The organism is Ruegeria sp. YTSA219 (assembly GCF_059609985.1).
In genome coordinates this window covers 334,128-448,090 of record NZ_JBXWMT010000002.1, presented here as the reverse complement: position 1 = coordinate 448,090, position 113,963 = coordinate 334,128, and the positions used below count along the sequence as shown (strand labels likewise).

General features: G+C 56.3%; 102 protein-coding genes, 1 tRNA gene, 1 pseudogene and 2 riboswitches (2 of these 106 cut by a window edge). Of the genes and pseudogenes, 51 read left to right on the top strand and 53 right to left on the bottom strand.

All coding sequences use genetic code 11. The features are described 5' to 3' along the window. From AC2FFB_RS05235 to AC2FFB_RS05220, 4 genes are all read right to left on the bottom strand, one after another. On the bottom strand, positions 1-1,311 hold the 5' portion of the coding sequence (locus tag AC2FFB_RS05235; RefSeq protein ID WP_142632864.1) for a tetratricopeptide repeat protein. 60 nt of this gene lie to the left of the window's left edge; the window shows 1,311 of its 1,371 coding nt (coding positions 1-1,311); the start codon lies at positions 1,309-1,311; its stop codon lies beyond the left edge, outside the window. Between the two features lie 181 nt (positions 1,312-1,492). Further along, positions 1,493-2,677, bottom strand: coding sequence for a CaiB/BaiF CoA transferase family protein (locus tag AC2FFB_RS05230; protein ID WP_496821406.1), 1,185 nt, complete (start codon positions 2,675-2,677; stop codon positions 1,493-1,495). Beyond that, complete coding sequence (locus AC2FFB_RS05225; RefSeq protein WP_281994377.1) at positions 2,664-4,283, bottom strand: thiamine pyrophosphate-binding protein; 1,620 nt, start codon at positions 4,281-4,283, stop codon at positions 2,664-2,666. The genes AC2FFB_RS05230 and AC2FFB_RS05225 overlap by 14 nt, the downstream gene beginning before the upstream one ends. A 77-nt stretch (positions 4,284-4,360) precedes the next feature. Beyond that, entirely contained in the window at positions 4,361-4,819 is a 459-nt protein-coding gene (locus tag AC2FFB_RS05220; protein WP_496874611.1) for a DUF302 domain-containing protein, read from the bottom strand. Positions 4,820-4,887: 68 nt separating this feature from the next. Between AC2FFB_RS05220 and AC2FFB_RS05215 the strand changes: the two genes are divergently transcribed. Then, positions 4,888-5,301, top strand: a complete 414-nt coding sequence (locus AC2FFB_RS05215) for a DUF1636 domain-containing protein (protein ID WP_271947977.1) — start codon at positions 4,888-4,890, stop codon at positions 5,299-5,301. Here AC2FFB_RS05215 and AC2FFB_RS05210 read toward each other — a convergent pair. The 9 genes from AC2FFB_RS05210 to cbiE form a co-directional block, all read right to left on the bottom strand. Further along, positions 5,298-5,792: a hypothetical protein gene (locus AC2FFB_RS05210; protein ID WP_281994378.1), complete on the bottom strand. Its 495-nt coding sequence runs from the start codon at positions 5,790-5,792 to the stop codon at positions 5,298-5,300. The two genes, AC2FFB_RS05215 and AC2FFB_RS05210, sit on opposite strands and share 4 nt — an antisense overlap. 66 nt (positions 5,793-5,858) lie before the next feature. Then, positions 5,859-6,557 carry a CbtA family protein gene (locus AC2FFB_RS05205; RefSeq protein WP_142632874.1) on the bottom strand — a complete coding sequence of 233 codons (699 nt, stop codon included), beginning with the start codon at positions 6,555-6,557 and terminating at the stop codon, positions 5,859-5,861. A gap of 4 nt (positions 6,558-6,561) precedes the next feature. Next, positions 6,562-6,732 (bottom strand): CbtB domain-containing protein, encoded by a 171-nt coding sequence (locus AC2FFB_RS05200; protein WP_142632876.1) that lies wholly within the window; start codon positions 6,730-6,732, stop codon positions 6,562-6,564. Positions 6,733-6,769: 37 nt separating this feature from the next. Beyond that, positions 6,770-6,978, bottom strand: a riboswitch (cobalamin riboswitch). 43 nt (positions 6,979-7,021) lie between these two features. Next, the gene (cobF, locus tag AC2FFB_RS05195; RefSeq protein ID WP_496790406.1) at positions 7,022-7,765 is read right to left on the bottom strand and encodes a precorrin-6A synthase (deacetylating); all 744 of its coding nucleotides are present in this window, start codon (positions 7,763-7,765) and stop codon (positions 7,022-7,024) included. Further along, positions 7,758-8,486 (bottom strand): uroporphyrinogen-III C-methyltransferase, encoded by a 729-nt coding sequence (gene cobA, locus AC2FFB_RS05190; RefSeq protein ID WP_142632880.1) that lies wholly within the window; start codon positions 8,484-8,486, stop codon positions 7,758-7,760. Before cobA ends, cobF begins: the two co-directional genes overlap by 8 nt. Then, complete coding sequence (locus AC2FFB_RS05185; protein ID WP_496874610.1) at positions 8,483-9,805, bottom strand: cobyrinic acid a,c-diamide synthase CobB; 1,323 nt, start codon at positions 9,803-9,805, stop codon at positions 8,483-8,485. Before AC2FFB_RS05185 ends, cobA begins: the two co-directional genes overlap by 4 nt. Then, positions 9,792-10,586, bottom strand: coding sequence for a precorrin-4 C(11)-methyltransferase (cobM, locus tag AC2FFB_RS05180; RefSeq protein ID WP_496701444.1), 795 nt, complete (start codon positions 10,584-10,586; stop codon positions 9,792-9,794). The genes AC2FFB_RS05185 and cobM overlap by 14 nt, the downstream gene beginning before the upstream one ends. Continuing rightward, positions 10,583-10,951, bottom strand: a complete 369-nt coding sequence (locus AC2FFB_RS05175) for a cobalamin biosynthesis protein (RefSeq protein ID WP_271948085.1) — start codon at positions 10,949-10,951, stop codon at positions 10,583-10,585. Before AC2FFB_RS05175 ends, cobM begins: the two co-directional genes overlap by 4 nt. Then, positions 10,948-12,147, bottom strand: a complete 1,200-nt coding sequence (gene cbiE, locus AC2FFB_RS05170) for a precorrin-6y C5,15-methyltransferase (decarboxylating) subunit CbiE (RefSeq protein ID WP_281994383.1) — start codon at positions 12,145-12,147, stop codon at positions 10,948-10,950. The genes AC2FFB_RS05175 and cbiE overlap by 4 nt, the downstream gene beginning before the upstream one ends. Here cbiE and AC2FFB_RS05165 point away from each other — a divergent pair. Then, a complete protein-coding gene (locus AC2FFB_RS05165) occupies positions 12,146-12,895 on the top strand; it encodes a cobalt-precorrin-6A reductase (RefSeq protein ID WP_496713667.1) in 750 nt (249 codons plus the stop codon). The two genes, cbiE and AC2FFB_RS05165, sit on opposite strands and share 2 nt — an antisense overlap. Here AC2FFB_RS05165 and cobJ read toward each other — a convergent pair. Genes cobJ through AC2FFB_RS05130 form a run of 7 tightly spaced genes read right to left on the bottom strand, consistent with a single transcriptional unit; the run spans position 12,868 to position 20,824 of the window. Further along, positions 12,868-13,620 (bottom strand): precorrin-3B C(17)-methyltransferase, encoded by a 753-nt coding sequence (gene cobJ, locus AC2FFB_RS05160; protein WP_496713669.1) that lies wholly within the window; start codon positions 13,618-13,620, stop codon positions 12,868-12,870. The two genes, AC2FFB_RS05165 and cobJ, sit on opposite strands and share 28 nt — an antisense overlap. After that, entirely contained in the window at positions 13,617-14,345 is a 729-nt protein-coding gene (locus tag AC2FFB_RS05155; protein ID WP_496874609.1) for a precorrin-2 C(20)-methyltransferase, read from the bottom strand. Before AC2FFB_RS05155 ends, cobJ begins: the two co-directional genes overlap by 4 nt. Beyond that, entirely contained in the window at positions 14,342-14,971 is a 630-nt protein-coding gene (locus AC2FFB_RS05150; RefSeq protein WP_496874608.1) for a precorrin-8X methylmutase, read from the bottom strand. Before AC2FFB_RS05150 ends, AC2FFB_RS05155 begins: the two co-directional genes overlap by 4 nt. Beyond that, complete coding sequence (gene cobG, locus AC2FFB_RS05145) at positions 14,971-16,098, bottom strand: precorrin-3B synthase (RefSeq protein WP_496874607.1); 1,128 nt, start codon at positions 16,096-16,098, stop codon at positions 14,971-14,973. Before cobG ends, AC2FFB_RS05150 begins: the two co-directional genes overlap by 1 nt. Then, positions 16,095-19,388: a cobaltochelatase subunit CobN gene (gene cobN / locus AC2FFB_RS05140; RefSeq protein ID WP_281994385.1), complete on the bottom strand. Its 3,294-nt coding sequence runs from the start codon at positions 19,386-19,388 to the stop codon at positions 16,095-16,097. Before cobN ends, cobG begins: the two co-directional genes overlap by 4 nt. Positions 19,389-19,391: 3 nt before the next feature. Further along, the gene (gene cobW / locus AC2FFB_RS05135) at positions 19,392-20,447 is read right to left on the bottom strand and encodes a cobalamin biosynthesis protein CobW (protein WP_142632900.1); all 1,056 of its coding nucleotides are present in this window, start codon (positions 20,445-20,447) and stop codon (positions 19,392-19,394) included. A 2-nt stretch (positions 20,448-20,449) separates the two neighbouring features. After that, entirely contained in the window at positions 20,450-20,824 is a 375-nt protein-coding gene (locus tag AC2FFB_RS05130) for a DUF1636 family protein (protein WP_496688588.1), read from the bottom strand. A 94-nt stretch (positions 20,825-20,918) separates the two neighbouring features. Further along, a riboswitch (cobalamin riboswitch) is annotated at positions 20,919-21,125 on the bottom strand. Positions 21,126-21,760: 635 nt separating this feature from the next. On the opposite strand from AC2FFB_RS05130, the gene AC2FFB_RS05125 reads away from it, so the two are divergent. From AC2FFB_RS05125 to AC2FFB_RS05095, 7 genes are all read left to right on the top strand, one after another. Continuing rightward, positions 21,761-22,624 (top strand): hypothetical protein, encoded by an 864-nt coding sequence (locus AC2FFB_RS05125; protein ID WP_496874606.1) that lies wholly within the window; start codon positions 21,761-21,763, stop codon positions 22,622-22,624. A 256-nt stretch (positions 22,625-22,880) separates the two neighbouring features. Then, entirely contained in the window at positions 22,881-23,183 is a 303-nt protein-coding gene (locus tag AC2FFB_RS05120) for a helix-turn-helix transcriptional regulator (RefSeq protein WP_496874605.1), read from the top strand. Further along, entirely contained in the window at positions 23,176-24,396 is a 1,221-nt protein-coding gene (locus tag AC2FFB_RS05115) for a type II toxin-antitoxin system HipA family toxin (RefSeq protein ID WP_496874604.1), read from the top strand. The genes AC2FFB_RS05120 and AC2FFB_RS05115 overlap by 8 nt, the downstream gene beginning before the upstream one ends. A gap of 88 nt (positions 24,397-24,484) precedes the next feature. Then, positions 24,485-25,558 (top strand): hypothetical protein, encoded by a 1,074-nt coding sequence (locus AC2FFB_RS05110; protein ID WP_496874603.1) that lies wholly within the window; start codon positions 24,485-24,487, stop codon positions 25,556-25,558. Positions 25,559-25,809: 251 nt separating this feature from the next. Next, positions 25,810-26,058, top strand: coding sequence for a hypothetical protein (locus AC2FFB_RS05105; RefSeq protein WP_496874602.1), 249 nt, complete (start codon positions 25,810-25,812; stop codon positions 26,056-26,058). Between the two features lie 318 nt (positions 26,059-26,376). Beyond that, entirely contained in the window at positions 26,377-27,654 is a 1,278-nt protein-coding gene (locus AC2FFB_RS05100; protein ID WP_496874601.1) for a GmrSD restriction endonuclease domain-containing protein, read from the top strand. Positions 27,655-27,680: 26 nt separating this feature from the next. Next, positions 27,681-28,550 carry a serine/threonine protein kinase gene (locus tag AC2FFB_RS05095; protein ID WP_496874600.1) on the top strand — a complete coding sequence of 290 codons (870 nt, stop codon included), beginning with the start codon at positions 27,681-27,683 and terminating at the stop codon, positions 28,548-28,550. A 119-nt stretch (positions 28,551-28,669) separates the two neighbouring features. Here AC2FFB_RS05095 and AC2FFB_RS05090 read toward each other — a convergent pair whose 3' ends face one another. Together AC2FFB_RS05090 and AC2FFB_RS05085 are read right to left on the bottom strand one after the other, a co-directional pair. Further along, positions 28,670-30,697: a DNA phosphorothioation-associated putative methyltransferase gene (locus AC2FFB_RS05090; RefSeq protein WP_496874599.1), complete on the bottom strand. Its 2,028-nt coding sequence runs from the start codon at positions 30,695-30,697 to the stop codon at positions 28,670-28,672. Between the two features lie 72 nt (positions 30,698-30,769). Beyond that, positions 30,770-31,912, bottom strand: coding sequence for a cysteine desulfurase family protein (locus tag AC2FFB_RS05085; protein ID WP_496874598.1), 1,143 nt, complete (start codon positions 31,910-31,912; stop codon positions 30,770-30,772). A 126-nt stretch (positions 31,913-32,038) separates the two neighbouring features. Between AC2FFB_RS05085 and AC2FFB_RS05080 the strand changes: the two genes are divergently transcribed. The 6 genes from AC2FFB_RS05080 to AC2FFB_RS05055 all read left to right on the top strand — a co-directional run bounded on the left by AC2FFB_RS05080 (position 32,039) and on the right by AC2FFB_RS05055 (position 41,757). Then, positions 32,039-32,980 carry a DUF4007 family protein gene (locus AC2FFB_RS05080; protein ID WP_496874597.1) on the top strand — a complete coding sequence of 314 codons (942 nt, stop codon included), beginning with the start codon at positions 32,039-32,041 and terminating at the stop codon, positions 32,978-32,980. Next, positions 32,970-36,320, top strand: coding sequence for a hypothetical protein (locus AC2FFB_RS05075; RefSeq protein WP_496874596.1), 3,351 nt, complete (start codon positions 32,970-32,972; stop codon positions 36,318-36,320). Before AC2FFB_RS05080 ends, AC2FFB_RS05075 begins: the two co-directional genes overlap by 11 nt. Beyond that, on the top strand, positions 36,313-37,152 hold the full coding sequence (locus AC2FFB_RS05070; protein WP_496847384.1) for a phosphoadenosine phosphosulfate reductase domain-containing protein: 840 nt from the start codon (positions 36,313-36,315) through the stop codon (positions 37,150-37,152). The genes AC2FFB_RS05075 and AC2FFB_RS05070 overlap by 8 nt, the downstream gene beginning before the upstream one ends. Positions 37,153-37,404: 252 nt before the next feature. Next, complete coding sequence (locus AC2FFB_RS05065) at positions 37,405-39,078, top strand: DEAD/DEAH box helicase (protein WP_496874595.1); 1,674 nt, start codon at positions 37,405-37,407, stop codon at positions 39,076-39,078. After that, entirely contained in the window at positions 39,078-40,844 is a 1,767-nt protein-coding gene (locus AC2FFB_RS05060; protein ID WP_496874594.1) for an ATP-binding protein, read from the top strand. Before AC2FFB_RS05065 ends, AC2FFB_RS05060 begins: the two co-directional genes overlap by 1 nt. Before the next feature lies 1 nt (position 40,845). Beyond that, on the top strand, positions 40,846-41,757 hold the full coding sequence (locus AC2FFB_RS05055; RefSeq protein WP_496874593.1) for a phospholipase D family protein: 912 nt from the start codon (positions 40,846-40,848) through the stop codon (positions 41,755-41,757). 75 nt (positions 41,758-41,832) lie between these two features. On the opposite strand, the gene AC2FFB_RS05050 is transcribed toward AC2FFB_RS05055, so the two are convergent. Continuing rightward, positions 41,833-42,873, bottom strand: coding sequence for a class I SAM-dependent methyltransferase (locus tag AC2FFB_RS05050; RefSeq protein WP_496874592.1), 1,041 nt, complete (start codon positions 42,871-42,873; stop codon positions 41,833-41,835). A 552-nt stretch (positions 42,874-43,425) separates the two neighbouring features. Here AC2FFB_RS05050 and AC2FFB_RS05045 point away from each other — a divergent pair. The 3 genes and pseudogenes from AC2FFB_RS05045 to AC2FFB_RS05035 all read left to right on the top strand — a co-directional run. Then, positions 43,426-43,770, top strand: a pseudogene (locus AC2FFB_RS05045) (ArdC-like ssDNA-binding domain-containing protein); the annotation flags it as partial. Positions 43,771-43,776: 6 nt separating this feature from the next. After that, positions 43,777-44,304: an ArdC family protein gene (locus AC2FFB_RS05040; RefSeq protein WP_496874629.1), complete on the top strand. Its 528-nt coding sequence runs from the start codon at positions 43,777-43,779 to the stop codon at positions 44,302-44,304. Next, positions 44,301-44,504, top strand: a complete 204-nt coding sequence (locus AC2FFB_RS05035; protein WP_496874591.1) for a hypothetical protein — start codon at positions 44,301-44,303, stop codon at positions 44,502-44,504. Before AC2FFB_RS05040 ends, AC2FFB_RS05035 begins: the two co-directional genes overlap by 4 nt. Positions 44,505-44,601: 97 nt before the next feature. Here the strand turns inward: AC2FFB_RS05035 and AC2FFB_RS05030 are convergent, their stop codons facing one another. Then, positions 44,602-45,096, bottom strand: a complete 495-nt coding sequence (locus AC2FFB_RS05030; RefSeq protein ID WP_496874590.1) for a hypothetical protein — start codon at positions 45,094-45,096, stop codon at positions 44,602-44,604. 599 nt (positions 45,097-45,695) lie between these two features. On the opposite strand from AC2FFB_RS05030, the gene AC2FFB_RS05025 reads away from it, so the two are divergent. From AC2FFB_RS05025 to AC2FFB_RS05000, 6 genes are all read left to right on the top strand, one after another. Next, positions 45,696-46,286, top strand: a complete 591-nt coding sequence (locus tag AC2FFB_RS05025; protein WP_496874589.1) for a hypothetical protein — start codon at positions 45,696-45,698, stop codon at positions 46,284-46,286. Continuing rightward, positions 46,273-48,081: a relaxase/mobilization nuclease domain-containing protein gene (locus AC2FFB_RS05020; RefSeq protein ID WP_496874588.1), complete on the top strand. Its 1,809-nt coding sequence runs from the start codon at positions 46,273-46,275 to the stop codon at positions 48,079-48,081. Before AC2FFB_RS05025 ends, AC2FFB_RS05020 begins: the two co-directional genes overlap by 14 nt. Next, complete coding sequence (locus AC2FFB_RS05015) at positions 48,074-49,966, top strand: type IV secretory system conjugative DNA transfer family protein (RefSeq protein WP_496874587.1); 1,893 nt, start codon at positions 48,074-48,076, stop codon at positions 49,964-49,966. Before AC2FFB_RS05020 ends, AC2FFB_RS05015 begins: the two co-directional genes overlap by 8 nt. Before the next feature lie 327 nt (positions 49,967-50,293). Then, positions 50,294-51,457: a helix-turn-helix domain-containing protein gene (locus AC2FFB_RS05010; protein ID WP_496874586.1), complete on the top strand. Its 1,164-nt coding sequence runs from the start codon at positions 50,294-50,296 to the stop codon at positions 51,455-51,457. 373 nt (positions 51,458-51,830) lie between these two features. Then, on the top strand, positions 51,831-52,388 hold the full coding sequence (locus AC2FFB_RS05005; protein WP_496874585.1) for a hypothetical protein: 558 nt from the start codon (positions 51,831-51,833) through the stop codon (positions 52,386-52,388). A gap of 262 nt (positions 52,389-52,650) precedes the next feature. Next, on the top strand, positions 52,651-54,723 hold the full coding sequence (locus tag AC2FFB_RS05000; protein ID WP_496874584.1) for a DEAD/DEAH box helicase: 2,073 nt from the start codon (positions 52,651-52,653) through the stop codon (positions 54,721-54,723). A gap of 87 nt (positions 54,724-54,810) precedes the next feature. Here the strand turns inward: AC2FFB_RS05000 and AC2FFB_RS04995 are convergent, their stop codons facing one another. The 13 genes from AC2FFB_RS04995 to AC2FFB_RS04935 all read right to left on the bottom strand — a co-directional run bounded on the left by AC2FFB_RS04995 (position 54,811) and on the right by AC2FFB_RS04935 (position 65,627). Then, positions 54,811-55,809, bottom strand: coding sequence for a TrbL/VirB6 family protein (locus AC2FFB_RS04995; protein WP_496874583.1), 999 nt, complete (start codon positions 55,807-55,809; stop codon positions 54,811-54,813). 21 nt (positions 55,810-55,830) lie between these two features. Continuing rightward, positions 55,831-56,007 carry a DUF4177 domain-containing protein gene (locus tag AC2FFB_RS04990; RefSeq protein WP_496874582.1) on the bottom strand — a complete coding sequence of 59 codons (177 nt, stop codon included), beginning with the start codon at positions 56,005-56,007 and terminating at the stop codon, positions 55,831-55,833. Continuing rightward, a complete protein-coding gene (locus AC2FFB_RS04985; protein ID WP_496874581.1) occupies positions 56,000-56,995 on the bottom strand; it encodes an ATPase, T2SS/T4P/T4SS family in 996 nt (331 codons plus the stop codon). Before AC2FFB_RS04985 ends, AC2FFB_RS04990 begins: the two co-directional genes overlap by 8 nt. A gap of 2 nt (positions 56,996-56,997) precedes the next feature. Beyond that, positions 56,998-58,311 (bottom strand): TrbI/VirB10 family protein, encoded by a 1,314-nt coding sequence (locus tag AC2FFB_RS04980; protein WP_496874580.1) that lies wholly within the window; start codon positions 58,309-58,311, stop codon positions 56,998-57,000. Continuing rightward, positions 58,304-58,999 carry a TrbG/VirB9 family P-type conjugative transfer protein gene (locus AC2FFB_RS04975; RefSeq protein WP_496874579.1) on the bottom strand — a complete coding sequence of 232 codons (696 nt, stop codon included), beginning with the start codon at positions 58,997-58,999 and terminating at the stop codon, positions 58,304-58,306. Before AC2FFB_RS04975 ends, AC2FFB_RS04980 begins: the two co-directional genes overlap by 8 nt. 3 nt (positions 59,000-59,002) lie before the next feature. After that, a complete protein-coding gene (locus tag AC2FFB_RS04970) occupies positions 59,003-59,653 on the bottom strand; it encodes a VirB8 family type IV secretion system protein (protein WP_496874578.1) in 651 nt (216 codons plus the stop codon). A 4-nt stretch (positions 59,654-59,657) separates the two neighbouring features. After that, on the bottom strand, positions 59,658-60,437 hold the full coding sequence (locus AC2FFB_RS04965; protein WP_496874577.1) for a type IV secretion system protein: 780 nt from the start codon (positions 60,435-60,437) through the stop codon (positions 59,658-59,660). Beyond that, positions 60,434-61,528 carry a lytic transglycosylase domain-containing protein gene (locus tag AC2FFB_RS04960; protein ID WP_496874628.1) on the bottom strand — a complete coding sequence of 365 codons (1,095 nt, stop codon included), beginning with the start codon at positions 61,526-61,528 and terminating at the stop codon, positions 60,434-60,436. Before AC2FFB_RS04960 ends, AC2FFB_RS04965 begins: the two co-directional genes overlap by 4 nt. 197 nt (positions 61,529-61,725) lie before the next feature. Beyond that, positions 61,726-64,092, bottom strand: coding sequence for a VirB4 family type IV secretion/conjugal transfer ATPase (locus AC2FFB_RS04955; protein WP_496874576.1), 2,367 nt, complete (start codon positions 64,090-64,092; stop codon positions 61,726-61,728). Continuing rightward, entirely contained in the window at positions 64,082-64,360 is a 279-nt protein-coding gene (locus AC2FFB_RS04950; protein ID WP_417258651.1) for a VirB3 family type IV secretion system protein, read from the bottom strand. The genes AC2FFB_RS04955 and AC2FFB_RS04950 overlap by 11 nt, the downstream gene beginning before the upstream one ends. 7 nt (positions 64,361-64,367) lie before the next feature. Further along, positions 64,368-64,658: a TrbC/VirB2 family type IV secretion system protein gene (locus AC2FFB_RS04945; protein ID WP_496874575.1), complete on the bottom strand. Its 291-nt coding sequence runs from the start codon at positions 64,656-64,658 to the stop codon at positions 64,368-64,370. Continuing rightward, entirely contained in the window at positions 64,658-65,236 is a 579-nt protein-coding gene (locus AC2FFB_RS04940; RefSeq protein WP_496874574.1) for a lytic transglycosylase domain-containing protein, read from the bottom strand. The genes AC2FFB_RS04945 and AC2FFB_RS04940 overlap by 1 nt, the downstream gene beginning before the upstream one ends. Before the next feature lie 64 nt (positions 65,237-65,300). Beyond that, positions 65,301-65,627 (bottom strand): hypothetical protein, encoded by a 327-nt coding sequence (locus AC2FFB_RS04935; RefSeq protein ID WP_050673810.1) that lies wholly within the window; start codon positions 65,625-65,627, stop codon positions 65,301-65,303. Positions 65,628-65,790: 163 nt separating this feature from the next. On the opposite strand from AC2FFB_RS04935, the gene AC2FFB_RS04930 reads away from it, so the two are divergent. Then, positions 65,791-66,069 (top strand): hypothetical protein, encoded by a 279-nt coding sequence (locus AC2FFB_RS04930; RefSeq protein WP_496874573.1) that lies wholly within the window; start codon positions 65,791-65,793, stop codon positions 66,067-66,069. Positions 66,070-66,214: 145 nt separating this feature from the next. Beyond that, a complete protein-coding gene (locus tag AC2FFB_RS04925) occupies positions 66,215-67,063 on the top strand; it encodes an OST-HTH/LOTUS domain-containing protein (RefSeq protein ID WP_496874572.1) in 849 nt (282 codons plus the stop codon). A gap of 535 nt (positions 67,064-67,598) precedes the next feature. Here the strand turns inward: AC2FFB_RS04925 and AC2FFB_RS04920 are convergent. Both AC2FFB_RS04920 and AC2FFB_RS04915 read right to left on the bottom strand, forming a co-directional pair. Further along, a complete protein-coding gene (locus AC2FFB_RS04920; protein WP_496874571.1) occupies positions 67,599-68,264 on the bottom strand; it encodes a hypothetical protein in 666 nt (221 codons plus the stop codon). A 22-nt stretch (positions 68,265-68,286) separates the two neighbouring features. After that, a complete protein-coding gene (locus tag AC2FFB_RS04915; RefSeq protein ID WP_496874570.1) occupies positions 68,287-69,270 on the bottom strand; it encodes a helix-turn-helix transcriptional regulator in 984 nt (327 codons plus the stop codon). A gap of 105 nt (positions 69,271-69,375) precedes the next feature. Between AC2FFB_RS04915 and AC2FFB_RS04910 the strand changes: the two genes are divergently transcribed. Continuing rightward, the gene (locus tag AC2FFB_RS04910; protein WP_496874569.1) at positions 69,376-72,732 is read left to right on the top strand and encodes a TM0106 family RecB-like putative nuclease; all 3,357 of its coding nucleotides are present in this window, start codon (positions 69,376-69,378) and stop codon (positions 72,730-72,732) included. Between the two features lie 15 nt (positions 72,733-72,747). Further along, positions 72,748-78,309: a sacsin N-terminal ATP-binding-like domain-containing protein gene (locus tag AC2FFB_RS04905; protein ID WP_496874568.1), complete on the top strand. Its 5,562-nt coding sequence runs from the start codon at positions 72,748-72,750 to the stop codon at positions 78,307-78,309. A 182-nt stretch (positions 78,310-78,491) separates the two neighbouring features. On the opposite strand, the gene AC2FFB_RS04900 is transcribed toward AC2FFB_RS04905, so the two are convergent. Further along, positions 78,492-78,695 carry a hypothetical protein gene (locus AC2FFB_RS04900; RefSeq protein WP_496874567.1) on the bottom strand — a complete coding sequence of 68 codons (204 nt, stop codon included), beginning with the start codon at positions 78,693-78,695 and terminating at the stop codon, positions 78,492-78,494. A 2-nt stretch (positions 78,696-78,697) separates the two neighbouring features. Then, positions 78,698-78,910 carry a helix-turn-helix domain-containing protein gene (locus AC2FFB_RS04895; RefSeq protein ID WP_058239030.1) on the bottom strand — a complete coding sequence of 71 codons (213 nt, stop codon included), beginning with the start codon at positions 78,908-78,910 and terminating at the stop codon, positions 78,698-78,700. A 383-nt stretch (positions 78,911-79,293) separates the two neighbouring features. Here AC2FFB_RS04895 and AC2FFB_RS04890 point away from each other — a divergent pair, with 383 nt between their 5' ends. After that, on the top strand, positions 79,294-79,710 hold the full coding sequence (locus tag AC2FFB_RS04890) for a hypothetical protein (RefSeq protein WP_496874566.1): 417 nt from the start codon (positions 79,294-79,296) through the stop codon (positions 79,708-79,710). A gap of 2 nt (positions 79,711-79,712) precedes the next feature. On the opposite strand, the gene AC2FFB_RS04885 is transcribed toward AC2FFB_RS04890, so the two are convergent. Beyond that, positions 79,713-80,018 carry a hypothetical protein gene (locus AC2FFB_RS04885; RefSeq protein ID WP_131727396.1) on the bottom strand — a complete coding sequence of 102 codons (306 nt, stop codon included), beginning with the start codon at positions 80,016-80,018 and terminating at the stop codon, positions 79,713-79,715. A 471-nt stretch (positions 80,019-80,489) separates the two neighbouring features. Between AC2FFB_RS04885 and AC2FFB_RS04880 the strand changes: the two genes are divergently transcribed. Next, positions 80,490-81,566, top strand: a complete 1,077-nt coding sequence (locus AC2FFB_RS04880; protein ID WP_496874565.1) for a tyrosine-type recombinase/integrase — start codon at positions 80,490-80,492, stop codon at positions 81,564-81,566. 62 nt (positions 81,567-81,628) lie between these two features. Here the strand turns inward: AC2FFB_RS04880 and AC2FFB_RS04875 are convergent. Next, a tRNA-Cys gene (locus tag AC2FFB_RS04875) sits at positions 81,629-81,702 on the bottom strand. A gap of 228 nt (positions 81,703-81,930) precedes the next feature. Between AC2FFB_RS04875 and AC2FFB_RS04870 the strand changes: the two genes are divergently transcribed. The 3 genes from AC2FFB_RS04870 to AC2FFB_RS04860 all read left to right on the top strand — a co-directional run bounded on the left by AC2FFB_RS04870 (position 81,931) and on the right by AC2FFB_RS04860 (position 84,890). Continuing rightward, positions 81,931-82,584 carry a protein-L-isoaspartate O-methyltransferase family protein gene (locus tag AC2FFB_RS04870; protein ID WP_496874564.1) on the top strand — a complete coding sequence of 218 codons (654 nt, stop codon included), beginning with the start codon at positions 81,931-81,933 and terminating at the stop codon, positions 82,582-82,584. A 95-nt stretch (positions 82,585-82,679) separates the two neighbouring features. Beyond that, positions 82,680-84,098, top strand: a complete 1,419-nt coding sequence (locus tag AC2FFB_RS04865) for a TolC family outer membrane protein (protein ID WP_281971845.1) — start codon at positions 82,680-82,682, stop codon at positions 84,096-84,098. Between the two features lie 75 nt (positions 84,099-84,173). Next, positions 84,174-84,890: a hypothetical protein gene (locus AC2FFB_RS04860; RefSeq protein ID WP_271947944.1), complete on the top strand. Its 717-nt coding sequence runs from the start codon at positions 84,174-84,176 to the stop codon at positions 84,888-84,890. A 3-nt stretch (positions 84,891-84,893) separates the two neighbouring features. On the opposite strand, the gene AC2FFB_RS04855 is transcribed toward AC2FFB_RS04860, so the two are convergent. Together AC2FFB_RS04855 and AC2FFB_RS04850 are read right to left on the bottom strand one after the other, a co-directional pair. Further along, positions 84,894-86,351 carry a cobyric acid synthase gene (locus tag AC2FFB_RS04855; RefSeq protein WP_496874563.1) on the bottom strand — a complete coding sequence of 486 codons (1,458 nt, stop codon included), beginning with the start codon at positions 86,349-86,351 and terminating at the stop codon, positions 84,894-84,896. A 204-nt stretch (positions 86,352-86,555) separates the two neighbouring features. Continuing rightward, a complete protein-coding gene (locus AC2FFB_RS04850) occupies positions 86,556-86,876 on the bottom strand; it encodes a DUF6280 family protein (RefSeq protein WP_108785849.1) in 321 nt (106 codons plus the stop codon). A gap of 218 nt (positions 86,877-87,094) precedes the next feature. Between AC2FFB_RS04850 and efp the strand changes: the two genes are divergently transcribed. Continuing rightward, a complete protein-coding gene (gene efp, locus AC2FFB_RS04845) occupies positions 87,095-87,658 on the top strand; it encodes an elongation factor P (protein ID WP_142632922.1) in 564 nt (187 codons plus the stop codon). 63 nt (positions 87,659-87,721) lie between these two features. Here the strand turns inward: efp and AC2FFB_RS04840 are convergent, their stop codons facing one another. Further along, positions 87,722-88,660 (bottom strand): ABC transporter transmembrane domain-containing protein, encoded by a 939-nt coding sequence (locus AC2FFB_RS04840; RefSeq protein WP_271947939.1) that lies wholly within the window; start codon positions 88,658-88,660, stop codon positions 87,722-87,724. A gap of 106 nt (positions 88,661-88,766) precedes the next feature. After that, positions 88,767-89,504, bottom strand: coding sequence for a CAF17-like 4Fe-4S cluster assembly/insertion protein YgfZ (ygfZ, locus tag AC2FFB_RS04835; RefSeq protein ID WP_496874562.1), 738 nt, complete (start codon positions 89,502-89,504; stop codon positions 88,767-88,769). Positions 89,505-89,577: 73 nt separating this feature from the next. On the opposite strand from ygfZ, the gene AC2FFB_RS04830 reads away from it, so the two are divergent. Further along, complete coding sequence (locus AC2FFB_RS04830; RefSeq protein ID WP_496751622.1) at positions 89,578-90,252, top strand: TIGR04283 family arsenosugar biosynthesis glycosyltransferase; 675 nt, start codon at positions 89,578-89,580, stop codon at positions 90,250-90,252. A gap of 838 nt (positions 90,253-91,090) precedes the next feature. Here the strand turns inward: AC2FFB_RS04830 and AC2FFB_RS04825 are convergent. After that, complete coding sequence (locus tag AC2FFB_RS04825; protein WP_142632930.1) at positions 91,091-91,960, bottom strand: MurR/RpiR family transcriptional regulator; 870 nt, start codon at positions 91,958-91,960, stop codon at positions 91,091-91,093. Between the two features lie 156 nt (positions 91,961-92,116). Between AC2FFB_RS04825 and AC2FFB_RS04820 the strand changes: the two genes are divergently transcribed. The 9 genes from AC2FFB_RS04820 to AC2FFB_RS04780 all read left to right on the top strand — a co-directional run bounded on the left by AC2FFB_RS04820 (position 92,117) and on the right by AC2FFB_RS04780 (position 102,592). Continuing rightward, entirely contained in the window at positions 92,117-92,872 is a 756-nt protein-coding gene (locus tag AC2FFB_RS04820; RefSeq protein WP_496688570.1) for an N-formylglutamate amidohydrolase, read from the top strand. Between the two features lie 8 nt (positions 92,873-92,880). Continuing rightward, the gene (locus AC2FFB_RS04815) at positions 92,881-93,453 is read left to right on the top strand and encodes a TRAP transporter small permease subunit (RefSeq protein ID WP_185956598.1); all 573 of its coding nucleotides are present in this window, start codon (positions 92,881-92,883) and stop codon (positions 93,451-93,453) included. After that, positions 93,450-94,769 (top strand): TRAP transporter large permease, encoded by a 1,320-nt coding sequence (locus AC2FFB_RS04810; RefSeq protein WP_496713696.1) that lies wholly within the window; start codon positions 93,450-93,452, stop codon positions 94,767-94,769. Before AC2FFB_RS04815 ends, AC2FFB_RS04810 begins: the two co-directional genes overlap by 4 nt. 52 nt (positions 94,770-94,821) lie before the next feature. Next, the gene (locus AC2FFB_RS04805; RefSeq protein WP_142632938.1) at positions 94,822-95,856 is read left to right on the top strand and encodes a TRAP transporter substrate-binding protein; all 1,035 of its coding nucleotides are present in this window, start codon (positions 94,822-94,824) and stop codon (positions 95,854-95,856) included. Between the two features lie 146 nt (positions 95,857-96,002). Further along, positions 96,003-97,688 carry a Na/Pi cotransporter family protein gene (locus AC2FFB_RS04800; protein WP_142632940.1) on the top strand — a complete coding sequence of 562 codons (1,686 nt, stop codon included), beginning with the start codon at positions 96,003-96,005 and terminating at the stop codon, positions 97,686-97,688. Positions 97,689-97,745: 57 nt separating this feature from the next. After that, complete coding sequence (locus AC2FFB_RS04795) at positions 97,746-99,107, top strand: glutamine synthetase family protein (RefSeq protein ID WP_281971850.1); 1,362 nt, start codon at positions 97,746-97,748, stop codon at positions 99,105-99,107. Positions 99,108-99,237: 130 nt separating this feature from the next. Continuing rightward, entirely contained in the window at positions 99,238-100,620 is a 1,383-nt protein-coding gene (locus tag AC2FFB_RS04790) for an aldehyde dehydrogenase family protein (protein ID WP_496874561.1), read from the top strand. Next, on the top strand, positions 100,617-101,762 hold the full coding sequence (locus tag AC2FFB_RS04785; protein WP_271947920.1) for an iron-containing alcohol dehydrogenase: 1,146 nt from the start codon (positions 100,617-100,619) through the stop codon (positions 101,760-101,762). The genes AC2FFB_RS04790 and AC2FFB_RS04785 overlap by 4 nt, the downstream gene beginning before the upstream one ends. A gap of 59 nt (positions 101,763-101,821) precedes the next feature. Continuing rightward, positions 101,822-102,592, top strand: coding sequence for an alpha/beta hydrolase (locus AC2FFB_RS04780; protein WP_496874560.1), 771 nt, complete (start codon positions 101,822-101,824; stop codon positions 102,590-102,592). 62 nt (positions 102,593-102,654) lie between these two features. Here the strand turns inward: AC2FFB_RS04780 and AC2FFB_RS04775 are convergent, their stop codons facing one another. Next, entirely contained in the window at positions 102,655-103,629 is a 975-nt protein-coding gene (locus AC2FFB_RS04775) for an MrcB family domain-containing protein (RefSeq protein WP_142632950.1), read from the bottom strand. Between the two features lie 9 nt (positions 103,630-103,638). Further along, a complete protein-coding gene (parE, locus tag AC2FFB_RS04770) occupies positions 103,639-105,597 on the bottom strand; it encodes a DNA topoisomerase IV subunit B (protein WP_496874559.1) in 1,959 nt (652 codons plus the stop codon). Between the two features lie 387 nt (positions 105,598-105,984). Here parE and AC2FFB_RS04765 point away from each other — a divergent pair, with 387 nt between their 5' ends. Continuing rightward, positions 105,985-106,911: an alpha/beta hydrolase gene (locus tag AC2FFB_RS04765; RefSeq protein WP_496874558.1), complete on the top strand. Its 927-nt coding sequence runs from the start codon at positions 105,985-105,987 to the stop codon at positions 106,909-106,911. A 240-nt stretch (positions 106,912-107,151) separates the two neighbouring features. After that, a complete protein-coding gene (locus AC2FFB_RS04760; protein WP_496874557.1) occupies positions 107,152-107,760 on the top strand; it encodes a carboxymuconolactone decarboxylase family protein in 609 nt (202 codons plus the stop codon). A gap of 3 nt (positions 107,761-107,763) precedes the next feature. Here AC2FFB_RS04760 and AC2FFB_RS04755 read toward each other — a convergent pair whose 3' ends face one another. Beyond that, complete coding sequence (locus tag AC2FFB_RS04755) at positions 107,764-108,639, bottom strand: alpha/beta fold hydrolase (RefSeq protein WP_496874556.1); 876 nt, start codon at positions 108,637-108,639, stop codon at positions 107,764-107,766. A gap of 110 nt (positions 108,640-108,749) precedes the next feature. Between AC2FFB_RS04755 and ppk2 the strand changes: the two genes are divergently transcribed. Both ppk2 and AC2FFB_RS04745 read left to right on the top strand, forming a co-directional pair. Continuing rightward, positions 108,750-109,676, top strand: a complete 927-nt coding sequence (gene ppk2 / locus AC2FFB_RS04750; protein ID WP_281971857.1) for a polyphosphate kinase 2 — start codon at positions 108,750-108,752, stop codon at positions 109,674-109,676. Between the two features lie 104 nt (positions 109,677-109,780). Next, positions 109,781-111,145 (top strand): MATE family efflux transporter, encoded by a 1,365-nt coding sequence (locus AC2FFB_RS04745; RefSeq protein ID WP_496677908.1) that lies wholly within the window; start codon positions 109,781-109,783, stop codon positions 111,143-111,145. Positions 111,146-111,152: 7 nt separating this feature from the next. Here the strand turns inward: AC2FFB_RS04745 and AC2FFB_RS04740 are convergent, their stop codons facing one another. Further along, the gene (locus AC2FFB_RS04740; protein WP_281971859.1) at positions 111,153-111,554 is read right to left on the bottom strand and encodes a hypothetical protein; all 402 of its coding nucleotides are present in this window, start codon (positions 111,552-111,554) and stop codon (positions 111,153-111,155) included. 11 nt (positions 111,555-111,565) lie between these two features. After that, positions 111,566-112,768, bottom strand: coding sequence for a pyridoxal phosphate-dependent aminotransferase (locus AC2FFB_RS04735; protein ID WP_496693368.1), 1,203 nt, complete (start codon positions 112,766-112,768; stop codon positions 111,566-111,568). Positions 112,769-112,860: 92 nt separating this feature from the next. On the opposite strand from AC2FFB_RS04735, the gene AC2FFB_RS04730 reads away from it, so the two are divergent. The 3 genes from AC2FFB_RS04730 to AC2FFB_RS04720 form a co-directional block, all read left to right on the top strand. Next, entirely contained in the window at positions 112,861-113,250 is a 390-nt protein-coding gene (locus AC2FFB_RS04730) for a helix-turn-helix domain-containing protein (RefSeq protein ID WP_142632968.1), read from the top strand. Between the two features lie 32 nt (positions 113,251-113,282). Next, positions 113,283-113,507, top strand: coding sequence for a succinate dehydrogenase assembly factor 2 (locus AC2FFB_RS04725; RefSeq protein ID WP_281971861.1), 225 nt, complete (start codon positions 113,283-113,285; stop codon positions 113,505-113,507). Positions 113,508-113,584: 77 nt separating this feature from the next. Further along, a protein-coding gene (locus AC2FFB_RS04720) for a MarR family winged helix-turn-helix transcriptional regulator (RefSeq protein WP_496688549.1) crosses the window boundary here: on the top strand, positions 113,585-113,963 show its 5' portion. Its footprint extends 119 nt past the window's final position; only the first 379 of its 498 coding nucleotides appear in the window; the start codon lies at positions 113,585-113,587; its stop codon lies beyond the right edge, outside the window.

Below are 113,963 nucleotides of genomic sequence, written 5' to 3'. Positions count from 1 at the left end.
GCGCGCCATAGCATAATTGTCCTCACCCCCGGCCCGCTTGGCACGGCGGTCGTCTAGAATGCGCTCGACAGCATCCAAACGGCCGGCACGCAGGCCGGAATCAATAGTGATGCGCTCGAATACATCACGTTGGGCGTGGCTACCACCGGCCAGTTGCATTCCGTCCCGTGCATTCGACAGGAAATCAAATGCTTCGCCGTAAAGGCCGTCGCCAAAAGCCTCAAGCCCTTTGGCTGCGGCAATACCGGGATCCGACATCCGGATCGGAGTGTCGCCCTGATTGCGCTGGGCATCTTTCTGGATGCGCTGCAGCATTTTGCCGGTCGCTTCGGTCCGGTTGTCGCCGGTCAGGGCCAGCAGATAGTGAAGATCGGCGAAGATCAGGCAGCCATCTTCGGTCCGGGCGGCGCTGAGGTCGGCCAGTTCCTCCCAGCGGTTTCCAACTTTGACGCCCTCAAGCTCGAGCCGGGACAAAAGCGACGTGGCATTCGATATGTCACGGTAATCGTCGGTTTTGTCCTGCCGGACATACTGGTCATACAGTTCCATAACCTGATCGACCTGACCCAGGTCCAGATGCATCAGCGCCTTGTGCCACCAGACATGATAGCGAAAGTTGTTGCAATGCGCCCAGGCATCCTCGCGTCCGGCCAGCCAATCAAGACCTTGCTGCGCATTGCCGGTCATCTCGTGCACATGGGCCACTGCGTGCAGACCCCAGGCATCATCCGACACCATCCACAGTGCCTGACGTCCGGCGATTTCGGCTTTTTCATAGGCCCCGGTTTCCTCAAGCGCGAAGGAATGGCACCCCAGAAGATATCCGCGGCCGGCGTGGTCGGGTTCATAAGCAGGCAGGACACGTTCGATCGACCGTCGCATACCAGCGGCATCTCCCAAGACAAACCGTGTTGCGTGGCTGAGTTTCATCGCCAGCGAGTCCTGTGGGTGGAGGCGCAGAATTTCTTCAAACTTCTGGATTGCATGTGAGGGCAGGTCGGACAGGTAAAGGGCCAACGCGTCGACATAAAGCCGCTCGCGATCAGTTACCGGTTGGCGATCCATAGCGGTGTTGGCAGCATTCAACGCTTCCGCTGCAACTGGCATCATCTCGCGCCGGCCCAGCAAGACCAGGAACAGGCCTTTGACGGCGTGACCAAGCGCGAAATCGGGCTCAAGCTCTAGCACTTTGCCCAGATGCAGGGGTGTGACAGCTGAATGCGCCATGAAACCAAGCAGAACACCATTCCACGCCTCGACACTGGCCGAATGGCAAAGAGTGTTCATCTGTCCGAAAACATCTTGTTTCATGCGCGGGATCCAATCCATTTGCGATTTATTACTTTATTCGATTTAGCAGAGAGTCAGGCGGGGTCGTATCAGTATCGGCCCTGCTCTCGAATTGGTGAAAAGCTGTGTGTGGAAAACGTGAAAAAATCCGCCGATTCAACGGCATGTTTCAGCAATATGCCGCCTAGTAAGGCATTGTGTTTCAATCTTCAAATGGGTTCTTAGCGTTCAAGACTGCTGCAGTGTCCGCTCCGAACTGTGGCGGAGCCGTCCGGTAGGTAACCGGTGTCCGCGACAATTTCAGCGGGTTTCCGATCAGTTTTACCTCGGCCGGGGCAGCCTGCATCGCGATCTGCATTTGCCGCGCCGCGACCTGCTCGGTGTCAAAAACCTGATCCAGGGTCTGGACCGGCCCAACTGGTACTTTGCGTGCCTCAAGTTCTGCGATGACGGTTGTTGTGTCATATGACTGAACCGCAGGGCGCAATAGGGCGTTCAACGCATCCCGGTTTTCCAGCCGCGCCGGATTCGTCGCAAAGCGGACGTCATCCGCCAGATCAGGTTGGCCGATGAATTCGCAGAACCGGCGGAACTGACTGTCATTACCTACAGCAAGGATCACATGGCCATCAGCGGTTTCGTAAACGTCATATGGAACGATATTTGGATGACCATTCCCACGGCGTTGTGGCACATTGCCGGATGTCAGATAATTCACGCCTTCATTGATCAGCCACGCAATCTGGGAATCGACCAGAGCCAGATCAATTTGCTGTCCCTCTCCGGTCTGGTCCCGATGGCGCAATGCTGCCAAAATGCCAACGCAGGCATACATACCGCACATGACATCAGCGATACCAACTCCAACTTTCATCGGCGCCCCTTGGGGATCGCCGGTCAGAGACATGACACCGCCATAGCCCTGCGCCATCAGATCATATCCGGGCTTTGATGCGTTAGGCCCATCCTGCCCGTAGCCTGAGATCGAACAATAGACGAGGCTAGGGAATTCCTGCGAGAGCGATTTGTAATCCAGCCCGTATTTCGCAAGCCCGCCGGGTTTGAAATTCTCGATCAGGATGTCCGCAAACGAGGCCAGCCGCCGAATTTCCGCCTGACCTTCGGGTGTGGTGATGTCGATGGCGACCGATTTCTTGTTGCGGTTGGCTGACATGAAATAGGCACTAAGATCCGATGGAACCCCGTCGGCATCAGCGACATAGGGTGGGCCCCACTGGCGCGTGTCGTCCCCTTTAGTAGCAGGGTTTTCGATCTTGATAACGCTGGCACCCAAATCGCCCAGCAACTGTGTGCAGGTCGGTCCGGCCAGAATGCGGGACAGGTCCAGAACCTTGACGCCCTTCAGCGGTCCTTCAGATCCGGCCATCATATCCTCCGCGGTCAATCTCAGCAGCGATTACGGTGAACCTATCAGACTTGGTTGCCGCTTCCAGAGCATCCCTCAGTTCGGCGCGGGTGCGCACCGTGTGACCATTCCCACCGAAGGCCCGGCCCATAGCTGCAAAGTCGTGGCGGTCGAAATCGACGCCTACGTTCCCCATTTGCCGCTGACGCTGTTTCAATTCGATCAGGGCAAGGCTGGCGTCGACGAACACCAGGAAAATCGGGTTACCACCCATCTCGGCAACGGTCGACAGTTCTCCGGCGACCATCAGGAACCCGGCATCACCGGAAAAGCTGATGACCGGGCGCGTGGGTTCGGCCAGCTTCAGCCCGATGGCCATTGGCAGAGCGCAGCCCATGGTGCAGAGCGCCGAAGACTGGATCAGCCCGCGTTCTTCGGAACATCCCCACATCTGGCTGAGAAGGATGCGATGTGCGCCGCTGTCAGCGGTGGCCAATGTCTCGGCAGGAAGAGCCGCGCGGGTTTCCGCAATTACCGCGGCGGGACCCCATACATCATCAGTAGGGAAGGCTCGCGCCAGGGCGGCCCGAACCTGTTCGGGTTCGCCGCCGGGCCAGGTGGCGCGGGCAGGGTTGCCCTTTGCAATGGCCTCGAGGGTCGCGCCGGTATCAGCCACCAGGTTCAACCCGGCCTGATGCATGTAGTGATCGTTCGGAACCGCCGAAATGTCGATGACGCGCTTTTCTTCGGGGTCCCATATCTCGCGCCAGCCTGGGCGCATTTCGATCGGGTCATAGCCCAGACACAACACTAGATCGGCCTGTTCAACCAGCGGCACTAGATGGGTGTCAGCCAGCGGCGACAGGCCCGCGCCGCCAAGGCACAGTGGATGATCCTCGGGAACCACGCCCTTGGCCTTGTAGGTTGTCACAAAAGGAATGCCAAAATGTTCAAGGAACGCCTGCACCACATTGCGCGAGTCGTCATATAGAACATCCAGGCCGATAATCGCGATGGGCCGTTCGGCCTGTGCCACCCAGCGGCGGGCTTTTTCAACGCAATCCCCCTCGGGCGCGACGGCGGCAGGTTTGACAAGACGGCGGCGTTTGACATCGGTCACAGGCGCATCCGCAACCGAAATCGGCACGTCGATATGCACCGGTCCTGTGCGCGGCTGATTGGCCAGCGATACCGCTTTGTCTGCGATAATATCCGCGCCTTTGGCGGTCAGCATGAACGTCCCTTTGGTGATCGAGCGATAGACCCGTGCGTGATCCATGACCTGATGGGTGTATGTCAGCGCCTCATCTGCGTCGACACAGCCGGTCAGCACGATCATTGGCACCCGGTCCTGCAACGCATTGGCGACCACATTGATCCCGTTCATCGCGCCTGGACCGAGTGTGGCCACCAGAATGGCCGGGGCACCGTCGCGGTGATGCACCGCCTCGGCCATAAAGCCAGCCGCGTTCTCGTGTTTGGTCAGGTGAAAGGTTATTCCCGCCTTTTCCAACGCATCCACTAGGGTCAGCACCTCGCCACCTGGCATGCCAAAAGCGTGGCGGCAGCCAGCCTCATAAAGCCGTTGGGCCAGAATGTCCGCAGCGCGGGGCGACGAGTCCTGCATCAGTAAAGCTCCGAAAACTGTTTCAACGCAGATTGCGGAGGACAGACCCGGACGCAAGGCGCATCACGCCAGTGTGACTATTTGACAGCGGCTTCGGCCACGATCTGAAAGGTGTCATCCAATTCCTGGGCAATGTCCCTCAGGGGGTCTCCTCCCTCATAGATATAGGGCGCGAATACAAAGCTGGGCGTTTTATAGGACAGGGTGGCGGTACCGTCCTCGTTTTCGGTCACGTAAAACCGGATCGGTGCTTCGATCATTGCGCGCACCGAGGTTTCCAGCACGCGCACCGCATAGTCATTGTTGAAGGCGCCGATCACCAGATTGCCTGGGATTGTAATTCCCCGCGCGGCGGCGGCTTTGGTGGGGCCGGCCTGCGTGACCACGATCAGACCGTTTGCCTTAACCGCCGATCTGGTGTCCGAGACCAATTCATCATAGCTTTTGCCCGTTGGATACACGGCCCATCCCGAGGGCGGTTCGTCGGCCCAGGCGGGCAGAGCCAGCAGGGCGAAGACAGTCCAAAGCAGTTTCATCCAGAGGCCTCCTTTTAAGGTGTCTGCAGGAATCCTGCCAGAAATGTGAGAACGTCGCACTCACAATCTTGTGCGCATTCGGGATTGCGCCGCGCCGCTTAAAGCCGCAGAAACGGGCGCAGGACGAAGGGAAAGGTCTGGATCGGATGCGCCTGATGATCTGCAAAACCTGTGGCACCGCACGTGATCGGGCGGCCGAGGTCCAGGCTGTGCAGGACGCACTGAAAAGGGCCGGATTGACGGATCAGGTCGAAGTGAGCGAACACGCCTGTTTCAGCGGCTGCGCGGAACCCACGGCGCTGGCTATACAGGCGCAGGGGCGCGCATCTTATGTGTTTTCGGGTGTCGATGTGGTGGCGGATGCCGCGGATATCGCTGAAACTTGCCGTACTTACCTGAACAGCCCGCAGGGCTGGATCGAAGACGCCCGACCCTGCGGGCGGCTTCGGATGTGTTTGCGTGCGCGTATTCCGGCGCTTTAGTCGACTTGAACCGTAACCGCAGCACGAACCGGCACGTTATCGACCGAAAGCGGGCTATGGCTGTTGGAATTCAGTGAAACCGAAACCTCGACCTCGCCTTTGGGCAACTGATCAAGATGCATCCAACTGCCGTAAAGCCGGGCGAGCTTTTCTCCGTTGATGTAAACATGCGCGTGCCCTTCGCCTGCCAAGTCTGCGGTCGATGCGTTCTGCGGTGCGAAGGTAAAGTTTTTTGGCATGACATGCAGGTTCCAGCCAGACATAGGATCCTGTGTCAGAGCGATGTCCAGTGTAGGTGCATCTGCGCCTGCCGGTAGGTTCAGGGCCGTGGAATGATCGTGGGCCATGGTCTCAGTGTGTGAGGCTCCGTGAAGAGACGGATCAGAATGGTCGTGGCCATCAAATGTGACGCCATTTGCAGCAGCAATTACAAATCCTGCACCGCCGCCAAAGACCAGACCGATCACGAATAGAGCAAGTGAACGGGTCATTGTATTTCCTTGAAAACATAGGGAAACGCGCCAAGTTTACACCCGGCGCGTTCAATCGAAGTGCGATCAGGCCGTTGCTTCGGAAGGTTGCGCTTCTTTCTGCCAGAAATAGCCAGCGAACGCGCCAACCAGAACCCATGCAACCAGACCGATTCCAAAAGCTCGTGCCGCGAACAATGCGCCAATTTCAGTCGGCACAGGGCCGGTGAAAACATCGGGCTCGGGTGCACCGATAAGATGTGGCACCAACAGAAGTACTGCGGCGATCACATAGCTGATCAGGTTACCTCCAAAGGCGATCAACCACATGGCGACAAGGGCTGCTGCAACCGTTGCGAACCACCAGACCTGACGTGCATAGACATCGGCTGCTGCGACACCCGGCACTTCGGGCGCCAGGGTGAAACCTGGTGCAAGGTGGAAGGCGATAAATCCGGCCAACCCCCAAAGAACGCCGGTCCGGCCATCAATCTGATGCCCTTGACCTTCGGCTACCGACATCAGCGCAACCATCACCAGCGCATAGCCGGTATAGGTCAGCATGGTAAAGATGACACTCAGCGCATCACGCGTCAGTTCAGAGAACATGCGCGGCAGCTCGGGATGAGCCGATACGGTCTCGCCCCCGAAATGCACCAGCTCTCCGGATTCATAAAGCTCGGCATGCAACAATACTGGTTGCACAAATACCAACTGCAGCAAGGCGGCAATCAGCCCCGCTGCAGCACCAGCGAACAACGCGCTGGTCAATATACGACTGAACACGGTCTTAGTGGCAGGGGAAGCCGGTCGCGTGACGCACGTCATGCGCTGCATCATGCAGGGCCGCTGCCTGAACGTGACCGGTCAGCGTGATGAGGCCCAGACCCAGAACCACTGCAAACATGACCGGAACAAAGCCTGTACGCGCGGCAGATGCTGTTTTCGTTTGTGTTGCCATTTTGTATTCTCCTCTGCCGCCGCACCCGACGGCCGGTGTTTCGTTTTTGCGCCTGGCAGGTCTCCTGGCTTGCGGGTCGATGCCTCTGTTCGCCTTCCCCCCGGAGAACCGGGAGTGGCTGGTTGAACAGGGGCTCTCCGCTTACAGTCGCGGGGGCGGCTTTGGAGTTGACCACCGAGGCAGTCGCACCAAATTCCCTCTTAGCATCCGGATTTCTCCGGCAGGACCAGACACCCCCATTTAGCCGCTATAGCTGTGGCGGTGCAATCATCATTTGCGACGTATTGTGTCAGATTATGCGCTTTTTCAGCAAATAAATATCCATGATCCAACCATGGTCGGCACGGGCAAGGGCGCGGCGGTCCAGAATCTGCTGCGCAACCTCGGCCAAAGGGCCTTTGATCAGGATTTCCTCTTTCATGCCGACATATGCGCCCCACCAAATGTCCAAGTCTTGCATGTCCAGGTTTTGGAATGAACATTCGCCATCTAGCATCACCGCCACGTTTTCTGCGGTATCCGGCCATCCTTCGTCCCGGATGCGACGACCAGTTGTTACGATATAGGGCGCGCCCAGTTCGTTGATCGGAATCGCATGGGCCGCCGTCAGCGCTTGCAGCGCGGTGATGCCGGGAATCACCCGTGTTTCTGGCTGAGGGGTCAAACGTGCCGCGATTCGCAGCGAACTGTCATACAGCGACGGATCCCCCCAGATCAGCAGCGCCACATGGCGGGCCTTCGGGTGGGCTGCGATGGCCTCCTGCCAGCGCAATGCAATCGCGTCGTGCCATTCGTCCACTCCGCGTAAATAGCCATCATCGGCACGGCGTTTGGGAATGTCGAAATACGCGATTTGCGGAGGAGTATCCGCGACCTGAGCGATGATCTGCTCGCGCAGCCCTGCCAGATCGGCCTTGTTTTCGCCCTTGCGGGGGATCAGGATCAGGTCCGCCGAGCGGATCGCCTGCGCCCCTTGAAATGTCACATGATCCGGGTTGCCGGTGCCAATACCGATCAGCGTCAGGTCAATCATTTTCGAACTCTGCCAGAGGTCCATACAGGATCAGGGCCGGGGCGGTGCCGATCTCGGTTTCCAACTGCTGCGACAAGGCACCGATGGTCGAGCGTTGCAGTTTTTGCTCGGGGGTCGAGACGGACTCGGCCATCAAAGCAGGTGTGTCCAGCGGTAGGCCGTGGGAATGCAGGGCGCCAACCAAAAGGGGAAAGGTGCGCTTGCCCATAAACACGACGGTCGTAGCCTGTGGATCAGCCAGTGCTGCCAGGTTCAGATCTTCGGGCAGTTTGCCACTGACATCGTGGCCGGTGACGAATTGCACGCGCCGCGCGGTCAGTCGCCGGGTCAGCGGAATGCCCGCCGCTGCCGCCGCCGCTACCGCCGAGGGGATGCCGGGGATGATTTCATAGTCGATCCCGGCCTCTTGCAGGGCCACCAGTTCTTCTTCAAGCCGGCCGAACATGCCGCCATCACCGGATTTCAGCCGCACAACATGCTGACCGGTTTGTGCATATTCGACCAACAAGCGGCTGACGTGATCCTGCTTGGGCGAGGGGCGCCCGGCGCGTTTGCCGACACCAACCAGATCAGCATCCTCACGCGCGTGGCTCAGGATCGGGCCACTGCTGAGGTCATCAAACAGCACCGCATCGGCTTTCTGCATCCTGTCTACCGCCTTCAGTGTCAGCAATTCCGGGTCGCCGGGGCCTGAACCGATGAAGGACACAAAACCACTCATGCCGAGGCCTCGGCGATCAGATGAAAGAATGTCCCGGTGACATTGTTTCGCACCGATCCGGTTTGCGGGCCTTCCGCGCCTTCGGCGTCGAACACGCGCGCCAGCGGGGCGTCAGGCTGTTCGATGATCGAGGAATAGTGGAACTCATGCCCGCGTAGCGCTGTGCCTTCGGCAAATCCGGCCATTGGGGCCAATAATTCCGCCTTGCGATAACCCAGGTTGAACTTGCGCTTTTCATAGGAGGTCACAAGGCCCAGAAGGCCCGCCATTTCGTGCCGGTCTCCCTCTTTGTCGATCAACGCCTGACCCAGCGCCATGTAGCCCCCGCATTCGCCATGCACAGGTCTTGTCTCGGCATGTTTGCGCAGCCCAGTCTGGAAGGTGTTGGCGGCGGCCAATGTGCCTGCGTGCAACTCGGGATACCCACCCGGCAGCCAGACCAGATCGGCATCCGGGGCAGGGGCTTCATTCGCCAGTGGTGAAAACGGTAGGATTTCTGCACCCGCCGTGCGCCAGCCTTCCAGCAAATGCGGATAGGTGAACGAAAACGCAGCATCCCGGGCCAGTGCGATCCGCTGCGCCGGAGGGCGCGGCAGCACGGCTGGCGATGGCCTATTTGGGCTTGAGGAAGCCGCCCGCTTGATCGCCTCCAGATCGACATGTTCACGCAGGAACGCAGCATAGCCGACAATGGCGCTTTCCAGATCGGGATGTTCCACTGCCTGGATCAAACCTAAGTGCCGCTCGGGAAGTGTCAGGTCTCCGCGTCGTGGCAGAACGCCCAGAACCGGCAGGCCTGCACGTTCCATACCCAACCGGGTCAGACGCTCGTGGCGCGGGCTGGCGCAGCGGTTCAAAATTACCCCGGCAAAGGGCAGGTCGGGGTTGTACATCCGAAACCCCAGCGCCGTGGCTGCAGCTGATTGCGCCTGACCGCCGACATCCAGAACCAACACCACAGGCCAGCCCATACGCTGCGCGGTTTCCGCGCTAGAACCATGGCCAATCTCACCGGGTTTGGCGACACCGTCGAACAGACCCATCGATCCTTCGGCTACGACGATATCCGCGCCGTCAGCCTGTGCCGATATTGCGTTCAGCAGAGGATCGCCCATCGCCCAGCTGTCCAGATTGAACGAGGCGCGCCCAGCCGCCGCCCGGTGAAAGGCCGGGTCGATATAGTCAGGGCCGCTTTTGAATGGTTGGACGGTCAGGCCATCCTCGGCCAGCGCACGCAGCAGGCCCAGCATCACGGTGGTCTTGCCAGTCCCCGAAGACGGTGCCGAAATCAGAATGCCCGGAGGGTTAGTCATCACCATGGCTCCAGCTTGACCAAGGGCTGTCCGCGCTTTGCGGGCGATACCGGCGGTCGTAATCCTTAGAATACAGGCAGCTTTCGTCAAACCCTTCACCAGCCAGTGCCGGGCCAACCATGATCAGCGCTGTGCGTGAGATGCTCTCGTCCAGCGCGTCTTTCAGCGTCGCCAGCGTCGCACGGATGATCCGCTCATCGGGCCAGCTGGCACGGTAGACCACGGCCACCGGGCATTCGGCGCCATAGGCCGGGGTCAGATCGGCGATAACAGTGTCCAGATTGCCGATCGACAGGTGGATGGCCAGCGTCGCCCCGGTACGCGCAAAATTCGCCAACGTCTCGCCCTCGGGCATCGACGATGCGCGTCCCGGTGTCCGGGTCAGGACCACTGATTGCGCAAGTCCGGGCAGGGTCAGTTCCGTGCCCAGTGATGCGGCCGCAGCGGCAAAAGACGGCACGCCAGGGGTCACGCTGACCGGGATGCCCAGCTCTTTCAGGCGGCGGATCTGCTCGCCCATCGCGGACCAGACCGACAGGTCGCCGGAATGCAGTCGCGCAACATCCAGACCGGCCTGATGTGCGGTTGCGATTTCGGCCATGATCTGGTCCAGATCCATCGCCGCCGTGTTCACGATCTTGGCGTCGTCGGGGCAATGGTCCAGAATTTCCTCTGGCACCAGCGAACCCGCATACAGGCAGACCGGGCAAGCGGCGATGATATCGCGCCCGCGCAGGGTCAGCAGGTCGGCGGCGCCCGGTCCGGCGCCAATGAAATGAACGGTCATGTCTGTCCTCCGATGGCGATGGCGCAGGTGGCCAGCCGGTCGTCTGAAATCTGTCGGGGTGAGATCAGCCGCGCACCAGGTCCGGCGGCGGCAAGGGCGGTCGCTTCGGCAACGCTGCCGGTGCCATAGGTGGCGCGGCTGCGGGTCGAGCAGGTGAGGGTGCGCTGCCCGGCCAGATCGGCGGGGGCAATGAAATGCAGCGGCAGGGCAATGGTCGAGGCAAAATCTGTCAGCGCGGCGTGACCTTCCTTGTCGGCAACTGTGGCCAGCGCGTCCACAGCGTGGCCGGCACTCGCCTGATCATAGGCGGCGCGCAGGCTGTCCAGCGTAGCGGTCGAGGAAAATCCGATGCCTGCGACAATCATAACGTTACGCTCCATTGCACCACCGGATAGGCCGATTTCCAACCGCGCCGTGGCCCCAGGGCCGAAGCCTGTGCCAATTCGATCCGCAGCAGCTCACCGCCCAGCTTATCCTGCCATTGCGCCAGCAGCGCTTCGCTCTCCAGCGTCACCGCGTTGGCCACCAGCCGCGTGCCGGAGGGCAGGGTTGTATGCAGCCATTGCAACAGCTCACTGCTCAGCCCGCCGCCAATGAACACGACATCGGGTAGGGGCAGGCCGTCCAGCGCATCCGGGGCTGTGCCATGCACGACTTGCAGCCGGTCTTGACCCAGCGCGTCGGCATTTCGGCGAATGCGCTCGGCGCGGTCTTCGCGGGGTTCGATCGTTGTGGCGCTGAGCGTTGGATCACACATCAGCCATTCGATGCTGATTGACCCGGTGCCACCGCCAATGTCCCACAGATGCTCGTCCCGCTGCGGGGCCAGCGCCGATAGGGTCAGCGCACGGATAGGGCGTTTGGTTATCTGCCCATCGGTCTCAAAAATCTCATCCGGCTTGCCAGAGGCGCGCGGCAAGGCCTGCCCGCCGCCAGCAACCTCGAGCCCGACGCATACCGGGTGATCGAACCCACCCAGCAGCGCCTCGGTCAGCGAGACACTGCGCGCCCGTTCACGCGGGCCGCCCAAGGCCTCCATCACGTGCAGATGTGTGTCGGCAAAACCAGTGTCGGTCAGATAGGTGGCCAGCTCGGTCACGGCCTTGCCATCGCGCAATAGCAGAATCGCGCGCAGGCCGGGGGCCAGATGGGGGCGCAGGCGGGTCAGCGGGGCTGCATGCAGACCAAATGTCTGCGTGCTTTCCAGCGGCCAACCCAACCGCGCAGCGGCCAGCGAAAAAGTGGATTGGCCGGGTAGGGCGGCCCATTCCCCGGCTTCGAAATTCCGCGCGATCACGGATCCGGCGCCGAACCAGAACGGATCACCCGAGGCCAGAACCACGGTTGATCGCCCGCGAAAACCGGTCAGGATCGGCAGACCATCGGCAAAGGGCACAGGCCATTCCACCTGCTGGGCTCCGAAATCGGGAACCAAGGACAGGTGTCGCGGTGGCCCCATGATGATTTCAGCGCGTTCCAGCACTTGACGGCTTGCGGGGGGCAAGCCATCCAGTCCATCTTCGCCCAAACCCAAAACGGTCAGCCACGGAGCTTCAGACATGTCCAACCTCCTGATATTGGGCGGCACGACCGAGGCCAACGCGCTGGCAAAAGCCATTGCCGACCGGGGTATTCCCGCGACCTACTCCTATGCAGGACGCGTGGACAACCCGCGCCCGCAAGCCCTGCCGGTGCGTGTTGGTGGGTTCGGTGGGGCCGAAGGGCTGGTGAAATATATCCATGACCACAGCATAAGCCACGTTATCGACGCGACCCACCCGTTTGCTGCCGGGATGAGCCGTAACGCGATTGAGGCCTGCCATGCGGCGCAGATTCCACTTGTTGCGCTGACACGGCCCGAATGGGCACCGCAGCCCGGTGACACCTGGCTGCGCGTCCCGGATATCGCCGCAGCGGTGGCCGCTTTGTCCGGTAATCCGCAGCGCGTGTTTCTTGCGGTCGGGCGCATGCATCTCGAAGATTTCGTCAGCCAGCCCCAGAACCATTACCTGTTGCGGCTGGTGGATGAACCCGATGTCCTGCCCTTGCCGAATTGCGAGGTTGTCGTGGCGCGCGGACCCTTTGCCGAGGCTGATGACCGGGCGTTGATGCAGCGCCACGGCACGCAACTGGTGGTATCCAAGAACGCGGGCGGTACTGGCGCGCGCGCCAAGCTGGACGCCGCGCGGGCGCTGGACATACCGGTGTTGATGATCGACCGTCCAGCCCTGCCGCAGCGGCTGGAACTGTCGAGCGTTCCGCAGGTTCTGGACTGGCTGGTTCATTCGGGTGTGAACCTCGGCGTATAGACGATGGGATCGCCGTCGCGTTCTATCACGCGGGTTAAGGATGAGCCGACGATCACCACGGTCTGCATATCGGCCATATCAGGCGTGGCCTCGACCAATGTCGAAATCCGGATTGCCTCATCCGCCCGGCTGACAGCGCGGGCGAACAGGATCAGCCGCTCGGGTTCACATTCTTCGCGCAGGATTTCCAGCGTTTTGACAAAGCCTTCGGGGCGGGATTTCGAGCGGGGGTTGTAAAACGCCATCGCGAAATCCGCTTGCGCGGCCAGACGCAGGCGCTTCTCAATCAGAGGCCAAGGTTTGAGGTTGTCACTCAGGTTGATAGTGCAGAAATCATGCCCCAGCGGGGCACCAGCGCGGGCGGAGGCCGCAAGCATCGCAGTGATCCCGGGCAGCACTTCAACCGGTAGGTCGCGCCATTCACGGGGGCCGTTTTCCAGCGCTTCGAACACCGCTGCTGCCATGGCAAATACGCCCGGATCGCCCGAGGATACGACCACTACGCGCTTCCCTTCGGCCGCCATTTGCAACGCATGCTGAGAGCGGTCGATCTCAACCCGGTTGTCGCTGGCATGCAGCGTCAGGCCGGGGCGTTCGGCGATGCGCGCGACGTAAGGAATGTAGCCGACGACATCCGTCGCCCCAGCCAGCGCAGCGGTCACTTCGGGCGTCACCAAAGCCTCGTTTCCTGGCCCGAGTCCTGCGATCTTGACCCAACCGCTCATGGCCGCCGCCCTTGTCCGTGAACGATGATGATCGAGAAATACGGAGTGATCCCCTCGCAATTTTCCGACAATTTGCACACGCGTTGATTGGGCATCTGAGCGTATTCCACGATCCAAGCACGGTCATACAAACCGGCCGTCTTCAGGGCCCGCTTCACTTTGTCGATATTGCGCCCGATCTTCATCACCACCAGCGCGTCGGTTTGGGCCATTCGGTGGGCCAGATCGTCTTCGGGCAATGTGCCGACCAGCACGGTCAATACGTCGTCTCCCCAGGTGATGGGGTCGCCGGTTGCGGTCCACGCGCCGGACATACCGGTGATCGCAGGCACGACTTCAACTTTAGCCTCGCTACGTAATCGATTGTAAAGATGCATGAATGATCCGTAGAAGAACGGATCACCCTCGCACAGGACCACCACGTCTTCGCCCTGATCCGACAGTGTCTTCAGATGCGCGGCACAATCTTCATAAAACGCCGAGAGCAGCTCATTGTACCGCGGATCACTCAATGGAATTTCTGTGGTCACGGGGTATTCCATCGGGAATTCCACCGCGCCTTCTGGGATCATGCCATTGACGATCTTGCGGGCCTGACCACTGCGACCCGGTTTGCGGAAAAAGGCCACGTGGCGGGCAGTGCGCAGTAGGCGGTCGGCCCTGACGCTCATCAGGTCCGGATCGCCGGGGCCGAGGCCGACACCGTATATCTTGCCCACGTTCATTCGGCGCGGCTCGCGATGGCGTTGACCGCGGCGACCGTGATGGCGCTGCCACCAAGGCGACCCTTGACGATGCAGGACGGCACAGGCTGCGCCTCCCACAGAGCGTCTTTAGATTCGACCGCACCGACAAAGCCCACCGGGCAGCCGATGATGGCCGCAGGGCGCGGGCAGTCGGAGTCTTCCAGCATGTTCAGCAGGTGGAACAGGGCGGTGGGCGCATTACCGATGGCCACCACGGCGCCTTGCAGATGCGGGCGCCACAACTCCAGCGCAGCGGCGGACCGGGTGTTGCTCATCTCGGCAGCCAGCAGACGCACACGTTCGTCGTGCAGGGTGCAGATCACCTCGTTATCGGCGGGCAGGCGGAACCGGGTCACACCCTCGCTGACCATGCGGGCGTCGCACAGGATCGGTGCTCTGTCTTCCAACGCGGCACGGGCTGAGCTCACAAAACCGGGTGAGAAATGCACGAACTCTTCCAGCCCCACCATACCTGCCGCGTGGATCATCCGGACGGCGACTTGTTCCTCATCGGCGTCGAACCGTGCCAGATCGGCCTCGGACCGGATGGTGGCAAAGCTTTGTTTGTAGATCGCCGCGCCGTCGGTTTCGTATTCATAGGGCATCAGGTGAAGTCCATGGTCATAAGTGTTTCGGGGCTTAACCCGCGCAGGTTTGGCTCATCTCCCGCGCGGCCTTGTTTGACAAGATCAAATCGACCATCGTGGCCGACCAGGGTGACATCAGCTGGTCCCATGCGCGCGCATCCTTTGGCACAGCCCGAGACATGCAAGTGGCCGGGAATACGCGAGGCAAGCGCGCGGGCGATATCGCGGGTCTCCACCTGCGCCTGCGGGCAGAGCGGGGCGCCGGGGCAGGCGTCAGTGGTCATCAGCGGGTCGGTGCCATCGGTGACGAACGCTGGGGCGGGTATCGCCGCCCCGCCTTCCATCAGGAACAGCCGCCAAGGGGTGACCCGCAGCGCAGAGGCACCGCAGGTCTCAATCAGCCCCGCAAGCCCGCGCGCTGGCAACTGACCGAACGCGGCTCCGTAAAACGCACCCAGTTCCACGATGCCCGGCTCAGGCAGAGCGCCAACATCACCCGGTGCGCTGCCTTGGCATTCTGACGGCAAATCCTGTGTCGCAACCACGCGGGCCATGCGCCGGGCCTCGGGAGTGTGGTGATCCGCGAACCATTCGGCCAGCGCGATCAGGTGGTCGATGGCGATTTTTTCGGTCACGCGACGCCCTGTTTCGGCCCCATCAGCGCGTAGGATCAGCCCCTCGGGGCCTGTCTCCAGCCGGATATCCGCGGAATCCCCGACCAACAGGCGATTTGGTCCGGTGTCGATGGCAAACCCAAACTTGGCTGGTAGCGACGGCAATTCGCCCAACCGGTCGATCAGTTCCTGCGTCAGTCGTGCGGTAAGATCGCCGGATTGGTAGAGCGGTGTCACCAGAATATTGCGCCGCACCTCGATACCCGGTTCCGCATCCAAAAGGTTCAGCGCAGCGAGTTCTTCCAGCAAAGGTTGGTGATCGGCCTCGGCCACACCGCGCAGTTGCAGATTGGCGCGGTTGGTCAGGTCAATGGTGCCATTGCCGAACCGGTCGGCAAGTTCGCACAGGCCTAACATCTGCGCTGCCTCAAGGCGCGCCAGCCGCGGCCGAACCCGCACGACCAACCCGTCCCCCGACATCATCGGGCGATGGGCGCCGGGGCACCAGTCCTGAACGATCGGTGCACTCATCCCAACCCCTCCAGATCGGCTCGGATCGAGTTTCGGCGCGTGTTCCACAGGCCAGCCTCGAGCAGAGCACGGAACCGGTCCTGCATGGCCTGATGCGCCTGTGGGTTCTTCTCTTGCAGAAAGGCATCAACCTCGGCGTTACCCAGTGTGGCATCGTGGTAGATGTCAAACAGATGCGGTGCAACGGTTCCCGACAGATGGGCAAAGCTTGCCATATGATCCAGCGTTGCCGCGATCTCGGCGGCGCCGCGGAATCCGTGCCGTTGCATTCCTGCGATCCAGTCAGGATTAGCCGCGCGCGCGTGGACAACGCGGCTGATTTCCTCAGAGAGGGTTCGGGCGCGGGGGGTGTCTGGGTTGGTATTGTCCAGATGGTACAGCTGCGCAGTACCGCCAGTGACTTTCTTGGCGGCGGCAAAACCGGCCTCATGCGTGGCATAGTCATTGGCCAACAGCAGATCGGTTTCGGTCAGGTCCTGAAGGTGAACAAAGCTATCGGCGTGGGCAACGCGTTGGGTAATACCATCGACATCCCGTGCAATTTGCTCGCCCTCAAGCGCAAAGGAACTGGCATCCAGCCAAGCCTGACCGGCCTGTGCGCGCGCTTCGTCCGTATAGATTTCGGATAGCTGCGTCATGTTCAGGCCATAGCTGCCGGGGGCGGGGCCATAGACACGGGCGGCCGGTGCCTGCCCGGCATATGGGTTCCAGTCTGCTGCCTCGTCCCGTTCACACAATGCTCGCACTGCCTGGCCATACAGCGCAGAAAGCGTCGGGAATACATCGCGGAACAGGCCCGAGACACGCAAGGTCACGTCTAGCCGTGGACGGCTGAGATCAGTGATTGGCAGCACCTCGATACCGGAAACCCGCTCCGACCCCTTGTCCCAAACCGGTTTCACACCCAGTAGGTGAAGCGCCATGGCGAATTCTTCACCCGCAGTGCGCATCGTGGCCGAGCCCCAGAGGTCGACAATCAGCCCCTTGGGGTAATCGCCTTCTTCCTGCAGATGCCGTCGCACTAGTTCCTCGGCCAGTTTGACACCTTGGGTATAGGCCGCGCGTGTTGGAACCGAACGCGGATCGGTGGTGTAAAGATTTCGCCCTGTCGGCAGCACGTCCGAGCGCCCGCGATAGGGTGAGCCAGACGGGCCAGCCTCGATCCGTTTCCCGGCCAGTGCGTCCAAAAGTGATTGACGTTCCGCATGCGCTGAAGGCGTGGCATCAAAATTGCCGGTCACTTCGGGGACGCGGCCAAAGACGTGCAAGCCGTCGCCGAACTGGCTTTCTTTGATGTCGCAGACAAATCGGTCGATACGGGTGATCGCTTCGGCGGTACAGGTTGCCTGATCCAGACCCAGATCGCTTTCCAGACCAATGGCCTGCGCCTCATCCCGTATGTCTTCTTGTAGTCGGTCGCGGCGTTTGGGGTCCAGCCCGTCGGCGTTCGAGAATTCGTCCAGCAGGGATTCCAGCCGCACCATACGGTCCGGCGTGTCACTTGTTCGCATCGGGGGCGGGATATGGCCCAGTGTAACCGCGCCGATCCGGCGCTTGGCCTGTGCGGCCTCGCCGGGGTCATTCACGATAAAGGGGTAGATCACCGGCAGATCTCGGACCAACGCCTCAGGCCAGCAGTTTTGGGACAGGGCGACCGATTTGCCTGGCAGCCATTCCAACGTGCCATGCGCGCCGATATGGATCAGCGCGTCCGCGCCATGCCCCTTACGCAGCCAGAGATAGAAGGCAACATAGCTGTGGCGCGGGGTGCGCGAAAGATCGTGATAGTCGTCATCGCGCAGCTCGGGCGTGCCGCGTTCCGGTTGCAGCGCGATCAGTGTCTTGCCCCGGTTCAAGGCGGTAAAGTGGAACGCACCATCGGCAAAAACCGGGTCGTCCTCAGGCTTGCCCCAAATGGATTGCAGATCCGTTTGCAACTGTTCCGGCAAGTCTGCCAGCGCGGTCTGATAGGCCGCGAGCGGCCAAGCCAGTCGCGCATCCAAAAGCGTCTCGGCTATCGGTTCGCCGGGTGCTGTATCATAGCCTTCAGCCTGCAGATCGGACAGCATCGCCTCGGCCGAGGCCAACGCATCCAGGCCAACCGCATGGGCCATCTGCCAGTCCTTGCCGGGATAAGTCGACAGCACCAACGCTGGAACCTGATCTGGCTTGGGTTTGTCGCTTAGGCGCAGCCAGCCGTCCACCCGGTCTATGATCGCCTCAACCCGTTCCGGCTCGGGGCGGTGGGCAAAACGGGAATATTCCAGATACGGGTCGCGCTTGCCCGGTTCCTTGAACGAAGCGATGCCCGCCGAAATGCGGCCATCCACCTCGGGCAGGACCACATGCATTGCGAGGTCGGCGGGGGACAGCCCGCGTTCCGCATCGACCCAAGCCTTGCGGCGTGCGGTGGACAAGGCGACCTGAAATACCGGCACATTGGCGGCGTCCAGCGGGGACGTTCCCGAGGCGCCTTTGCCCGAAAAGGAGGTGGCGTTGATGATTGCCGAGGGGGCCAGCGCTACGACCTGTTCGCGCAGCCAGTCAGCGGCGGTAGGGGCTTTGAGCGACGGCGCAAATAGGCCAACAGCCTGAAACCCACGCGCACGCAGACGGTGGATCAGGGCCGCGACCGGGGCAGTGTCTGCCGAGGTCAGATAGGCGCGATAGAAGGTCACGAGGATGCGCTTGGCATCACCGGCGAATGCGGTATCCGCCGGGATCACACCGCGATCCGGACACCATACGCCACATTCCGGGATCGTCTTGGCCCCCATCACTGGGCCAGAATAAAGCCCCGCGGCCAGTGCCATTTGCGCCAGCGCAGCCTGCGCTGCGACCTCACCGCCTGTGTCGCAAAGATGCGCCAGCCGCCGCAGGGTTGAAACAGGCAGGGTAGAATAGTCATCCAGGCGCGTATCTTCACGTCCATCCGCCGGCAGGACTGCCACAGCGATGCCTTTGGCGTGGGCCAGTGCCAGAACCTGCTGCAATCCGTAGGACCAATAGGGCACGCCACCGATCAGGCGGATCAGAATGCCTTTGGCGCCCTCCAGCGTCTGCTCGACATAGGTGTCGACAGAAAGCGGGTGCTTCAGCGCCGTTAGATTGGCCAGCCGCAGGGTCGGCATCCGGCCTTCGGGTCCACCCCCACGATGCCAGCCTGCCGCGAAAGCGCCAAGATCACTGTCGGAAAAGGACAGCACCACCAGATCCGCCGGGCTCTGGCCCAGATCGGTCGGGGTCTCCGTTTCCTCTAACCCGTGGCTTTCGCGGAAGACGACGTGCATGGTTTACTCGGCAGCCTCGGTCACACCCACGAGGATTTCGCGGATTTCAGCCTCTTTGATGTCGTCATGCTCGGCGATGACCACCAGACGCGAGCGACGCTCTTCACCTGGCTCCCACGGGCGGTCGTACTGATGACGCACACGGGCCCCGACTGCCTGCACCAAAAGGCGCATGGGTTTGCCGGTAACAGCGGCATAGCCTTTGACCCGCAGGATGTTCAGTTCATTCGCCAGACGTTCGATATTGGCGACCAGCTGGGCCGGATCGGTCTGTTCCGGCAGCTCGACAATGATGCTTTCGAAATCATCATGCTCGTGATCGTGGTGGCCATCGTGATGGCTGGGACGTGCCTCCATGTCATCTTCGGCAGCGGCCTCAAGCCCCAGCACAACACGTACATCCACAGCGCCTTCGGCCACTTCGACCACGGGCAGCGGGCGCGGAGCCTCTGCCGCGATGATTTCCTTGGCCTTGGCGACCCCCTCGGGGCCAGCAAGATCAGGCTTGGTCAGCAGAATGATGTCGGCGCAGGAGATCTGGTCCTCGAACACCTCGGATAGCGGCGTTTCGTGATCAATCGAGTCATCGGCCAGGCGCTGGGCATCCACCGCAGCGACATTCGGGGCAAAGCGACCGGCGGCCACAGCTTCGGCATCGGCCAGAGCAATTACGCCATCCACGGTGATTTTCGAGCGGATATCCGGCCAGTCGAACGCTTTCAGCAGCGGCTTGGGCAGGGCCAAGCCAGAGGTTTCGATCAGAATGTGATCGGGGCGCGGCTCTAGCGCCATCAGCGCCTCGATGGTCGGGATGAAATCATCTGCCACGGTGCAGCAGATGCATCCATTGGCCAATTCCATGATGTTTTCCGCCGGGCAATCGGGGATCGCGCAGGATTTGAGGATATCGCCATCGACGCCAACATCTCCAAACTCGTTGACCACAATGGCCAGGCGCTTGCCCTGCGGGTTCTGCATCAGATGACGCACCAGCGTGGTCTTTCCCGAGCCCAGAAAGCCGGTGATCACAGTGACGGGCAGTTTTTCGAGATTGCTCATATCTAAGCTCCAATCGGGGGAATGCGGGCCGCACAGTTTTTGCGGAAATGTTCAGGACGTTCGCGCCATTTAACGAGGCCATCTTGGGTCGCGAGATATTTGGTCGCACCTTCAACAATGGTCTCGACATGATCGGTTTCATCGAGATGCTCATAGACAAAGGTCCAACGTTCGGGTCCGCCACGCAGCACAATCGAGCAGCCCTGATCGCAATTTGAAAGGCATTCTACTGCCTTCAAAGTGACGCCATCAGGAAGTTCTGCCTGCTCCAACGCCTTGTGCAGCAACGCCCCAGGACGATCTGCATCATTCTCGACGGGCAGGCCGCGGCGGCAGGTCGTGCACACCAGCAGTTCAACAGGTGTGGTCTCGGTCATGTCTCTCATCCCCCCAAATCCTCTTCGCGGGGGACGGGGTTTCATGCGGGCCACGTATTGCGACATGGGCCCGACACCGGATCACCCCGTCCGGTTTCAACTTCGGATGTTGGCAGGTCTCCCGGCTTGCGGATGTCAGAGGCTGGCCTCTGGCAGATGTCCCGCCTTCCCGGCCTGTCTGGCCAGTGGCTTTGGGCACCCTCTCCGGTCACGGTCGCGGGGGCGGCTGCGTTTGACGGATGACCGCTGACGCATTCCCTTTTCATCTGCATGTGCAGACACCAACGGATGGGACATGCGGCACGGGCAGGGGGCTTGTCAAGCGCGGCAGACGCACGGAAATCATCGAGAATGGAAAAGCGACCTGCCAATGCCTGTCAGCGGCATGTTTGGTCAGTCAGATGCAAAATGACGGCAGGCGAGTTTGGGCTTTGCGCCTCGAAGATATCCAGACGAAAGGATTCGCGGGCCCGTTACTTCAAAGGGCATATCGCGTGGATTCGATAGAGCGGTCAAATTTACCGGCCGAGCCAGTGAGTTCACCGCCTTCTGATCAATCCGGTGTCAAGCTTCACTCAGCAGAGCACTGCCGTAGCGAGACGGCATGTCGCAGGCTCGAAAAGCCGAATGCGAAGCAACTGTTTGAAAGTATTGGAGGCGAGTACCGGAATCGAACCGGTGTACACGGATTTGCAATCCGGAAAATTCCGTTGATTTAAAAGGGAAAAATTGTAAACGGACTTGTTTCGTTCAGGGGCACTTTTCAATAGGTTATAAGGCCCAAGTAAACGGTTTTTCACAGGCTCCTGCTTTGGCGAAGAGGCAAAGAAAAACCGCTGAGGGGGCGGCCACCCACCTCAACGGCATAGAAGAATATTTCCGTCTCCATACCTACGGTATTTCCGGTCTGACCTCAACCCAATTGGCGGTGAGACCATGAGCTGGCGCATCGCAAACGAATGCGCCGAGCGCCGCTTTGGTAGCGCCGCGCGCAAGCAGATCATCATGTTCTTGGCCGACAAGGCGAGCGATGACGGTTCGGGCATCTGGTGTTCCAAGGGGACGATCCAACGCCATACGGAACTGAGCGAGAGCACGGTCAAGCGCACCATCATCGACTTCCTCCGAGAAGGCATCTTGATCGAGACAGGACGGCGGCACTGCAAGAACGGCTACACCGTCATTTACCGCATCGTTTTGGAGCGCGTGGCCGCGCTCGAACCCACGGCAGAGCCCGACATTGAGACGGGGGTCACTGTGAACCCCGTCCAGCCTGGACCCGGTACGGGGTCCACTGTGAACGGGGTAGGGGGTTCACGGTGGACCCCAAACCATCCTAAAACCATCCATAAACCACCTACGCGCAGGCGCGAGGCGGCGGAGGAGGTTGAAGATCTTGAAGCTGAGAAGATCTTAGCGGCCTTTCCCGAAGACAGGATCCGAGACCGGCGAACCAGTCTGCTCCAGATCGCAGCCGCCGTGAAAGCCGGGGTAAAGCCCGATGACCTGAAGCAGGCGGTCAAAGCCTATGCCAATGAAAGCGAAGGCTACACACGCAGCAAGGTCTGTTTCTCGGACAACTGGTTCAAGATGCGCCGGTGGGAGAAGGGGCTGGTCCAGATACGGGCCGACCGCGAGAAGGCGCGCGAGGCGGAAGCCAAAGGCCGTGCCAGCCTCGCTGAATGGATCCACGAGTGCCATCCTCTATGCCGCCACATCACAAGCCGGCAGATCGAGGACTTGATCGCGTCAAAGCTGGTAACGCCTGAGCAAGTGCGCGCGGCGAGGCTGCAGGCGTGACTTTCGAAGGAGAGCATCGCAGTTGCTCCGCTCGAGTACACGCGTTGTATGAGTGTGTTGAAGTGAGCCTGCGGGTGCAATGGATTTACTGAGTTGTGTTTCGCAAAGGTAACCTTAATACGTTTAATGTTTTTTTGAATTAACATAAGGTGTGATTGAGCGAGGGTGTTTGTTCGTTGCGTCAGGCGGAGAAAATTGACATTAATGGTTTCTCAGTGTAACATTTATGGTCTTAGCGTCACTTGGAGATATCATTATGGCTGTTTCGATCAAAATGCCCAGGGCGGCACGTAAAGAGCTCGTGACACTTGGGGAAAACATTCGTGTTGCGCGACTGCGCCGCAAATTGACCGCTGAGATTGTTGCGCGGCGCGCTGGTACAACGCGGCAGACCATCGCCAAGATCGAAAGCGGGAACCCCGCAGTCAAGATCGGCACCTACGTGGCAGTACTGCAGGCGCTCGGCCTTCTGAAAGGTTGGGGGGATATCGATGACCCGGTTGGGGAGCAAATGGCCCTGGATGACCTCCCACAGCGTGCGAGACTGAAAAATGGTTGAGGTCTGGATCGAGTGGAAAGGGTTGAAACAGGTCGGCACGCTCCACCGCACAGCTGGACGTGGCAGAGAGCGGGTGTCCTTCACCTATCATAACGATTGGCTTGATGATGAAAATGCCTTTGGGCTTTCGCCGGACATGCCGCTCGTTAAAGGGCAATTCGTGCCTGAGGCAGGGCAGGACATGCTTGCACCGCTTGGGGATTCTGCCCCTGATACTTGGGGCAGAACGGTGATGCGGCGTTTTGAGGGGCGCATGGCAGAGGCCGAGGGGCGACGTCCGAGAACGCTGCAAGAAACAGACTACCTGCTTGGCGTGAATGACGAGACCCGTTTGGGTGCGCTGCGCTTCAAGGTTGATGGTGAGTTCCAAGCGCGCGAGGGCATAGGGGTGCCTGCCCTCGTGAGCCTCGGGGATTTGCTTCATGCCTCGCATCGCGTTCTGCGTGGGGAAGAGACTGCTGAGGATCTTCAAATGCTGTTTGCGCCTGGAAGTTCTCTCGGTGGCGCACGGCCGAAGGCCAGCATCCTCGACCAACACGGCCGTCTTTCTGTCGCCAAGTTCCCGAAAGAGACGGACACTTATTGCGTGGAACGCTGGGAAGCCATCGCACTGGAGCTCGCAAGGCGCGCCGGAATTACGGTTTCTGATCACATGCTTGAAATGGCTGGCGACAAGCCGGTTTTCCTGTCCCATCGGTTTGACCGGAACGATGACGGCAGGATCCCATTCATCTCCGCCATGGCAATGCTGGGCGGCAAAGATGGCGAAAGCTACAGCTATTTGGACCTGGCAGATATTATCACTTCAGAAAGCGTCACACCCGACCAAGACCGCGAGGAGCTCTACCGGCGGGTCGCCTTTTCCATTCTCGTCACGAACCTCGATGACCATATGCGCAATCACGGATTTCTGCGTGGGCGGGGCGGATGGCACCTCTCACCGGCCTACGACATCAACCCCGTGCCGAACCAACCACGCGTGCTCAATAGCTACATTGATGACGACAATCCGGATGCCAGTATCGCCCTGCACCGCGCGCAACATGAATCCTATCTTCTCGAACGCGGCGAGGCAGATCGCATCATTGCCGAGGTGGCCGAAGCGACGATGGCTTGGCGTGACGTTGCCCGTGCATTGGGGGCTCCGGAGCGGGAGATCAGGGAGATGGCGACAGCCTTCGAGCACGAGGAAGCGGATAGGGCGCGAGCGTGAATTATGGTGATCGGCCAGCCTGCGGCTCTTGTGATGAGGGCGCAAATCCATTGGCCTCGAATTTAAATACTCTTGAAAGCGGATGCTTATGAGCAGATCCAAATTTGAACTTAGTCTCGATACTGTTCGAAAATTGTCGCTTTTCGTTTTGAACAGCTTGGCTGATCAGCCAAAAGAGTGGGTTGCTGTCGGCAAGGCTTATCAGGAACTGCACGGTTTTGGCGACGATCCGATCTTCAACCAGGTTTTCGTGCGCCTCTTCACTGTGATGAGAGACGAAATGTGGGTCGGGTCTCCGCAGGAAGGACCGAAATACACGGTCGGCCTGACTTTCAAGGGGCAAACCGTCATCCGCCACGATGCGGAAATCGACGTAATCTACCAGCGACACTTTCAATCATGGGCCAAGACTGTCGAAACAGTTGCTAGAAAGCAGCGGCATCTCGATCAAAAGCGGGCAGCCAAAGAGCAGAAAGACAAAAAGAGGCTGGAAAGGCGGAAATCAAACGAAGCTCGCAGAGAGGAAGACGTGAAGCGGCGAGCAAAAGCTCGTCAGAAGCGAGAGATGTCATCACTTGTTGAAAGCGGAAAAAGAATTCGCTCTTCCCTGTCCAAGTCAAACAATGAGCAACTCCTAAACCTCTGGAAGGCAAATACATCCCGTGCAGCCAATTCGACAGGCCAAAAGAAAAACGAACACCTATTGATTGTTTCAGCTGTCGAAAAGGAGTGGAAGCGAAGGGTCCGAGATTTGCCCGAAGTGGAAGCCTTCAAATGGCCAACCACAGATGTTGGAAGTGGTCATGGTGGTGGCGATTTCGAGAGGGCTGAGGAAAGCTTTCTGAAAGTGCTCGGATATACGGTCGGGAAAACAAATGGCTTGCCAGAATCAACACGGCAGTTGATCCTGGATCGCTGCTTCTCGGGGCATCTTCCACCAGTCGAAGGGATTTCGGCGCTTCGAATGTGGGGCGAACCAAAGTCTGCTTTGAGGCTTAGAAAAATTGCTTATCACATTGCCGGTCTGGCGAAAAACTTCAAAAAAATGCAATCACGCGGCTACGAGGATGCGATTTCGGATTGGGAAGACGATCTGAAGTACATGCATGACAAGTATTACGTCCGTCATTTTGGATTCAGTTGGCCAGGCCGTGGTCTCTAGTTCTGGTTCTTTTTTAGGCTTGTGTAAGTTACTCGGCAGTAGATTTTTTGGTTGCCAGTTTTCGTTCTCACTGCCGTTTTTCCGATTGCTGAACATAAGCGGGCAGCCGTGCCGGACGCGGTGCAAGCCCCGCTTCAACAAGAAAATTCCCCTGCGTCAGCGCATTCCTCGCGAGGCAAGTTTCTCGCTGACAGCCCCTTGGTGCCAGTTTTGGCCATGTTCATCGAAACACTCAAAGTGAGGATCAAAAAATGGCTACTCAAACTCTGAAACTAAACGTCAAATCCGGCGAAAAAGACGGCAAGAACTTCTGGGACCGCTGCGGCGTGCTCTTCGTCAACACCGACGACAGCGGCAACATCACGTCGATCAACGTCAAACACAGCATGTTCCCTGACGTCGAAATGGTCCCCTTCCCCGCGCCGCGACGAAGATCAGGTCACCGAATGACCTCAGCGCCTGGGCGGGTTGCCCGCCCTGGCTTTCTGCAAGGACGATAAAGCTTAGCTGTAGTTCGGTATACTCCCGAAACTTCATGGTATGCCGACCTAAGTTAGGCTCTGCCTGATCAGCCCCACTTAAGTGGTCCATGCTGATTGTTAGTGAATGATTGGCCTGGACACCATCAAAAGACGAAACAAGAAAATGTTGCCCTATGTGCTGTTCATTGTTGAAGTTACAAGCCACAATGGACATGGTGATCGAAAGCGGGCTGTGGCATTTTAGTTCATGTAGTTTCTCATCACTAACGGAAAAACGAATGCAACTTGTGGCTGATTTTTGCTTTTGTGTTGAATTTTGAACTACGGAGGTTCTGCGTGGTAAAGTGGAATTCTAGTCCTCATCCTATTTCTGACATTCGTGACTGGGCAGAAGATGGAAAACTCATAATCCAGCCGGATTTTCAGCGACGTGAGGTTTGGAGCCTACCAGCACAAGTGATGCTGATGGATACAATAATTAAGAAAATCCCGATGCCCAAGATCTTCTTGTCGACTGAGTTGAAGGACGGAAAAACTATTCGTAGTGTGATCGACGGTCAACAACGAATCCAGGCAATATTGAGCTTTCTCAGGGGTGGCTTTCGGCTTGACGACTCTTTTGAAGCCGAACTGAAGGGAAGGCTATTTTCTGAGCTAAGTAAAAACGTCAGGGACGATTTTCTGATGTACTCGATAGATTTCAATGAAGCTCAAAATGCATCCGACGATGAAGTGAGAAATGTCTATTCTAGGGTAAACAAGTATACAGTTGCCCTAAACAAGCAAGAACTAAGAAAGGCTGATTTTCCAGGCCAGTTCTTAGATTTATCTGAAAAACTTGCGTTGGATGCTTTCTTGGATGACATCCGAATATTTACTACGGCTAACCGCCGCCGGTATGGCGATGTTGAATTTGTTTCTGAACTCCTCGTGGCGACAGTAGGCCGTATTCAGGATAAGAAGGGTTACCTAGAGGATTTCTACCGCCATTACGCAAATTGGGATCCAGGCGAAAAACAAAAGACCGCGGAAGAGTTCAAAGCGGTGCTACTGCTACTGGAAAAGATTTTCGGTAGCAGTGCTGAAATGGCAAAAACAAGGTTTAAACAAAAAGCTGACTTTTATTCCCTTTTCTTAGCGGCACTCGACTTCATTCGGAACGGTAACACTCTCGATGGAACGGATCTGACGGCACTGCGAGCAGATCTAGAAATACTAAATCATCACATCCGACCAGAATCAGAAATCCAAGTACTCCAAGAGTACGCGATTAAGTGCGTTTCTCAGGCCAACTCGGCCTCAAGCCGTAAGTGGCGAAAGAGGTTCTTGGCTGCAATTTTGTCTGGAACATTCTGTCCTGATGATATGAGCAACGATCAAGTTGAAGTGTATTATAGGGTAAAGCTTGACTTAAAAAAACTGGCAAAAGAACAGCTTACTTGCCATGTTTGTGGCAGTGAAGAGGGCCCTGAGAATATGGTTCTCGGCTGGGATTCGAGTGAAGTTAGCCGTCAGATATCAAACTCTGTGTGGCTACACGCCGAATGTGGAAATGGTACAAATTATATAGTTGCTCCACGACCAGATTCTGAACAACCAGATTTGTTTGACTGATATTTTAAGATTCCGGACTGTTAGAAATGACCCCGATATACTTTGATGATTATGCACTGAAGCGTGGTCAGGTATTCAATGTCCCTGATGTGTTTTCCACTCAAGAGGGTGGGAATTACGAAATTGAAGGTTGGCTTGCTAGAGGTGGCAATGCAGTCGTTTATGAATGCACAGATCAACGGAGCGGCGATGAGCTCGCTGTCAAGTTCCTCCTCAACGGCGGCTATCGCAACACTAAACGGTTCGTCTTAGAGTCTAGGTTGATGAGCGAACTGAAAAATCCTCATATTTCTAGCTATATTGGTCAAGGTACTGTTGACGCGACGCCCTCAAAAGGCAAACCCGTAAGGATACCTTTTCTTGTCATGGAGAAAGCAGACTGCAATCTTCAGCAGCTAATTTTGAAGGGTGAGGGAAAGGGCATAGGCTATGAGACCTACGCCGCACAATTCAGAGGGTTAGCACGCGCGCTCGCCTGCCTGCATGAAAAAGCAATCCACCGCGACATAAAACCCGAAAATATTTTGGTGCTAGGCGACAAATGGCTACTGAGCGACTATGGGCTTTGTAGCTTGGTCGTAGATGAAAGCGATATCGACTTAACCCCAACAATGGGGAACATTGGCCCGAAGTTTTGGCTTTCTCCCGAAGCCCACAACAAGCGATTGGGGGCAGGAAACGAGATTGGAAAGTACTCTGATGTTTTTCAGCTAGCGGCAATCTTTTGGTACGTTATGCATGGCACCCACCCAACAGGCATAATAACTGAGGAAGACTGGGTGGGGCCAGACAACTTGAAGAATGTGATAATGAAAGCCTTGTTACACAATCGAGCCAATCGCTATGCAGATGGTCAACAGTTCCTCGACGAGCTAGAAAATGCAATTCGAGTGTAGGATAGTGCTTTAAAAATATTGTGATGTGCCACCTAGATCATTAGGCATATACTGGTTTTCTAGTAGGATGCAAATCCCTCGAACGCGAACTCAATAGTCTGCCGATGATTGTATTCCACTTAACTAGGGATCTGTATTCCAACCCTCAAGAGGGTCTGAGCAAACTCCCGGAAATTCGGCCCTTCATTGTTGAAATTGAGGATGTTCAGATCCAAGACTTCTTGGTCGAATGCTCTCTGTGCCGCTCGCCGAGGATCAGTATCGGCCATGTAGCGGGATTTTAGGTAAAGAAGGCGAACATCGTTTTCTGTAGAGTGGTCCACGATGGAAACATCAAATGTGTCGAACTCAACTTTCACCCGAGTCATCAGACGTGGGAGAAATGATGTCTTAAAATTGGCGTAGGTGAGGGCAGTCAGCTTACGGCTGGTAATGTGAATTCTCAGCAGAGTTGTTTCGGACAGATCACCTGCCAGTCTCTCCGCCAGTGCCACGAACCCTCGAAGCCTGACGGACAAATCTTGGAGCCTATCAGTAGGAAATTGAAATCTGCCCTGTTCTAAATGACCGATTCCAGCAGCGGCTGCCGTTTCAGCATCTTCTAGGAGAAGGTCCTGGTTGCCGATTGAATAGAGGAGCGCTTGTCCAGATTCCTGCGCTCTTTTGTGGCTGCCAAAGAAAGCCCGAATGTCGCGCCTTAGTTCAGGAGGAAATGAGCCATACGATCTTCTTTGTGAGAATGCATGCATTGCGAAGTGAAGGCTTAGATCTTCAGTTCTTGTGGCGACGATTCCTTCAAGTTCCTCGTGACCTATTTCTGCAATTGCCTGACTTGCCGCATACTGAAGGCCTTGCTTTGATCGCAAAAGCTTTGTCACAAGGCTTTTGGGAAGTTCTGAGATGTCGGGCTGACGGCCAAAGGCCCTGATCTCAGCAGCAAGGTCTCGGATGGTTGTTTTGTTGAGCTTGTCGTTAGGGTTTTTTGGGGTGCCTTTTTTCGATGCACTTGGTTTTGGAACGGAGCGATACTCACGGCCTTTGAAGCCTATTTGACGCCTTAGTAGATATCTTTGCTCTTCCAACTCGTCCCGAAAGACCAAAAATATACCTTGGCCTACGGCCAAGGGTTCGACATTCAAAATGCTTACGATGAAGTCTCTGAGTTCTGCTTGGGTATAATACTTTTGGAATGTCTGTCGGGACGTCAAGTATCCGTCGCGGTAGGGCCGCACGCCACTCAGGTCAGCCTTGCCGTACAACATGACGGATACGGCCAAGCAGAGCTCCGTTAGGCTGAAGGCGCGCTTAAGTGCCTCTGTTCGCTCTTCAGGATCTTCGATTACGTTGAGGACAAATCCAAGATTGGTGATTTGGCTCTTTTTTAGAGTACTGGGATCTGGTCGATAGTGGGGATCCCAACCTTCGACGGTATAGCCATCAGACTGTAGGGCTCGGATGTCATCACCTTGACCGCATCCATAGTCCAAAACGGTTCTATCGCGACGGATCAGACCACTTGTAAACAGCAGGTACATTGGCGCTGAGAGCGCAGCTCGCGTGATCGCCGTTTTGTGGCGCTCAACAGTGTTTTTCTCTGGGCCATTCATGTCATAGGCTGATTTCTTGGCGGACTCTTCTGAGATCAAACCGCTCTGCACGATGTGTGGACCTTCGACGGTCAATCCGGCTTCAGCCAGTGTCTCCATCCAAATCCGCCGCGTTCCCTTGTTTGCCATGTTCTTAAAAAGACCCTTGCTCTCTAAGGACTGCGTCAGCTTTGCAAAGTCATCTCTTAGCGGATGATCTGGGGCTAGGAGTAGCTCCTTTCTGTGGAGAATGGGTGGGTTTGCGCCGGAATATTTTCTCAGTCTTGCGCCTTCTTCCGCGAGGTTGACGAGTAGGCTTGCCCGCAGCTCTGGAAAAGCCACGGCGCTGAAGTCTTGATAGTCCAAAAACGAGAAGGTCTGGTCGTTTTGCCCCGAGATCTTCAGCACTGACCATTGGAAATCTTCCGGAACCCTTTGCAGTGCAAGGCTCAGCTTATCCTTTGCGCTCGTCTGAAGGTGATCAACCGCGCTACGGTGCACGTAGATCGCCTGCCCTACCTTTTTTCCAACCGCATTTTTGAGAGATTTATTGTTTTGCAAGTTTCACCCCTCGGGTTTGGATCTTTCTAAAGGCTCTTTTGAAACATCCTACCTGACCGAGGGGCGATCGATCTAGAGTACTGCTATTATAGCCTCTGCGGCTTCTAGAGCTTCATCTGATGTATTGGCGTGCCCAAAACTAAAGCGTATGGAGGCTTGCGCTTCATCCGATGTGAGCCCGATTGCACGGAGGACGTAGCTTGGTTCCGAAATTCCCGAAGAGCACGCCGAACCTGTAGAAGCTGACACGATGGGTTGTAATCGTTGGAGCATTTCTCCCGCATCGCGTCCTTTGAACCTTAGATTCGCATTGCCAGGATGACGGGAGCAAAGCTTATCTCCATTCAATCCAATATGGTCGCGGTTCGATTGCAGTTTGTCTACGAAGAGATCTCGTAGACCTGCGACCCGCGCTCTCAAAGCAGATCCGGCTTCAGAGGAATGGAACTCCGCCGCTGAGCCAAGACCAACACACAAGGGAAGGGGCAGTGTGCCGGACCGAAGCCCACCCTCTTGCCCACCTCCGTGAAATAGAGGTTCAATCCGGTCCTTCAGCTCTCGGCTCACATAGAGCGCGCCAACCCCCATGGGCCCACCAAACTTATGCCCCGACAGACTAACAACGTCAGCCAAATCCGCATAGTCTAGAAGGCTGACTGCGCTTGGTGCCTGCGCGAAGTCGGAGTGGAAAATTGCGCCCGCATCGCGGCAAAGTGCTGATATTGAGGCAAGATCTTGGATGGTCCCGATTTCATTGTTGACCAATGCTACGGTTACCAACAAGACATCCTCGCTTAGCATGTCTCGTAGTTTGTCGAGGTCGACGTGGCCTTTCCCGTCGACCGGTATCTCAAGAATCAAGCATCCTGTTGTCTTTGCAACATATGCTGCGCTTTCCAAAACGCACTTATGTTCCGTCGCCGAAACAAGGATTTTCTTACGCTGACTTTGCCGTTGCCTCGGAATGCTTAGGCCCTTGATGGCAAGATTATTCGCTTCTGTAGCACCGGATGTGAAAATAATTTCATCCGGATCGGCTCCAAGGAGGTTGGCCACTTTGGCCCTCGAAGCCTCGGTAGCCTTATTCGCGGTCCACCCTATGGAATGTTCAGAGGAGTGCGGGTTGCCATGGAACTCAGTCCAAAACGGCTGCATTGCGGCCCGAACTGTTGGCAGCATCGGAGTGCTTGCTTGATGATCAAGGTATATGGTCAAAGGGTTTTCCTGCCAAATCGAAGGTTATCTGTAGACCAAGCTTGATCCTGGGGTCAAGCACCAGGTCGTCGTTGACCATTCCCTCGGAAGATCGCTATAACGACCACTAAGCAGGGTAGCAGATTTATGAAAAAGCAAACAACATTTACACAGGACTACAAGCCGCAGTTCTCCGGCCACGAGACCTTTCCGTTGCGCTACGGATGGTTGGAAAAGGCATTCGAGGCTGTTGATGCAAGTGGCCTGAATAACAACAAGATTTTTTCAGAGAGTGAAGCGATCGCGCATTTTGGCGTGGGCAAGAACATGGTGGCAGCAATTCGATTTTGGGCACAGGTCGCAGGTATTCTCACTACGGATGGGAAGGATGTAAGAACGACCGAATTTGGTCAGCAGTTACTTGGCCCCAATGGGTGCGATCCATACCTTGAAAGCGCTTCGTCTCTTTGGAAAATCCACTGGGATATTGCCTCCAATCCCAAGCATACAGCCACCTATTGGTTGTTCAATGTTTTCAATGAACCCAACTTTGACCGCGATACAGTTCTGCGAAGACTGATGGAATTTATTGGTCAGCGTGGTTGGAAATTGCCAACAGAGAAAACGTTATCAAACGATATAAGCGTCTTATTGGCTAACTACGTGCCTGGCGTCCCAAAGCGGGGCCCTAGCGAAGAAGCATTCAATTCTCCGCTGACTGAGCTGGGATTGATACGGCGGCGCTCAAATGGAAAATTTAGTATGAACTTAGGGCGAAAGCCAGGCCTGTCTAACGGCGTGTTTCTCTATGCGGTGTGCGATTTTTGGGAGCGAACGTCTTCTGCAAACACACTTGGCGTCCAATCAATGCTACTAGAGCCCGGGTCTCCTGGAAGGGTTTTCGTACTTGAAGAGTGGGAGCTGATTGATCGGTTGGCCGACATTGCTGACGTGACCGACGGATTGATCTCCTGGTCTGAGACAGCCGGATTGAAGCAGCTTCTTCGGCATGGAGAATTTCCCGCAGATTTTGTAGAAAACCTGTGGTCCTCTGATATTTCCACCCTGAGAGGATCATATGCCGCTTAACGAAATTGTCTCGGTGAATGGACGCTTCCTGCGATCTGTTCGAATTGATCAAGATGACCGTAATGAAGCCCTCGAGGGTTTTGTCTTCTCGTCATCAGTACGGGAAATCCTTAGAAACTTTTCACATCAACAATTTGAGAGCGGGCAAGGTGCTTTCACTTGGACCGGTCCTTATGGAAGCGGGAAGTCGAGTCTCGCACTAGCCCTCTCTGCGTTGTTGAGTGGGAGTAAGCAAGAGCGGGCTGCTGCCGCGCGCAAAACTGATCCAGAGTTCGCAAAGGGGCTATGGAAGTTACTCCCTCCGAAGCGAGATGGCTGGAAATGTATATCGATCGTAGGGCGCAGCGCGGAACCTTTTCAGCTGATCGGTGATGGAATCAAGGATGCAGGACTTGCGGCACGCCAAAGGAAGTTTGATACGCCTGAAAAAGTCATTGAGTACTTGCAGTATTTGGCCGCTGACGACTGTGAGCATTCTGGAGGTTTAGTCCTCTTTTTGGATGAAATGGGGAAGCTGCTTGAGCACGCGGCATCCTCAACAGGAGACGCATATTTCTTCCAACTGCTTGGTGAAGCGGCGTCGAGAAGCGGTGGCCGCCTTATCGTTGTGGGTATCCTTCATCAATCCTTCCAAGAATATGCGAGCCGCTTGGCGCGCGACATCAAAGATGAGTGGGGAAAGATCCAGGGTCGCTTCATTGACATTCCCGTCAATGTATCTGGCGATGAGCAGATTGAATTGGTGAGCAAGGCAATTATCGCTTCAGAGCAGCCGGATAGCGCTAGACGGAACGCAGAGGCAGCCGCGGAACTACTTGGCGATGTTCGACGTGGCGCGTCCGTAGTTTCGAAAGAGTTGTTTACTAGCGCTTGGCCACTCAACCCGCTTGTTACACTGGTGCTAGGGCCTGCATCGCGACGGAGTTATGGGCAAAACCAGCGTAGCATTTTCAGTTTTCTAGGCTCGTCCGAGCTGTTTGGCTTTCAGGACTACCTTGAGAAGGCGAGTGTAGATGATCCGAAAGACTACGGATTGGCGGATTTTTGGGATTATCTCGAATTCAATCTGCAAGCGGCAATCGCTGTGTCTCTGGATAGCCATCACTTTGCAAATGCGAGAGATGCAATCGCGAGATGGGAAGCGAAAGATGGTGGTGAGCTCGGTGTGCAACTGCTTAAGTCGCTAGCTATATTGGAGCTAACGCAAAAGCAAACCGGAGTAGGTGCGACGCTGGAGGCACTTCGCCTGTCAACAAACCAAACAAGTGCTGCGGTAGAAGAAATTCTGTCAGAACTTGAGGCAGCGTCGATTGTTGTTTTTCGAAAGTTCAGGGGCACTTACTCTCTATTTGACGGGAGCGACTTTGATATAGAAGTGGCGCTGGATGAGGCATTGAGAGAAAGATCAGACTTCGATCTCAGCTCAATCTCAAACGCCTTGTCTTCGCCAAATATCGTTGCGAAACGCCATTACCGTGAAACCGGCGCTCTGCGCTGGTGTGAACTCAAGGTAATGCTCGAAAGCCAGGTAGAAAGCTATGTTACCAGCTTTGCGCCTACAAATGGATGCTTCGGCGCATTTATTATTGCACTGGACGATGCGACCCCAAGTATTGTTGAAGATTTCGGAGAGTATGGGTGGGCTGGCGACTTTGCGGTTATGCGGTCTGAAAAATCGAAGAATCTCGTGGCACTCGCACGAGAGCACTCCGCTTTGAAGGATATCTTGGCATCGAATGCCGAGATACATAGAGACAAAATTGCGCGCAGAGAGCTAAACGATCGTATCGAGGCGATTGGAGGCCGGATTGAGCACGAGGTCTGGCACTTGATCGCAAGCGCCGAATGGCAAACTGGAATTGATGATCTTCCGGCTCCAGCGCTTCGGAACCTCACGGTTTTGGTGTCAGAGATGGCGGATCGTCGATTTCCAATGTCGCCAAAGCTAAGAAACGAATTGCTGAATCGTACCAAGCCATCGGCATCTGCTAATTCGGCTCTCAAGTTGTTGTTGCATGCCGCCGTCCTAAAAGAGGGCACTCCCGGGCTTGGGTTTGAAAAGTTTCCTGCAGAAAAAGCTCTGTTCGTGTCGCTGGTTGAAGCCAATGATCTATACGTGCAGAAGGGAGGCAATTGGCAGTTTGTGCCGCCTTCAGGAGATAATCCTGCAAATCTGTTACCTATCTGGAAAGCAACGAAAGATTTTTTGAAGCAACGGGGTAGCCGGAATGTACAGCTTACCGATGTATATGACCTATGGCGGGCACCTCCCTTTGGGTTGAAAGACGGTTTGATGCCATTCCTTGCTGTCCTTTTCATGCTCGCCGAGCGCCGGAACCTGTCTCACTACAGGGAGGGTATTTTCCTATCGACTATTTCGGATGTAGATGTGGACTATGTCTTGAGAGCGCCACAGCTGGTCCAGCTACGCTGGATCGAAATGAACCGAACGACCAAGAGGCTACTTACTGAACTGGCAAACGCAGTCGGTGAAGTTGTGGATCAACCGATCTCAACGTTAAGTCCGCTAGAAGTTGGACGCGCGCTCATCGCAGCATACGAAACTTCAGCACCGTGGGTTCAACGAACCGCGCGCCTTCCTGAGCACGCAAAAAAAGTCAGGGCGCTCTTCAAGCGATCTAATGACCCACAAAAATTTGCCTTTGATGACATTCCTGGGCTCTACGGAAAGGATATCGATATTCTCACTGATCAAGGGATCTCTGAGATCGCTCAAAACATCAAAGAAGGGCTCATAGAAATCCGTGAGGCTTACCCCGCGATGTTAAACAGAATGCGCGAGCATATTCTGAATGAGTTACAAGTTCACGGACGTACTGCCAAAGCGTACCGAGAATTAAATGAGCGTGCGAAGAATATCCGAGATGTCGCTGGTGACTTGCGGCTTCGATCTTTTATCACCCAGCTTACAAGCTTCGGAGATGATTTACAGTCGATGGAGGCACTAGCGGGATTGGGCATCAATAAGCCCCCCAAAGCTTGGATTGATAGCGACATAGACCGGGCAATTGTTCAACTCACATTGCTTGCGCAGCAGTTCAACCAACACGAGTCAGTCGCGCGAGTGGCTGGGCGGAAGGACAAGCGCTCCGCTATGGCGTTGATTGTCAGCGTTGATGATCGGCCCACGCCTGTGATGGAGGAATTCGACGTTTTGGACTCCGACGATGAGGAAGTGAATAACCTCAGTAAAAAGATTGAAGAGGTATTGCAGCAGGCTGCGGAAGGCACCGGTAGAAACGTGATCCTGGCTGCTTTGGCAAAAGTTGGTGCCGCGAGGATCAAACAATCAGGCGCAAGAGAGGAAGTAGATGGCTGACAAGGTAAAACATGTTCTAGGCTTGTCTGGGGGCAAAGATAGTTCAGCTCTCGCAATCTACATGAGCCAGGCTCACCCCGAACTCGATATTGAGTATTTCTTCACTGACACGGGCGAAGAGCTGGATGAGGTTTATGAGTACCTAGCGATGCTCGAGGGGTTTCTCGGCAAGAAGATCCGGTACTTGGATCCAGGGCGAGATTTCAAGTTCTACCTTGCCCAGTACAATCAATTCCTTCCATCAGCCCAAACGCGTTGGTGTACGAAAGATCTAAAGATTAAGCCCTTTGAGAAGTGGGTCAAATCTGAATTTACCGAGCAGGGGTACACAGTCTATAGTTATGTAGCAATCCGGGCCGATGAAGATTTTCGCCAAGGTTTGAACTCGAAAAACGGAAGATTGATTACCAAGCTGCCTTTCAAAGATGATGGTATCGACAAGGCCGGCGTTTTCGAAATTCTTGAGAACTCGGGACTTGGCCTTCCAGCATACTATGATTGGCGTTCCAGGAGTGGCTGCACGTTTTGTTTCTTTCAGCAAAAAATTGAATGGGTTGGCCTAAAGGAGCGTCACCCTGAAGCCTTCGAGAGGGCAAAGCAAATGGAGAAAACCTCTCTCGACCACGGGTCGCCGTTTTCATGGAGTGAAGGGGAGACACTGCTTGAACTGGAAAAACCTGAACGCATCGCTCAAATCCGCGCAGATCATGAAAAGCGTGTCGAAAGAGCTAAGGCGAAGAGGAAGGTTGATCCTCTACGGCCGGAACAAGGCGCAGTTGATCTAGATGAGATTTATGGCCAGCAAAAGGTGTGTTTGGCCTGCCATAAATGATCTGATGTAGGATTTTCAGGATGCAGCGTTGAAGGTCTTTGGAAGCGGGCTCGCGAATACTCACCGTCAGATTGTTTCGTATGAACCTAAAATTGGGTCTTGTTCCCTCAACAGATCACCGAGCTCGCATTTAGGGGCCGTCAACGAAAAAGCATTTCCCTTCAGGGGCTTTACCAAGCAGCGGAATCTGTCAAAGTATGCCGAAAGCGTACACCCTTGGTCCGTGCTGCTGGCGAGTGGAAAATCGAGAGAGTGGAAAACAAGATGAGTTCGAGCGCCGTAGTTGACGCCCTCGCAAGCATAGGTATCGCACGACTAGCGGCTTTTTGGGGTGAGAACCGATTAGAAGGGCTTTCAGAGCTCGGGGTTAGTACTCGACCTCGTGCGGTAGCTGAAGCCATGCTTTCTGAAAGTGGGCTGGCTATCTTTAGGAAGCGAGACCTCAGAAATGCTGTTCTAGAAGTGTTTTCGCCACAAGTTATCCGAGACAAACTCGGCTCAGGGCCAGATGGTTGCTCTGTAACTATTCCACCGAATTTCACTTGGGGAAGAAATGAGGCTACGATCAATTTTCTAAAGCTGATGGACCTGAACATCGACGAAGCTTTCCCAAACGATTTGATGTCTGGCCCAGAACCGCATCTGCAAACACATATTGAAAAACCCCTATTCGATTATCAAAACAGCATTAGAAAACAGCTTGTTAGTTTTTCCTTTTTGGAGGCAGGTTCCCACGCCGATGCAACAAGCAGACGAATCGTTGCGCATATGCCGACAGGCTCGGGAAAAACACGAACAGCCATGGAATTCATTTCAGATTTCCTTCGGTTTAGCTGTTCACGTGAAAGTCCCGTTGTGGTTTGGCTTGCTCATAGCGAAGAGCTCTGCGATCAGGCGGTTCAAACGTTCCTCAGCATTTGGACAAAACTAGGAACTGAGAATGCAAATGTTTACTCGATGTGGGGGGGCAGGAAGCCAGACAACATCGATCTAAGCAAGCCCTGCTTCATAGTTACTAGCTTTCAGAGTTGCTACTCTAGCATTCACTCAAACAAAAACGCTGATTTTGACCGATTTGCAGAAATTAGGCGCGAATGTAGTCTCCTGATTGTCGATGAGGCGCACATGTCGATGGCACCGACTTACAAAAAAGCAATAGAGTTTCTCTGTAACTCGAGCACTACTCTGATCGGCTTGACGGCTACGCCCGGTAGGCATCACGTTGGGGGTGATGTAACTCAAACTAAGGCTCTATCGGATTTTTATGGCAATAAAAAACTCACGATCGACCAGCGATTGACCGGCGAGAGAAACTCAATTGAGTACCTTCAGGATCGTGGGATTTTGTCATCTGTTGAACGTATGCGTCTCAACACCAGCGCTACTATTAATCTTGACGCTGCGGCAGTCAGGCTGATTTCAGATCTTTTAGACATTTCTCCCAAAGTGCTAGCAGAGTTAGGCAACAACGCGCAGAGGACGTTGGAAGTAGTTGCTGCCGTCGAAAAGCTTGCGCTAATCGATAAGAAACAGACCATCGTGTTTTGTCCATCGAAGCAGAATGCATCCGATATGGCATTGATCCTCAGGGAAAGAGGGTGCGCGGCAAGAGCGGTAACCGGCGAAACGCCACCGAGTGATCGGCGCGAGGCAATTGAAGATTTCAAAAACGGAAGTGTCAGGGTTCTAACGAATTTTGGTGTTTTGACAACGGGATTTGACGCACCAAAGACTGAGGCGGTTGTGATTGCGCGTCCGACAACGTCGGTCGTTCTTTATTCACAAATGGTGGGACGGGGCCTTAGAGGCAATTCAGTAGGTGGGACGTCTAGCTGCACTGTGGTGGATGTGGTTGATAATATTCTAAATTTACCCAACGTGCCGCAAGCGTTTACGTATTTTGATGAGCATTTCGGAGAAGCATAATGAACAAACAAGACAAGCCAGTGCAGATTGTTGATGCGTACTTAGCGCTCAATGCATTGCGCCAAGTTGGCTATCGAAACACGGCTACTGCTGTAGCTGAATTGGTTGATAACTCGATCGAGGCCGAGGCGAAAAAGATAACCATAGTTACGCTGTCAGCCAGAGAACCTGTAGCAAAGCGTACGGTCTACCGAGTTCAAAAAATAGCGGTTTTGGATGATGGGCACGGGATGACACCGGATGAGTTGGGACGCTGTCTATCACTAGGTTGGGGCACTCGACTAGATACCCGAGATGGTCTCGGACGTTTTGGCTTTGGACTTAAAGGTTCGTCTCTTTCACAGGCGGAGCTTGTTGAGGTTTATTCTTGGCAAAATGGGTCGGTCCACAAGACGTATCTTGATCTACCGGAAGTCAAGGAAGGCAGGCAGCAGTATCTTAAAAGCGTTGAAGAGACAGACCTTCCCAAAGAGATAGTTGAAGCGGTTGGAGGAAAGATCGGTAGCAGTGGCACGCTGGTCTTATGGTCCAAGCTAGATGGAGTGGATTTCAAGCGCCCGTCGACGCTCTTTTCTCGGATGCAAGAAGAGCTCTGCCGCATTTATCGGCACTTCTTGGATGACAATGATGATTATGGCAAGAAACGTGATGTGAGCTTGGTCGACTTCGATCTAGACAATAACAAAGTCGAAGCGTCGCATGAGTTGAAGCCCAATGATCCTTTGTACCTTTTGGAGCCGTCAAGCTGCCCAGACAGCGATGGAAAGGCTACGAACGTCGAGTTTGAGAAACCATATGCCATACCAATAGAGTATGAGCAGGGAAAATTTTCGGACATTGAAATTCGCCTTAGTATAGCCAAGCCAGAGACCCAAAAAATGGGTGGTAATTCAAATCTCGGCAAGCACTACGCACGCAATACTGGTATCTCGTTTGTTCGAGCTGGCCGTGAGATAGACTTTGGTTCCTTTGGTTTTCTAGACAGTGATACCAGGCAGAGGTGGTGGGGCGTAGAAGTTCGTTTCAAGCCAGTTTTGGATGAGTTGTTTGGTGTTACTAACAACAAGCAGCATATTCGAGGCTTCAAGAAACTAGACCCGAAACACGACGTCGAGCAGATTGAAGCCTTGAACGAAGCTGCGGAGGACCCGGAGAATTCTGGCCACTACAAATCTTCACTGCACCTTGAGCTCAATCGAAATCTCACAGTTAAGATCAATGCAATGTTGGACGTTATTAAAACACGAAAGGAAGGGAGTTCTGCGGACCCATCTAAAGCCAAACCTGACCCCGTTTCTGAAAAGGTAAATAAGGATGTGGCGGAGGATCACACTGAAACATCCTCAGACAAAGAGGCTGAGACCAAGTCGGAACAGGAGAAGCTGGCAGAACGTACACAATATGTTCTGGAAACTCGCCCAGAGCTTTCTGAAGAGGATGCCCAAGCGTTCGCCAAAGCAACGATTGACTACAAGGTTGACCTGAATAAGGGTAGTTGGCCTGGGACTATGTTCTTGGACCTGCAGTTCGTAGCAAATGCAGCGGTTGGAGTTATCAACACCCGTTCGCCATATTACGAAAAACTATGGCAACATGTCGAGGACTCTGGCGATGATCGAGCGCTCAGTGCTCTTGAAGTTTACACGATGGCTTATGTGCGTACTGAAGATGAGTTCAGGAAAACCCTAGATGGCGAAACTTTTGAGAAATTCCGTGATCGGTGGGGGTACTGGGTCTCAAAACTCTTAGAGAATATTGACGAGTAGAATGCTTCTCTTAGAAACTGGTGCTTTTAGACGAGAACTTGCGGATGCTTTGTCCTCAGCGGAGCAAGAAGTAATAGTTCTTAGCGCATTTGTTAAGCTCGATGCGCTCAAGTGGCTTATTGAAACAAGTAGAACTAGCAACCTCAAGATCGTATCTCGTTGGCAGCCGTCAGATCTGGTGGCTGGAGCTTCAGACCTGGAGTGCTTCTACATCTGTGAGGAGGCTAATATTCCATTCGGGATATCGCGGAACCTCCATGGAAAAGTCTACATCGTGGACTCCAAGATCTTCATTGGAAGCGCAAATTTAACATCAAAGGGAATGTCCCTTTCGCATTTTGAGAACGACGAGTTTGGAACTGGGTTCGAATATGGTCACACAGAAAAGACCAAAGTTCGTGACTACCTCGGATCCGTAAACTGGCTAGATCGAGATACGGTCGAATTGATGGCTGATTTCTTGGCTAGCGTAGAACGCGAGAAGGGCGCGAACCAGAATGAATGGCCTCAACACATATCTGAACAACTTCGCCCCCAACCCATTGGAGTCTGGTTTCATGATCTTCCAATGTGTAGTTTAGACCAACTATTGGCCCAGTCTGCTGAACCGTCGGCGATAGAGCATGATCTCGATTGTTTGCGAAGCACTAAGGACGCGGGCGAAGACGAACTGTTGAAAGGCTTTATGTCGTCGAAGGCCTGTTTTTGGCTGGAAACACAATTGCATGACTACGGTGAGCTATCGTTTGGGAAGGTCACATCTTTGTTCCACAACCAACTCCTTGACGATCCTATGCCATATCGGAAGAGCATCAAGGAGGGCGTGGTAAACCTGTTCGATTGGGCTAGCAGGTGCAACTCAAAGTTTGAAGTGGTCCGGCCGCAGTACAGTCAGGTAATCCGCGCGGTGTAGTCGTGCGGAGTTCTTTATCGACCTGGATCGTAGGCACTTACAGTCTGGCTATCTTACTATAGGTATGATCCGGTTTTATTGCTGAATGCTGAGTTCATACATCTTCCAGCTTATTTGAGCGCGCCCGAGAAGGTCATCGAAATCACCGTGACTTAAGAGTTCGAAACCGGCTTGCTCTGCGGTGTCTTCAAACTCAGGGGCGTTGACTTCGTACATCCCACGATCTTCATCTTGCGGCCCAATTCTGAGTGAAACAAACGCTCTGCCACCGTCGGAAAGCAGTTCTCCAATGCGTGACAAAGAGGCCTTGCGTTGTTCCGGGGGGATGTGCATCCAAACAGCACTAGCTAAGATTATGTCAAAGCTGTTAGGCTTTAGACGCGTGTTTTCGAGTTCTGGAAGTCGTGCGTCGATCCATTCGATAGCATCATCGGGATGAATGGCTTCAGCAATTTTGCGCATAGATGCAGACGGCTCTGCAGCGACAACTTTGTGGCCATGCCGAGCTAGCCAAGACGCATCTCGGCCGGTTCCAGAGCCAATATCAAGTATCGAAAGGGAATCATCACTCAAAGTCGTAACAAGAAACGGGTACGCGTCCTCGAAAGATATGGCTTCGTAACCGTCTGCCAAAGCAGCGGCATGTCTGTCGTAGAATTCAATGCCTGCGTCGCGGTTCATTTTTGTGCTTTCGCTTTTCCATTGGTATAGCTCTACCGACAGCAGCACGAAGCTTGCACCTGCCGCCCAATAAAGCAAGATTGAGAATGTTTGGCGAACACGTTGCTCTCCGGCGAAGAAACTAGCTATCCGCCCCATTCCGTCGTTTGGTGAACTAGCGTCTACAAACCCCTCTGGGTATGCGCGCTCGAGCTCATCTAGATAGCAGCGCATGACAAAGCGGAACCGGTAAAGTACTGCAGAAAATGCTAGATTTCCGACGACAGCGGTGCAGAGTAGGATGCTCGCCAAAAAGGGGTTGTCTTCAATTTTGGAAACGCCGAACCAAAGCCCCCCGGTCAACGTCATCGCCAAGACTGGGATCTGCCACATTATTTGGTTTAGAGAGCGAAACTGTTGATAGTTCTGCTCATATGCTTCCTTTTCGAGCGACATCCCCGTCACCTTTTTTGTGTCAATAGAATTGTTGTCTCATCAATTCAGAAATCTTGATTTTGACAAGGCGAAACGGATGCGCGCGTTGCTATCTGAGTTTCGCAACTTTGGTATCAAACGCGAAAGTTGATTTCAATGCGCCCGCGCTTTATCGCGCGGGCAAAGTTTCCCAGTCGACTGCACTGAGGCTCAACGGGCCGTTGGCCCGCTCACCCCGATCCAGGCATCATTTCTTTTGTTTTGTCCGCCCAACATCCCTGACCGTGGCGGTCAACCTTAGTCCATCCCCAAAATCAGCCACCAATTTCCCCTGTCTCGCGGGCGAGCCATTCCTCGCGGGGCAAATTGGCGTCTGATTTTGGCGCAGACATTTTCTTCGCAAATGTGGCCGATTGACAGCCCCGTTCAGGGCCGTGGGTCGGGCTTTGCCCTCTCCCACTCTGTTCCGCCGAATACATGCGTATTCGGTCAGATCAGGTGGCCGAGGCGCAGCCCATCGGCGGAAGGGGGCGCGAAGCCTCACCCGCGTCACTTTGATCGAGGAGGCCACAAATGGCACCGAAGTTTGATGTTTATGCCCATGTCACCGACACCATTATTGCAGAGATCGAGGCAGGCACGCCGCCATGGCGCAAGCCGTGGACAGGGAGCGCGTCCGGCATTGCCTAGCCGACACGACACAACGGCGAGGAGTATCGCGGGATTAATGTTCTGATGCTCTGGGTCATGGTGGCGAAGCATGGCTATGTGTCCAGCCGATGGATGACCTACAAACAGGCGCAGGAATTAGGCGGTCATGTCCGCAAAGGTGAAACGTCGTCGACAGTGGTCAAATACGGGACGTTCACTAGAGAGAACGAATTGGGCATCGAGGAAGAGTTGCCCTATGCGCGCGCCTATCGCGTGTTCAATGCGGACCAGATCGAAGGCTTGCCCGAGGACTACTACATCCGGCCCGAGGCCCCGCGCGATCTTGGCACGGCGGAAGATCCAGAGCTTGAGGCGTTTTTCAGCCGGACAGGGGCGGAGATCCTCACAAGCGAGGACCCGCGCGCCTATTATAGTCCCTCCAAAGATCACATCCACATGCCGCCGATTGCCACCTTTCACGATGCGGCAGGCTACTATGGGACGTTGGCCCATGAGGTGATCCATTGGACCGGCAGCGAAAAGCGGCTTGAGCGGATCAAGAAATTTGCGAACCGCGAAGCCTATGCCTTTGAAGAGCTGGTGGCAGAAATCGGCGCTTGTTTCCTTGGTGCCCAGATTGGCGTTGCGCCGGAATTCGATCAAAGCGCCGCCTATGTTGAAGGGTGGTTGAAGGCGCTCGAAGAGGACAAGCGGGCGATTTTTCGCGCGGCGTCCGAGGCGCAGAAGGCAGCCGACTTTGTTTTGAACGCTGCAGGTCAAAGCAAGGAGGTGGCAGCATGATCCCCGACTATCACAGCGATGATTTTGCAACGGCGCGTCTGGAAGACACAGCTAGCTTGCGAAGCGCCGCCAGCGAGGCGCGCGCGACGCTTTACGCAGTATTGAAACGACTGGAGCTGAACGATTTGGAAGGCGAAGAGCAGCCCTATATCGACGATTGTCTTGGGGCGCTCGCAATCCTTGAGGAGGCGTTGCGATGACCTTGGGAGAGATCAAAGCAGCAGTGGACGCGGGCAACCGCGTTCACTGGGTCAACAGCGGGTATGTGGTGACACGCGGGGGCGGGGGCGAGTGTTTTCAGTTGCCATCGCCTAGTGTCTCAATCAACCTAATTTGACCAATCTCAACATGGCTTTCTCGTTCGTAATGTGCCCTAAACTGGCTTGCTAGGGAGAGTGTTCCCTGGTGTTTTGCTAAACTCTCCTTTCTCTCTATCAGCTCTTCTTCGGGCTTCTCTTTGCCTGTGATAGCTTCGAGCTCAGGTAGCGCCTCAAGCATTCCGATATTGGTTGCCGCACTTTTCTCAAGGTAGCCAATGACCTGAAGAAATTCGCTCAGCGGAATGAGATAATCCTCCCCTGCCGAATGCCGACGAAACATCCACTTCAAAAGCTCAGATCGCGCTTCAAGAACTTCGGTTTCAGGCCACTTTCTGTTTGGCTCTCGGAAATCAGTCATAGCGTACTGAACAAGTTCTGCCGCGAGCTTCATTGCTTGTTCTGGCTTCATATCCACTCCGTTGGCTGCAAAAAAAGAAAGTATGTCCCCTCGAAATTCTTGACCGTTGTCCATGCATGGGTGTTTTGGCCAAGGGGGGCCAAGTTCATCAAAATACACGCTTCCACCATCGGAGGATCGGTAAAAATAGACTTTATCACCGCAGACAGGGCATCGGGCATTGGGGCTCGTGAAGCTGTCTATTGAGGCGAAGCCCATTTTCCCCAGAACTCCGCTTAAACTTGGACGATCAGAAATCTGATATGATCCTGTATCTCCACCCCATCCACAATCGCAGTCTGGCGGATGATTATGAGCGTTGCACCCCATTTCTAAAACTTCCCCAATATCTTTGGTCCGAACAATCGATTTGTAAGTTACACGGTTGAAGACAAGGGGCAATTACATTTGAGACCGACCACTGCGGGCGCAGGTGAAAGCCTCCAAAAGCTTGGGCGCTCGACCTTTCCAGGCCTCGAGATCGCCCAATTTTATTGCTGCAGCGCTACGCGGGCCAAATGCAATACCTGCTCGCCCGGCGGTCGCAGCCTAGGGCTGCTCCAAACGGAATACAGGTAGTTGATGCAATATTATAATATTGAATCAATTGTGGCGAAGTGCCATAACAGGGCTGCCTGTATGATGCTGGCAAGAAATAGGGGTGATTACTTCACATGGGCCGACCGCGCGCACCACGGCACAAGCGACTGACGCAAAACCAGCGTTTTGCCATCGTGCGCAAGCGTGCGGAGGGGGTGCCGATCGAAGATCTGGCCCGCGAATTCGGCGTCACGCCCCGCAGCATCTTCTACACGTTGAAGGCCGATCAAAGCCGCAAGCTCGATGCGCGCGTGCGCTCCGAACTGGTGAATGTCCGGCTCACGCCGAAAGAGCTGTCCGGCTTTGATGCGGTGCTGACGCGGCATGATATTACGAGCCGCGCTGAGGGGCTGCGGCGGCTGATCCAAGCGTCGAGCGATCTCTTCGTCCCCGACGATGAACTGGCGAACCAGATGCAAGGGCTGTCGGCCTCGCTCAATCGCACCGGCAACAACATCAACCAAATTGCGCAGCGCTTGAACGAGGCAAAGCGCCAGGGCAAGACACCGCCCTATGGCAATTCTGCCCACGCCCAAGTCCGCGCATTGGCCGGGCTGATCCTCGACATCGCCGATCAGGTTCAGGACATGGCGCAGCGCCGCCGCAGTGCGCTGTCCGGCGAGGTTGCCCGCGTTCTGGGAGGCTTTGCAGATGGCCCGGAATAGCGCTGTTGCCGCCGCGCAGGAGGCCTTCTTTGATCGCGACTGGAACCGCATTCGCGGCAGCGTCCCGCGCGCCCGTGCCAAGCAGATGGCGCGCGCCGCCATGGGGCATTCACCCGCGATCTTCAAAGCCATTCGCGACGGCGGCACGCACAACAAAGCGCAGCTGCGCAACCAGCTGGAATACCTGACCACCAAGTCGAGCTATATCATCGACAGCCGTGGCACCTATGACGGCCAAAGCGTTCTGTCAGGTAAAGAGATTGAGCAGGTCACACGCCGATTTTCGGCGCAGTGGAATGAGGGGTTCCACCCGAAGCTCGGGCACACCTCACATCTCCTGATGGCCTTCCCGATTGGGACGCGCGGCGAGGATGTCGCCGAGATCACGCGCGAAATTTGCGAACGGTTCTTTCAGGGCGAAGGTAGCCACTTTGATTACATCGTGGCCGTGCATGAGGATCGGGACCACCCGCACGCGCACATCGTTCTGAACCGGCGAAGCAAGGACGGTGAGTTCTTCTTTCTGAAGGAAGGGCACCATTTCAATTACGACAGTTTCCGCGAGGCGATGGTTGAGGTGTCGGACCGCTATGGGCTGCGCCTTGAGGCGACGCGAAAGCTCGAGCGCGGGATCACGACGAAGAGGCCGAGCGATGTTGACCAGCGTCGCGCGGAAGCCACGGGCCAAAAGCTGACCGAACGCGAGCGCGTTGGTCCAGAGCTCGACCATACCTTGCGTGAGGTGGCGCAGAACGCGCGGCTTTATCGAGGCCTGGCTGCCGAGGCCTCGCGTGAAAGCCAGCATGACATTGCAGCAGCCTTGGACAAGGCCGCAACGCTTTTGGCGCAGGGCAAACCGATTGAAGCAGATGGAAAGGTATATGGCATGGCCGAAGAACAGCATTCGTTTGATGAGGTCGTGGATGCCTTTCACGACAAGATCAACCAAGCCGAGCGCATTGTTGCAGAGGCCCCAGTGGATCGGCGTGCTGCGCTCGAACACGAGCTGAACGACATCTATCGTTCACTGTCGCATCTCAGCCCAATGGGAACGCAGTCCCACACCTTGCTCGAAGACGCGTCCAAAAGCGGGATTTATTCGACCGCGAACATTCAGGCCGACGCCGAAAGTGCACTGCAGGATCCCGCGCTCACAGGACGTCTTGAACAGGCTTTGAAAGGCACCGGCATTGAGGCGCATGAGGTGACGCGTCGCGTCGAAATGGGCGCAGGTAATGCCGCGCTGGAGCGGCAATGGCTTGGTCAGGATTTGAAGACGATTGCCGAGAAGGAGGGCTTTGACCTGTCTCGCGCCGATGAGCTGGAGAAGGCGATTGACCGTCTCGACCAGGTGCACAGCGATCTGGGCCGTGTTTTGGCCGAGGGGGAGGTTCTCAAAGACAGTGGGGCGGTAGAGGCCGACCGGCAGGAAGGCGTGGTCGACAGGTTGCCGCCGACCACTTCAGAAATCCTTAGCCGAATGAGGGACGACCCAACCGCAGATCCATTCCGCAGCGACCTGGAGCGCGAGACCTTGCGGGCCGAGCTGGAGGAACTAGTCGGTGAAGAGCAGGCCCCCGACTTGGCGATCGGCGATGAAACCACGCTAGAGCACCACGTGAGCGATCGTCTCGACCGGCTGTATGCGGCCAAGGCCTATCTGCAGAGCGACGCCGCACTGGCAAACAGTGTGGCGATGGAGCATGTCCTTGATGAGATCGCCAACGAAGAAATTGATGTTCAGCGCGAGCGGCACGTCGATGCCGATGGCGAAAAGGGCGTGACACATGGGTAAGGCTCGGATCGCATTCGGCGTCATGAGCTTTGCTGCTCTGGGCGCGGCTTTGGGCTATGTTCTGGCATCGGCCTTTCTGACGTTCCGCTGGTTCGGGGTTGGCGCGGATATCGATTTTCTGATGCTGGCGCGCGGCTATGGAGGGCTTCGTGCGACCCATCCGGCCGATATGCAGATCGTTCACTTGATCGTCGGGATATGCACCTGCGCCGGTGTTTTGCTAAGTGCTGTGTTGATGAACGACGCGCTGACCAAATTCGGTGAAACCCACTGGCAGTACATGTCCGAGATGAAACGGAACGGTTTTTTCGGCAAGCCTGGCCACGGCTTCGTTCTTGGTAAGATGGGCAAGCCCAAGAGCCGCAGACCCTTTGTCATGTCCAAGGTATTCCCCCATGCACTGATCGTGGCCCCGACTGGACGCGGCAAGACGACTGGTTTCGTCATCCCGAACCTTCTGACATATCAGGGCAGTGCGGTGGTGCTGGACGTAAAGGGCGAGAATTTCGAGGCGACGGCGCGCCACAGGGCCGCGCAGGGCGACAAGGTGTTCCGGTTTGCGCCCACAGACTGGAAGGACGGCCGCTCGCACCGCTACAATCCTCTACTGCGCATATCGGCGCTGGACAACGTCGACCGCCAGCAGATGGAGCTGCAACTCTTGGCTTCGCTGTTCCTTCAGGCTGATAACGACCGGGTTCAGGGGCTCCTCGATGGCGGTATCGATCTATTCGTGGCGGCAGGGCTTTTGGCATTTGAGCGAAAGCGGCCGACTTTGGGAGAAATTTACTGCATCACCGCATCAGGCGGTGACAAGCAGAAGGAATATCGCCGCCGCGCCGATGAAGTGGTCAATCCAGCCGCCAAGTTGATCTTCATGCGCATGGCCTCGACCAACAACGACACGCTGACGTCCTACCTGTCGCTCTTGATGACCTCGGGCCTGAAACAATGGTCAAACCCAGCGATCGACCGCGCAACCGCGACTTCAGACTTTGATTTTCGCGATATCCGTAAGGTACCGTTTTCCGTTTATCTCGTGGTCGAACCGCTGATGCTCAAACCGCTCGCACCGCTGATCCGCCTGTTCTTCTCGGACTTGTTGGCATCGCTGCAGGACCATGAACCCGGCAAGGAAGAGCCTTGGCCGGTTATGATCATGCTTGATGAGTTCAATCGCCTCGGCAAAATGCCGATCGTGCTCGACAGCATCGAAACCCTGCGGTCCTATCGGGCCAACCTCGCGATTGTGACGCAGACGATCCCTGCGTTGGACGAAATCTATGGCGAAAATGCCCGCCGTGCCCTGCAGGGCAACGCAGGCATCAAGCTCTACCTGACTCCCTCTGATGAAAAGACCATCGAAGAGCTTAGCAAGGCCGTCGGCAAAACCACCAAGCGAGTTGTGACCCGCTCGCGCTCTGTCGGACGCAACCCCTTCGCCGGTCGCAGCATGTCTGAACGGACGGAAGAAACCGCGCTCCTACCCGAGGATGAGGCGCGTCGCATGGATCTTGATGACATCGTTCTAGTGGTCGACGCGCAAATGCCCGTCCGCGCCAAGCGGATCAAATACTATGAGGATCGCTTCTTTAAGCAGATATTCGACAAGCAGACCGGCGATCTGCCGTATCCCTCGGCGGGAGACCAGATGCGCGGCCTGCAAGGTCAAATCCAGGCGCTGGAGGCGAAGATGGGGGCGCTTGGGATGCCTGAGGCAGTCCTTGCTGGTCACCCTGAAAGTGGTGGGAAGCGGCGCGAGGAGATCGATGATTTGGCCAGCGGCGTTCCAAATGAGTCTTTCGATAATCAGCCTAGTGCAAAGGAATATGAAGCAGGAACAAAGAGAGTTGACGGATTTTTGGGACAGTTCGCTGCGGGTTGATAGTGCGGAATGTTTCTGTGCTCGCGCCGACAAGGGTATCTCCTCGTTATAAGGGTATCTCCTCGTTATAAGGCACTTCCAAAGTTGTTGAGAAAATACTGGGTGGCGGCCGAGTCGCAGAGATTGGGTCTCTTCATCTGAAGGGGACGTAGTTCACGACATCTCGTGAGGTTGTGTAAAAATGGCACCAATTTTGTCACCTTTATCCGCCCTACGTCATTGTTTCCCACGAAATTGCTGGCCTAGGGGCTATTTCGGACAAAAAATGCCAAATTGATATAGAATAATTTGTCACTTACTTTGGATGCAGATCCAAAGGAGGCATCGATGGCGTTTAAGGCAGAACTTCTCAAGAAGAAGCTTAAGGAAGAGGGAAAGGGCCGCGACGAGATCGCAGCTGCGGTCGGCAAGGACAAACGAACCGTAAGTCGCTGGCTTGCGGGGACCAATGCGCCGAAATCAATGGACTTGGAGACAATCGCGCGGACCCTGAACTGTAGGCCGCAAGACTTCGATCCGTTTTTTGCGGACAAGGGCCTGGGTGAAGTGTCTATCCAAGCTCACGTGTCTGCGGCCTCACACAATGCATATGAGCTTATGCGCTGGCGCTATGGTGTCAGCCAAAAACAGATTATGGAATTGGCTCCCGTCCTATTTTCTATTGTGGCAGGGCTTGGGCTAAAGGTGCCTGGCCAGGATGCCGAAATTGCACGCCTTGCTTATGAAAATGGCCTTTCCGATCCTCGTCTTCAAGGTGGCCACCTCGAGGATCAGGCCAGTAAGCTTAGGAAGTGCTTCGGTATTGAAACTGCAAACCCAGGGACTGAAACATCGCGGAACCTCTTCAATGAAGCAATTCTTCGGCTTTCTTCGCAAATTCCCGACTATGTTGATGCGAAGTGGTTCGTCGGGGCTGCGCCCGAAGAGGCCCCGAATGCTGCGGGGTATATAGCGGATATTGAGCTTGTAGAGGGTCTCTCAGGAGGGCAGCCGCAACTGGCCGAGGCCATCTCGAAAGGGCGCATTCGGTTGTCGTCGGTCTTGCAGCAGGCGAAGGAAGACAAAGGCGACGGCATATCAGTTGAAGAGTTTGCTGAGACCATTCGGGATGCCCACGCTCAGGGCATCGAGGAGCAGCGAAAGTCGGGGCTCAAGAAGTTGAAGGCTTGGCGCGCGTTCTATGCCGAACGGTATCCGGAACTTGCCAAAGAGTATGACGAACTCGTAGCGAGTCACTGTCACGAAGAGGGCTGGTATCCTGATAGTTACACCGATGATGATCGTGTTCAGAGTTGGGTGAACCCTTTTGAGGAAGATCTGCACGTGAACGAAGACAAACTTGTCGAATATCAAAGTCGGAAAGCGGAAGCTTTAGAACAGGGCAATTTCACCATAGCCTTCTCGTTCGAAGATCCAATCTATCGCCGCATTCAAGAGCTCCAGAGACATCGCTCTAAGCTCAAGAAGCAGTTCGAGGAGGTGTGGGCATGATGTCAATTTGTGCAGACGGAGCCTTCGTACTCAGCCGCCATGCTACGACGCGTATGGCTCAACGGGGCATCCGGCGTGCTAGTCTAGATCTCGTGCTTATGCACGGAACGCGAACAAGGGCGCAGAATGATTGTGAGGAATACATCCTGTCAGGACAGGCCGTTCGTTATCTAAAAGCGGCTGGCTACGATGGGGAGGCGATTGCGGCGGCAACCAAGGTTCGGGCCATAGTCGACACCGTAGGCAATGTCGTGACCTGCTACCACCAGCGCAAAGACCGTTCTCGACCCACCGGCCGAGCTGCCCGCCTTAGGGACTTGAGGTCAGCCTGACTTTTAAAGACCGGAGGGCTGATCCGTCTTTCGGCTGCTTAATGCTCGATATCTCTACCGCTGTTCGCCGACTAAAATACCGTTTAGCTGAAGGAACCAACATGACTGTCGCTATCTACCAATCTTCGAAATTCAATCACGCTCGCGTCCAATACTTGGCAGAAGCAGGAGGCCATACTTTGCTCCGGTTGACTTGTGGCTATCTCGGTGGCGAACTTGGCGGGGCCATTAAGACTGCAACCGCGAGCGACCTTGATTCTGCGCCGGTGTATCGTGATCAAGGGAAACTGATGGCTGCAATGCGACGTGGCGTGCGAAATTTAGGTGGCAAAGAGCAGGATGTGAGCAGTGAAACGGATGGCAAAGGTCGCCGGTTTGGAGAAATAACGCTAATTGGAACGCGCGATGAGCTCATCGAGGCATTGCGTGTTCTGGCCGCAGAAGTAGAGCTTTTTCTGGCTCGATCTTCGATGAGATCTCCCGTCAGTAACGATGCTGATTTGAGCGATCTTTACGAAGAGCTTTGTGTTGAGGAAGGTGCCCCGGTCTATTTGGCCGACGGTGTTTTTCTGGGCGCTGACGGACACTTATTCGAATGATGCCAAAGTGAGCATGATTTCTTGTTTGTTCCTGCGCCTTCAAAAAATGGGTGCTGTTCGTGCTCCAATCCTCGATCGGCTACGTGAATAATGCAGGGGCTTGCTTTCATGTTTCATGGCGCAAGAAACAGGATGCGAACCTGTATTCAAACATCCCGATATCACTTCTCAAGCTCGGCTCAAGATTTGTGAATGTTCCATAGTTCTGCCATTTTGACTGGCTATGAGGCCAACCTAAAAATTAGTAATAAGAACGAATTAAATGACAATTGAATTGCTCGGTCCAAGTGAAACTTCAGAAAAAGCCAACGCAGAACGTTTAAAAAACTCGCTAATCTCCAGCGCGCCAGGGCTTGAACAGGCTGGGATCCGCCTCGCGATTATACCACAGGTGTTTGTGCAAAACCGTGAGATAGACTGCGTTTTGGTTTTTGAAGACTTGCGCGAACCAAAAGAACTGTTTTGCACTTCTCGCGGTATTCCGGTGAAGTCTTTTGTGGCTTGCGTCGAAGTGAAGCAACATTCACCCGACGCTGTTCGGTTCCACGGGACGCACTTGGAAGTGCAATATGGGGATGACTGGCATGATGCCACGGCGCAGGCGGATGCACAGGTTTGGGCTCTAAAGAATTTCCAGAAATACGCGCATCACGGAAAAAGACGACGTTATGAGACTTTTGTGCAGTCTGTGATTTGGTTGCCTCGTGTTCCAGCGGAGACTTTGAACGCGGCGAACTCAAATAGCCGTACAAAAATCCTAGGTGAGGATTTGAGTTGGAAGCAACTGATGGATTGCTGTGAAGTAAACAGTAAGCAAGGTAAGGTGCAGACTCTTGCCGATACAAGGGAAGATAGCAAAGATCACAGCTATGATAGCTTGGTCGGGGCTTTGACCGCCAAGGTCGAGCCCACGAGACTTGATCTGAAGCGCGTCAATGCGCTTACAGAGAAGAAATTTGACGCGGAAAAACAGGAATATGTTCGTGATTTAGGTGGGAAGCTTCTGTTGTTTCGTGGTCGCGCAGGCACCGGGAAAACCTTCACCTTGATCCAAATGGCAATTCATCTCGCTCGGCAAGGCAAAAGCACGAGAATCGTCACGTACAATCATGGGCTCATCTCTGACATGGCGCGTGCCATGACCATTATTCGCGATCGTCATAAAGACATCTCACCAGTGCCCAAGGTGGAGACCCGCTGGATGCTGATGAAAGAGTTGTTCAGTTCGGCATTTGGGGCGGATGCGGTAAAGCGCACCGGTGAACTTTACGATCTGGAAGACCGCGAGGCTCTTTTTCTCCGTGCCTTGAGGCACCCGAACACATTCCTAGAGGAAAATGTTCCATGCTGTGCAAGTCGTGCTGGAGGCAAAAAGTGCCACTGTAATTCAAAGGAGAACAAAACGTGGGCAGACATAAGTGCCTACCGTAAAAAGTTTCCTGCGCCCTACGATTTCTTGTTGGTTGATGAGGGACAAGACTGGAGCACAGAGCACCGCGATTTGATTTATGATATTTTTGGCCGCGAGCGTGTAATCGTGGCTGACGGTGTAGATCAGTTTGTAAATAAGAATAGGTGTGAGTGGGCCAGCACAGATGACGGCCGGTCAAAATATCAAACTATCGTAACCTACAAAACGACACGCCGCACCAAGGCCGCCACCTGCGATACCATCGCTGACATCGCGCGGGCGCTTGAAGTGCCAGAGTGGGATGTAGAACCAGACAAGTCCGTAACCGGCGGGCGTGTCACTGTGCTTGTGGAATCGCAGCCGCGCCGCGCGATCGAATGCGCCCTGGAAATTCTGAGAGAAGATCTGGCCAATCAACCGAAGATGCGGCCTGTTGATGCGCTTGTTTGTTTGCCGCATACAGCCTCCACACCAGGAGCAAATTTCTGCAACCTGTTCGAAATGGTCCAAGAGCAAAACCGTGCGGACTACTGGCGCGGCTACGATTGGGAGACTCGGCAAAACCGCGAATATCCCAACCGCCAGACTGCTTTGCGCGCGGTTTTGTATCAAAGTTGCCGTGGGATGGAAGGCTGGACCACGCTGTGCATGGGTTTGGATAAGTTCTATGATCACGTCTTGGAAAAGCCGGATATCGATATTGAAGGCTTGCGTGATGAGCTAAAAGCCGATCAGGGTCTTTTCTTCGCCAAATCCCTGCTTGAGGAGAAAATTGCTGCTGAGCAAAGAGCCTATGCGTTGAACTGGCTGATGATCCCACTCACGAGGAGTATGGATCATTTGGTAATCCATCTGTCTGATGCAGACAGCGCACTCGGCCGTGTGTTGCAGGGAATCGATCGCGACAAGATTAGTTGGCGGTGATGGAGCGTTGAGGTTGCCAGTGCTGACTTGTAGTCTCTTTCAATGCCGCGCTCTGCAGAAATGATGGTTTGCCAAAGTCGGCGTTTATTATTCCAACCGTTTCGCCCGTTCCGCCACGCGCTGAACCACCGATACAGTCGCGGTGCTTGCCTGACGGATCCCGGCCCCCGCAATCTCGGCGTTCGACCTAGTCCCAAAGCGAGCCCGCGCCCGCGAGCCTTTGGTGCCGATCAGACCCTTGGCGAACCTGCCCGGTTCCGGAATGCTCGGCGGTCCGGCCATCATGAAGTTTCCTGAGATTGAGCGCACGATCAGCGGTGTTGCGATGATCATGCCGCCTGCGAGAAACATCATCATAAAGAAAGGCACCAACGCGCCGATGTTGCTTGCGCCGGAGGGATCTCCGAGTTCGATCATCAGCGAGCGTGACATGCCAACGACCGTGGAAAACACGCCCGCGATTACGAGAGGGTAGAGCGCGTAGGATACTGTGCTCGACAGCCAGCGGTGGAAATAGTCTTTGCTGACATCAAAAAGCGAAAGTGCGATCATGATGGGGGCGATGCCGATCATGAAGGCCAACATGATCTTTGCGAAGATCAGAACAAGGCCGCAGAGCGCACCGATGACGCCCAGGAGGAATGCGCCGATCGCACCGATGAGGGCTCCGGCCATCCAATGCATGTTGTCTCCAGCGGCGTTCAGGTAGTCGCCAAATTCCTCGATAAGATCGTCGAAGGCCTCGGCAAAGTAGGATGCACCTGCACCGCCGCCGCCAAGTCCTGCCACCATGCCGCCCGCGAGCTGGTCTAGACCACCAATTAGAGCGCTAGCCACGGCGTTGAATTGGACCCAGTTTATCGCAAACAGAGAGATGAGCATGAGCTTGAGGGCGAACCAGAAGGCGGTCCGCCCATCCATGGATTTGTACTGAAACACCATGTTGATAAAGACGCCGATCACGGCGAGCGTCGAGGCCACGGCAATGACGCCGCCCAGCTGACCGGCGACGTTGCCAAAAGTGGTTTGGGCCGCGTCGTCCAGAAAGTTGTCGGTTGTCTCAACCATCCAGGTAACGACGCCCATCGGATCCTCCTCGCGTTGGATTTAGGCGCTGTCACCAGTGCGACGTTTCAAGAAGGCCTTCAGGATGTGCTCACCGTCGAAATCCGGCACGACGGAGACCATTTCCCAGCCGTCTTGGCCAAGGGCGGTCAGTTGCGCTTCGATCTTTGGCGGCTTTGTCTTGGCGGTGTTGATCTGTTCAATCTTGTACTCAAACATGGGCTGTTTCCTTTGGTTGGGCCGGATCAACCGGCAGGTAGAATTCGGTAATGCCGCGCGCACCTTCATGGCGACCGGCTTGGATGATCACATCTATTGAGCGGGTGATGTAGTCGTTCATGTCCTGGTAGGTCATGGGCACGTCGGTTTTCAGGGCGGCGATGGAGAGGCGCTGGACCGCCAGCTGAGGCGTTTCAGCGTGCAGCGTGGTGAGTGAACCACCATGGCCGGTGTTTATGGCCTCAAGGAAGGTCATGGCCTCTTTGCCGCGCACTTCGCCCAGGACGATACGGTCCGGCCGCATGCGGAGGGTGGAAGTCAGCAGGACGTCAGCGCTGCGTGTGGCTTCGTCGCGGTCAGACATCAGGGTGACGACATTGGGCTGCGTTGGACGCAGCTCGGCGGCCTCTTCGATGGTGATAATTCGTTCGTCGGTTGGCACGAACGAGAGGATCTTGCGCGCCGTGACGGTTTTGCCGGTCGACGTGCCGCCGGACACGATCATGTTGAGCTTGTGGGTGACGCAGAACTTGATCGCGGCGTCGATGTCACCGGTGGTCACCACCTCCCGCAGTTCGGCATTGCGCTTGCGTCTTGCACCCTCGTTGCTGCGTTCTTTGCCGAACAGGTAGGACAGCTTGATCTGCTCCAGCGGCAGGTCCACAAAAAACCTCAGGGAGATCGCGTATCCGCCATCAACGGCGGGCGGCTGAATGACTTGCGCGCGGATGGGGCGGTTACGGTAGGTGATGCTGACTGATACAATCGGTTTGATCCGGCTGAGCGTCGTGTTCGCGGCCGAAGCAATCTGATTGCCAAGGTCTTTGATCTCGTTCTGCGAAAGCCGTCGATTGACAGATCGCATGAAATGATCGCCCTGAAACTCCGCCCACAGCGTGCCGTCGGGGTTGATGCAAAGCTCGATCAGCTTCGGATCACGCGCCTCGGGGATCTTGTCCATCGAGCTTTGCAGATAGCTGGCTGCCATGATCAGAATATCTCCAGATCACGATCGACCATCACGGTGACGCGGGCTCCTTGATCGACGTAGATCACGGGCGAGACGGAGAGATATTCGCCGATCACGCTTTGGGCGCTGTCTTGCAGGTCTTCGCCAATGCCCTCGAGGACATCAGAGGTGATCTCATCTTCGGTGTTCTGGGCTGCCACGGCGGGCAAGGCTCCGATCAGCGATATCAGGGCGGCTGACCCAAACCGGGTGCCAAAGCGGCTGTCGACAAAGCCGGTCGTGCCGGACCGCCCCAGTTCATCACCACCAAAGGCGCTGATTTCGACGGTCTGGTTGTTGGGCAGAATGATCCGGTCCCAGGCGATCGTCACGCGTTGCTGCGCGATGTCGAGGCCGGATTGATACCGCCCGATCAGACGCGCTCCGCGCGGGATCAGGATCCGCGAGCCGTCATAGGCGTGGACATCCTCAGACACCATCGCGCGGACCTGACCGGCGAGCGAGCTGTCGATCGCTGTCTCGAGCACGGCCTGGATCATCGTGCCCTGAACAACGGTGTTTGACGGGTTCACGATTAACTGGGCCTGCGTCACCTCAGCGGGTTCAGCGCCATTGCGGACAAAGTCTGTGTCGCCATCAAGCCGCCGCTGCTGCGCGGCGGTCTCTGCATTGCCGTTGCCCGAACCGCCAAAGGCGATGATAGGACTGGCGATACGGGCTTGCAGCTCCTCAAGTTCGGCTTGCCGCCGCCGTTCCAGCTCCTGAAGGCGCAGCTCTTCGGCCGTGGGGCCGGTTGGTGTGGGGGAGCGCGGTGTCTCGAGGCGCGCAAGCTCCAAATCATTTTGCAGTCGCTGGATTTGCCGTGCGCGTTCTTCCAACTCTTCGCGCAGGGCGGCCTGTGTTGCAGCTGCCTCGCTGCGAAGGGCATCGATTTCTGCGCTCAAGCCGTCGAGCGCTTCTGTGTCGACGGCTGGGGCTTCAGGTTTTGGTGCGTTACGCAGGGCCTCGAGTTCTGACCGCATGGCGTCCATTTGCGCGCGCAGCTCTTCTGTTTCGCTGTCTGGCCCCGGCTCAGGCGGTGGAGATGTGTCTATCGGTGCAGGCGTGGGCTCGAGCGTGCCAAACCCCGGTCCCGCTGCTTGGAATTCATCCGGTGAGGCTGTTTCCAAGCTTTCGGGTTCAGAGCCACCAGAGAACAACAACAGAAGACCGCCAAGGGCCGCGATTGCCCCGATGCCCAGAGCAATTGCGACAACAGACGGACGTACCTTTGGGTTTTGTGGTTTCCCCTCAAGCGCTTCGAGGCGCTTCTTAAGCTCAGCTGTTTCACTCATCCTGGTTTGCCTCGCTCATCTCTTGGACGCAGATCTCGTCCTCGCTGAGCCTGAGAACCCATCGATCGCTGACACCTGATACGCGGATCACGCCATCTGGCCGCGCAAGCGCATTCACGCTCCGCTCATTGCCACCGGACCAGCGAAAGATCGCAGGCAACGGGGCATTCGCGGCAAAGCGGAAATAGGTGAATGTGCCGTCGTCCCAGATTTCGCGCGGGGTGATCTCGGAGCGCGCGCTTACGCCGTAGGCGTGGTTTGCTGGCGCGTTCGCTGCCACACGCGATTGCCGAGGGGCCGCCTCGGGATAGGTGAAGCGGATGACATAGAACGTCGGCGAGCTCGCCTCGGTCACGTTGAAATAGTAACTGCGCCGGTTGGTATAGACGGTGATGTTGGTATGTGCGCCGCGCGTGACCGGTTTGACTGCAAAAGCCTGGCCACCGGGCACGCCGTCCAGGAGAAATCCTTCAGTGTCGCCTGCAATGATCGAGCGGATGGTTTCGCCTTGGCCGAATTCAATGCTGGTCACATGGGTCAGACTGGTGCGGATGCGATAGACCTGTCCATCCTGATAGGTGGCCAGCCGGACGCGTGCATCATAGGGGCCTTGTCGCGGCTGGGTCTCCGCATAGGCGGTGCCAGCAAGCGGAACAATGAGGGCGAGGATCAGAATCAGGCGGCGCATTGGTTACTCCAGACGATCCGAGCGGATCGCGTATTCGGTGACGGTGAAGCCGAAGGGGTTCTGCCAGACATCGTCGATCGACCGACTATTCTCGGGACGAAACTCAAACATCAGTGTTGCGGTGAAGAGCCCGTTTTGACTGCCGCGCGGCGAGTTGAGACGCTTGCGCAGGCGCACCTGGGCGCGATTGGCGCTGATATGGGTGATCGAGAGCACTTCGACATCAAGTCGGGCATCCGTGCCATAGCTATCCGGCGGATAAGCCTCATGGCCGCTGGTCCAAAGCGCGCGCAACCCTGCAGCGGCCGCACCGTCCGACTGGTCCAGGACCCGCCGCACGCGCACGTCATTGTCGAGCTGATTGTATGTCTCTCGATCAATCACATAGCGGTAGACCTGTGCCTCAATGATAGCGGGGCGTTCCGTGAGTGAGACCGCTTCAACCATGGCATTGGGGAGGGCCATGCCGGTTTCGCTATCAAAGGGCACGATCATGGGCGGCGGGTCCACGTCGAACAGGGCCACGAGGGCAGCGGCGAGGCAACCTGCCATGCCAAACCCCATGCCTGTCAGCCCTAGTTTCTGCCACATAAGCTCGCGTCGTCGTGCACCGTAGACGAGCTCTTCTTCGATGATTTCTGCCTCACTGTTCATCGGTTCAGTCCGTGCGCAGGTCTGGCAGGGTGAAGTCCATGTAGCGGCGCTCTTCGGCTAGGGTGGCTGCATCCACCACGCCGGATTGGCCTGCGCCGACGGTTTGAATGGCTTCAAGCTCCCACATGCGCGTCATGGCGATGGCCAGCTCGGCTGTGACGCGGGTGTTGTGATCGACGGCTTCTTTGAGCGTTTCCATGTCCGGTATCAATGAGACCAGCTGTTCGACCCGCTCAAGGGATTGCGCGGCCTCGTCATAGCTGTTTTCGGCCGCCGCTGACATCACCGCCCCGGTGCCCGCTTGGCTGGCAATGCGTTCCGCGCCCGGATTGCCGCTGTTGGCCATGTCGGACAGGCTGTCTTGGTCAAAGCCTGCATCCTCGAGGGCTTGCGTCATGCGCCCTTCCATCTGAGGGGCCGCGTTGCCGATCAGGCCACTGAAGTCACCGCTTTGGATTTGCCGGATGGTGCCAAGGAGATCGCCGAATTCCTGATCGAGAAGCCCGTCGAGATCGCCACCCATGGCCATCTCGATGATATCCGTCGCGCCGGTCAGCGCGGCGTAGGTCTCATTGAGCGTGTCGAGTTGCTGCTGCACCAGATCCAGCTGTTCGAGAAGCGTGTCGAGCTGATCGGTCTGAATGTCAAAATCTTCGAGCATCTGCTGCAATTGGCGAATTTCCTGCGCAATGTTGCGGGTGTCGATCGTGGGCACGCCTTGGGCGATAGCAGGTGAGACCGCGAGTATCGCGCATGTAACGATGGCTGAGAAAATGCGGATCATTGAAGTGCCTCCAGATCGAATTGCATGAAGTCTTGTTCACGGGCTTGCGCGGCTGCCATGGCCAGCTCTGCGGCGCTAAGCGGACGGGTGTGGGTGGCCTTGAGGCGCGTGCGGATGGCGATCAGGCGGGCGAGTTCTGTCCGCGCGTAGGTGTTGAGCGACATGGCGGCATGAATGTCGTCGGTTTTGCCGATGCGGGTGATGATATCCTGCACGCGCAGCGCGGCCGCTTGCACCGAGACCAAGGAGTAATCGCCGTAGACCCCCGCGCCGAAAGAGGTCAGGCTCATGGTGGAATTTGCGAGCAAGACGGGATCAATGGTGCCGAGCGCGTCAACGCCGCCGACGCGGCCAAGGTAGAGATTGTAGCGTTCGGGGATGACTTGAACGTAATGCTGGGTCTCAGCAAAGGGCGGCACGCCGCCGTAGCGCTGCACATTGCCAGGACCAGCATTGTAAGCCGCCAGACCGTGAATGACGTTGCCATCAAACATGGCCAGCATCTGCGCCAGATAGCGCGCGCCGCCGGTGACCTGGATGTAGGGGTTTTCGTAATAGGCCGGGTAAATCCCGAGATCCTGTGCTGTGCCTGGCATGATCTGGGTCAGGCCGAATGCACCAACAGGGGAGCGCGCGCCGATGGTGAAACGGCTTTCTTGCCAGATCAGCGCCTGCAACAGGCAGCGCCATTGCTTGGGCGAAAGACCCGCCGCGCGCACGCCAGACATATGGTGCGTTTCTTGCGCCGCGCGAATGATCAGCGCTTCAATCGAGCCAGAGGCGTCGCCGAACATCTGTGCCGCGCCAGGGTTTGGGTCGACCGGACCGTAAAGCGTCTCTGCGGCGCTCCCAGGCGATGAACCAGCTTCGAGGCTTGCGACCAGTGCCCCGGAATTTCCGCTGCCAAGTGTTGCCGCATCGAGGATGTCTTCCAGCGCTTGGAGTTGCTCATGCTCGAGCTCTTCAAGCTCTTCCTCTTTGGTCAACCGATCCCGCTGCACCGCCAGGTCTTGTTCTCCCTGCTGCAGCACGCGCTCGCGTTGCAAAAACATGCCCGCATCGAAGGTTGGCACGCCTTGGGCAAAGGCCATTGGCGCGGCGAACCACACCAAGCCCGCAAAGATATGCAGGCGGTGCTTACTCACCGAGACCACCAATCGGCCCGAGCAGTTCGAAATTACAGTTACTGCGGCTGACCTCAGCAAAGGAGGTGAAGCACTCAGCTTCTGATGGCCGGTATTCCGCGCAGGCTGTCAGGGTCAAAAGGGTGAGGGTCAGGGCGAACAATCTACACATCAATCTGTCTCCAAAAATCGGGGTTCTGGCGATAGTCCGCGCCGACCAGCGCTTCGCCTTTTTCCATGCCGCCAAGGATCGTGAGGTAGGATCCAAGGGCGCTCAGATCGGCATCGATCACGACAGAGCCTTGATCATCGCGCACCAGCGCCAGACGGGAATTGCTGCCTGTGCCGAGCAAAACGCTGAGCTCTTTTTCAGTGAGGCCCAACATGGTGTAATCGCTGGTCGAAGCGCGGATGTTGGGAAGCAAGAGCTGCGTCGGCACGGCCTCGACAATCGTCTTGCCAGTGCGGGTTTTCTCAAGCTGGCTCGCGTATTGCGTCATCATCACGACGACGGCATTCTGTTTCCGCGCGGTCACGAGCCAGTTGCTGAGCCGGTCTGCGAAATACGGATTGTCGAGTGCTTTCCAGGCCTCATCGATGATGATCAGCGTCGGCTTTCGGTCCTCGATCACGCGTTCGACCCGCCGAAACAGGTAGGACAGGACCGCCATGCGTTCCTTCTCGCTTTCGCTGTCGAGAATGCCGGTCAGGTCGAACCCCACGACATCTCCATCGAGCGAGAAGGTATCCTCAGCGCTTTGACCGAAGATCCAGCCATAGCGACCATCTGCGGTCCATTCCTGTATCCGCTCAAACAGATCGCCTTCGTCCGCCCCAGCCACAAAGAGCGAGGCCAGATCCTGCCAGTTGCGCAGGTCGGCATCGCTCGCCCCGGCGTTCTGGCGCACCACTTCTTGAATACGGTTGATCTGAACCGGGCTCAGGGGCTTGTCGGTGCGGTGCAGCAGTGTTGCCAGCCAATCTGAGAGCCAGGCTTGCCCGCGCCCATCGATTTCGGTGCGCAGCGGGTTCAGGCCGGTTGCTTCACCCGCCTTGATGGCGCTGTAGCGCCCGCCATTGGCGCGCACCGCCATTTCCATGCCCGCGCGATAGTCGAAGACAAACACGCGCGCGTCGCAGCGGCGGGCTTGGGTCATGAGGAAGGCTGACAACACCGACTTGCCAGAGCCAGGGCGGCCTAGGATCAAGGTGTGCCCGCCCGTCGGCTCTTTGTCTGGCTGACCCGTCTCGTGGTAATTGAACAGGAAGCCTGAACGTTCAGGCGTCGGGAAGAGGGTAATCGGCTTGCCCCAAGGCACTTGGTGGCCAGGTTTGCCCAGTTGACCGCGATGCAACGCTGCGAGATCGGCAAAGTTCGTGTTCGTGATGGCGGCTTTGCGGCTGCGCATCTGTCCATTGCCCGGATGCTGCGCGAAGTAATGCGTCCGCGCTGCAAAGCTCTCATTGACAAGATTGACGCCTTCACTGGCCGCGATGTTGCGCACCTCGGCGGCGATCGCTTCCAACTTTTCTTCGGTCTCCGCGAAAACCGTGGCCGTCATGTGATGGTCGCCGAAACTGAGCCGCTTGGATTCCAGATCGTCGAGCGCGTCGACCAGTTCTTCGGCGAGGGAAATTGCGCCATCATCACTGGCCTTCATCAGGCGTTGTTGGCGCTTGATCCGACTGGCCATGATGTTGCTGTTGATCGGTGTGAAGGAATGCGTGACGACCATGTCGACGGGAAGGTTCAGCTCATCGAACATGGTGCAGCTGGTTTTGGCCGGATAGGTTTTGATCGCAAAGCTGGTTCCAAACCGCTTGCCCGCCGTCCCATCGTCGAGCGCAAAACCTCGCCCCTGAAACGTGACGCGGGTGTTGGCCACATGTTCGGCAATGACGCCAAATCGCGATTTTGCGAAAAGCGGCCGTTCCTGGCCAATATTGAGCGCCCCAAGGAAACCCAGCAGTTCGCCGCGTTCTGCCCCAAGAAGGCGCGGGTTCATCTCTGCGAAAGATGAGAGCAGAAACCCGACGACCTCCTCGAGCTTGCGCAGCTGCTTGGCTGTCTGGTCTTTAATCTGTGCGATTGAGTCTGATCGCTTCAGGCGAAGTCGAGCGCCAAATGGCGAGCGTTTCATCACCGTGAGCGTGAGCGTTTTGTCCCGCAGGCCTGCCCGCGCCATGGCCGATTGCCAGCGGGTGTCCAGTGCGTGCGCAAAACCCTCGTTGGACACCGGCGGCAAGGCGGTCTCGATCGCTTTTGAGACCTTGTGCACGTAGAAACTGTACTCTGGCCCGATCTGCGCGATGATCGCCGCGAAAAGCGCACGGATCTTTTCCAGATGCGCGTCATCGCTAGTCATACTGTTGACGCCATCAAGACGGATGCACTGGAGCAAAGCATTGCCGCGCGTGCGGATCGTCACGTCATTCACGAGGCTGACATAGGGCAGCATGCTGGCCATTGGGCGCTCTTTGCGCGCCCAGTCCGGCAGCGTTGCAAGATCATCCGCAGGATCACGGAGCATAACTGTCCCCCGAATGGATCTTGCGGTTCGGGGTGGGCGGCGTTTCCTGCAGGGCTGTGACCATCACTTCAAGAAAGGCCGGATCCCAATCCGCCGCTTTCCAAAGCGCGGGATAGGCCAGAGCGGCGATGACGATCACCGGCCAGCTCTGGACCCAAAGAAACAGCAACACAAACCCGAAGAGCCACACCATTGCATACATGATCGGCAAGCCGATGAGCTTTGGCGGCCGGATCAGACCGAGGAAGAGGCGGGTTTGCGTTGCCATGTCGGTTTTACGCGCCCCAGATCGCGGTCACGATGGTTGGTGCGGCTGCGATGCCTGCAATAGCGACGAGCACCCAAAGGGCCTGGCGGAAGTCCAGAATGCCGAAGAGCCAGGAGAGGAACACACCGATCAAGGCCAAGGTGCCGATGACAATACCCAGGGGGCCGGTGATCGTGTCGACAATGCCTTGCAGAAGGTTCTGCACCGGGGAGAGGTCAATGCTCTGCGCAAGCGCGGGGTCGGCAATCATCAAGCTGGCCAGAGCCAGCGACAGGATCGTGCGGAATTGAATGTGCATCAGGAGGCTCCAGTCAGTCGATCACGCACGGCCATGACGCGGCGCACGTGATTTTGGGTTTCTTGGTAAGGGGGAATGCCCCCATAGCGCGCGACCGCGTCTGGTCCGGCGTTATAGGCGGCGAGCGCGAGTTCGGGCGTGCCAAAGCGCGACAACATCATCAGAAGGTAACGGGCAGAGCCGTCCAGGTTGGCCTGCCAGTTATGGGGATCGACACCAAGCTGCACAGCTGTCGCAGGCATCAACTGCCCGAGGCCAATCGCACCTGCGGAACTGCGCGCATTCGGGCGATAGGCGCTTTCGATCTCGATATTGGCTTGGAACAGCGCCTGCCATTCCGTCACCGACAACCCTGCGCGGCGCAGTGCAGGGTGTCCGCCATAGCGATGCGCCGTGCTTTCAAGAGCTGCGAGGATTTCGGGACGGGGAACAGCGTGGGCGGGTGCAGGAGTCTGTGCTTCAGGCTGAGGCTCTGCAAGAACGATCAGCTCTGGTGGGTTTGCACCAAACCCTTCGAAATAGTTTTGGGCGAAACCCGATTGGGGGGCTTTGGTTTCCAACTGGCCATCGGCCCGCATGGAAAGCACGAAGCCTTCAGAATAGGCGGGTGCAGCAAAGAATGCTGCGAGGACGGCAAGTGCTTTAGCCCGCGTCGTCCAGTTTGTGAGAGGCGATCTTGCCTTCGAGCATAGGTATCGAGACGATCGAAACGCCAAGGCCAGCGAGGAAGCTGGATAAACCGTTGATTGTTTTGAACTCTCGGGCAGCCATGTTGTTGCGCGCGGTGACGAGCAGGCGACGCGTCTCGCCATCTGGCGAGACGCAATGCACGGTCCAAACTCCGGACCACTGAGCACCTGTACGTTTGGGCGTAACCCGGCACACAACATCCGCCGAATGACCCTCGGCAAGCAGCGTGCGCAGCCCGTCTTCACTGACAACATTGGGGGCGTCTTGCATCAAATTCATAGGATCGAGCCTTGCAGAACTGTGCATTAGCCCGGCAGTCCCTCATGGACTCCCGAACCGATACAATATTATAATCTTGCAATCAATAGGTGCAATTTGAGTTGTTGCGCCTTTCATGCGTTGAAACAAATTTACTGCAACGGAGTGGCTGAGCCAAGATAATATGGCGCTTTTGAAACAAACATGGGCGGCTATGGTCGTTCTGAGCTGGGGTTCTGCCGCAATCGCGGGCAGTTGCCTTCCGCCTGCGCCGCCCTGGATGCCTACCGATCCCGATGACGTGCGGGCCTATGCGGACCTGTTGAGGCGCGATGCGGCGGCTTATTTTACGGATGTCGAGAAGTACTTCCGTTGCCAAGATCAGGAGCGACGGGAGGTGTTTGTGCAAGCGCGAGAATTTAGCGAAGAATATGCGCGATTGCTAGAATTAGAAGCTGAGTAGGTATCACTATCAAACCTCCCAGGCTTGTCCGGGTGGGGTTTGCAAATGTCTAGCGACGACCATCTGGTCGAAAACAAAAAAGTGGGATCATCTATAATGTCGGTGTTATGTTGGCTGGGCAGGTTATTTTGACTAGGTGCTCTAAATGAATGTATCGCTAGAGCGCGAGCTGGGCGCGCACCAGAAAGAGGTCCAGCTTTTTCTGGGAAAATGCATACTGCGGCTTCAACAATACGAGCGGCTCATTAAAGCTATCGTGGCAGATCACAAAGTATCAGGGCCTGCCCACAGCATAGAGCAAGTTCGAGCGGCGAGAGCGGAGGAAACCGCTCGCAAGACACTTGGCTCGCTGGTTGGTGAACTCCTCGATTCTTATGTCGTGCCCAGTGACGAAAGTGCACCTCAAGATACATCCTCAAGCTTGCCTGAAGATGGCGCTTGGATTGCCCTAGGGACGCAATTGAGCCTTCCAGATTCGGAATTCGCGCGAATAGATCAGGAACTCAAAGAGCTTGTAACCTTGCGCAACGATTTGGTTCATCACTTTTTCGACCAATTTGACATACAAAGTGTGGAAGGTTGCGTTGTAGCTCAAGAGTCTTTGAGCGTGTCGCTCAACCGTATCGAAGATCATTTCCAGCAGCTGTCGGAGTGGGCGAAGGATATGTTTCGAATGCGCAGGGCGTTGTCTGACGTGATCCAATCTGACGCGTTTAGAGATAAGGTATTCAACTGTGTTTCCGAAGGCCAGGCGCTGGAATGGGAACATAATAGCGTTGTCCTAGCACTAAGAGAGGCATTTTCGATTCTGGCGGTCGACGGGTGGGCATGTGTCGACGAGGCAGGAAGATGGATTGCTGCACGGAATCCCGAGCAAACTCCTTCGAAATACGGCTGCAAAAGTTGGCGCCAGGTTGTACATGAAGCGTCCATTTTTAAGCTGAAGTATTTTGAAAAGCAGGGGCGGCGATCCGCGTTCTTTCAAGAAAAATAACGTGTCAAAGATCGCGTGTGTGCTAGGCGGTTTATGTAGCGTTGGTCGGAAAACCAGATCATTCTGATGGTGTTCCAAGGGTGGACTCACTTAGAGCTCGCACAAAACGCGCCCAACGACGTGCATTGCTGGAGACGCCTTTGATGACCGAGGCCTTCGAGGAGGCGCGCGAGTTCTCCAATGACTATTCTCGCGTTTTGGAGATCAACAGCATTGAGCGATAACGATGGTCAACCGCGCCACCGTGAAAGTGGCATTTAACAATTCTGGTGACCTATTTTCTCTGCGGAAGCTGCCTGGACTTGTCTAACGTCAGACTAACTAATCTTCGGTAAGTCACTGGCGTCAGTTAAGTCGACGGCACTTGCTTCATCGGCTTAACGCTGTTCTACAACGCAAATTCCGGCGCAACAGTGCGCATCCACAAAGTCATTCAACATTGAACTCGAATTAGACCGTCGAGCAATTGGCTAAGGGAGTACTGGCGACGTAGCGCCCTCTAAACGCTCGCGTCCAAGTACATGCGCGAGGGCGACTAGGCTACCACCGGATAAAACGGTTTACCCCAGTTTTCATTTGGATTGTCCATCATGATGTCGATGAACACAGGCATCAGAAACCCAAGGATTTCAGCACCGTCCCGAACCTGCGCCCGGTTCACATCGCTGTTCCAGGTTGACCCTCCATGAACGAGCTGATTACGCAGGACATATAATCGGTCGAAGACAAAGCTCAGGACGCGTGCACTGTCGCCCGTTTGGAATGATGATGCAAAGGAGCAGGACGAGGCGGCAAAGCGATCCTGCCAATCCTCGATCTCATCAACCCCATTGTGGTATTGCCAGAAAGGATTGAAGACATACCGGTTTTCCATGAGCATCCGAACCGGGCCTGAAAACCGTTGCCATAGTGCCTTGTAGATGCGTTGGTCTTCATCAAGAGCGACGAGCCGACCGAAGTATTCGGCGAAAGCAGCGCGTTCTTTTGGTGCGACCGCCTTAAACTCCTGCTCGTCGGCATATGCGGCGTTGAATGCGATCCAGAGGAAAATGAAGCGCGCATCATCATCCTCGCCGCAAGCTTCTGCACGGCCAATCCAACTGATGGCACGATGGGCGCGCAGTCCCATGGTTTCGGGGAAGCCTTCTCGAATGGTGCGTTGTTTTGCTTTCAGAGCTGCATGGTCAAGGCCGTTTGTCATGGTAAATTCCTGATCTATATCGTCATGGAAGAGCGTCGAAATCCGACCTCTGGTGGCCCGCAATCAATTGGCGCAAGCCTGCGGGCGCCAACACTTCCACCTTGTCGCCCCACTGGTAAAGGTGCCATGCCATTTCCAACCAACCCGCCGCTTTGAACCGGACGATCAGGCTGCCATCGTCCTGATGCTCGACGGTTTGGGTTGGATGAAAGCGAAATTCGGCCGCGCGTTCTGTGGCCTCAGGCGTGAAGCGCCACACGACTTCACCGTATTGTTTGGGGTCTTGATAGACACCAAACGCCTGAGCGGCATAGGTATCCAGAGAGAACCCTGAGGCCAGCTCAAAGCTTTCGTTCAGAACCTCCGCCTCATGTATCCGATCTATACGGAAGTTCAGGATGTCTTCTCCTCGCGCGGGTTGGCGTGCCACGAGATAGCTGCGGTGCCCCAGAAGCATGCCATGCGGCTCAATCACACGCGGCGCAGTACCCTGAGCGCCATAGCAGACGCGCAGCCGGAACGGACCGCGCAGCGCTTCGATGACAGCATCTGTAACGGCAGGCTTCAGTATGACCGCAGGGCCGGGGCGTGTGACCTGGCCCAATCCAGCCAGCACTGCCTCTGCGTCGGCTTCCGACCGAAGTGCGTCCCTTGGATTCAAACGCGCGAGCAACCCGTCGCGGAGATCCTCCAAAGCGCGTGAATGCCGTATTCGCCCTTCATCGTGAGCGGTGCGTGCCGCAATTTCCAGTGCCTCGATCGCCGTTTCCTGCCTGGGCTGCAGTCGGTCTGGCAAGGGTGCGTCCATCCGCCAGTAACGCCGCCTTTCGGCATCGTCTCTGGTCGAAACAGTCACGAAAGTTGCTTCGAGAGCCTCGGTCATCCGTTGAGCGGTACGATGTGAAACATCGAACTCAGCGCAGATGCCCTCAAGGCTGACGCCACCTCGGCGGGAAGCCGCCATCTGGGCAAGACGAAGCAGATCCTGCGCTTTGGCGAAAGACATTTGACCTCCATGTCAGAAATTGACACCCTCGTAAGGTATTGATGAACTTACAATCTGTCGAGGTGATTCCCTTGGAGATTGATTTGCATTTGGAATGGAGTAGTCATGAGGGATATCGACGGCCGCATCTTTCTGTCCGCCACGGATCTCATGCGCTTCATGGGCTGCGCACACGCTACCACCCTTGATCTGGCGCATATGCGCGGAACGGGACCGGCGCCGGGAGAAGACACCGAGGACGCAGCACTGTTGCAAAAGCAGGGCGATGCACATGAGGCAGCGCACCTGGCACGTCTCAAGGAGGCCGGTTGCTCGGTCATGGAAATCGAGCGAGGCAAACTTGGTGATAACGCCGAAGCCACGCGCGAGGCACTTGCCGCTGGTCCGGATGTGGTGTTTCAGGGCGCGCTTCTGTCCGGGAACTGGGGCGGCTGGTCTGACTTCCTGGAGCGTGTCGAGACCCCCTCGGCGCTTGGACCGTTCAGCTATGAGGTGGCCGACACCAAACTGAAACGTCGGGCCGATCCCAAACATGTGCTTCAGCTGGTTCTGTATTCCGATCTGTTGGCGGAAATTCAGGGGGTGGTACCTGAGTTCGCGCATGTCGAATTGGGCGACGGTACCCGCGCGACGCTTCGCCTGGCGGACTACTCTGCCTATGCACGGATGGCGCGCGCGCGGCTGGAAGCCTTCGTCGCTGAACCGCAGCCGACCCGCCCGGTGCCATGTGCCGATTGCGGCCTGTGCCGCTGGGCTGAACATTGCAACAGCGTCTGGCAGGCCGAAGACAGCTTGTTCAATGTCGCAAATATCAGTCGTGGTCAGGTGAAAAAACTGGAAGCGGCGGGCGTTCACACGTTGGAAGCCCTCTCAACGCTGGATCACCCGGTGCGCGGAATGGTCGAAAATACGCAGGCCCGTTTGATCACGCAGGCCCGCCTGCAGCAGGCCCGCAAAACCGGAGAGCCAGATTATGAACTGCGAGCACCTGAGCCCGGCAAGGGCTTCGACCTCTTTCCGGAACCGCAGCCGGGTGATCTGTTCTATGACATTGAAGGCGATCCGCACCACGAGGGCGGCCTCGAATATCTGCACGGAATTTGGTTTGACGGGCGGTTCAAAGCATTCTGGGCCCATGACCACGATGCCGAGGCGCGGGCATTGTCCGACTTACTGGCGTTCTTCCGTGCGCGGATTACGCTATACCCCGCCGCGCGCATCTATCACTACGCGCCCTATGAGATCACTGCGCTCAAGCGGCTGACCACCAAATATGGGATCGGTGAGGCTTTCCTCGACCGGCTATTGAGGGAACGCCGCTTCGTGGATCTGTTCGCCGTCGTGCGTTGCGGGCTGATCGGATCGGAGCCGAACTATTCCATCAAGTCGATGGAGGCTTTCTACGACCGCAAGCGCGACGGTGAGGTTAAAACGGCGGGCGGCTCGGTCGTGGCCTATGAGCGCTGGCGCGAAACGCAGGACCAGCAGATTCTGGACGAGATCGAGGATTACAACCGCATCGACTGTATCTCGACCGAGGAATTGCGCGACTGGCTGGTTGGCATCCGACCTGCTGGCCCTTGGCCGGTACTTGCCCCGGACGCAGGAGATAAAGAGGTCGACGAGGATGCCGATACGCAAGCTTTGCGGAACATGCTGGCAGGGTCCGGCTTGCCCGAGGCGCGGCAGGATATGCTGTTCAACCTGGGCGTTTTTCACAGCCGCGAGGTGAAGCCCGCGCAATGGGCCGTGTTCGATAGCGCCGCAAAGGACGAGGACGATCTGCTCGACGACCTTGATGCACTTGCTGGGCTTGAGGCGGCGGGGCCCATTGAACCCGTCAAGCGATCATTCGTGCGCAGCTACACCTATCCTGAACAGGAGACGAAACTGCGGGGAGGAAAAAAGGCGACGGTTCCTGTATTTGATAGCCCACCTACAACGGTCGGGATCGATACCATGGATCGCCGCGCCCGTCAGATCACGGTGAAAGCAGGTCCGGGCAAAGCGGATCTTCTGGCGGATCAGCTGACGCTGCATCCGGACTGGCCGATCCAAACAGGCGTCATTGCTGGTGCTTTGCGTGATGTGATCGCCGATCAGTGCGGCGCGCGCCGGTACACGGCGGTGGATGACTTGCTGTCGCGTTCAGCGCCGCGCCTCCGCTCCGGCCCATGGGGTGATCTTTTGGGCGGGGAAGACCCCGTTGCAGGCACCATTGCCGTGATGAATGACATGGATGGAACGGTCCTCCCGATCCAGGGACCACCCGGTACCGGGAAGACCTATGTCAGCGCGCGCGCGATCCTGTCCCTTGTCCGCCAAGGGTTCCGCGTCGGGGTTGCATCAAACAGTCACGAGGCGATCCGCAATGTTCTGATGGGCTGTCTTTCGGCGTTGGAAGACGAAGACCTGCCGATTAACCTCGAACTCGTCCACAAGGTTTCTGGCGGCGAGGATGGTTATCCCGAAGACTGCGATGTTCATCGTACGACTGACAATGCAGAGGCCGCCAATGGCGGGCATGTCGTGGGCGGCACCGCGTGGTTCTTTTCGCGCGACGAAAATGTACAGGCCTTTGATTGGCTTTTCGTGGACGAGGCAGGTCAGGTGGGCCTCGCCAACATGGTCGCCATGGGGCGTGCCGCACGAAACATCGTGCTTGTGGGCGACCCACGTCAGCTGCCTCAGGTGATCCAGGGCGCGCATCCCGAGCCTGCGAACCTGTCGTGCCTCGACTGGATGTTGGGGGAGCATGCGACGGTTCCAGCCGACCAGGGCATCTTCCTTCCCGTATCGCGACGCATGCACCCTGAGGTCTGTCAGTTCATTTCGGAACAGGTGTATGAAGGCCGACTGAGCAGTCATCCTGATACGGCTCACCAATGCGTGACAGGTACGGCGCTCCCAAACGCCGGAGCTTTTTGGGTGCCGGTTCCGCATGAGGGAAATGCCCAAATCGCACAGGAAGAAGTCGCCGAAATAGGTGAAACCGTCACTGAGTTACTTTGCGGAAGCTGGACGGAGAAGGACGGCACGCGCCGTCCAATGCGTGAAACTGATATAATCGTCGTCGCCCCATACAACGCACAGGTAAACGCTCTCCGTGATGTCCTTCCATTGGGCGTTCGCGTCGGAACCGTCGACAAGTTTCAGGGTCAAGAGGCGCCAGTCTGCCTGGTTTCCATGACCGCATCGTCCGCAGAAGAAACCTCGCGCGGGATGGAGTTTCTGTTTTCGCTGAACCGCATCAATGTCGCTGTATCACGTGCCAAGGGACTCGCATTGGTATTTGGAGCCCCGCGATTGCGTGAGGCTAAGTGCAAATCCGTCGAGCAAATGCAGCTGGTGAATACGCTGTGTGCGTTGGATAGCCTTGCTCCAAACCCACAGGAATCTGTGGCGCAAGATTTCAGTTTGGCCCGGGTTCGCCGGGCCGCTCCGAATGTATCGAAAACATGATTGCAGCGATCTCACATGGCTAATGAACCTTCAGTATTGGACAGCAACGAAATCATGCATCCCGCCCCACTCGAGGGGGTGATCCGTGCAGAGACCGGTGGCAAGATTCGCAGTTTTCTTTATCAACTCGTTGAAGGGGTAACGGATTATCGATCCATTCATAGCCTGACCGAGCAGGTCCGACATCAGTACCACGGCCGTTTTGTAATAGAGTTAATCCAGAACGCTTACGACGCCGTTAGCCGCGCCACAGTGAGTGAGGAGTCCCCAAGTCGAATCGAGATGCGTCTGGAGCTGGATGGTGGATGCGGAACGCTGTACGTTGCTAATGATGGCGCTCCCTTTTCACATAGCAACTTTGAAAGCGTCTCCCGGCTAGGCCAGAGCGACAAAGATCCCACAACATCTATCGGAAACAAGGGGATCGGCTTTCGAAGTGTACTGGAGATCAGCCAAAGACCCCGAATCTGGTCGCGCCGGTTGGAAACCAGCCTTGGCTTCGACGGCTATTGTTTTGGCTTCGCACCTGAGTTCGTAAGGTCTTTCCACAACCCAATTCTTGCCATCCTCGAGGGTCGATCGCTGTCCGATGAGCTGCGCTGGTTCAGCGAAATCGTCGATAAAGACCCAGCGCTTCGCGAGCGTTTACGTTCCGGTACGCGGCGAGGCCGAGCACACGCCTCCAGTTCGACCGCTGACTGGCTACGTGAAGAGATCGGCTACCTTTCCCCTTATCTGTTACCCTGGCCGCTGACGGCGGGCAGCACCATAGTCGACGACTTCGAAAAACGCGGATTCGCGTCGGTAGTTGAACTGCCACTCACGTCTCCCGCCGCAGCCTCGCTGACGGAGCGCAAGCTCGCTGAGGTAACGGCCGATTCAATGCTGTTTCTTGAAAATCTGAAGGTGTTGACGATTGCGACGCCGAAGGGCTCAAGAACATTCCGTCGGAGAGTTGTGCAGCCTGCAAATGGATCAAGGAAATTCGGCAAGGTCTCGATCGCATGTGAAGATAGCACGAGGTTTTTTTCAGTCTGGCGGCGTCAGTTGGAGGTTTGGGATATGCCAGAACCCGTGCAGGAGTCGATCCGGGGCCTGCCCGGTCAGTGGCCCAAGCTGGAGCGCGCCGAGATTGCCTTTGCGGTGAGTGACGACCGCGAACCTACGCCCGGAAAACTCAGCATCTTTCTACCGACCGCATTGGAGACAGGGGCCGCTCTGCATATCAACGCGCCGTTCTTCGGTGACATGAGCCGCACGACAATCAGCTTCGACACCGAGGAAGAAGGCGCGCAGGCGGGCGGCGCCTACAACGACTTCCTTCTGCACCAGGCTGCCGTCCTCGCTTTGGAGGCAATTTCCGACGACTTGGCGGGACGCTCCAAGGGAGCGGCCGCCAACATCCTGGACATCCTCGCGCCCCTTGCATCCGAAAGCTCAGCGATAGACCGCTGGCAAGACCACCTGAGCCGCGCGGCCGCTGATATGAACATCGCGATCGAAGATGCGCCGTGGATGCTGAGCGACGATGGATGGTGTGCGCTTTGCGAAGCATCCCTGCTTCCGCTGCCGAGCGATCCAAAGGTGCTGGATTCAGACATGCTACGCTTACATGCCACGTTTCCAGCCTATGCTGCGGGCTTGGCGTCGCGCTTTGGATCACTCAAGCGCCTATCCGATCACTTTGGGATCGATATCAAGCCCTTGGAGGAAGATCAGGCGGCCACGATCGAAGCCTCTGCGAAAGCACTTGCGAACGATCCAGAATTCGACTGGGAGGATTTCTGGCAGGATGTTTGTGACATCTTCGATGATGATCTGTCGCTTCTACAGGGCAGGCATGTACTTTTGTGCACTGATGGAACGCTGCACTCCGGAGCCGTTGCCGGGCGGGCAATCTATTTCCGCCCACGTCGACCCGGTCATGACGATGACATACCCGAGGAACCGGGGATCGACCAAGTACCCGCTGCGTTGCAGTCGTTCATCGCTATCCTTGACCCAAAGATACCCGTTAGCGAAGTCCGCGATGGCCGTCGGCAAAATACCGACCTCCACAAGCGCCTGACAGAGGCCAAGTTAGTCAACACATTCAGACGCGAAGACGTGCTTTCCGATGTCCTGGCGCCAAACCTGCCCGCCATGCCCGTGGACCGTGGGACTGGCGATGCTGAGCTTTGTCGTGATGCACTTTTCTACGCGCTCCGCCTCGCGGTTTCATTGACGGCGCGTGGCGACGGGGAAACCCTAACCAAAGCAATGGCGAAAATTCCCGTCCCATGTCGCGGCGGCTGGTATCCGCTTTCTCAGGCCATCTTCGGCAAGGGCTGGACCGGAACTCACGGCGCAGTAGTGGATCGGTACCTCCGACTTGCCGGGACTGTGAGCGCGATGGCCGCGCGCTCACGGATGCTTTGCGACCCAAAAGACCCCGATTGGGGTGAATTCGGTGGAACTATACGTGAATTGCTGGAAAGCGCAGGAGTTTCCGACGGGTTGCCGCTTGAATTGATAGGTGGCAAGGAGCCCGCATTCACATGCCATGTCAGCCACCATCGCTTTCAAACGCACTCGCCTGTCCCGCCACCGATCGACGACGAAACATGGACCATTTTCATTGACAGGCTCGATGGCCTGAGAAGTTCTTACAAATCCGGGCAATACAAGATTGGTGAGTTCAATTGGCTACCGGGGCTTGAAGCTCGCGCATCATTCAATGACCAAACTAAGAAAGCGTTCCTTGATGTCGTAATGGGCAGCGCTCTGAAATGGGGCAACGATTGGCAAAGCGTAGACCTCATGAGGAACACCGGGACCTACGAACATATCCCGCTCGACTCGCCACTTTTCGTGGCACTTGCCGAGTATGAATGGATTCCTAACGGGGATGACGAGAACAGCCGGAGTTGGAGCGCGCCCTCCGGTCGCTGGTACGTTCCGACCCGATACACCGCCAACGGCAGAACGTGGACTTTTGAGCATCTTGCTCCCCTTCCCACGCAGGTGGCGGCGAAGATTGAGCAAAGTGAGGCCCTGAAATCTTTGTTTAACAGCATCGGGGTCGCTCATTATGACCCTGAGACCCGTACAGACGATGTTCGGTTGCTCGACGCGCTTGGAGAAGCCGTCGAAACCCGCAGTTACCGTAACGCGAGCACCTTAATCGGACAGTTGCGCGCGGCTTGGGAAGCCTATTATCCCGCTTCACCAGCCGATTTTCCAACCCATCTCGTGGTTCAACAGCACGACGGAAACTTGGCCTTGGTGGAACCCGCGGTGGACAACCCTGTGTATTTGCCCAGCAGCCGCTCCTCCACCTCAGATCTTCGAGAATTGGGCCTATCGGTAATCGCGATGGAACCGAAGGCAGCGCAGCGACTTGCCGAGGGCTTCTCGGAGCGATTTGGGTCTTTAGTTAGGAACTCAGAACGCTTCGAATTAGTAGCCCTTTCGGCCCAGGGGTCCTCGGTAGAGGCCGAGGCAATGGAGTTTCCAGCGTTTCGGGATCTCGATGGCGTCATCCCCCTGGTTCTGACGATTGCTGCGTTTCACGGACTGAATGCGCAAGGAACTCTGTCGGGGAACTTCAATGATCTCCTCAGCTCTTTTCGCGAGGCACGGGTGTCCGTCGTCCCAGAGCTTTCAGTTGTACCCATGATCTCGGATCAGGCTATCGCGGATCCAATGCCTCAGATGGCTGCTTGGCTTGCCCGCAAGAGAACTCTAGTACTCGACGAGGAATGGAAGTCAGACATTCAGTCAGTCGCTGATGCGCTGTCCCAACTTATCGGCCGTTCAGACCTTCGAGTGCAGGTCCGCGCAGGCTTAGATGAGATTTGGCCCAATAGTGTGGATATGCTCCCCGAACGCACATTAAGGCTCCTAGATCTGTCACCGGATCACTACCACGAAGTCCTCGAGCTCTGGCGTGGTGATCTTGGGCCAGTAATTTCACGACTAACGAGGCTTGTGCGGGTTCTTTCGCGTGATGACTTAGCACTCCGCATTGAGTCCTCGGAGCAGCGCGAACAGCTACTACCGGTCCTTGAAGAGGCTACAGGATCTCTTTCGTTAGCACGAGAGGTGTTGGACGCTGCCGTTAAATCACGGGATATTCTTCAATTCGGCATCCTTGCCCGCGGTCTCTTGGGCCCGGATGTTGAGCTCGCACAATGGAACCGCGAAGACATCCGGCACGCCGAATTGCCCATCACCAACTCATCGTACGAGATGCAGTTTCGGGAACATCGCAACAGGATGCTTCCTGTCTTGAGACGCATAGTCGCAACGCTTGCGGTCTGCACTCCAGCGGCTCCGTCATTTACCGAAATGATGAAGCGGCTCGATGAAATCGCCTGTCCCCCGGCTGCCGCTGAGGAATATTGGGAAGTCCCTGCATGGGAAGCAGCACGCGCCATCGTTGCAGAATTGAACGTGGCAGGCTTTGCGTTTGATGAGGGCGTCTTGTGCGACCTACTCGCTTCAGCCAAACCCGGAAGCGCTGTATCGTGCCTTCCATTAGAAGTCCCACTTACAGATCCTATAGAAACCGCGTCCGGAAATCGCCGGCTTCTTGAGACACTACATGGCCGATTCAAGCTGATCGCAACGGCATGGCATGCGGCCGCAGGCCAGAACGAGAGTTCAGTTTGGCGCGAGGCAGAACTCGGCGACCCTACCAAATCGCCGGAGCCCGAGGATCGCGACGTTTTTACTGCGCGATGGGATGAAGCCCGTGTGCTGGAGTTCCTTCGCGGGGACATCCCCTCTACTGCGCCGAAAAGTATTCGAGACGCACTGAGGGATGCAGAGTCGATGGACGCACTGATGACGGCACTGCAGGTCAATGCATCTGACATGGAAGATGCACAGGAAAGGCTGGCAGCTCAACAAGCCGCGGCCGAACGAAAAAAGCGAATGGTCTCTGTCTGTGGTGGAGAAATCGACAATTCGGAGAGCGGCCTAGCAGGCCTCTTCGCGCACATCTCGGCACATGTTCCCGACGCGAACGTCTCCGAACTTGACGGCTTCGACTTGTCGGCAGTCACGCTTCCGCAGAAGGCCAAAAAACCGAAGAAGGGCGAACTGAAGGACCGAACCAAGCGCACTCGGGTGCCTGGCAAGACGCGTCGGAACATGGAAGATCTTGTCGGGGCGGCGGGGGAGATCCATGCCTTCCGTTGGCTGCAACTGAAATACGGGAACGAGGCCATCACGCCAGCAAACTGGGTCTCGGCATATAGTGCCAAAGCCTTTCCGGATAATGACTCATGCGTGGACGAAGGGAGAGGTTGCGATATCGTCTTCGAGCTGGATGGCCGCACCTACCATATCGAAGTCAAATCCAGCGAAGAGGATGGCAATGGCTTTACGCTTGGTACTTCTGAGATCCGCTGCGCACGTGAGATCGCCCAAAAGCGCCGGAGGCGGCGGCGGGAGCAATACTTCGTGCTTAAGGTGGATTACGCCCTTACATCCGAGCCAAAGTTTACTTTACTGCCGAACCCCTACGATCCATCGCATCAGGATCGTTTCAATATCGTCGATGAGGGCGCGCGTGTGACCTACCGACCGTAGCTAAGTTGTCAAACCTGGATGGAGAAGATTGGATGCCAGTCCCGTTCCCTCCACCAAAGTTCCAACGCCGTTGCCCCCCTGAATTTCCTCTTCTGGGTATCCACATCTCGACCAACGGCAGCTTTTCTGCAACTCTTGGCTATTCGTGCCTGACGCAACAGCGGACAGTCCCGTTCTTGACGTTAGCTGCAGTCAGGATCAAGGTTTGTATCTTGCTCAGACATGTTTGGCGTACCAGTTGGGTTTTTCTTATACGGCTCATAAAGCGCTGCCTGGCTGTCGCCGTTATCCCACTGATACAGCAGACCTATTTCTTCGCCAGTCTTGGTACAGGTAATGCGACCGATGGCTTCGGCCGTTGTGCGAACACTCTCAAGTTCGGGCAAAACTAGCCCCTCTCGTTAAACAATTCCTTGGGATCGACCTCGAGAGCATCCGCGATCCGCTCCAGAACATCGATTGATGCTGAATTTTTGGCGAGTTCGATCTCGCTGATATAGCTGCGATCTATGTTTGCAGCCAAAGCTAGTTGTTCTTGGCTCAATCCTCTGGAACTTCTTAGATTCCGGACATTTAACCCTACTCGTTCCCGTAATTTCATGGCCTCTATTCGGCCAGATCACAAGAACCGCTCTACGGAATATATTCCACAAAACGCACGCGAACATCATAAACACTATGCTCGCATATGGTGTGAAGGTTGAGGTTGGAGCTAGTGTATCAATAATATAGTAATGTATTCAAAGGGTATTTATTGATATGCGGTGCAAACTAATCAGGAATTGGACTGCCGGAGTTGCTTTGGCTTTGCTTTCAACCGTGGCTCCACAAGCGGCAAAAGCCTATCAGGTTGACTGCGCCATTCTGCTTTGCCTGGCTGGTGGGTGGCCAGCGTCAGCAGAATGTGCTCATGCCCGTGCCGTGTTCATCCGTAGGATCACGCCTTGGCCGATCGAGCCGCCTTTGCAAATCTGGCGTTGCCCTATGGGTGTTTCTGAGCGCGCGCCATTGCAAAGCTCGGCCCCAGAATTCTGGGAAGCCAGCAACCAATCAGGTCAGACTCTTGGCCAAGTCATTCTGGCACAGGTGGTTGAAGGCGGTGCTGATATCGACATCAGCGGTCTGGAATTCGATTTCGTGCGCTCGATCCGAGTCTGGGATGTTCGGTACTACAGCCATCGCAAAGGCGGGCGCGACGATGATTGTTCTGAGAGTTACAACATGCGCCTCGGAACCTACGGCACGCAGGGCGAATTTGGCTGGCAACGCACGACACCAGCGGCTGCCCCGCAATGGGTTCTGCCGTCACGGCGCTGTTCGTCGTCAAACTGGCGGCGCGGTGTCGGTGTTGAATGGAAAGATCACGAAGGCAACCACGAATATGAGTGGGTGGCCTACTAGGGCTATTCGCCGATGTCTTTCATACGTTCTGCGATATCGCCTGCAATGCGCTCATACAGGGCGGCTTGTTTGTCCCTAGGAGTCCCAGGCTTCGGGTTTCTTCGGCGGATGCGTTTGGCAAGCCAGAAGAGCAGTCGTGCGGCTGGATCGGATGTCGCATCCGGTTCTGCGGCCGGGTACTTCTCCTCAAGAGCGACGACGATTTCCTGAGACAGGCTGCGCCGGTTCAGTGTGGCATGCGTTTCCAGACGCTTCTTGAGCGCGGCAGGAAGCAAGAGTTTGAATTGGACCAAGGCTTCTTCTTTCATGATTGCATGATGGACAATATTTGTCCCCAATGATATGGACATTTTATGTCCTTTTATTGAGGTGTAAATATGAAGACGACCCAGTTCAAACTTAACCTTCCAGCGGACGTGAAGGCCTGGCTTGAAGAGGAAGCTGTGCGGAACTTGCGCTCGCAAGGCGCTCAGGTGGTGTCTTGTTTGCGGGCAGCCATGTCGCGGCAGGAAGCCGTGGGTGAGAGGGCTGAAAAATGAGCCCAAGCCATATTCAGCTGATTCCTACCCCGGAGCTTGCGCTTCTCTTCGGCTACAGTGAGCCGAGCGCGTCCTTCTATGACTTCTGCCGTAGGACCGGTATCGCTCCGGTGCCTGGGCGGCGTGGGTGGTATGACCCAAAACTCATTCGCGCGCGATTGGATGCTGTTCAGGGCATCAGCGCGGCAGAACGCGAGGCAACTTCGCAACCGAGCCTCGTTGCACAGCGGAGAGCGCGCCGTGCCCAGAAGTAACCTTCCCAAGGGCGTTCACCGTGTCCGGCGAAAGGTTGTGTCTGGTGTCCGCTACCATTTCTATGCCTGGCGGGGCGGCCCCAAATTTTGGGAAGGGACTGACCCAAACCCCAAAGAACCCGAATTCTTCCATGCGTTTTCACAGTGCGGCACCCCAGTGAGCCCGGCTGAATATCTGACGACTCACTTGGTCGACGATTTTCTGTCCAGTGCGTCCTTGCCTAAGGCTGAGCGTTCAAAGGCTGATATTCGCAAATGGCTGGAACTGTTCCGCGAGGAGTTCGGTGCCGATCCTGTCGCAATGTTCGAAGAGCGCGCCTCGCGGGGTGAGGTCAATAATTGGCGCAAGAAATGGCTTCATTCGCCCAAGCAACACGATATGGCGGGCACCCATGCGACACGCATCCTCAATTGGGCGGTAGAAGAGGGGAAACTCAAAGAGCATCACTGCCACAAGCTCAAGAAGCTCTACCAATCGAACCGGACAGAGATCATCTGGACGAGCGGCGATATCGCCCAGTTCAACAAGCATGCGCCGAAATGGGTGCAGAGGATTCTGACCGCCGGATGCGAAACCGGTTTGCGGGCAGCTGATCTGGTTCAGGTCAAGATGGACCAATTCGAAGACACCCCGCACGGCAAGCGACTTCGTTTTCGCACCAGTAAGCGCGGCCAGATCGCATATATCCCCGCCACATCGGCACTTGAGAAATTGATCGCAGAGACGCCGGAAGGCCAAGAGGTGCTGCTGGTATCAGAGCTTGGCAGGCCTTTGACGGCCCGTTGGGCATCGAACCAGATCACAAAGTGGCGGCGTGAAGCCCAGATTCCTCCGTGGATCGATGGCAGGGAGAAGACTCTGTCTGACACGCGCGGGACGGCGGCGACAAGATTGCTGAATGCCGATCTGTCTTTGCGCCAGATCGCGGTTCTGATGGGGTGGTCGGTTCGCTATGCGGCACAGGTTATCGAGCATTATGCGCAGGTTAGTCCGGACGAAAGCGATGCAGTTTTGCGCAAGCTCAATCGAGCAAAATCACTGTCTCAAGACACAAAAATGTAAACGCCCCTGTAAACGCGGGGCCTCAAGCACGGCAAGGAGTGATGTAAGTGATTGTTTTTAAATGGAGGCGAGTACCGGAATCGAACCGGTGTACACGGATTTGCAATCCGCTGCGTCACCACTCCGCCAACTCGCCTTTTCAAGTAATATCAAATACTTGCCGTGGTGTGACAGGCGTTTTAGCAGCTTTAATCCGGGGCGTCCAGTGGGTTCGGTCTAAATTTGAGGTACTGAAAATTGGATCACCCATTCGGATCACTCTAAAATCTCCACGACAGACGAAAGTTTCCGCTTGCGGGCCGTTGCTGGTTTGCCCGGGATGTGGCACAAACCCATCAACCTTGGGAAATGAATGAGCGATCCAATGACAGATTTCGCAGCCCGCCGCCGCACCATGGTCGATACGCAGGTCCGGCCTTCGGACGTTACCAAGTTCCCGATCATTGATGCCATGCTGTCCGTCAAGCGCGAGAATTTTGTGCCAGACGCGCAACGCGAAGCCGCCTATGTCGAGGGTTTGATAGAACTTGAGGCTGGACGCTGCATTCTGGAACCGAGAACACTGGCCAAGATGTTGGATGTGCTGAACATTACCAATGATGAGGTTGTTCTGGATATTGCTCCGGCGCTGGGATATTCGACGGCTGTTGCAGCCCGTATGGCGCAGTTGGTCGTAGCGGTGGAAGCGGATGAAGCGCTAGCTGCCGAAGCGCAAACGCTGCTGATGGAGGCTGACGCGGATAATGTGGTTGTTCACGTGGGGCCGCTGGATGAGGGCGCCGCCGAGCATGGGCCTTATGACGTGGTCATGATCCAGGGCGGTGTAGAAGAGGTTCCGTCTGCATTGATTGACCAGCTTAAGGATCATGGGCGTATCGCCTGCCTGTTCATGGAAGGTGGTCTTGGGACCGTCCGTATAGGCCACAAATCAGGCGATCGCGTTACCTGGCGCCAGGCATTCAACGCAAGTGCACCAGTTCTGAAGGCTTTCTCGGCCGAGAGTGCATTTTCGCTATAGTCGGCGGGCAGATATATCTGCTGCCTTGATTAGTTCAACACAAAGACGCAAACTGGCCTGAGGGCTGCGTTATTTTGATTTGAGAGGATTTCGCCATGCGTTTTGCAGCAGGAGGAAAGCTGGTCAGGACTCTGGCAGTGACTGCAGGTATTGCTTTGGGCACGTTGCCTGGACGGGCGGTTTGGGCCGACAACCTGACCGACGCGTTCATCGGAGCATATAATACTAGTGGTTTGCTGGAACAGAACCGGGCGTTGCTGCGGGCTGCGGACGAGGATGTGGCGATCGCGCTATCGGCTTTGCGCCCTATTATCAACTGGACCGTCGCGGTTAGCCAAGACTATACGCGCAGCAGAAACAGTGGTGTTACGAACAGTGTTGATCCTTCGAACTTCTTCTCGGGCCTGACGCTGAGCCAGCTGTTGTATGATGGCGGAGCCTCGATTCTAGGCAAGCAATCAGCGCAGGAAACGGTGCTGTCGACCCGGCAGGCGCTGATCGATATCGAACAGCAGGTCCTGTTCCGCGCAGCGACCGCTTACCTGAGTGTTCTGCTGCAGGAAGAGACCGTATCGATTCGTCAAAACAACGTTGAACTGTCCGCAGAAGAGCTTCGCGCCTCGCAGGATCGTTTCGAAGTTGGGGAAGTTACCCGCACAGACGTCGCATTGTCTCAGGCTCAGCTTGCAAGCTCGCAGGCCGATCTGGCGAATGCGCGCGGCGATCTGAGCACTGCTCAGGCGGAATATGTGAACGCAGTCGGCAAACTGCCGGGCCGTACTGCTGGTCAGCCCAGCCTGCCAAACTTGCCCCGCTCCGAGGCCGAGGCTGTCAGCCTGGCACAACGCAATCACCCGTCCATTCTGTCCGCACAGCACCAAGTGCGGGCTTTTGATCTGGTCGTTCAGCAGCAGCGCGCGGGCCTGGGTCCGAATGTCAGCCTGAACGCTGATGCGGGCGTCACCGAGAGCTATGATGACGACGATTATGTGAATGATGCGAGTATCTCGCTGAACTTCAGCCAGCCGATCTATGCGGGTGGTCGACTCGCGGCAAGCGTGCGCCGCGCAATGGCATCGCGGGACGCGTCGCGTGCCAATCTGCTGAATGTTCAAAAGAACATTACGCAGGGCGTGTCTGATGCCTATGTCCGGTTTCAAACTGCAAGCGCAAGCCTGAGGGCCTCTTCGGAACGTGTGCGCGCCTCGGAAGTTGCGTTTGACGGTATCCGCGAAGAGGCAACTTTGGGTGCGCGGACCACTCTGGACGTGCTGGCTGCTCAGCAGGATTTGCTGGACGCGCAGCTTGCCGAAATTGCTTCCAGAACCGAGCGATCTCTGGCGGCTTATCAGTTGCTGCAGGCCCAAGGTTTGCTCACGGCCGAGCGTCTGGGTCTGGCGGTTCAGATTTACGATCCGACCCTTTACTATAATCTGGTGAAGAAAGCCCCCGCGCAGGTCAGCAAGCAGAGCAAAGATCTGGATCGGGTCCTGAAAGCACTGCGTCGGGACTAAACACCCAATACTGCCTGTTGTGAGGTCTGCATTGTTTGGCTACACTCGGACCTGAGGTTAGAGCGGTAGAAAACAATGACAGACAATGTCGTGAACTCCGGGATCGAAGACGTACTGTCATCGGTCAAGCGGCTGGTCAGCGAAGAAGGTCGAAAAGTTCCCGATCTGGTGCGTTCCAAGTCAGAGCGAAAGCCAGGGCGGCTTGTTCTGACTGATGCGCTCAGGGTTGGCGAGCAAACAGGTGTCGAGACGCAGCCTTTCAAGCTGGATGCTGAGTACAGCGCTGAAAAATCGGTGAAACCGATGCTTTTGCGCGCCTGCGATGTTGTTGCGGGTGATGAAGCGGAGTCGGCTACAGAGCATTCACCTGATCCAGTTGCGGAAGAGGGCATAGCCAAAAGTCTAAGTGCCAAAATTGAGGCGCTGGAAGCCGCGATCGCCAGGACCGAAGATCAGTGGGAGCCCGACGGTGACAGCGTAGATGCCTATTCAGGAACGCCAAATCAACCGTTGGAATGGCAACCCCAAGACGAAGCCCCAGATGCAGAGACTGAGACTGTTGAAAAGGCAGTGTTTGTGCGGGACCCAGAGGTATCGGCTGCCGCGGATACAACAGGTTCAGAAGCAGATGCTGCCATGTCCCGGCTTGATGACGATGGCTTGCGCTCTTTGATTGCGCAGGTTGTTCGTGAAGAACTGCAGGGCGTACTGGGTGAACGCATTACGCGGAACGTTCGAAAAATGGTTCGCCGCGAAATCTACCGTGCGTTGGCCGAGCAAAAAGCCGAGTAAAAGTCAGCCTTTAATCGGCGTTTCAGCCAGTTCCAGCAAGCGGTCCAGATCCATATGTCGTTCCAGATGGTCGGCCAGACGATCAAGCGTATCTTCGACACCGTCCTCATAGTGCAGGGTGGAAGAGACTCCCAAAAGCTGTAGGTAGTCGGCCCGAAATTGATCGGATGAGAATATACCGTGTAGGTAGCTTCCGCGTATCCGGCCAGTCCGATCAGCTGCGCCCTCCGGGCGGCCCTCGACCTCCAGCCAAGCGCGGGTGCAATCGTTGCCTTCGGTGCGGCCCATATGGATCTCATATCCGGTTAGCGGTTGGTGCCCCGGCAGGGCGCGTGCAGTCCGCAGGGTCACCTTTTTCTCGCCGACCATAACGGTATCCACATCCAACAGCCCCAATCCATCGACTGTACCTGGCCGCCCGTCCACACCATCGGGATCAGCAATGGTGTTCCCGAGCATCTGGAAGCCGCCACATAGCCCCAACACATGGCCGCCACGTCGGACATGGGCATAGAGGTCGATATCCCAGCCCTGAGCACGGAAGTAGGCCAAATCGCCAATGGTTGACTTGCTTCCGGGCAGCAGGACCAGATCGGCGTCGCCGGGCAGCGCGCGGCCAGCGGGCACGATCTCGACCGTGATGCCAGGCTCTGCCGATAGCGGATCAAGATCATCAAAATTGGCCATCCGTTCCAACTGAGGTACTGCAACCTTACAGGAACCGCCACTGTGGGACCGGATATCCATCATATCTTCGGCTGGCAGCTTCCAGGCATCGTCGAACCAAGGCACAACACCGATACAGGCCCAGCCTGTTCGAGCGGCGATGTCATCGCGACCTTCGTCGAATAGGGATACATCGCCCTTAAAGCGATTGATGGCAAAGCCTCGGATCATTGCCAGATCGCCAGCATCCAGCACGGCCTGAGTCCCGACGATCTGAGCAATTACCCCACCTCGGTGAATATCGCCGACAAGTACGACCGGCACACCCGCGGCGCAGGCGAAGCCCATATTGGCAATATCACCCTGACGCAGGTTGGTCTCGGCCGGGCTTCCGGCCCCTTCAACCAACACCAGATCAGCGTCGGTGCAGAGCCGGTCAAAACTCTGGCGCGCGGCTGTCATCAGCTTGGATTTATCCTTGCGGTAATCGCCAGCCTGCATCGTTCCGGCGCGTTTGCCCTGAATGACGATTTGCGCGCCTGTATCTGTTTCAGGCTTCAAAAGGATCGGGTTCATATCCGTATGTGTGGCGCGTCGTGCCGCCAACGCTTGTAGGGCTTGCGCGCGCCCGATCTCGCCACCATTTTCGGTTACTGCGGCGTTATTCGACATGTTCTGCGGTTTGAACGGGGCAACCCGCAGGCCTCGGCGCGTATAGGCGCGTGCCAATCCGGCCACCAGAACCGATTTTCCAACATTGCTGCCTGTGCCCTGAATCATGATGGCGCGAACCATGCCGTGTCTCCTGTTAGCTAACGCGCAGATGACCTGATTTGACGGTGAAGGGAAAGCCCCGGATGACGCGGCATTGTCATCATTTTTCAGTCATCGGGTGAGGGCGCAGTTTCGCACCGGAATTCATATTCGGGGTCTATGCAACAAAAAAACACGCCTCCATCAATAGGAGGCGCGTTTTTTCAAACAGACTCGTGTCTGTGATCAGGCGGCTTCGGCCTGTTGGGCGGCGTTGCGGCGCTCGCTTTCTTCGCGCGAAAGAGCGACCGAAGTCCGCACACCGCGACCAACGAAATCCATCAATCCGCTGACAACCCGTTCATTTGGGTCGATACCCGCGCAAGACAGCACTTCGCGCCCATCGCGCGAGCGTGCCCAGCGGGCGATCTGTTCTGGGCCATTGCCATACTTTTTGTCGTCGGCGATAGCATCATCCAGCGCAGCCAAAACGACGGCTGCGAAAAGTTTACGAGCACGGTTGCCTTGCTCATTGTTAAAGGCGGTGCCGTCAACGAAATCTCTCATCTCGTCTTCCTTGTTGTTCTTGCTCTTGCATTTTCGGCGTGACGGTTCTTATGACCTATTAAGTGCGATTCGGATACACCTAATGTGCATAGTTGCGTTGCGTCACGCGCATAGCTTGCTGCGGCTGCAGCACAAGGTGTCGTTGTCTTGTCAGGTGCGGCCACGCCAGATATAGGGTGCGCGACTGACGCATCAACCGTTTGTGAAGGATTTAAGTCATGCCCAAGATAAATGGGAACGAAATTCGCCCCGGCAATGTGCTTGAGCATAACGATGGGCTATGGGCCGCTGTCAAAGTTGATCATGTAAAGCCCGGTAAAGGCGGGGCTTTTGCACAGGTCGAACTGCGCAATCTGCGCAATGGTTCCAAACTGAACGAACGTTTCCGCTCAGCTGACAAGGTCGAGCGTGTTCGCCTGGAACAGAAAGACCAGCAGTTTCTATACGAATCCGACGGCATGTTGGTGTTCATGGATTCCGAGACCTATGAGCAGATCGAACTGTCCGCTGATCTGTTGGGTGATCGCCGCCCGTTTCTGCAGGACGGCATGACTATCGTCGTAGAATTTTACGAAAGTGAGGCACTGAACGCCAAACTGCCACAGAAAGTGACGTGCAAGATCGTCGAGACCGAGCCTGTGGTCAAAGGTCAGACCGCTGCGAACTCGTTCAAACCGGCCGTTCTGGACAATGGTGTAAAAGTCATGGTGCCACCATTTGTGGGCCAAGATGAAATGATCGTGGTGAATACTGAAACCATGGACTATTCGGAACGCGCGTAACTGCACTTCTGCTTCAAGACACCGAGAACCGCGACAGCCCGCGCTGCGCGGTTTTTTCTATTTTTAGTCTTTGACGCGTCGGTATTTTTCGGGGTTCGGGCCAAATAGTTCGAGCATCAGTTCGAATTTGATCCGGTTTGCGCTGACCTGGCGATAATAGGCGATCAGAAAAGCCGTGGGGCCTTGAATACGGCTGAGCCCACTGGTGGCGGCAACAACTGTGCCGACATCGGTTCTGCCCTGAAGGACAAGCCAGCCACCCAGCATCAGAACCCCAACCGTCCCGGCGCCATTGATCACGCTTAGAAGGAATTTGGCCGAGAGCTTCCAGATGAACATCTTTCGGCGAGTTTCGTAGATTTTGTCGAATTCCGCTTCGATCTCGTGCGCGGCCGCGTCAATCTTTTCTGCTGTCAAACTGTCGGTGGCGCGGCGCAGTATACGAACGCGTTCGGCGACAAAGACGTTCACTTTGCGTTGCGAAACCAGAACGATGATGATCTGCGGCGCGACCATCGAAAAAGCGATCAAACCCAGCCCCGGCTGTGTAGACGAGATATAGCCAATCACGCTGATCAGAGTGCCGATTTGGACCACCGGGTCGGAAAAGGCACCGCCTGCGAATTTACCCAGCTCTTCTGCTTCGGCAGAAATGGCGGTAGTCATGGTCCCCTTGCGCATGGTCTCGCCGGTTTCATCCAGATCGGCGGACCGGACCAGCAGCCTTTGCCGGATCAGGCGGATCATATCCTCGCCCAATGTTCCCGCCCGATAGCCGAGCAGCCATTTCAGCCCCAGGCTCAGCAAGATAACCACCATCATGCCCGCACCAAGCAGGATCATTCGGTCCACAGATACATCGTCCGAGGTCAGGTGGTTGATGATATCGCGCTGAAACTCCAGCGGGACGGCTGCCAGAGCGGCAACCGCAATAGACAGGATGATAAGGATGATCTGCCGGGCGGAACTGGCACGCCAAATTGCTTTATACAGACGAAACATCAACTCACCCGGATCACTGAACCAAACCTAGTTTGGCAGCCTGTGCTGGGCGGATCAAATGGTTCCGGGGCTGGCGGGGCCATGACCAGGCTGTATTCGAGAATTTTCATTCCTTCAGGCGCACGGTCGCGTCGCCCGCCTGCATATCACCCTTGGCCCTGTCGAGCCTGAGATATGCGATCCCCTGGCCATCCGCTTGGGTAAACAGGCGCCCCACGGATTTCCCGTCAGCAGTTATTTCGGTTCCGACAGGCGTGGTGCCCGCGACATTTACCGTGCGCAGCCCTTTACGCAGCTCGGTCTTGTGTTTCATGCGCGCGGTCACTTCCTGACCGACATAACACCCTTTTTTGAAATCAACGCCGTTCAGCAACTCGAACCCTGATTCCAGAATATAGCTGTCCTCGGTCAGTTCGATTCCGGTTTCGGGAATGCAATGGAGCACGCGGATCGCGTTCCAATCGGTTCCGTCCTCGCTTTCGGCATCTTCCGTATATGCGCGCCAGCCCATATCTGAATGGCGCGGATCGGGCAGGGCCCCATCGGGTGCCAGGCCAGTGCCGCGTTGCAGATTCAGGCCGCTGGCTTCGATCGTCAGGTCGGCGCGCAGCTTGTACATGCTCAGACGTTTGACCAATCCGTCGGCAATAACCTCGGCGACGTCCAGCAAGATATCGTCGCCCTCGCGTTTCAGAAAGAAATCGGCCAGATACTTGCCTTGTGGTGCCAGCAGCGCCGTATAGACCAGACCCCGATCAAGCCCGGCAATGTCATTGGTCACCAGCCCCTGCAAGAAGCTGTCAACGTCGGCACCGGTTAGGCGCAGAATGCGGCGATTGGGCATGGCAGAGTCCTCGTCTTTTCCATGGTGCTCGTGATATATGAGAAGTCGCTCATAAGACCAGAGGATATCCGACGTGCCGGCACCGATCAGTATTGTAATTCCAACCCTGAACGCGGCCGAAACCTTGCCTGCTACACTTGGAGCGCTGATGGAGGGGCTGCGCGCAGGGTTGATCCACGAATTGATTGTGTCGGACGCAGGCTCTACCGACAAAACCCATGAAATCGCCGAGAATGCCGGGGCCAGGATCGTGACCGGAGAAGCCTCGCGCGGGGGGCAGCTGCGCCGTGGCTGTGCAGCCGCCAAAGCCGATTGGCTGTTGGTACTTCATGCGGATACGGTTTTGCAGGACGGGTGGAGCAATGTTGTGCGGGATCATCTGCCCTCGAGGCGACCTGCGGCGTTCAGACTGGCCTTTGTGGCAGCGGGGTTTGCGCCATCCTGGGTTGCCGGATGGGCCAATCTTCGTAGCCGGATCTTTGGGTTGCCCTATGGTGACCAGGGCTTGCTAGTCCGGCGTTCTGAATATCAAGATGCAGGCGGTTTCCCGGAACAGCCCTTGATGGAAGACGTGGCGCTTGCCAAAGAGTTGCGCCGCATCACGCTGTTGTCCGCCCGCGCCTTTACGAGCGCGGACCGGTATGAACGGGCGGGGTGGTTGCGTCGCGGTGGTCGGAATCTGTGGACTCTGACCCGCTATCTTCTGGGCGCTGATCCCGAGCGGTTGGCGCGGGCGTACCGGCAGTAAGCGTCGTTCTGAGTTCGACAATGGATTTGCCCAGCCGGAACGGGGCGGCGAAACTGACAAGGCACAGTGCAATGATCTGAAGCACCAGAATATGCCCGTTTTCTCGCAAATACTCCCATTCATCCTTAAGCTTGCCGACCTGAGTGACAAGGTCATCGTAACTTTGGGCCAAGATCAAATAGTCGCCTGCGATTGCGGGAACTTTCCTGCGCAGATTGTCGATAGCTTCCTGTGTCGGGTCATCCAGCGTTGTGAACACCAGAAACTGGTCGACGTCGAATGAGTGCACTTTCGATGTCATCGCGCGCATGTCATCGCGCTCTTCCTGGGCCTGCCGTCCAAACAGGAATTGTAGCCCCCTCAGAGGGGCGACTTCGTTTGTTACGGCAATAAACAAGGGCAGGTCAGCGTTGCTTGCGGTTGAGGCTGAAAGGAACTCAACTTTTTCGCACAGCGCTCCGATATCCTTGTCATAGGCCGGGTCGCAGAACCGCAAACGAAACCGCGCGGCGTCGCGGTCAAAGGCAAGCGTTGCGGCATAGGCAACGTCAATCTGCCGGTCCAGACGGGAACTGTCCGCTGTATAAAGCCCGGCCATCACCGCAACCAATGCGCCGACCCCGCCCAGAACCACCCAGACCAGATCAGCCAGTTTCCATGCGCGATGCCCGGCTGGCTTGCGAAACAGGAACGCTGTGCCAACTGTGCCGATCAGAAAAAACAGAATCAGCAGCGGCAGCTGGTTTTCGGTAATAAATGTCATGGAAACAAAGTGACCAACCGCCGGTCAAGTGGCAACACTCCTCACGGGCAGTTGTAGTTTTGGAACAATCCGAAGCTAAGAGCCCGAACTTTGACCGAATTTCCTAAACAGCTTGGTGCGATCAAAGGCCTGTTCCAGTTCGACCGTGCGATCTTTGACCGAATCCCAAAGCCGTTCCTGAACTTCGGCTATGGCGCATTCCATCAGGGTCAGTATCGCAGCCATCGAATCCCAGGCAGAAGGCACCGAGATGCGCGCCGCGAATGTGTGTTTGGCCAGCCGGTGGATTGGCGAGCGCCACTGATCGGTCAACAGCACGATTTCGGCCCCGCGCTCGTGGCAGAGCTGACCAATCAGCAGGCTCGCATTCTCATAGCGCCGGACATCCAGCGCGATCAGCACATCCCCTTGACGCACGTCCAACAGATCATGGGTCCAGGATGCGGCGACCGGCAACAGGCGGACATCCGGTCGGATCATTTGCAGGTGCAGATACAGGTATTGCGCCAGTGTTCCGGTAATGCGGCCACCGGTGATGAAAATACGCCGGTTCTGATCGCTCAACAGGCTGCAGAAGCTATCGAATTCGTCGGGGTCGATCTCGTCGATTGTGCGCTTCTGGTTGGCCAGAGAACGCTGGGAATAGCGGTTGAGGATATGTTCTTCGGGCAGGTCATTCTGCCAGACATCACGTTTGGCTACTGGCCCCGAGATCATTTCTTTGACCTCACCACGCAGCGCGGCCTGAAATTGAGGATATCCGTCAAAACCGGTCTTTTGCAGCATCCGTGCAACCGTAGTGGTCGAGACTGAGGCGGTACTGGCCAATTCGGTAATACTACCCAGCCCGGCCATCGGGTAATCATCCAGTAGAACGCTGACCAGTTGCCGTTCAGACGGGGTCATCTTGTCCCGATGGGCCAGAAGCCTGTCTGTCACCCGCACTGGCGTGTCCTCCTATTATGCGACCAGACCATAATGTGAATAATTTTTCAGCAAGATCAAGCTTGGAAAAATTTATACAGAAAAAATATTGACAGGATGATGCGGTCTGTGGAAATTTTTCCACAATGTCTCATTTTGGAATCGCAGGACGGTAGATTGGACTTCGGCAAAGTTGTTCATACGGATTTGGCGGGCAATGCGCCTGTGGTCGTGCTGGTGTGCGAACATGCGTCTAATCGTATCCCGGCTTTTCTGGGCGATATGGGGCTAAGCGCTGAAGCACGCGAAAGTCATATTGCCTGGGATCCAGGCGCACTGGTCGTGGCGCAGGCTATGGCCAAACGCATGTCAGCACCTTTGGTCCATGGCGGGGTGTCTCGGCTGGTCTATGACTGCAATCGCCCGCCCGAGGCGGCGGGTGCAATGCCGATCCGCAGCGAGGATTACGAAATCCCGGCGAACATCAACATGTCGCCCGAGCAGCGAGTGGCCAGAATCGAAAACGTGTATCAGCCGTTTTGCGCCGCTTTGTCGGATTTGATCGATCAGCACAGCGCTTCACTTAGGCTGATGGTGACAATCCACAGTTTCACACCGATCTATCTGGGGCAGAAACGGCAGGTCGAACTGGGTATTCTGCACGGTGTGGACAACCAGTTTGCCACAGCGATGATGGCTGACGAAGCTATCGGCAGCCCTTTTATCATCAGGCTGAATGAGCCTTATTCTGCGGCGGATGGAGTAGCTCATACACTGGATACCCAGGCGCTGCCCCACCGCTTGCTGAACGTGATGATCGAGATCCGCAATGACTTGATCCGCACGCCTAAGCAGCAGGCAGAGATGGCCGATTGCCTAGTGCCCTGGATTGCGCGTGTTCTGTCCGGTTTTCAGGAAGGGGCGTCAGCGTGATCAAAGCGATGAGCGCATATGTCCGTATCGTGGATGCGATCAACTATCGGATCGGGCGGGTCATGATGTGGGGCCTGTTTGTCATGATGGGCATCCTGCTGTGGTCTTCGATATCAAAGACCTTCTTCCTACCGTCGCTCTGGACACTTGAAATGGCACAGTTTGCGATGGTGACCTATTACATCATGGGTGGGCCATATTCGATCCAGCTAGGGTCGAATGTGCGCATGGACCTGTTTTATCACAACTGGAGCCCCCAACGAAAAGCGTGGTTCGATGCATTTACCGTGCTTTTGCTGATCCTCTATCTGGGTGTGCTTTTCTATGGCGGGTTGGGATCGACGGCGTATAGCCTTGGTTATTGGGGCGACGAACCCGTTTCCTACTTCACCGGACTGCTGACCGGCAGTGAAGAGATCGGTCGGCTTGAACGTTCGTCGACTGCGTGGCGACCGTATATCTGGCCGGTCAAATCCATCATGGTTTTCGGTTTCTTCCTGATGTTGCTGCAGGCAGTCTCGGAATTTTTCAAAGACATTGCGCGGATCAACGGGCAGGAAATCGGGGTACAGCGGGCATGAGCCAGGAATATATCGCCATCTTCATGTTCGCGTTGATGATGCTGATGCTGTTCACCGGTCAGCGCGTTTTTGGTGCGATCGGTGCGGTTGCGACGATCGCGGCGCTTTCATTGTGGGGAACCGGAGGGCAGGACATCACATTTTCAGCCGCGATGAAGCTGATGAAGTGGTATCCGCTGCTGACCCTGCCAATGTTCATTTTCATGGGCTATGTGCTCAGCGAAAGCAGGCTGGCGGATGACCTGTATCGCATGTTCCATGTCTGGATGGGGCCGGTGAATGGCGGGCTTGCCATCGGGACGATTGGTTTGATGGTCTTGGTTTCTGCCATGAATGGCCTCAGCGTGGCCGGGATGGCTATTGGAGCCACGATTGCTTTGCCTGAACTGTTGAGACGCGGGTACGACAAAACCATGGTGACCGGTGTCATTCAGGCCGGGTCCAGTTTGGGTATCCTTGTACCGCCTTCGGTGGTTCTGGTGCTGTATGCGATGATCGCCCGTCAACCTGTGGGGCAGTTATGGCTGGCGGGGATCGTGCCCGGCCTGATGATGGCTGGCATGTTCATTCTTTATATATGGATCCGCTGTCGCATTCAGCCCGAGCTTGGTCCAGCGATGAAAGACGCGCACGAGGTTCCGCAGGCCGAGAAAATCCGGTTGCTGGGCGCGGGTGCGTTGCCGCTGATTATCTTCGCTGCGATGATGGTGCCCTTTGTGAACGGGTGGACGTCACTGGTTGAAAGTTCGGCCATCGGAGCGCTGGCGGCATTGGTGGTTTCGGTGGCCAAACGTCGAATGACCTGGGCGATTTTTGAAACCTGTACCAAGCATACGCTGGCGATATCGTGCATGTTCATGTGGATCATCCTTGCAGCACTTGGTTTTGGCGCGGTTTTCGACGGGCTTGGTGCGGTGAAGGCAATCGACAACTTGTTCACCGACCAGTTGGGCCTGTCACCCTGGATGATCCTGATCTTGATGCAGCTCAGCTTTATTGTCATGGGCACGTTTCTGGACGACACCGCGATGCTGGTGATTGTGGCACCGCTTTATGTACCGCTGGTTGGTGCGCTGGGCTTTGACTTGATTTGGTACGGGGTTCTGTACACGATCACCACACAGATCGCCTATATGACACCGCCTTTCGGCTATAACCTATTTCTGATGCGCGCGATGGCACCGCCAGAAATCACGCTGAGGGATATCTATGGCTCGATCTTTCCGTTCGTCGCCGTGATGGTTCTGGCGCTTACGATTATCATGATCTTCCCGGAACTGGCTCTTTGGCTGCCCGGCTATGTCTATGGAAATTAACAAGAATGCCTTTCGAAGAGGCACGAAGCACTTCAACAGAGAGGAAATTGACATGACGACAAGACGTAAGTTTCTGAAAACCGCCGGGGTAGGGGTCGCAGCCGCACCTCTGGCCGCACCGGCGCTGGCTCAAAGCACGATCACGTGGCGCATGCAGACCTATGCCGGTCCTGCGCTGGCGGCGCATGTGATCGACCCGGCAATCGAGATGTTCAACAAGATCGCCGGTGATCGGATGCAGATCGAGCTGTTCTATGCTGACCAGCTTGTTCCGACAGGCGAACTGTTTCGTGCCATGCAGAAAGGCACCATTGATGCGGTACAATCCGATGATGACTCGATGGCGTCGCCCACCGATGTCACAGTGTTCGGCGGCTATTTCCCGTTTGCCTCGCGCTATTCCCTGGATGTACCGGTTCTGTTCAATCAGTACGGTCTGAACGAAATCTGGGACGAAGAATACTCGAAAGTCGGGGTCAAGCACATCTCGGCGGGCGCCTGGGACCCGTGCCATTTCGCCACCAAGGACCCAATCAACAGCCTGGCGGATCTGCAAGGCAAGCGTGTCTTCACTTTCCCAACAGCGGGTCGCTTCCTCAGCCAGTTCGGTGTGGTACCAGTTACATTGCCATGGGAAGATATCGAGGTCGCCGTACAGACCGGCGAGTTGGACGGCATCGCATGGTCGGGCATCACCGAGGATTACACTGTCGGCTGGGCGGATGTGACCAACTACTTCCTGACCAACAACATCTCAGGCGCCTGGGCCGGGTCTTTCTTTGCCAACATGGATCGCTGGAACGAGTTGCCGGAAGATCTGCAAACGCTGTTCCGTGTTTGCTGTGATCAGTCGCATTACTACCGCCAGTGGTGGTACTGGGGCGGCGAGGCCAGCTTGCGGGTCAATGGCGACAAGATGCAGCTGACCACGATCCCGGATGAGGAATGGGCACAGGTCGAAGGCGCGGCAATCGCATTCTGGGATGAGATTGCGGCAGAATCTGAGATCAAGGCGAGGGTTGTTGAGATATTCAAGCAATACAACGCCGACATGCTCAAGGCCGGACGGCCTTATCGTTACGGATAATAAGCAACTTCCCGACGCGGGTAACTCCTCTCGCGTCGGGTTTGGACATCACCTGGCGACACCTCTTATGTTCATATCAATCCCAATAACAGAGATGCGAAACCGGATGCACAGTGCTGCTCACCGGTCGGACGGGGTATGAACACATGGCCATCGCTGGTTTTCTGATCGAGATTTTTGCCGCAACCATGTTGCTGCTTTTCGCCGTTCGCTTGGTTCGTACGGGGATTGAGCGGCGATTTGGCGCGCTATTTCAATCGCTTTTGACCCGACATTCAAACAGTTTTGTCGCCGGTGGCGCGGGTATGGTTCTGGCTACGATCCTGCAAAGTTCAGCCGCCGTGGCGGTTTTGCTGACAGGGTTTGCGGCGGCCGGAATGGTCAGTTTTGGCATCGCCCTGGCGGGGGTTTTGGGGGCCGATCTGGGATCGGCTCTGGTCATTCAGATACTGTCTTATGATTTGGGATGGTTGCAGCCGGTATTGCTGGCGCTGGGCGGGTGGCTCTACCTCAAATCCGATCGGGCAAATGTTCGCCTGATGGGGCGGATTGTTCTGGGTGTGGCCTTCATTTTGGTATCACTGCAATTTTTGCGCGATGCAGTTGATCCGATCCGTGAAAGTGCCTTTTTGCCAGCTATCGCGGGCTATCTTGAAAGCGACTATTTCAGTGCCTTCATCGTTGGGGCTGTGCTTGCCTTTGTCATGCACAGCTCGGTTGCGACAATCCTGATGTGCGTGACGCTGGTACAGATCGGGGCAATCCCATTCGCGGCGGGTTTGTCGTTGGTATTGGGGGCAAATTTGGGCTCGGCCTTTATTCCGATCTGGTTGACGCGCGACCAGATCGTTTCGGCCCGCCGGATACCGATAGCCAACCTGTTGCTGCGCGGCAGTGCGGCGCTTGTGATGCTGTTTGCTGTCAACGTCACCGGGACCCATGCCGCATTGATGATCAGCGGGCCGGGGCAATCGTTGATCTTTGCCCATATCGGTTTCAACCTCGTGGTGTTTCTGCTGGCAACCGGATTCGTCACCCGGATGGAAGCGCCGATGGCTTTGCTCATGCCCGAGACCGACCCTGAATCTGGTGTGGCAGATCAGTTCTCGGGTGCTCTTAATCCGCTAGGCGACCCCAGCGCCACAGGCCCTGATGTTGCGATGTCCTCGGTGCGCCACGAATTGTTGCAGATGGTCACGCAGGTCGAACGCATGTTCCGCCCGGTGCTGGATATCTATGAGCGTGACGACATTGATACCATTGCTGCCCTGTCGCAGCAGGATGAAATGGTAAACGCCCAGTTGACGGAAATCCGACGCTTTGTCGCGCGGTTGCCGCGGCAGAATATGAGCAAGTCTCAGATCAAAGCCGCCCGTGGTCTGGTGGAATACGCTATTCGGCTCGAGGCCGCTGGAGATGTCGTGTCGAACAGAATGACGCGTTCAGCAAAGATTAAACACATGGAAAGGGCCGAGTTTTCCGCCCAGGGGTGGAAAGAACTCAAGGATTTACACGCCACCATTCAGGAAAGTTTTTCGCTGGCGCGACACGTTTTGTTGGTGGATGACGTCGACTGTGCCCGCCGTCTTGTTCTGGACAAGGCCGAGATCAAAAGGATGTCCCGCGACAGCCGCAAGGCGCATCTAAAGCGGCTGGAGCGTGGTCAAACGGAAAGTTTCCAGTCCAGCGATCTGCATCTGGAGGCACTGCGCGCTATGCGCGATCTGCACGGCCATATCGCGGCCATCGCCTATCCGATCCTCTACAAAAGCGGACAGGTTCTGGAAACGCGGTTGGTTATGGAAATGGAGAAAGAAGCGGCCGAAGACTAACGGCCGTCGATGGGAACAGGGGCGCGGTGGGCCCGATTGTGATGAAGGATGAACATGATGGGTCATGATGTTGTGTTGGCGGACCTCAAAACCAAGGTTGAAGCAGGTGAAGTAGACACCGTTCTTGTTTGCATGGTGGACATGCAGGGGCGGCTGATGGGCAAACGGTTTCATGCCGGTCACTTTGTGGCAGGCGCTTGGCAAGAGACCCATTGCTGCAATTATCTGTTGGCGACAGATCTGGAAATGGGCACGCCTGACGGATATGCCTCGACCAGCTGGGAGCGGGGCTATGGCGATTACGTCATGAAACCTGATCTCAGCACTTTGCGCCCGGTGCCGTGGCTTGAGGGCACGGTGATGGTGATGTGCGATGTTCTGGATCACCACACGCATGAAGAGATCCCGCACGCGCCCCGGTCGATCCTGAAGAAACAGGTCAAACGCCTGAAAGCCATGGGTTACGACGCGATGTGCGCCACCGAGTTGGAGTTCTTTTTGTTTGAGAAGAGCTTTGACCAGATCCGCAAGGAAGGCTTTCGCGATCTGGCGCCGATCTCGGGCTATAATGAGGATTATCATATCCTGCAGACCACCAAGGAAGAGCATGTGATGCGTCCCATCCGCAATCATTTGTGGAACGCGGGCATCCCGGTCGAGAATACGAAGGGCGAGGCCGAGACCGGTCAAGAAGAGTTGAACATCAAATACGCCGCCGCCATGGAAACGGCCGAGTATCACTCGATCGCCAAGAATGCGGTGAAGGAAATCGCCTGGCAGCACGGGCATGCGGCCACGTTCCTGCCGAAATGGCATCATGACAAGGTTGGTAGTTCATCCCATGTGCATCAGTCGCTGTGGTCTGAGGGAAGGCCAATCTTTTTCGACGAAAAAGATCCGCTCGGCATGTCGGCAGTAATGAAAAGCTATATGGCCGGGTTGTTGAAATACGCTGCCGATTATACGTGTTTCATGGCCCCCTACATCAACAGCTACAAGCGTTTCCAAAAAGGAAGTTTTGCGCCGACGCGGATCATCTGGTCGGTCGACAACCGCACCGCCGGTTTCCGACTGTGTGGTGATGGAACCAAATCGGTTCGCGTGGAATGCCGTATTCCGGGCTCGGATATGAACCCGTATCTGGCGATTGCTGGTATGTTGGCGGCGGGTATCGCGGGCATCAAGGAAGGGTTGGAGCTTGAGCCACCAACCAAAGGCGATGCGTATCAGAGCGAGTCCGGCATGATCCCCGGGAACCTGCCCGCTGCGCGGGATGCCCTGCTTGGCTCAACCATGTTGCGGGCCGCTATGGGGGACGAAGTTGTTGATCACTATGCGCGCGCCGCCGAGGTGGAAATCGAGGAATTCGAAAGCGTGGTTACTGATTGGGAAATTGCCCGCGGGTTCGAAAGGGCCTGAGGGTGGACGAAGCTGGGGGCCCTGCCTGCCGCTATTGGTGCTTGAGCCAATGGCGCATCAATGACGGCCCCCGAGGTTTGTGTTGGCCAGATAAAGCAGGAGATTCTGCTTTTTAGAGGATGGAGTGGAGATGGGGCAGATGTTGAAATGCATCTCGCCGATCGATGGATCGGTTTATGCTGAGCGCGAAACCTTATCGCGCGAAGCAGCGTTTGAGGTGGCCGCGCGGGCCAGGGAAGCGCAAACAGCCTGGGCAGCACGCCCATTACAAGAGCGAATTGATCTTGTGATGGCGGGTGTCGCCGCTGTTGGTGCGATGAATGACGAAATCGTGCCCGAGTTGGCCCATATGATGGGGCGCCCAGTGCGCTACGGCGGAGAGTTCGGCGGGTTCAACGAGCGCGCCGGCCATATGGCCGAGATCGCGCAGGGTGCACTGGCCGATATTGCGGTGGGCGACGATGAGATCTTCAGGCGCTATATCAAACGCATTCCGCATGGGGTTGTCTTTGTCGTGGCGCCCTGGAACTACCCGTACATGACTGCGATCAATACGGTGGCCCCGGCGTTGATTGCGGGCAATACCGTGGTGCTGAAACACGCGACCCAGACCTTGTTGGTGGGTGAGCGGATGGCGCAGGCTTTCCATTCGGCAGGTGTTCCTGAGAATGTGTTCCAGAATGTGTTCCTGAGTCATGATGTGACTAACGATTTGATCGCTGGAAATGCGTTTGATTTCGTGAACTTCACTGGCTCGGTCGGTGGTGGTCAGGCGATGGAACGTGCGGCGGCGGGCACATTCACCGGGGTCGGTACCGAGTTGGGCGGCAAGGATCCAGGCTATGTCATGGACGACGCCGATCTGGACGCAGCTGTTGATACGCTGATCGACGGTGCGATGTTCAACGCGGGCCAGTGCTGCTGCGGGATTGAGCGGATTTATGTGCACGAAAGCCTGTACGATGCGTTCGTTGCCAAAGCGGTTGAGATTGTTCAGGGCTATAAGCTGGGCAATCCGCTGGATGCAGAGACGACGATTGGACCGATGGCCAATATACGCTTTGCCGATGAGGTCCGCGCGCAGATTGCCGAGGCAGTCGCGGATGGCGCAGTTACCCATATCGACACTTTCCCCGAGGATGATGGGGGGGCATATCTGACCCCGCAAATCCTGACCAATGTCACACACGACATGCGGGTGATGCGGGATGAGAGTTTCGGCCCCGTAGTTGGAATCATGAAAGTGTCGTCGGATGACGAAGCCATCGCGCTGATGAATGACAGCGAGTTTGGCCTGACCGCCAGCCTCTGGACCCGCGACGTGGACCGGGCCGCGCAGGTCGGGGACCAGATTGAAACTGGCACCGTCTTCATGAACCGCGCCGATTATCTGGATCCGGGCCTGTGCTGGACCGGTTGCAAGAATACCGGGCGTGGCGGTGGTCTTTCTGTCATCGGCTATCACAACCTTACCCGCCCCAAATCCTACCATCTGAAGAAGGTGACATCATGAGCCTGTCTGGAAACTGGTCCTATCCGACCGCGATCAAATTCGGCGCTGGCCGCATCAAGGAACTGCCCGAAGCCTGCGCTGCGGCCGGAATGAAACGCCCTCTGCTGGTCACGGACAAGGGGCTGGCTGATCTGCCGATCACCTCGGCGACGCTGGATATTCTTGAGGCTGCGGGTCTGGGGCGTGGCCTGTTTAGCGAAGTGGATCCGAACCCCAATGAGAAGAACCTTGAGGCCGGCGTTGCGGCGTATCGGGCAGGCGACCATGACGGGGTAATCGCATTTGGCGGTGGCTCGGGGCTGGATCTGGGTAAGATGGTGGCCTTCATGGCCGGTCAGACGCGCCCGGTCTGGGATTTCGAAGATATTGGCGATTGGTGGACCCGCGCCGATGCCGATGCCATTGCTCCGATCATTGCGGTTCCGACCACCGCCGGGACGGGGTCAGAGGTGGGGCGCGCCAGCGTCATCACCAATTCGGAAACCCACGCGAAAAAGATCATCTTTCACCCTAAGGTACTGCCAACCGTGGTGATCTGTGACCCGGAACTGACCGTGGGAATGCCGAAATTTATCACCGCTGGTACTGGTCTGGACGCATTTGCGCATTGTGTCGAGGCGTTCTCCAGTCCGCATTACCACCCGATGTCACACGGCATCGCGCTCGAGGGGATGCGGCTGGTCAAGGACTACCTGCCGCGCGCCTATGCCGATGGCACCGATATCGAAGCCCGCGCCCAGATGATGAGCGCGGCAGCGATGGGGGCCACGGCCTTTCAAAAGGGCCTCGGCGCGATCCACGCGATGAGCCACCCGATTGGCGCGGTGTTCAACACCCATCACGGGACGACCAACGCAGTCTGCATGCCCGCGGTGCTAGAGTTCAACGCCCCCGCCATCGCCGACCGGTTCCAGCAGGCCGCGGCCTATCTGGGCATCGATGGAGGCTTTGACGGGTTCCGCGCCTTTGTGCAGGAGTTTAATGACTCGCTGGGTATCCCCCGCAAACTCTCGGATATGAAAGTGACCGATGCGGCAATCCCCGAACTGGTCAAGGGGGCGATCATCGACCCCTCTTGCGGCGGCAATCCGATTGAACTGACCGAGGACAACCTGACAGCGCTGTTCAAAGCGGCGCTGTAAGCCTCTTGCCGATCCGCTCCCTCATCTCTCATAGTGATGGCAGGTGAGGGGGCGTTTCCATGACCAAAGAGATTGTTCTGATCCACGGAGCCTTTGCCGGACCGTGGTGTATGGCCGATTACGCGGGGTTCTTCCGCGACCGGGGCTGGACCGTGCACACGCCTGCTCTGCGGTACCATGGCGGCGACTCCAAGGCCGAACCCGATCCGGGCCTGACCGACGTCAGCGTCACCGACTATGCCAACGACATTGCAGAGTTCGTGCAGGGGCTGGACGGCAAGCCGGTGCTGCTGGGTCACGCCATCGCAGGCGTAGTGGCGCAGCAGGTGGCAGCGCGCGGCTTGGCCAGCGCCATCGTTCTGATCAATCCGAACGCGCCATGGGGCACGCTGCCCGAAACCGACGACGAACGCGCCGTTCCGCGCGCGCTGATGGAGGGCGGGGCGTTCTGGAAACAGCCCATGCGGGTTGAGTTCGATCTGATGGCGCCCTTTGCACTCAACAAAATGCCCGAGGCGCAGCAGCATGAGGTGTTCGACCAGCTTGGCCCGGAAAGCGGCAGGGTGATGTTCGAGATGTTCTTTTGGATGTTCGACGACCACCACGCGATGAAGGTGGATATCGACAAGGTCGACTGCCCGGTTCTGATCGTCTCGGGCACCGAGGATCGGGCCGTGAACCCCAACACCTGCCGTGCGTTGGCGAAGCTCTACGGAGACCGCGCGACGTTTCTGCCGGTCGAGAACCACGCGCATTTTCTGTTCATGGAGCCGGGGTGGAAGGGGCCAGCGGGGCAGATTGCGGAGTGGTCGGAGGGGAATTCTGGGTAGGATAGGTGTCTACACCCACCAGGCAGCCCAATAGAAGCGGGCGAGCATCTGCTCAATGCTCGCTAAACCCAGTTGATCTTTTTGGCGTGAAGAAAGCCGATGCCGCGCTTGAGCTCTTCTAAATCGGATTCATCGTTCTGTTTGTGGATCACGCGATGACAAGTCGGACAAAGTACTAAGAAATCGTCCGGAATTTTGTACCTACGGCTTTCACCTTCCGAGAGCTCCCTGATTGGCTTTGCGTGGTGAACATCGAGTGGAATGCTTTTTATCGGGCCTTCGTATCGATAGTGTTCGATCGGTGATAGACCGCATCCTTCGCATTTTAGTCCACGTCGCTCCAAAACACGTACCCGCACATTTTTTGCACGCTCGATTCTTCGTGAAAGCACATATTTCCTTGTTTCAATGATGTCAGTCGACTCTGCTTCCTCCATCATAGTGTCGACCGGAGTTCTGCCACCGCGATCGACAAGTGCTTTATAGGCTCCGAGCATCATTTCCAGATCTTCATTAAATAGGTCTGGGTCAAGCGAACCTGCGTGATAGACTCTACCGAAAGAGTGTCCCGCCACATACCCCGCTGGAAGTTTTTCGTTCGACCCGAGATCGATTGAACTCCTGTCAAATCTTTCGGAAAATTCGGGAACCCTTTCCGCTATGTCCACGGCTCGCCGAGCTAGGATTTCTCGCCCTTTTTCAGTCTCTCCGAACTCACGATAGACTTCGGTAGTACCCTGATTCATAGACAGAACGATTTCTTCTGTCTGGGCGTTAATTAAGTAGACTACATAGTACCCACGGGTGGCTGTATCTGTGACTAGTGGGTCGAAGAATGCTAACCATGGAACCGCTGCCCAACGAGATTGACCAACGCTCGCTTTGACTTCGAGTTCGTATGGTAGAAATACCAGGCGCTTTTTGGCTTCTAGTGCAACGTCGTGCCGAACAAAGTTACCGAAATTGCTTCCCGAGAAGTTTTTAGCTCGTTCATAGACGTAGTCGCGCGCAAGTCGTGACAAATACTCATGAAGCATCTCGATTACTCAAACATCCAACTCCTCCACAAACCGCGCGTTCTCTTGTATGTATTGGAACCGCAGTTCGGGTTTTTTGCCCATCAGACGCTCGACTAGGTCGCCGGTCTCGCCGGGTTCGTCCTCGTCGATGGTGACCCGGATCAATTTCCGGGACGCGGGGTCCATCGTGGTTTCTTTCAGGTCTTTGGCGTCCATTTCGCCCAGACCCTTAAAGCGGGACACGTCGATCTTGCCCTTGCCGCCCAGACCTTTCTCCATCCACTCGTCGCGCTCGGCCTCGTCCAGACAATAGACGCGTTTGGCGCCTTGCGTCAGGCGATACAGCGGCGGGCAGGCGAGGTAGAGGTGGCCCGCGTCGATCATGGGCCGCATCTGGGTAAAGAAGAACGTCATCAGCAGCGCCGCGATATGCGCGCCGTCGACATCCGCGTCGGTCATGATAATGATCTTATCATAGCGCAGGTCATCGACGTTGAAACGGGTGCCAAGCCCGACACCCAGCGCCTGGGTCAGATCGTTGATCTCGGCATTGGTGCCCAGCTTGGAACTGGCCGCGCCCAACACGTTCAGGATTTTGCCGCGCAGGGGCAGCAGCGCCTGTGTTTTGCGGTTGCGGCCCATCTTGGCCGAGCCGCCCGCCGAGTCGCCCTCGACGATGAATAATTCGGTGCCGTCGCGGGTTGAACTGGAACAGTCCACCAGCTTGCCGGGGAGACGAAGTTTCTTAGTGGCGGACTTGCGTTGCGTTTCCTTTTCAGCCCGTCGGCGCAGGCGCTCCTCGGACCTTAGAATGAGGAAGTCGAGGATCGCTCCGGCGGATTTGTTATCTGCGGCCAGCCAGTTGTCGAAATGGTCACGGACCGAGTTTTCGACCAGCCGCTGTGCTTCGACCGTGGCGAGGCGGTCTTTGGTTTGGCCAACGAATTCAGGCTCGCTGATAAAGCAGGACACCAGGGCGCAGCCGCCGGTGACCAGGTCGTCGCGGGTGATCTGCGCGGCCTTTTTGTTGTTGATCAGCTCGCCGTAAGCTTTGATGCCCTTGAGGACAGCGCCCCAGAAGCCTGCCACATGGGTGCCGCCTTCGGGCGTGGGGACGGTGTTACAGTATGATTGGATGAACCCGTCGCGTGAGGGGGTCCAGTTGATCGCCCATTCGACCTTGCCGGGGGCGTTGAATTTTTCGCGGAAATCCACGGTGCCGGCAAAGGGCTGATCGGCATAGGTGGACGAGCCGTTCATCGTTTCCTTCAGGTAATCCGACAACCCGCCGGGAAAGTGGAACGTCGCCTCGGTCGGGGTTTCGCCGTCATCGATGGCGGTTTTCCATCGGATTTCGACGCCCGAGAAAAGGTAGGCTTTGGAGCGGATGGATTTGAACAGCCGCGCGGGTTTGAATTTGTGGTGGCCAAAGATGTCGGGATCGGCATGGAAGGTCACAGTGGTGCCGCGCCGATTGGGGGCAGCACCAACCTTCTCAACCGGTCCCTGAGGTACTCCGCGCGAGAAGCGTTGTTCGAACAGCTGTTTGTCGCGGGCCACCTGAACAACCATGGAATCCGACAAAGCATTGACCACAGATGCGCCAACCCCATGCAGACCGCCCGAGGTCTGATACGCTTTACCCGAAAACTTGCCGCCCGCGTGCAATGTGCACAGGATGACCTCAAGCGCGGATTTGTCGGGGAATTTCGGGTGCGGATCGATCGGAATGCCGCGCCCATTGTCGCGCACGGTCAGGGCGTAATCTGCGTGCAGTTCGACCTCGATCCGGTTGGCATGGCCTGCCACCGCTTCGTCCATCGAGTTGTCGAGGATTTCAGCGACCATATGGTGCAGCGCACGCTCATCCGTGCCGCCGATATACATGCCGGGGCGTTTGCGAACAGGTTCAAGACCTTCGAGCACCTCAATGGATGAGGCGTCATAGGTATTGGTCGCTTCGGGCGTCAACAGATCGTCGGGCATATGGGCTGCTCTTGTTTTTGAGTTTCCCCCATTATGGCAGGTGATGTGGTCCGGGGGAAGAGGGACGCGAGGTGTTGTGGGTGGATTGGGGCTGGTTGGCCGATTAGAGGATAATCAATATGGTTGCGGCACCAGCTATCACTAATGGAAACGATGCGGACCTTGCGGGCTTTCGCCGCAGTCGCGAAAAACAACGCCAAGAGCGCCTCCCGGTGTCTCGAACGGAGGGCAGAGCAGGCGGTCGGTTCAAGCCCAAGCAACACTGCGAAATACTCTGAGATGCGTCATAGAAACCGTTTGGTCATTGTCCGCCACTGTGCAAACTCTGTCCTCGCACCCGAACCTGACTCGTCAAAAAGAACCAGCTGGCCTCTTTGGAGAATTTGCATGCCAAGAAAAGAAGCAAACCAAGAGTTCGCTGAAATCAGCCTCGAGGCAGAAACGCTCGCAGCTCAGGCGATAGCAACCACCCTAAGGGATTTTGGCCAGCCAATCTCCGAGATTCGGGCGATGTTGCACGAAGCCAACGCTCCAGTCTCAAGCGATGTGATAGAAGTGACAGGAGTATCCTTGTCAGAACGGATGATTGAGGGCGTGACCTGCATGGTCATCGATCCGCCGGTTCCACGGGGCAACCGCGAAATCATCTATCTTTTCGGGGGAGGGTTTTCGGTAGGCAGCCCTTTCGAGGACCTGCCGATTTCAGCCAAACTCGCCGAAAAAACCGGTGCGCGAGTAATTGCCCCCCATTATCCACTTGCTCCTGAGAACCCATTCCCTGCAGCTCTAAATGTCTGTGAAGATGTCATCTCTACCCTCCTCAGAGAAAACCCTGGGGCATGTCTTTGCGGAGAATCCGCCGGCGGAAATCTTGCTCTCGCAACTGTCCACCGATTGAAGGCACGTGGAGAACGTCTTCCACGCGCGCTGGCACTAATGTCGCCTTGGGTGGATATCAAGAACCTAGGGGATAGTGGGGTTGCCCGACGCGACCCATTCCTGCGTGCGTCCGAGATCGACGTATTTCGCTCAATGTATATTCCAGAGAACGCTGATCAGACCAGCCCCGATCTGTCGCCGATTTACGGACCTTTCGATGACCAATTCCCCCCGGTATTTGTAACCAGTGGAACGCGGGATTATCTGTTGAGTGGCTGTGTTCGTTTAGACCGGCTAATGAGAGAATCCGGAGCCACGTGCAATTTAAGAGTCTGGGAAGGCATGTGGCATGTGTTTGAGTTCTACCCGAGCATTCCTGAGGCCGAGGCGTCAATAACGGATATTGCAGAATTTTTGGCCCAAAATCTCTACTGAACGAAAGCAAAGAACTAAGGTGTTTTGTACGTAGGCTTTCCCCGTGCCGTGGCCCTGCGTTGGACCTACCGTGTATGACAGCTTAACATCGTTCGCGGCGTGCTGCATATGCAAAGAGCTGCCAAGCGACCAATGACTAAAATGGGCTCAGAGCAGAAGTTCGACGATTTCGTTTCGCGACCTGTTCTAAGGCCTCTTAGGCTGCGGATAACAAATCACCGCGACAGCAGGAATCTTAAAATGAGCTGGATAAAAACCATCCCCTACAATACGGCCACTGGTCGGTTGAAGAAACTCTACGACCGCGTCACCGGCCCCGACAACAATGTCGACAACATCATGATGGCGCATTCCTTGCGGCCGCATTCGATGGAAGGACATATGGCGCTGTACAAGAATGTGCTGCACCATTCGGCCAATCAGATTCCCAAGTGGTTTCTCGAAACTCTGGGTGTCTGGGTCAGTTCCCTGAACCACTGCGGGTACTGTGTCGAGCATCATTTCAACGGGTTGCAAAGGCTGTTAGGCGACGAAGTGCGCGGTAATGCAATCCGTGCCGCGATCGAAGCTGGGACACCTGAAAGCGCACCATTGGAGGCTGCTCAGGTTGCGGCCATGCTGTATGCGCGCAAGCTGACGCAGGCCCCTGCAGAATTGGTGGAAGGTGACATCGCCGCCCTACGCAAGGCGGGGTGGGATGATGGAGAAATCCTCGAGATCAATCAGGTCTGCGCCTATTTCGCCTATGCTAACCGCACCGTTCTGGGGCTGGGATGTTCTACCGATGGTGACATTCTGGGGCTGTCCCCCAATAACTCGGCTGATCCTGCCGATTGGGGGCATAAATAGGCCTCAGCCGTCTGTCCACTCAATGATTGCCTGTGCCATTGCTTCGGGCTTCTGGTGGTGTAACCAGTGATCCGTGCCCGGAATATCGACTCGTGTGAGGTCGGGCGCGAAATCTTCCAGACCGTCTGTCGCCTCGGGCAGCAGCGCTTTGTCATCGGAGCCCCATAGCAAAAGATGTGGGCAACGAACCATCAGCCGCTCGACCGGAAGCCGGGGCAGGTCTGTGCAGGGCTCGCCCGGTTTCGCCACAACCAGCGGAGAGGCCCGATACCAGTTCAGCATGGCATTCAGACGACCGGGACGGGCCCATTCAGTTCGATAGTCCTCCATTCGGGCATCGGACAGCCAGTCCAAGCCCATCCCGTGGCGAAAGAAACTTTCCAAGCGGGTAAAATTGTTCGCGGCAAAGTGTGTTGCGGCATCAGGGGCCCGTAGCGCGTTAATATATTGAGAGGCCGCGGATTGTGCGCCGCCCGATGCCATAGCCCGTTGGAAGGGCACCGGGTGAACGCCGTTTGCGATGATCAGGCGACCGACGAGATCTGGGCGGAACATGGCCAGGCCATAGGCGACCGCGGCGCCCCAGTCATGGCCCAGAACACTGATTGGCGTATCCAGAGCTTCGACAAGTGCGATCATATCCGAGACCAGCTCGGACGTGGCATATTGGCCGACACCCTCTGGTGCCCAGCTTTGGCCGTAACCGCGTTGATCAGGGGCAATGCAATGGAAATGAGATGCCAGATGTGGCGCCAGATCGGCCCATGCCCCACCATATTCCGGAAAGCCGTGCAGCATCAGCAAGGGTGGCAGGTCGGATGACCCCCAACGGCGAATATGAAACCTCTGGCCATTCAGGATCTGAAATCGGGTTTCCATGTTTCTTGGCCTTTTCGCCGTATAAGTGAATTTGGTTTGACCCCAATCAAAGCGCGAAAGCTTCGGTTCTGCTAGCCGTTTTTTCGAACAGTGAAAAAAGGAGAATATGAATGGATGCAGCTGCGCAACCCGAGCAAAATCTACCACGCGTGAATGACGAAACATCTGTTGCAGGTGCTGTTTCCGAGCCAAGCCCGGAAAAGATCCGCAAGGCATTCGAAAGCGGAAGATATCCCTATCATCGCAAGATGCCCCGGCGGGTCTATGAGGCCGAGAAGGCCAAACTGCAGGCTGAGTTGCTTAAGGTTCAGCTGTGGGCGCAGGAAACCGGTCAACGGTTCGTATTGCTGTTCGAAGGGCGCGATGCGGCTGGTAAGGGCGGTACAATCAAACGGTTTATGGAACACCTAAACCCCCGTCAGGCGCGCGTGGTCGCCCTTAACAAACCCACCTGGGAAGAAAAGGGCCAATGGTACTATCAGCGCTATGTGCACGAGCTTCCCACCGTTGGTGAAATGGTGTTCTACGACCGCTCTTGGTACAACCGCGCCGGGGTCGAGAGGGTGATGGGGTTCTGTTCTCCGAACGAGTACCTAGAGTTTATGCGCCAGACGCCAGAGCTTGAACGGATGTTGGTGAGGTCGGGAATTCAGCTTTACAAATACTGGTTTTCGGTCACGCAACCCGAACAACAGCGGCGGTTTCAAAGCCGTGAGACCGATCCGTTGAAGCAATGGAAACTATCTCCGATCGACAAGGCAAGCCTTGGCAAATGGGATGACTATACCGAGGCGAAAGAGGCGATGTTCTTTTATACAGACACCGCTGATGCGCCCTGGACCATCGTGAAATCGAATGACAAAAAACGCGCTCGTCTGAACTGTATGCGCCACTTTCTGTCGACACTTGATTACCCGGACAAGGATCACGGCATTGTTGGCGAGCCCGATCCTTTGATCGTGGGTCAGGCGCATCATGTGATCCACCGATCCGAGCATATTCTGGGCAACGCGCTGCATCCTGACGCCCGCTGCTAGGCCTAAGGTTCGGGGCAGGGCACCTGTCCCGGATCCATGTCTCACTCTGAAATTTCTCTGTTCCGGTCTTGTCCCGGCCTTTCGCCGGGCCTATGGCTGGTGGAATGAATAAGGTGATGACATATCAAGGCCATTTCCGTGCCATTGCCGTCCTGGGCCTGCCATTGGTTGGCGGGCATCTGGCGCAGTTCGCAATCGGTCTGACGGACACGATCATGCTTGGCTGGTACGGGGTCGAAGCTTTGGCGGCGGTCACGTTGGCCAGCAGCTTTTACTTTGTCCTGTTCCTGTTCGGGGGCGGGTTCGGTCTGGCCGTTATGCCAATGGTGGCAACAGCCGCTGCCGAAGACGATGAAACCAGCATTCGCCGTTCGACCCGCATGGGGCTCTGGTTGTCGTTGCTATATGCAGCAGTGGTAATGCCATTGCTGTGGTGGTCATACCCGATCTTGATCGCCACAGATCAGGATCCACAGGTGGCGGAAACTGCATCGGAATACCTGCGGGTTGCAGGCTGGGGTCTGTTCCCCGCTCTGGTGGTAATGGTCTTGAAGTCCTACCTTGCGGCGTTGGAGCGAACCCAGGTTGTTTTGTGGATCACCGTTGCTGCTGCGGTGGTGAACGGTCTGACCAACTATGCTTTGATCTTTGGCAACTGGGGTGCGCCTGAACTGGGCGTGATGGGCGCCGCTATCGCTTCGGTCGTGACGCAGACCGTGTCGTTAATTGCGGTTATCATCTATGCTGTAAAAGTTCTGCCCGAGCATAGCCTGTTCCAAAGGTTTTGGCGGCCCGACTGGGAGATGCTGCTGAGCGTTCTGAAGCTAGGCATACCCATCGGGCTGACCCTGCTGGCCGAAGTGTCTCTGTTCGCGATGTCGGCCTTTATGATGGGTTGGATCGGTCAGGTGCCGCTGGCGGCGCATGGGATCGCTCTGAACCTCGCCTCGGCGACATTCATGGTGCATCTGGGCCTGTCCAACGCTGCCACGATCCGGGCGGGCAATGCGCTTGGCCGCAAGGACCGCGCGCATCTGGAAAAAGGTGCCGTCGCCGTGACAGGGATGTCCCTTGTGGTGTCTATCCTGACAATCATCCTGTTCCTGACCTGCGCCGAGCCTCTGATTTCCGTATTTGTGGAACCGCAGGATCCGAAACGCCCCGAGATTCTGGCCATAGGTACCGGGTTGCTGGCCATGGCTGCGTTGTTCCAGCTGGTGGACGGTGCACAGGTGATCGCGCTGGGCCTATTGCGCGGATTGCAGGATGCCAAGGTGCCAATGGTCATGGCGGGGCTAAGCTATTGGGTCGTCGGAATTCCGGCGTCCTACTATTTTGGGTTCATCCGCGGCATGGAGGGCGTCGGTGTCTGGTTGGGCCTTGTGCTGGGTCTTGCCTGTGCCGCCGTACTGTTGATGGCGCGCTTCTGGCTGCGATCAGTGCGTATAATCGCTGAACCGGCAGCGTGAAGGCAAATTAGCCATTGTTCAGCCGGTCGGCTTTCTTCCGAACCAATACGCTGCGCAGATCATGCATCGCCAGTAGTAGCCGGTCCGTAACGTCCTCGAGCTGTTGGTCAGTCGCTTTGGACTGGGCCCACTGTGTGGTTAGGTTCAGATAGTCCACCGCGCGGTGAATATCGTCGATATCGCGCTGCGCCAGAAGATCTTTACGTTCTGCCATCCAGCGCTCGATTTCGGCCTGATCCGCCTCAGTCAGAGCGCGCTGACCCTGCGGCTTCACCTCTCCATTGCGGATGTTGATGACCGCGATCTGGTTCATTTCAATCCGACGTTGGCGGTTTTCCGTGTCGATCCGGAAAACCGCGGCACCGTTTTCGCGTATGCGGAAATAGTACTCAGGCAATTCGGCAGTCATAAGGTCTCCGATCAGGTCAGCGAAGCACAAAACCTCTGAATGCGCGTGCAGGCTTCGGTCAGCGCTTCATCTGACGTAGCATAGCTGACGCGGAAGTTGGGGGACAACCCAAACGCAGCGCCGAAGACGACTGCAACGTCAGCCTCTTCCAAAAGCGCGGTTGCGAAGGCTTCGTCTGTGTCGATCAAAGTGCCTGCAGGCGTGGTCTTTCCGATCAACCCGGAAATGGAAGGGTAGACGTAAAACGCACCTTCCGGAGTTGGGCAGGTCACTCCTTCGATCTGGTTCAGCATGCTGATGACCAGATCACGGCGGCGTTTGAACGTTTCATTGTTCGGGGCCAGAAAGGACTGTGTACCGTTCAGCGCCTCTACCGCCGCCCATTGGCTGATCGAGCAGGGGTTCGAGGTCGATTGAGACTGAACCTTGCGCATTGCCGCAATCAATTCGGCAGGCCCTGCTGCATAGCCAATCCGCCAGCCAGTCATAGCATAGGCTTTGGATACACCATTGCAGGTCAGGGTGCGGTCATAAAGCCTGGGCTCGACTTCTGCCGGTGTGCAGAACTCAAACCCGTCATAGGCCAGATGCTCGTACATATCATCCGTCATTACCCAAACATGCGGGTACCTGATCAGGACATCGGTCAAAGCTCTCAATTCCGCACGGCTATACCCTGCACCGGTTGGGTTGGACGGAGAGTTGAAGATGAACCATTTGGTCCTTGGTGTAATTGCTGCCTCAAGCTGTTCAGCGGTTAGTTTGAAACTGTTCTCCAAGGTCGTTTCAACTGTCACAGGCGTTCCCCCGGCCAGAAGAACCATATCGGGATAGCTAACCCAATAAGGTGCAGGTATGACCACCTCATCGCCCGCGTTCATGGTGGCCATCAGCGCGTTATACAGCGTCTGCTTGCCACCGGTTCCGACCGAGATCTGAGCAGGCGAATAGTCCAGTCCATGATCACGTTTCATCTTGGCGCAAACCGCCTGCTTCAGCTCTGGTATGCCATCGGGCGCGGTGTATTTGGTCTTTCCAGCAGCGATGGCCGCCACCGCAGCATCCTTGATGTTTTGGGGCGTGTCGAAATCTGGCTCCCCGGCGCTTAGGCCGATTACGTCTCGTCCGGCTGCCTTTAATTCGGCCGCCTTGGCTGTCATCGCGATTGTTGGAGATGGTTTTACGCGTGACAGTGTCGCAGACAGGAAACTCATGGTCGGCCTCAGTTTGTATGTTTAGCCTGACTGTCATAGGGTGCGCCTGAACGACGATCAAGCGATATAAAACAAGAGATTTGGAGACCCCGATGAACGACGAAAATGACTGGTACGGACCCGACGCGGCGACATTCGGAGACCGGCTGGCAGGGGCGCGTGAAGCAGCGGGGATGACGCAGGCACATCTGGCCCGCAGGCTGGGTGTCAAGAAGTCTACGATTGCCGCCTGGGAAAATGATCTGTCTGAGCCCCGGGCCAACCGACTGTCGATGATGGCAGGCATGATCAACGTTTCGATCATGTGGCTTCTCACCGGCGAGGGCGACGGGATGGACGCCCCTGTCGAGGCTGGAGAAAACGCACCTGACCTGGCCGGAATCGTATCCGAGCTTCGTTCAATCCGAGGCGAGATGCGCGCCAGCGCCGAGCGGGCTGCAAGACTGGAGAAACGTGTGCGCATGATGCTGGAGGCGGAATAGTGGTCGAACCGCGCAATGTCAGGATCAAACGGATGAAAATGCGTTCCATGCGACGCGGCATCAAAGAGATGGATCTGATTCTGGCTGCCTATGCAGACCGCAATCTGGACTCCATGGATGCAACAGGGCTGGATGTTTACGACGCCCTGTTGCACGAGAATGATCAGGACCTGTATCAATGGGTCACCGGTCAGGTCCTGCCACCTGCCCAATTCTCGGACCTTGTTTCCGAAATCGCACAAACCTTTCAAAAATAAAGATTATCCAGCTTAACTGATTTTTCGGCTTTTCGCTTCATTCTGCCTGAAACTGCGCGAATGAATCGGAGGATCGTATGAGTTTGGAAATGCAGGTCTCCGCGCCGGGGGTCAAAGGCTTCATGACCAGCTATCTTGAGGCACTTGCTCTGGTCGAGCGGCTTCATCGTTTGTTGTTGGACGTCATCAAAGATGAGTTTGAACGGGTCGGAGTTCTTGAGATCAACGCGGTTCAAGCGTTGCTTTTGTTCAATATCGGAGATCATGAGGTTACCGCTGGTGAATTGAAAAGCCGCGGCTACTATCAAGGCAGCAATGTCAGCTACAACCTCAAGAAATTGGTCGAGATGGGGTATATGCACCATCAACGTTGCGAAATAGACCGCCGTTCGGTGCGTGTCCGGTTGACGCCACAGGGCCGGGAAATCCGCGATATCGTCTCCGAGCTGTTTTCGA

Excerpts from the sequence above, each read along its gene's own strand:
- AC2FFB_RS05230 (WP_496821406.1), bottom strand. The coding sequence starts at position 2,677 with ATGGCCGGATCTGAAGGACCGCTGAAGGGCGTCAAGGTTCTGGACCTG.
- AC2FFB_RS05225 (WP_281994377.1), bottom strand. The coding sequence starts at position 4,283 with ATGCAGGACTCGTCGCCCCGCGCTGCGGACATTCTGGCCCAACGGCTT.
- AC2FFB_RS05220 (WP_496874611.1), bottom strand. The coding sequence starts at position 4,819 with ATGAAACTGCTTTGGACTGTCTTCGCCCTGCTGGCTCTGCCCGCCTGG.
- AC2FFB_RS05210 (WP_281994378.1), bottom strand. The coding sequence starts at position 5,792 with ATGACCCGTTCACTTGCTCTATTCGTGATCGGTCTGGTCTTTGGCGGC.
- AC2FFB_RS05200 (WP_142632876.1), bottom strand. The coding sequence starts at position 6,732 with ATGGCAACACAAACGAAAACAGCATCTGCCGCGCGTACAGGCTTTGTT.
- cobF (WP_496790406.1), bottom strand. The coding sequence starts at position 7,765 with ATGATTGACCTGACGCTGATCGGTATTGGCACCGGCAACCCGGATCAT.
- cobA (WP_142632880.1), bottom strand. The coding sequence starts at position 8,486 with ATGAGTGGTTTTGTGTCCTTCATCGGTTCAGGCCCCGGCGACCCGGAA.
- AC2FFB_RS05185 (WP_496874610.1), bottom strand. The coding sequence starts at position 9,805 with ATGGTGATGACTAACCCTCCGGGCATTCTGATTTCGGCACCGTCTTCG.
- cobM (WP_496701444.1), bottom strand. The coding sequence starts at position 10,586 with ATGACCGTTCATTTCATTGGCGCCGGACCGGGCGCCGCCGACCTGCTG.
- AC2FFB_RS05175 (WP_271948085.1), bottom strand. The coding sequence starts at position 10,951 with ATGATTGTCGCAGGCATCGGATTTTCCTCGACCGCTACGCTGGACAGC.
- AC2FFB_RS05165 (WP_496713667.1), top strand. The coding sequence starts at position 12,146 with ATGTCCAACCTCCTGATATTGGGCGGCACGACCGAGGCCAACGCGCTG.
- cbiE (WP_281994383.1), bottom strand. The coding sequence starts at position 12,147 with ATGTCTGAAGCTCCGTGGCTGACCGTTTTGGGTTTGGGCGAAGATGGA.
- cobJ (WP_496713669.1), bottom strand. The coding sequence starts at position 13,620 with ATGAGCGGTTGGGTCAAGATCGCAGGACTCGGGCCAGGAAACGAGGCT.
- AC2FFB_RS05155 (WP_496874609.1), bottom strand. The coding sequence starts at position 14,345 with ATGAACGTGGGCAAGATATACGGTGTCGGCCTCGGCCCCGGCGATCCG.
- AC2FFB_RS05150 (WP_496874608.1), bottom strand. The coding sequence starts at position 14,971 with ATGCCCTATGAATACGAAACCGACGGCGCGGCGATCTACAAACAAAGC.
- cobG (WP_496874607.1), bottom strand. The coding sequence starts at position 16,098 with ATGAGTGCACCGATCGTTCAGGACTGGTGCCCCGGCGCCCATCGCCCG.
- cobN (WP_281994385.1), bottom strand. The coding sequence starts at position 19,388 with ATGCACGTCGTCTTCCGCGAAAGCCACGGGTTAGAGGAAACGGAGACC.
- cobW (WP_142632900.1), bottom strand. The coding sequence starts at position 20,447 with ATGAGCAATCTCGAAAAACTGCCCGTCACTGTGATCACCGGCTTTCTG.
- AC2FFB_RS05130 (WP_496688588.1), bottom strand. The coding sequence starts at position 20,824 with ATGACCGAGACCACACCTGTTGAACTGCTGGTGTGCACGACCTGCCGC.
- AC2FFB_RS05125 (WP_496874606.1), top strand. The coding sequence starts at position 21,761 with ATGAGCTGGCGCATCGCAAACGAATGCGCCGAGCGCCGCTTTGGTAGC.
- AC2FFB_RS05120 (WP_496874605.1), top strand. The coding sequence starts at position 22,881 with ATGGCTGTTTCGATCAAAATGCCCAGGGCGGCACGTAAAGAGCTCGTG.
- AC2FFB_RS05115 (WP_496874604.1), top strand. The coding sequence starts at position 23,176 with ATGGTTGAGGTCTGGATCGAGTGGAAAGGGTTGAAACAGGTCGGCACG.
- AC2FFB_RS05110 (WP_496874603.1), top strand. The coding sequence starts at position 24,485 with ATGAGCAGATCCAAATTTGAACTTAGTCTCGATACTGTTCGAAAATTG.
- AC2FFB_RS05105 (WP_496874602.1), top strand. The coding sequence starts at position 25,810 with ATGGCTACTCAAACTCTGAAACTAAACGTCAAATCCGGCGAAAAAGAC.
- AC2FFB_RS05095 (WP_496874600.1), top strand. The coding sequence starts at position 27,681 with ATGACCCCGATATACTTTGATGATTATGCACTGAAGCGTGGTCAGGTA.
- AC2FFB_RS05080 (WP_496874597.1), top strand. The coding sequence starts at position 32,039 with ATGAAAAAGCAAACAACATTTACACAGGACTACAAGCCGCAGTTCTCC.
- AC2FFB_RS05075 (WP_496874596.1), top strand. The coding sequence starts at position 32,970 with ATGCCGCTTAACGAAATTGTCTCGGTGAATGGACGCTTCCTGCGATCT.
- AC2FFB_RS05070 (WP_496847384.1), top strand. The coding sequence starts at position 36,313 with ATGGCTGACAAGGTAAAACATGTTCTAGGCTTGTCTGGGGGCAAAGAT.
- AC2FFB_RS05060 (WP_496874594.1), top strand. The coding sequence starts at position 39,078 with ATGAACAAACAAGACAAGCCAGTGCAGATTGTTGATGCGTACTTAGCG.
- AC2FFB_RS05055 (WP_496874593.1), top strand. The coding sequence starts at position 40,846 with ATGCTTCTCTTAGAAACTGGTGCTTTTAGACGAGAACTTGCGGATGCT.
- AC2FFB_RS05050 (WP_496874592.1), bottom strand. The coding sequence starts at position 42,873 with ATGTCGCTCGAAAAGGAAGCATATGAGCAGAACTATCAACAGTTTCGC.
- AC2FFB_RS05035 (WP_496874591.1), top strand. The coding sequence starts at position 44,301 with ATGATCCCCGACTATCACAGCGATGATTTTGCAACGGCGCGTCTGGAA.
- AC2FFB_RS05030 (WP_496874590.1), bottom strand. The coding sequence starts at position 45,096 with ATGGACAACGGTCAAGAATTTCGAGGGGACATACTTTCTTTTTTTGCA.
- AC2FFB_RS05025 (WP_496874589.1), top strand. The coding sequence starts at position 45,696 with ATGGGCCGACCGCGCGCACCACGGCACAAGCGACTGACGCAAAACCAG.
- AC2FFB_RS05020 (WP_496874588.1), top strand. The coding sequence starts at position 46,273 with ATGGCCCGGAATAGCGCTGTTGCCGCCGCGCAGGAGGCCTTCTTTGAT.
- AC2FFB_RS05015 (WP_496874587.1), top strand. The coding sequence starts at position 48,074 with ATGGGTAAGGCTCGGATCGCATTCGGCGTCATGAGCTTTGCTGCTCTG.
- AC2FFB_RS05010 (WP_496874586.1), top strand. The coding sequence starts at position 50,294 with ATGGCGTTTAAGGCAGAACTTCTCAAGAAGAAGCTTAAGGAAGAGGGA.
- AC2FFB_RS05005 (WP_496874585.1), top strand. The coding sequence starts at position 51,831 with ATGCTCGATATCTCTACCGCTGTTCGCCGACTAAAATACCGTTTAGCT.
- AC2FFB_RS05000 (WP_496874584.1), top strand. The coding sequence starts at position 52,651 with ATGACAATTGAATTGCTCGGTCCAAGTGAAACTTCAGAAAAAGCCAAC.
- AC2FFB_RS04995 (WP_496874583.1), bottom strand. The coding sequence starts at position 55,809 with ATGGGCGTCGTTACCTGGATGGTTGAGACAACCGACAACTTTCTGGAC.
- AC2FFB_RS04990 (WP_496874582.1), bottom strand. The coding sequence starts at position 56,007 with ATGTTTGAGTACAAGATTGAACAGATCAACACCGCCAAGACAAAGCCG.
- AC2FFB_RS04985 (WP_496874581.1), bottom strand. The coding sequence starts at position 56,995 with ATGGCAGCCAGCTATCTGCAAAGCTCGATGGACAAGATCCCCGAGGCG.
- AC2FFB_RS04980 (WP_496874580.1), bottom strand. The coding sequence starts at position 58,311 with ATGAGTGAAACAGCTGAGCTTAAGAAGCGCCTCGAAGCGCTTGAGGGG.
- AC2FFB_RS04975 (WP_496874579.1), bottom strand. The coding sequence starts at position 58,999 with ATGCGCCGCCTGATTCTGATCCTCGCCCTCATTGTTCCGCTTGCTGGC.
- AC2FFB_RS04970 (WP_496874578.1), bottom strand. The coding sequence starts at position 59,653 with ATGAACAGTGAGGCAGAAATCATCGAAGAAGAGCTCGTCTACGGTGCA.
- AC2FFB_RS04965 (WP_496874577.1), bottom strand. The coding sequence starts at position 60,437 with ATGATCCGCATTTTCTCAGCCATCGTTACATGCGCGATACTCGCGGTC.
- AC2FFB_RS04960 (WP_496874628.1), bottom strand. The coding sequence starts at position 61,528 with ATGGCCTTTGCCCAAGGCGTGCCAACCTTCGATGCGGGCATGTTTTTG.
- AC2FFB_RS04955 (WP_496874576.1), bottom strand. The coding sequence starts at position 64,092 with ATGCTCCGTGATCCTGCGGATGATCTTGCAACGCTGCCGGACTGGGCG.
- AC2FFB_RS04950 (WP_417258651.1), bottom strand. The coding sequence starts at position 64,360 with ATGGCAACGCAAACCCGCCTCTTCCTCGGTCTGATCCGGCCGCCAAAG.
- AC2FFB_RS04945 (WP_496874575.1), bottom strand. The coding sequence starts at position 64,658 with ATGCACATTCAATTCCGCACGATCCTGTCGCTGGCTCTGGCCAGCTTG.
- AC2FFB_RS04940 (WP_496874574.1), bottom strand. The coding sequence starts at position 65,236 with ATGCGGGCCGATGGCCAGTTGGAAACCAAAGCCCCCCAATCGGGTTTC.
- AC2FFB_RS04935 (WP_050673810.1), bottom strand. The coding sequence starts at position 65,627 with ATGAATTTGATGCAAGACGCCCCCAATGTTGTCAGTGAAGACGGGCTG.
- AC2FFB_RS04930 (WP_496874573.1), top strand. The coding sequence starts at position 65,791 with ATGGCGCTTTTGAAACAAACATGGGCGGCTATGGTCGTTCTGAGCTGG.
- AC2FFB_RS04925 (WP_496874572.1), top strand. The coding sequence starts at position 66,215 with ATGAATGTATCGCTAGAGCGCGAGCTGGGCGCGCACCAGAAAGAGGTC.
- AC2FFB_RS04920 (WP_496874571.1), bottom strand. The coding sequence starts at position 68,264 with ATGACAAACGGCCTTGACCATGCAGCTCTGAAAGCAAAACAACGCACC.
- AC2FFB_RS04915 (WP_496874570.1), bottom strand. The coding sequence starts at position 69,270 with ATGTCTTTCGCCAAAGCGCAGGATCTGCTTCGTCTTGCCCAGATGGCG.
- AC2FFB_RS04910 (WP_496874569.1), top strand. The coding sequence starts at position 69,376 with ATGAGGGATATCGACGGCCGCATCTTTCTGTCCGCCACGGATCTCATG.
- AC2FFB_RS04905 (WP_496874568.1), top strand. The coding sequence starts at position 72,748 with ATGGCTAATGAACCTTCAGTATTGGACAGCAACGAAATCATGCATCCC.
- AC2FFB_RS04895 (WP_058239030.1), bottom strand. The coding sequence starts at position 78,910 with ATGAAATTACGGGAACGAGTAGGGTTAAATGTCCGGAATCTAAGAAGT.
- AC2FFB_RS04890 (WP_496874566.1), top strand. The coding sequence starts at position 79,294 with ATGGGTGTTTCTGAGCGCGCGCCATTGCAAAGCTCGGCCCCAGAATTC.
- AC2FFB_RS04885 (WP_131727396.1), bottom strand. The coding sequence starts at position 80,018 with ATGAAAGAAGAAGCCTTGGTCCAATTCAAACTCTTGCTTCCTGCCGCG.
- AC2FFB_RS04870 (WP_496874564.1), top strand. The coding sequence starts at position 81,931 with ATGACAGATTTCGCAGCCCGCCGCCGCACCATGGTCGATACGCAGGTC.
- AC2FFB_RS04865 (WP_281971845.1), top strand. The coding sequence starts at position 82,680 with ATGCGTTTTGCAGCAGGAGGAAAGCTGGTCAGGACTCTGGCAGTGACT.
- AC2FFB_RS04860 (WP_271947944.1), top strand. The coding sequence starts at position 84,174 with ATGACAGACAATGTCGTGAACTCCGGGATCGAAGACGTACTGTCATCG.
- AC2FFB_RS04855 (WP_496874563.1), bottom strand. The coding sequence starts at position 86,351 with ATGGTTCGCGCCATCATGATTCAGGGCACAGGCAGCAATGTTGGAAAA.
- AC2FFB_RS04850 (WP_108785849.1), bottom strand. The coding sequence starts at position 86,876 with ATGAGAGATTTCGTTGACGGCACCGCCTTTAACAATGAGCAAGGCAAC.
- efp (WP_142632922.1), top strand. The coding sequence starts at position 87,095 with ATGCCCAAGATAAATGGGAACGAAATTCGCCCCGGCAATGTGCTTGAG.
- AC2FFB_RS04840 (WP_271947939.1), bottom strand. The coding sequence starts at position 88,660 with ATGTTTCGTCTGTATAAAGCAATTTGGCGTGCCAGTTCCGCCCGGCAG.
- ygfZ (WP_496874562.1), bottom strand. The coding sequence starts at position 89,504 with ATGCCCAATCGCCGCATTCTGCGCCTAACCGGTGCCGACGTTGACAGC.
- AC2FFB_RS04815 (WP_185956598.1), top strand. The coding sequence starts at position 92,881 with ATGAGCGCATATGTCCGTATCGTGGATGCGATCAACTATCGGATCGGG.
- AC2FFB_RS04810 (WP_496713696.1), top strand. The coding sequence starts at position 93,450 with ATGAGCCAGGAATATATCGCCATCTTCATGTTCGCGTTGATGATGCTG.
- AC2FFB_RS04805 (WP_142632938.1), top strand. The coding sequence starts at position 94,822 with ATGACGACAAGACGTAAGTTTCTGAAAACCGCCGGGGTAGGGGTCGCA.
- AC2FFB_RS04800 (WP_142632940.1), top strand. The coding sequence starts at position 96,003 with ATGGCCATCGCTGGTTTTCTGATCGAGATTTTTGCCGCAACCATGTTG.
- AC2FFB_RS04795 (WP_281971850.1), top strand. The coding sequence starts at position 97,746 with ATGGGTCATGATGTTGTGTTGGCGGACCTCAAAACCAAGGTTGAAGCA.
- AC2FFB_RS04790 (WP_496874561.1), top strand. The coding sequence starts at position 99,238 with ATGGGGCAGATGTTGAAATGCATCTCGCCGATCGATGGATCGGTTTAT.
- AC2FFB_RS04785 (WP_271947920.1), top strand. The coding sequence starts at position 100,617 with ATGAGCCTGTCTGGAAACTGGTCCTATCCGACCGCGATCAAATTCGGC.
- AC2FFB_RS04780 (WP_496874560.1), top strand. The coding sequence starts at position 101,822 with ATGACCAAAGAGATTGTTCTGATCCACGGAGCCTTTGCCGGACCGTGG.
- AC2FFB_RS04775 (WP_142632950.1), bottom strand. The coding sequence starts at position 103,629 with ATGCTTCATGAGTATTTGTCACGACTTGCGCGCGACTACGTCTATGAA.
- parE (WP_496874559.1), bottom strand. The coding sequence starts at position 105,597 with ATGCCCGACGATCTGTTGACGCCCGAAGCGACCAATACCTATGACGCC.
- AC2FFB_RS04765 (WP_496874558.1), top strand. The coding sequence starts at position 105,985 with ATGCCAAGAAAAGAAGCAAACCAAGAGTTCGCTGAAATCAGCCTCGAG.
- AC2FFB_RS04760 (WP_496874557.1), top strand. The coding sequence starts at position 107,152 with ATGAGCTGGATAAAAACCATCCCCTACAATACGGCCACTGGTCGGTTG.
- AC2FFB_RS04755 (WP_496874556.1), bottom strand. The coding sequence starts at position 108,639 with ATGGAAACCCGATTTCAGATCCTGAATGGCCAGAGGTTTCATATTCGC.
- ppk2 (WP_281971857.1), top strand. The coding sequence starts at position 108,750 with ATGGATGCAGCTGCGCAACCCGAGCAAAATCTACCACGCGTGAATGAC.
- AC2FFB_RS04745 (WP_496677908.1), top strand. The coding sequence starts at position 109,781 with ATGAATAAGGTGATGACATATCAAGGCCATTTCCGTGCCATTGCCGTC.
- AC2FFB_RS04740 (WP_281971859.1), bottom strand. The coding sequence starts at position 111,554 with ATGACTGCCGAATTGCCTGAGTACTATTTCCGCATACGCGAAAACGGT.
- AC2FFB_RS04735 (WP_496693368.1), bottom strand. The coding sequence starts at position 112,768 with ATGAGTTTCCTGTCTGCGACACTGTCACGCGTAAAACCATCTCCAACA.
- AC2FFB_RS04730 (WP_142632968.1), top strand. The coding sequence starts at position 112,861 with ATGAACGACGAAAATGACTGGTACGGACCCGACGCGGCGACATTCGGA.
- AC2FFB_RS04725 (WP_281971861.1), top strand. The coding sequence starts at position 113,283 with ATGAAAATGCGTTCCATGCGACGCGGCATCAAAGAGATGGATCTGATT.